At 52.7% G+C, this 115,343-nt stretch carries 107 protein-coding genes, 2 tRNA genes and 1 pseudogene (2 of these 110 only partly in view); 54 read left to right on the forward strand and 56 right to left on the reverse strand.

The window, feature by feature from the left end:
- Positions 1-1,040, forward strand: the 3' portion of a protein-coding gene (exaC, locus tag F3J40_RS09650; protein ID WP_167014113.1) for an acetaldehyde dehydrogenase ExaC. Its footprint begins 481 nt before the window's first position; the window shows 1,040 of its 1,521 coding nt (coding positions 482-1,521); its start codon lies off the left edge, out of view; it ends in the stop codon at positions 1,038-1,040.
- Between the two features lie 3 nt (positions 1,041-1,043).
- On the opposite strand, the gene pdeD is transcribed toward exaC, so the two are convergent.
- The 4 genes from pdeD to pabB all read right to left on the reverse strand — a co-directional run bounded on the left by pdeD (position 1,044) and on the right by pabB (position 6,354).
- The gene (gene pdeD, locus F3J40_RS09655) at positions 1,044-2,648 is read right to left on the reverse strand and encodes a cyclic di-3',5'-guanosine monophosphate phosphodiesterase PdeD (protein WP_167014115.1); all 1,605 of its coding nucleotides are present in this window, start codon (positions 2,646-2,648) and stop codon (positions 1,044-1,046) included.
- A gap of 226 nt (positions 2,649-2,874) precedes the next feature.
- Positions 2,875-4,239: an L-serine ammonia-lyase gene (locus F3J40_RS09660; protein ID WP_167014117.1), complete on the reverse strand. Its 1,365-nt coding sequence runs from the start codon at positions 4,237-4,239 to the stop codon at positions 2,875-2,877.
- Between the two features lie 190 nt (positions 4,240-4,429).
- The gene (locus tag F3J40_RS09665) at positions 4,430-4,996 is read right to left on the reverse strand and encodes a CoA pyrophosphatase (RefSeq protein ID WP_167014119.1); all 567 of its coding nucleotides are present in this window, start codon (positions 4,994-4,996) and stop codon (positions 4,430-4,432) included.
- Positions 4,993-6,354, reverse strand: coding sequence for an aminodeoxychorismate synthase component 1 (gene pabB / locus F3J40_RS09670; RefSeq protein WP_167014121.1), 1,362 nt, complete (start codon positions 6,352-6,354; stop codon positions 4,993-4,995). Before pabB ends, F3J40_RS09665 begins: the two co-directional genes overlap by 4 nt.
- A gap of 107 nt (positions 6,355-6,461) precedes the next feature.
- Between pabB and F3J40_RS09675 the strand changes: the two genes are divergently transcribed.
- Complete coding sequence (locus tag F3J40_RS09675; protein ID WP_017346341.1) at positions 6,462-6,650, forward strand: YoaH family protein; 189 nt, start codon at positions 6,462-6,464, stop codon at positions 6,648-6,650.
- 13 nt (positions 6,651-6,663) lie between these two features.
- Here the strand turns inward: F3J40_RS09675 and F3J40_RS09680 are convergent, their stop codons facing one another.
- Positions 6,664-7,008: a RidA family protein gene (locus tag F3J40_RS09680; RefSeq protein WP_167014123.1), complete on the reverse strand. Its 345-nt coding sequence runs from the start codon at positions 7,006-7,008 to the stop codon at positions 6,664-6,666.
- A gap of 161 nt (positions 7,009-7,169) precedes the next feature.
- Here F3J40_RS09680 and F3J40_RS09685 point away from each other — a divergent pair, with 161 nt between their 5' ends.
- The 6 genes from F3J40_RS09685 to rnd all read left to right on the forward strand — a co-directional run bounded on the left by F3J40_RS09685 (position 7,170) and on the right by rnd (position 13,897).
- Positions 7,170-7,397, forward strand: a complete 228-nt coding sequence (locus F3J40_RS09685) for a DUF1272 domain-containing protein (RefSeq protein WP_017346338.1) — start codon at positions 7,170-7,172, stop codon at positions 7,395-7,397.
- A 72-nt stretch (positions 7,398-7,469) separates the two neighbouring features.
- Positions 7,470-9,380, forward strand: coding sequence for a DNA repair helicase YoaA (yoaA, locus tag F3J40_RS09690; RefSeq protein WP_167014125.1), 1,911 nt, complete (start codon positions 7,470-7,472; stop codon positions 9,378-9,380).
- A gap of 54 nt (positions 9,381-9,434) precedes the next feature.
- The gene (gene tsaB / locus F3J40_RS09695) at positions 9,435-10,133 is read left to right on the forward strand and encodes a tRNA (adenosine(37)-N6)-threonylcarbamoyltransferase complex dimerization subunit type 1 TsaB (protein WP_167014127.1); all 699 of its coding nucleotides are present in this window, start codon (positions 9,435-9,437) and stop codon (positions 10,131-10,133) included.
- 59 nt (positions 10,134-10,192) lie between these two features.
- Positions 10,193-10,783, forward strand: a complete 591-nt coding sequence (locus tag F3J40_RS09700) for a Slp family lipoprotein (protein WP_167014129.1) — start codon at positions 10,193-10,195, stop codon at positions 10,781-10,783.
- Positions 10,784-11,000: 217 nt separating this feature from the next.
- Positions 11,001-12,677 carry a long-chain-fatty-acid--CoA ligase FadD gene (gene fadD / locus F3J40_RS09705; protein WP_167014131.1) on the forward strand — a complete coding sequence of 559 codons (1,677 nt, stop codon included), beginning with the start codon at positions 11,001-11,003 and terminating at the stop codon, positions 12,675-12,677.
- Positions 12,678-12,775: 98 nt separating this feature from the next.
- Positions 12,776-13,897, forward strand: coding sequence for a ribonuclease D (gene rnd / locus F3J40_RS09710; RefSeq protein ID WP_167014133.1), 1,122 nt, complete (start codon positions 12,776-12,778; stop codon positions 13,895-13,897).
- 36 nt (positions 13,898-13,933) lie between these two features.
- Here the strand turns inward: rnd and minE are convergent, their stop codons facing one another.
- The 3 genes from minE to minC are packed head-to-tail and all read right to left on the reverse strand — an operon-like array spanning position 13,934 to position 15,763.
- Positions 13,934-14,203 (reverse strand): cell division topological specificity factor MinE, encoded by a 270-nt coding sequence (minE, locus tag F3J40_RS09715; protein WP_017346332.1) that lies wholly within the window; start codon positions 14,201-14,203, stop codon positions 13,934-13,936.
- Positions 14,204-14,206: 3 nt separating this feature from the next.
- Complete coding sequence (minD, locus tag F3J40_RS09720; RefSeq protein ID WP_167014136.1) at positions 14,207-15,019, reverse strand: septum site-determining protein MinD; 813 nt, start codon at positions 15,017-15,019, stop codon at positions 14,207-14,209.
- A gap of 33 nt (positions 15,020-15,052) precedes the next feature.
- Complete coding sequence (minC, locus tag F3J40_RS09725) at positions 15,053-15,763, reverse strand: septum site-determining protein MinC (RefSeq protein ID WP_026042436.1); 711 nt, start codon at positions 15,761-15,763, stop codon at positions 15,053-15,055.
- A gap of 153 nt (positions 15,764-15,916) precedes the next feature.
- Between minC and F3J40_RS09730 the strand changes: the two genes are divergently transcribed.
- From F3J40_RS09730 to ycgN, 3 genes are all read left to right on the forward strand, one after another.
- Positions 15,917-16,192 (forward strand): YcgL domain-containing protein, encoded by a 276-nt coding sequence (locus F3J40_RS09730; protein ID WP_017346329.1) that lies wholly within the window; start codon positions 15,917-15,919, stop codon positions 16,190-16,192.
- A 242-nt stretch (positions 16,193-16,434) separates the two neighbouring features.
- The gene (locus tag F3J40_RS09735; RefSeq protein ID WP_167014138.1) at positions 16,435-17,094 is read left to right on the forward strand and encodes a fumarylacetoacetate hydrolase family protein; all 660 of its coding nucleotides are present in this window, start codon (positions 16,435-16,437) and stop codon (positions 17,092-17,094) included.
- A 62-nt stretch (positions 17,095-17,156) separates the two neighbouring features.
- A complete protein-coding gene (gene ycgN, locus F3J40_RS09740; RefSeq protein WP_017346327.1) occupies positions 17,157-17,606 on the forward strand; it encodes a cysteine cluster protein YcgN in 450 nt (149 codons plus the stop codon).
- A 1-nt stretch (position 17,607) separates the two neighbouring features.
- On the opposite strand, the gene dsbB is transcribed toward ycgN, so the two are convergent.
- Positions 17,608-18,138 (reverse strand): disulfide bond formation protein DsbB, encoded by a 531-nt coding sequence (dsbB, locus tag F3J40_RS09745; RefSeq protein WP_167014140.1) that lies wholly within the window; start codon positions 18,136-18,138, stop codon positions 17,608-17,610.
- A 261-nt stretch (positions 18,139-18,399) separates the two neighbouring features.
- On the opposite strand from dsbB, the gene fadR reads away from it, so the two are divergent.
- On the forward strand, positions 18,400-19,119 hold the full coding sequence (gene fadR / locus F3J40_RS09750; protein ID WP_167014142.1) for a fatty acid metabolism transcriptional regulator FadR: 720 nt from the start codon (positions 18,400-18,402) through the stop codon (positions 19,117-19,119).
- Positions 19,120-19,166: 47 nt separating this feature from the next.
- On the opposite strand, the gene F3J40_RS09755 is transcribed toward fadR, so the two are convergent.
- Positions 19,167-20,705 carry a SpoVR family protein gene (locus F3J40_RS09755; RefSeq protein ID WP_017346324.1) on the reverse strand — a complete coding sequence of 513 codons (1,539 nt, stop codon included), beginning with the start codon at positions 20,703-20,705 and terminating at the stop codon, positions 19,167-19,169.
- 493 nt (positions 20,706-21,198) lie between these two features.
- On the opposite strand from F3J40_RS09755, the gene F3J40_RS09760 reads away from it, so the two are divergent.
- On the forward strand, positions 21,199-22,500 hold the full coding sequence (locus tag F3J40_RS09760; RefSeq protein ID WP_026042435.1) for a D-amino acid dehydrogenase: 1,302 nt from the start codon (positions 21,199-21,201) through the stop codon (positions 22,498-22,500).
- Between the two features lie 18 nt (positions 22,501-22,518).
- Positions 22,519-23,589 (forward strand): catabolic alanine racemase DadX, encoded by a 1,071-nt coding sequence (gene dadX, locus F3J40_RS09765; protein WP_167014144.1) that lies wholly within the window; start codon positions 22,519-22,521, stop codon positions 23,587-23,589.
- Here the strand turns inward: dadX and F3J40_RS09770 are convergent.
- From F3J40_RS09770 to F3J40_RS09785, 4 genes are all read right to left on the reverse strand, one after another.
- Positions 23,582-24,775 carry a multidrug effflux MFS transporter gene (locus F3J40_RS09770; protein WP_167014146.1) on the reverse strand — a complete coding sequence of 398 codons (1,194 nt, stop codon included), beginning with the start codon at positions 24,773-24,775 and terminating at the stop codon, positions 23,582-23,584. The genes dadX and F3J40_RS09770 overlap by 8 nt on opposite strands.
- A gap of 119 nt (positions 24,776-24,894) precedes the next feature.
- On the reverse strand, positions 24,895-26,364 hold the full coding sequence (gene wbaP / locus F3J40_RS09775) for an undecaprenyl-phosphate galactose phosphotransferase WbaP (RefSeq protein ID WP_167014148.1): 1,470 nt from the start codon (positions 26,362-26,364) through the stop codon (positions 24,895-24,897).
- 356 nt (positions 26,365-26,720) lie between these two features.
- Positions 26,721-26,954 carry a DUF1480 family protein gene (locus tag F3J40_RS09780; RefSeq protein WP_017346319.1) on the reverse strand — a complete coding sequence of 78 codons (234 nt, stop codon included), beginning with the start codon at positions 26,952-26,954 and terminating at the stop codon, positions 26,721-26,723.
- Positions 26,955-27,028: 74 nt separating this feature from the next.
- Positions 27,029-28,756, reverse strand: a complete 1,728-nt coding sequence (locus tag F3J40_RS09785) for a potassium/proton antiporter (RefSeq protein WP_167014150.1) — start codon at positions 28,754-28,756, stop codon at positions 27,029-27,031.
- A gap of 342 nt (positions 28,757-29,098) precedes the next feature.
- Between F3J40_RS09785 and F3J40_RS09790 the strand changes: the two genes are divergently transcribed.
- Positions 29,099-29,632, forward strand: coding sequence for a C40 family peptidase (locus F3J40_RS09790; protein ID WP_167014152.1), 534 nt, complete (start codon positions 29,099-29,101; stop codon positions 29,630-29,632).
- A 116-nt stretch (positions 29,633-29,748) separates the two neighbouring features.
- Here F3J40_RS09790 and F3J40_RS09795 read toward each other — a convergent pair whose 3' ends face one another.
- Positions 29,749-31,029 (reverse strand): YeaH/YhbH family protein, encoded by a 1,281-nt coding sequence (locus F3J40_RS09795; RefSeq protein ID WP_167014154.1) that lies wholly within the window; start codon positions 31,027-31,029, stop codon positions 29,749-29,751.
- 77 nt (positions 31,030-31,106) lie between these two features.
- On the reverse strand, positions 31,107-33,041 hold the full coding sequence (gene yeaG, locus F3J40_RS09800) for a protein kinase YeaG (protein ID WP_017346315.1): 1,935 nt from the start codon (positions 33,039-33,041) through the stop codon (positions 31,107-31,109).
- A gap of 615 nt (positions 33,042-33,656) precedes the next feature.
- Here yeaG and F3J40_RS09805 point away from each other — a divergent pair.
- Positions 33,657-34,478 carry an aldo/keto reductase gene (locus tag F3J40_RS09805; protein WP_167014472.1) on the forward strand — a complete coding sequence of 274 codons (822 nt, stop codon included), beginning with the start codon at positions 33,657-33,659 and terminating at the stop codon, positions 34,476-34,478.
- Here the strand turns inward: F3J40_RS09805 and F3J40_RS09810 are convergent.
- A complete protein-coding gene (locus F3J40_RS09810) occupies positions 34,475-35,353 on the reverse strand; it encodes a D-hexose-6-phosphate mutarotase (protein ID WP_167014156.1) in 879 nt (292 codons plus the stop codon). The genes F3J40_RS09805 and F3J40_RS09810 overlap by 4 nt on opposite strands.
- Positions 35,354-35,424: 71 nt before the next feature.
- Positions 35,425-36,423: a glyceraldehyde-3-phosphate dehydrogenase gene (gapA, locus tag F3J40_RS09815; RefSeq protein ID WP_017346312.1), complete on the reverse strand. Its 999-nt coding sequence runs from the start codon at positions 36,421-36,423 to the stop codon at positions 35,425-35,427.
- 338 nt (positions 36,424-36,761) lie between these two features.
- Between gapA and msrB the strand changes: the two genes are divergently transcribed.
- Complete coding sequence (gene msrB, locus F3J40_RS09820; RefSeq protein ID WP_167014158.1) at positions 36,762-37,172, forward strand: peptide-methionine (R)-S-oxide reductase MsrB; 411 nt, start codon at positions 36,762-36,764, stop codon at positions 37,170-37,172.
- A 3-nt stretch (positions 37,173-37,175) separates the two neighbouring features.
- Positions 37,176-37,457 (forward strand): YeaC family protein, encoded by a 282-nt coding sequence (locus F3J40_RS09825; protein ID WP_167014160.1) that lies wholly within the window; start codon positions 37,176-37,178, stop codon positions 37,455-37,457.
- A 38-nt stretch (positions 37,458-37,495) separates the two neighbouring features.
- Here the strand turns inward: F3J40_RS09825 and pncA are convergent, their stop codons facing one another.
- The 3 genes from pncA to sppA all read right to left on the reverse strand — a co-directional run bounded on the left by pncA (position 37,496) and on the right by sppA (position 41,083).
- On the reverse strand, positions 37,496-38,104 hold the full coding sequence (pncA, locus tag F3J40_RS09830; RefSeq protein WP_017346310.1) for a bifunctional nicotinamidase/pyrazinamidase: 609 nt from the start codon (positions 38,102-38,104) through the stop codon (positions 37,496-37,498).
- A gap of 15 nt (positions 38,105-38,119) precedes the next feature.
- The gene (ansA, locus tag F3J40_RS09835) at positions 38,120-39,133 is read right to left on the reverse strand and encodes an asparaginase (protein ID WP_167014162.1); all 1,014 of its coding nucleotides are present in this window, start codon (positions 39,131-39,133) and stop codon (positions 38,120-38,122) included.
- Between the two features lie 84 nt (positions 39,134-39,217).
- Positions 39,218-41,083, reverse strand: a complete 1,866-nt coding sequence (gene sppA, locus F3J40_RS09840; protein WP_167014165.1) for a signal peptide peptidase SppA — start codon at positions 41,081-41,083, stop codon at positions 39,218-39,220.
- Between the two features lie 165 nt (positions 41,084-41,248).
- Between sppA and F3J40_RS09845 the strand changes: the two genes are divergently transcribed.
- Positions 41,249-41,800 carry an NAD(P)H nitroreductase gene (locus F3J40_RS09845; RefSeq protein ID WP_167014167.1) on the forward strand — a complete coding sequence of 184 codons (552 nt, stop codon included), beginning with the start codon at positions 41,249-41,251 and terminating at the stop codon, positions 41,798-41,800.
- A gap of 160 nt (positions 41,801-41,960) precedes the next feature.
- Positions 41,961-43,877 (forward strand): DNA topoisomerase III, encoded by a 1,917-nt coding sequence (locus F3J40_RS09850; RefSeq protein WP_167014168.1) that lies wholly within the window; start codon positions 41,961-41,963, stop codon positions 43,875-43,877.
- A gap of 48 nt (positions 43,878-43,925) precedes the next feature.
- Here F3J40_RS09850 and xthA read toward each other — a convergent pair whose 3' ends face one another.
- The 5 genes from xthA to F3J40_RS09875 form a co-directional block, all read right to left on the reverse strand.
- On the reverse strand, positions 43,926-44,732 hold the full coding sequence (gene xthA / locus F3J40_RS09855) for an exodeoxyribonuclease III (protein ID WP_017346305.1): 807 nt from the start codon (positions 44,730-44,732) through the stop codon (positions 43,926-43,928).
- 176 nt (positions 44,733-44,908) lie between these two features.
- Positions 44,909-44,993: transfer RNA gene (locus tag F3J40_RS09860), tRNA-Tyr, on the reverse strand.
- Between the two features lie 46 nt (positions 44,994-45,039).
- Positions 45,040-45,124, reverse strand: a tRNA-Tyr gene (locus tag F3J40_RS09865).
- A gap of 150 nt (positions 45,125-45,274) precedes the next feature.
- Positions 45,275-46,123: a formyltetrahydrofolate deformylase gene (purU, locus tag F3J40_RS09870; RefSeq protein WP_017346304.1), complete on the reverse strand. Its 849-nt coding sequence runs from the start codon at positions 46,121-46,123 to the stop codon at positions 45,275-45,277.
- A 59-nt stretch (positions 46,124-46,182) separates the two neighbouring features.
- Positions 46,183-46,638: a YchJ family protein gene (locus tag F3J40_RS09875; RefSeq protein WP_167014170.1), complete on the reverse strand. Its 456-nt coding sequence runs from the start codon at positions 46,636-46,638 to the stop codon at positions 46,183-46,185.
- 98 nt (positions 46,639-46,736) lie between these two features.
- On the opposite strand from F3J40_RS09875, the gene rssA reads away from it, so the two are divergent.
- The 5 genes from rssA to F3J40_RS09900 all read left to right on the forward strand — a co-directional run bounded on the left by rssA (position 46,737) and on the right by F3J40_RS09900 (position 52,241).
- Positions 46,737-47,642: a patatin-like phospholipase RssA gene (rssA, locus tag F3J40_RS09880; RefSeq protein ID WP_167014172.1), complete on the forward strand. Its 906-nt coding sequence runs from the start codon at positions 46,737-46,739 to the stop codon at positions 47,640-47,642.
- A 98-nt stretch (positions 47,643-47,740) separates the two neighbouring features.
- Entirely contained in the window at positions 47,741-48,757 is a 1,017-nt protein-coding gene (rssB, locus tag F3J40_RS09885) for a two-component system response regulator RssB (RefSeq protein WP_167014174.1), read from the forward strand.
- A gap of 190 nt (positions 48,758-48,947) precedes the next feature.
- Positions 48,948-49,856 carry a UTP--glucose-1-phosphate uridylyltransferase GalU gene (gene galU, locus F3J40_RS09890; RefSeq protein ID WP_167014176.1) on the forward strand — a complete coding sequence of 303 codons (909 nt, stop codon included), beginning with the start codon at positions 48,948-48,950 and terminating at the stop codon, positions 49,854-49,856.
- 22 nt (positions 49,857-49,878) lie between these two features.
- Positions 49,879-51,219 carry a UDP-glucose dehydrogenase family protein gene (locus tag F3J40_RS09895; protein ID WP_167014178.1) on the forward strand — a complete coding sequence of 447 codons (1,341 nt, stop codon included), beginning with the start codon at positions 49,879-49,881 and terminating at the stop codon, positions 51,217-51,219.
- A 14-nt stretch (positions 51,220-51,233) separates the two neighbouring features.
- Entirely contained in the window at positions 51,234-52,241 is a 1,008-nt protein-coding gene (locus tag F3J40_RS09900; protein WP_167014180.1) for an NAD-dependent epimerase, read from the forward strand.
- A gap of 84 nt (positions 52,242-52,325) precedes the next feature.
- Here the strand turns inward: F3J40_RS09900 and hns are convergent, their stop codons facing one another.
- Positions 52,326-52,733 (reverse strand): histone-like nucleoid-structuring protein H-NS, encoded by a 408-nt coding sequence (gene hns, locus F3J40_RS09905; RefSeq protein ID WP_017346297.1) that lies wholly within the window; start codon positions 52,731-52,733, stop codon positions 52,326-52,328.
- Positions 52,734-53,057: 324 nt separating this feature from the next.
- On the opposite strand from hns, the gene tdk reads away from it, so the two are divergent.
- Positions 53,058-53,684, forward strand: a complete 627-nt coding sequence (gene tdk, locus F3J40_RS09910; protein WP_167014182.1) for a thymidine kinase — start codon at positions 53,058-53,060, stop codon at positions 53,682-53,684.
- A 53-nt stretch (positions 53,685-53,737) separates the two neighbouring features.
- On the opposite strand, the gene adhE is transcribed toward tdk, so the two are convergent.
- Positions 53,738-56,428: a bifunctional acetaldehyde-CoA/alcohol dehydrogenase gene (adhE, locus tag F3J40_RS09915; RefSeq protein ID WP_167014184.1), complete on the reverse strand. Its 2,691-nt coding sequence runs from the start codon at positions 56,426-56,428 to the stop codon at positions 53,738-53,740.
- A 312-nt stretch (positions 56,429-56,740) separates the two neighbouring features.
- Here adhE and F3J40_RS09920 point away from each other — a divergent pair, with 312 nt between their 5' ends.
- The 6 genes from F3J40_RS09920 to oppF all read left to right on the forward strand — a co-directional run bounded on the left by F3J40_RS09920 (position 56,741) and on the right by oppF (position 63,576).
- The gene (locus F3J40_RS09920; RefSeq protein WP_017346294.1) at positions 56,741-57,388 is read left to right on the forward strand and encodes a YchE family NAAT transporter; all 648 of its coding nucleotides are present in this window, start codon (positions 56,741-56,743) and stop codon (positions 57,386-57,388) included.
- Between the two features lie 612 nt (positions 57,389-58,000).
- Complete coding sequence (oppA, locus tag F3J40_RS09925) at positions 58,001-59,647, forward strand: oligopeptide ABC transporter substrate-binding protein OppA (RefSeq protein WP_167014186.1); 1,647 nt, start codon at positions 58,001-58,003, stop codon at positions 59,645-59,647.
- A 64-nt stretch (positions 59,648-59,711) separates the two neighbouring features.
- Positions 59,712-60,632 carry an oligopeptide ABC transporter permease OppB gene (gene oppB, locus F3J40_RS09930; RefSeq protein ID WP_167014188.1) on the forward strand — a complete coding sequence of 307 codons (921 nt, stop codon included), beginning with the start codon at positions 59,712-59,714 and terminating at the stop codon, positions 60,630-60,632.
- 14 nt (positions 60,633-60,646) lie between these two features.
- Positions 60,647-61,555, forward strand: a complete 909-nt coding sequence (gene oppC, locus F3J40_RS09935) for an oligopeptide ABC transporter permease OppC (RefSeq protein ID WP_167014190.1) — start codon at positions 60,647-60,649, stop codon at positions 61,553-61,555.
- A 9-nt stretch (positions 61,556-61,564) separates the two neighbouring features.
- Entirely contained in the window at positions 61,565-62,578 is a 1,014-nt protein-coding gene (locus F3J40_RS09940) for an ABC transporter ATP-binding protein (RefSeq protein WP_167014192.1), read from the forward strand.
- Positions 62,575-63,576, forward strand: a complete 1,002-nt coding sequence (gene oppF, locus F3J40_RS09945) for a murein tripeptide/oligopeptide ABC transporter ATP binding protein OppF (RefSeq protein WP_017346289.1) — start codon at positions 62,575-62,577, stop codon at positions 63,574-63,576. Before F3J40_RS09940 ends, oppF begins: the two co-directional genes overlap by 4 nt.
- A 42-nt stretch (positions 63,577-63,618) precedes the next feature.
- Here the strand turns inward: oppF and F3J40_RS09950 are convergent, their stop codons facing one another.
- Together F3J40_RS09950 and cls are read right to left on the reverse strand one after the other, a co-directional pair.
- Positions 63,619-63,942, reverse strand: coding sequence for an HI1450 family dsDNA-mimic protein (locus F3J40_RS09950; RefSeq protein ID WP_017346288.1), 324 nt, complete (start codon positions 63,940-63,942; stop codon positions 63,619-63,621).
- A gap of 43 nt (positions 63,943-63,985) precedes the next feature.
- On the reverse strand, positions 63,986-65,446 hold the full coding sequence (cls, locus tag F3J40_RS09955; RefSeq protein WP_167014194.1) for a cardiolipin synthase: 1,461 nt from the start codon (positions 65,444-65,446) through the stop codon (positions 63,986-63,988).
- A 161-nt stretch (positions 65,447-65,607) separates the two neighbouring features.
- Between cls and F3J40_RS09960 the strand changes: the two genes are divergently transcribed.
- Entirely contained in the window at positions 65,608-65,781 is a 174-nt protein-coding gene (locus F3J40_RS09960) for a YciY family protein (protein ID WP_157060509.1), read from the forward strand.
- A gap of 4 nt (positions 65,782-65,785) precedes the next feature.
- Here the strand turns inward: F3J40_RS09960 and F3J40_RS09965 are convergent, their stop codons facing one another.
- Together F3J40_RS09965 and F3J40_RS09970 are read right to left on the reverse strand one after the other, a co-directional pair.
- The gene (locus F3J40_RS09965; RefSeq protein WP_167014196.1) at positions 65,786-65,959 is read right to left on the reverse strand and encodes a hypothetical protein; all 174 of its coding nucleotides are present in this window, start codon (positions 65,957-65,959) and stop codon (positions 65,786-65,788) included.
- Positions 65,960-66,010: 51 nt separating this feature from the next.
- Positions 66,011-66,307, reverse strand: coding sequence for a YciI family protein (locus tag F3J40_RS09970; protein WP_017346284.1), 297 nt, complete (start codon positions 66,305-66,307; stop codon positions 66,011-66,013).
- Between the two features lie 200 nt (positions 66,308-66,507).
- Between F3J40_RS09970 and tonB the strand changes: the two genes are divergently transcribed.
- Positions 66,508-67,239: a TonB system transport protein TonB gene (tonB, locus tag F3J40_RS09975; RefSeq protein ID WP_017346283.1), complete on the forward strand. Its 732-nt coding sequence runs from the start codon at positions 66,508-66,510 to the stop codon at positions 67,237-67,239.
- 34 nt (positions 67,240-67,273) lie between these two features.
- On the opposite strand, the gene yciA is transcribed toward tonB, so the two are convergent.
- From yciA to F3J40_RS09995, 4 genes are all read right to left on the reverse strand, one after another.
- On the reverse strand, positions 67,274-67,699 hold the full coding sequence (gene yciA, locus F3J40_RS09980; protein WP_026042429.1) for an acyl-CoA thioester hydrolase YciA: 426 nt from the start codon (positions 67,697-67,699) through the stop codon (positions 67,274-67,276).
- Positions 67,700-67,755: 56 nt separating this feature from the next.
- Positions 67,756-68,295, reverse strand: coding sequence for a septation protein A (locus F3J40_RS09985; protein WP_167014198.1), 540 nt, complete (start codon positions 68,293-68,295; stop codon positions 67,756-67,758).
- A gap of 24 nt (positions 68,296-68,319) precedes the next feature.
- Positions 68,320-69,054 carry a YciC family protein gene (locus F3J40_RS09990; RefSeq protein ID WP_167014200.1) on the reverse strand — a complete coding sequence of 245 codons (735 nt, stop codon included), beginning with the start codon at positions 69,052-69,054 and terminating at the stop codon, positions 68,320-68,322.
- Positions 69,055-69,220: 166 nt separating this feature from the next.
- The gene (locus tag F3J40_RS09995) at positions 69,221-69,559 is read right to left on the reverse strand and encodes a hypothetical protein (protein WP_167014202.1); all 339 of its coding nucleotides are present in this window, start codon (positions 69,557-69,559) and stop codon (positions 69,221-69,223) included.
- Between the two features lie 309 nt (positions 69,560-69,868).
- Between F3J40_RS09995 and ompW the strand changes: the two genes are divergently transcribed.
- Entirely contained in the window at positions 69,869-70,501 is a 633-nt protein-coding gene (gene ompW, locus F3J40_RS10000) for an outer membrane protein OmpW (RefSeq protein WP_017346278.1), read from the forward strand.
- 37 nt (positions 70,502-70,538) lie between these two features.
- On the opposite strand, the gene F3J40_RS10005 is transcribed toward ompW, so the two are convergent.
- Positions 70,539-70,961 (reverse strand): lysozyme inhibitor LprI family protein, encoded by a 423-nt coding sequence (locus F3J40_RS10005; RefSeq protein WP_167014204.1) that lies wholly within the window; start codon positions 70,959-70,961, stop codon positions 70,539-70,541.
- A 517-nt stretch (positions 70,962-71,478) separates the two neighbouring features.
- Between F3J40_RS10005 and F3J40_RS10010 the strand changes: the two genes are divergently transcribed.
- Positions 71,479-71,796: a hypothetical protein gene (locus tag F3J40_RS10010; protein WP_017346276.1), complete on the forward strand. Its 318-nt coding sequence runs from the start codon at positions 71,479-71,481 to the stop codon at positions 71,794-71,796.
- A gap of 279 nt (positions 71,797-72,075) precedes the next feature.
- Positions 72,076-72,657 (forward strand): hypothetical protein, encoded by a 582-nt coding sequence (locus F3J40_RS10015; RefSeq protein WP_167014206.1) that lies wholly within the window; start codon positions 72,076-72,078, stop codon positions 72,655-72,657.
- A 72-nt stretch (positions 72,658-72,729) separates the two neighbouring features.
- Here the strand turns inward: F3J40_RS10015 and trpA are convergent, their stop codons facing one another.
- From trpA to F3J40_RS10045, 5 genes and pseudogenes are all read right to left on the reverse strand, one after another.
- The gene (gene trpA / locus F3J40_RS10020; RefSeq protein WP_167014208.1) at positions 72,730-73,533 is read right to left on the reverse strand and encodes a tryptophan synthase subunit alpha; all 804 of its coding nucleotides are present in this window, start codon (positions 73,531-73,533) and stop codon (positions 72,730-72,732) included.
- Positions 73,533-74,723, reverse strand: a complete 1,191-nt coding sequence (gene trpB, locus F3J40_RS10025) for a tryptophan synthase subunit beta (RefSeq protein WP_017346273.1) — start codon at positions 74,721-74,723, stop codon at positions 73,533-73,535. Before trpB ends, trpA begins: the two co-directional genes overlap by 1 nt.
- A 46-nt stretch (positions 74,724-74,769) precedes the next feature.
- Complete coding sequence (gene trpCF, locus F3J40_RS10030) at positions 74,770-76,131, reverse strand: bifunctional indole-3-glycerol-phosphate synthase TrpC/phosphoribosylanthranilate isomerase TrpF (protein ID WP_205297297.1); 1,362 nt, start codon at positions 76,129-76,131, stop codon at positions 74,770-74,772.
- 2 nt (positions 76,132-76,133) lie between these two features.
- A pseudogene (gene trpD, locus F3J40_RS24855) lies at positions 76,134-77,727 on the reverse strand (bifunctional anthranilate synthase glutamate amidotransferase component TrpG/anthranilate phosphoribosyltransferase TrpD).
- Positions 77,727-79,289 carry an anthranilate synthase component 1 gene (locus tag F3J40_RS10045; protein ID WP_167014210.1) on the reverse strand — a complete coding sequence of 521 codons (1,563 nt, stop codon included), beginning with the start codon at positions 79,287-79,289 and terminating at the stop codon, positions 77,727-77,729. Before F3J40_RS10045 ends, trpD begins: the two are co-directional and overlap by 1 nt.
- Before the next feature lie 286 nt (positions 79,290-79,575).
- Between F3J40_RS10045 and rnm the strand changes: the two genes are divergently transcribed.
- Positions 79,576-80,442 (forward strand): RNase RNM, encoded by an 867-nt coding sequence (gene rnm / locus F3J40_RS10050; RefSeq protein WP_304623114.1) that lies wholly within the window; start codon positions 79,576-79,578, stop codon positions 80,440-80,442.
- Between the two features lie 30 nt (positions 80,443-80,472).
- Entirely contained in the window at positions 80,473-81,093 is a 621-nt protein-coding gene (locus F3J40_RS10055; RefSeq protein ID WP_017346267.1) for an L-threonylcarbamoyladenylate synthase, read from the forward strand.
- Between the two features lie 8 nt (positions 81,094-81,101).
- Here F3J40_RS10055 and F3J40_RS10060 read toward each other — a convergent pair whose 3' ends face one another.
- The gene (locus F3J40_RS10060; RefSeq protein WP_167014214.1) at positions 81,102-81,749 is read right to left on the reverse strand and encodes a trypsin-like peptidase domain-containing protein; all 648 of its coding nucleotides are present in this window, start codon (positions 81,747-81,749) and stop codon (positions 81,102-81,104) included.
- A gap of 482 nt (positions 81,750-82,231) precedes the next feature.
- The gene (locus F3J40_RS10065; RefSeq protein WP_167014216.1) at positions 82,232-83,278 is read right to left on the reverse strand and encodes a hypothetical protein; all 1,047 of its coding nucleotides are present in this window, start codon (positions 83,276-83,278) and stop codon (positions 82,232-82,234) included.
- 380 nt (positions 83,279-83,658) lie between these two features.
- Here F3J40_RS10065 and rluB point away from each other — a divergent pair, with 380 nt between their 5' ends.
- Positions 83,659-84,534 carry a 23S rRNA pseudouridine(2605) synthase RluB gene (gene rluB, locus F3J40_RS10070; protein WP_017346264.1) on the forward strand — a complete coding sequence of 292 codons (876 nt, stop codon included), beginning with the start codon at positions 83,659-83,661 and terminating at the stop codon, positions 84,532-84,534.
- A 63-nt stretch (positions 84,535-84,597) separates the two neighbouring features.
- Here the strand turns inward: rluB and cobO are convergent, their stop codons facing one another.
- Both cobO and F3J40_RS10080 read right to left on the reverse strand, forming a co-directional pair.
- Positions 84,598-85,188 carry a cob(I)yrinic acid a,c-diamide adenosyltransferase gene (gene cobO, locus F3J40_RS10075; RefSeq protein ID WP_167014218.1) on the reverse strand — a complete coding sequence of 197 codons (591 nt, stop codon included), beginning with the start codon at positions 85,186-85,188 and terminating at the stop codon, positions 84,598-84,600.
- Entirely contained in the window at positions 85,188-85,949 is a 762-nt protein-coding gene (locus tag F3J40_RS10080; protein WP_167014220.1) for a YciK family oxidoreductase, read from the reverse strand. Before F3J40_RS10080 ends, cobO begins: the two co-directional genes overlap by 1 nt.
- Positions 85,950-86,125: 176 nt before the next feature.
- Between F3J40_RS10080 and sohB the strand changes: the two genes are divergently transcribed.
- The 6 genes from sohB to acnA all read left to right on the forward strand — a co-directional run bounded on the left by sohB (position 86,126) and on the right by acnA (position 95,304).
- Positions 86,126-87,172, forward strand: coding sequence for a protease SohB (gene sohB / locus F3J40_RS10085; protein ID WP_167014222.1), 1,047 nt, complete (start codon positions 86,126-86,128; stop codon positions 87,170-87,172).
- Between the two features lie 449 nt (positions 87,173-87,621).
- Positions 87,622-90,219: a type I DNA topoisomerase gene (gene topA, locus F3J40_RS10090; protein ID WP_167014224.1), complete on the forward strand. Its 2,598-nt coding sequence runs from the start codon at positions 87,622-87,624 to the stop codon at positions 90,217-90,219.
- Positions 90,220-90,408: 189 nt separating this feature from the next.
- Entirely contained in the window at positions 90,409-91,383 is a 975-nt protein-coding gene (gene cysB / locus F3J40_RS10095) for an HTH-type transcriptional regulator CysB (protein ID WP_017346258.1), read from the forward strand.
- Positions 91,384-91,870: 487 nt separating this feature from the next.
- Complete coding sequence (locus tag F3J40_RS10100; protein WP_071524375.1) at positions 91,871-92,029, forward strand: YmiA family putative membrane protein; 159 nt, start codon at positions 91,871-91,873, stop codon at positions 92,027-92,029.
- 4 nt (positions 92,030-92,033) lie between these two features.
- Complete coding sequence (locus tag F3J40_RS25390) at positions 92,034-92,213, forward strand: YciX family protein (RefSeq protein WP_505543773.1); 180 nt, start codon at positions 92,034-92,036, stop codon at positions 92,211-92,213.
- 406 nt (positions 92,214-92,619) lie between these two features.
- Positions 92,620-95,304, forward strand: coding sequence for an aconitate hydratase AcnA (gene acnA, locus F3J40_RS10105; protein WP_167014226.1), 2,685 nt, complete (start codon positions 92,620-92,622; stop codon positions 95,302-95,304).
- Positions 95,305-95,344: 40 nt separating this feature from the next.
- Here acnA and ribA read toward each other — a convergent pair whose 3' ends face one another.
- Entirely contained in the window at positions 95,345-95,938 is a 594-nt protein-coding gene (gene ribA / locus F3J40_RS10110; RefSeq protein ID WP_017346255.1) for a GTP cyclohydrolase II, read from the reverse strand.
- A gap of 227 nt (positions 95,939-96,165) precedes the next feature.
- Between ribA and pgpB the strand changes: the two genes are divergently transcribed.
- The 5 genes from pgpB (at position 96,166) to yciH (ending at position 99,727) form a co-directional block, all read left to right on the forward strand.
- A complete protein-coding gene (pgpB, locus tag F3J40_RS10115) occupies positions 96,166-96,930 on the forward strand; it encodes a phosphatidylglycerophosphatase B (RefSeq protein ID WP_167014228.1) in 765 nt (254 codons plus the stop codon).
- 128 nt (positions 96,931-97,058) lie between these two features.
- A complete protein-coding gene (locus tag F3J40_RS10120) occupies positions 97,059-97,340 on the forward strand; it encodes a LapA family protein (RefSeq protein ID WP_017346253.1) in 282 nt (93 codons plus the stop codon).
- A 6-nt stretch (positions 97,341-97,346) separates the two neighbouring features.
- A complete protein-coding gene (lapB, locus tag F3J40_RS10125) occupies positions 97,347-98,516 on the forward strand; it encodes a lipopolysaccharide assembly protein LapB (protein WP_167014231.1) in 1,170 nt (389 codons plus the stop codon).
- A 168-nt stretch (positions 98,517-98,684) separates the two neighbouring features.
- Positions 98,685-99,404 (forward strand): orotidine-5'-phosphate decarboxylase, encoded by a 720-nt coding sequence (gene pyrF, locus F3J40_RS10130; RefSeq protein ID WP_017346251.1) that lies wholly within the window; start codon positions 98,685-98,687, stop codon positions 99,402-99,404.
- Complete coding sequence (gene yciH / locus F3J40_RS10135) at positions 99,404-99,727, forward strand: stress response translation initiation inhibitor YciH (protein ID WP_167014233.1); 324 nt, start codon at positions 99,404-99,406, stop codon at positions 99,725-99,727. The genes pyrF and yciH overlap by 1 nt, the downstream gene beginning before the upstream one ends.
- 67 nt (positions 99,728-99,794) lie before the next feature.
- Here the strand turns inward: yciH and osmB are convergent, their stop codons facing one another.
- Complete coding sequence (gene osmB / locus F3J40_RS10140; RefSeq protein WP_167014235.1) at positions 99,795-100,010, reverse strand: osmotically-inducible lipoprotein OsmB; 216 nt, start codon at positions 100,008-100,010, stop codon at positions 99,795-99,797.
- A 349-nt stretch (positions 100,011-100,359) separates the two neighbouring features.
- Here osmB and araD point away from each other — a divergent pair, with 349 nt between their 5' ends.
- Both araD and F3J40_RS10150 read left to right on the forward strand, forming a co-directional pair.
- Positions 100,360-101,049, forward strand: coding sequence for an L-ribulose-5-phosphate 4-epimerase AraD (araD, locus tag F3J40_RS10145; RefSeq protein WP_167014237.1), 690 nt, complete (start codon positions 100,360-100,362; stop codon positions 101,047-101,049).
- 178 nt (positions 101,050-101,227) lie between these two features.
- On the forward strand, positions 101,228-102,097 hold the full coding sequence (locus F3J40_RS10150; RefSeq protein ID WP_167014239.1) for a crotonase/enoyl-CoA hydratase family protein: 870 nt from the start codon (positions 101,228-101,230) through the stop codon (positions 102,095-102,097).
- Positions 102,098-102,112: 15 nt separating this feature from the next.
- Here the strand turns inward: F3J40_RS10150 and pdeR are convergent, their stop codons facing one another.
- The 5 genes from pdeR to F3J40_RS10175 form a co-directional block, all read right to left on the reverse strand.
- Positions 102,113-104,095, reverse strand: a complete 1,983-nt coding sequence (gene pdeR / locus F3J40_RS10155) for a cyclic di-GMP phosphodiesterase (protein ID WP_167014241.1) — start codon at positions 104,093-104,095, stop codon at positions 102,113-102,115.
- A 157-nt stretch (positions 104,096-104,252) separates the two neighbouring features.
- A complete protein-coding gene (locus F3J40_RS10160; RefSeq protein WP_167014243.1) occupies positions 104,253-104,537 on the reverse strand; it encodes a YbdD/YjiX family protein in 285 nt (94 codons plus the stop codon).
- The gene (locus F3J40_RS10165) at positions 104,527-106,596 is read right to left on the reverse strand and encodes a carbon starvation CstA family protein (protein WP_167014245.1); all 2,070 of its coding nucleotides are present in this window, start codon (positions 106,594-106,596) and stop codon (positions 104,527-104,529) included. The genes F3J40_RS10160 and F3J40_RS10165 overlap by 11 nt, the downstream gene beginning before the upstream one ends.
- Before the next feature lie 183 nt (positions 106,597-106,779).
- A complete protein-coding gene (locus tag F3J40_RS10170; RefSeq protein ID WP_167014247.1) occupies positions 106,780-108,714 on the reverse strand; it encodes an exoribonuclease II in 1,935 nt (644 codons plus the stop codon).
- A gap of 107 nt (positions 108,715-108,821) precedes the next feature.
- Positions 108,822-111,128 carry an FdhF/YdeP family oxidoreductase gene (locus F3J40_RS10175; protein WP_167014249.1) on the reverse strand — a complete coding sequence of 769 codons (2,307 nt, stop codon included), beginning with the start codon at positions 111,126-111,128 and terminating at the stop codon, positions 108,822-108,824.
- A 235-nt stretch (positions 111,129-111,363) separates the two neighbouring features.
- On the opposite strand from F3J40_RS10175, the gene F3J40_RS10180 reads away from it, so the two are divergent.
- Positions 111,364-112,953: a PTS transporter subunit EIIC gene (locus F3J40_RS10180; RefSeq protein ID WP_167014251.1), complete on the forward strand. Its 1,590-nt coding sequence runs from the start codon at positions 111,364-111,366 to the stop codon at positions 112,951-112,953.
- A gap of 3 nt (positions 112,954-112,956) precedes the next feature.
- On the opposite strand, the gene F3J40_RS10185 is transcribed toward F3J40_RS10180, so the two are convergent.
- The 3 genes from F3J40_RS10185 to fabI all read right to left on the reverse strand — a co-directional run.
- Entirely contained in the window at positions 112,957-113,268 is a 312-nt protein-coding gene (locus tag F3J40_RS10185; RefSeq protein WP_167014253.1) for a YmdA family protein, read from the reverse strand.
- Between the two features lie 305 nt (positions 113,269-113,573).
- Positions 113,574-114,698, reverse strand: a complete 1,125-nt coding sequence (locus tag F3J40_RS10190) for a CMD domain-containing protein (RefSeq protein WP_167014255.1) — start codon at positions 114,696-114,698, stop codon at positions 113,574-113,576.
- Between the two features lie 180 nt (positions 114,699-114,878).
- On the reverse strand, positions 114,879-115,343 hold the 3' portion of the coding sequence (gene fabI, locus F3J40_RS10195) for an enoyl-ACP reductase FabI (RefSeq protein ID WP_017346238.1). It continues 324 nt past the right edge of the window; the window shows 465 of its 789 coding nt (coding positions 325-789); the start codon falls outside the window, past its right edge — the gene reads right to left on this strand; the stop codon is at positions 114,879-114,881.

Genomic DNA, 115,343 nt, shown 5'->3' on the forward strand with positions numbered 1-115,343 from the left:
TCATCCCGTGGAATTTCCCACTGCTGATGGCCGCGTGGAAGCTGGCTCCGGCGTTAGGGGCAGGTAACTGCGTGGTATTGAAACCCGCCGAGCAGACCCCGCTGTCGATTACGCTGTTTGTCGACCTGATTCAGGATTTGCTGCCCAAAGGGGTGGTAAATATCGTACATGGGTACGGCAAAGAGGCGGGTGAGGCGCTGGCTTCGCATCCAGGCATCGCAAAGGTAGCCTTTACTGGCTCAACCGCCACCGGCGGACATATTCTTGAGCTGGCCGCCAAAAGTTTGATCCCCTCTACCGTGGAGTTGGGTGGTAAATCTCCGAATATCTTCTTTGAAGATATTATGCAGGCGGAAGAGAGTTTTATTGAGAAAGCGGCAGAAGGCGTGGTGTTAGGTTTCCTGAACCAGGGTGAGGTATGTACTTGCCCATCACGCGCACTGGTACAAGAGTCCATTTATGAGCCATTTATGGCGGCAGTATTGAAACGGGTGAAAACCATTAAGCGGGGTGACCCGTTAGATACTGAAACGATGATTGGTGCTCAGGCTTCACAGCAGCAATTCGACAAAATTCTCTCCTATCTGGAGATTGCGCAGCAGGAAGGGGCAGAAGTGCTGCACGGGGGAGCAGTAGAAACCCTGGAAGGCTCGCTCGCCAGCGGTTACTACATTCAGCCGACGCTACTGAAAGGGACTAACAGTATGCGGGTGTTCCAGGAGGAGATCTTTGGGCCCGTTGTGGGTATCACCACCTTTAAGGATGAAGCTGAAGCGATCGCGATTGCCAATGATTCTATCTATGGTCTTGGCGCTGGGGTGTGGACGCGGGATATTAACCGTGCATATCGGGTAGGCAGGGCGATTAAAGCCGGACGGGTCTGGACCAACTGCTATCACCTCTATCCGGCCCATGCGGCTTTCGGCGGGTATAAGAAATCGGGCATCGGGCGTGAAACCCACAAAATGATGCTCGACCATTACCAGCAAACCAAAAATCTGCTGGTGAGCTATAGCGTCCAGCCGCTTGGGTTCTTCTGAGTGTTAAGCCAGCGTGCCCTGTGTGGCGCTGGCACTGTTCATGTTCACCTGGCTGCGCTGCATCTCGAACTGCCGCAGCCAGAACGAAAAATCTTCTATTGGCATTGGCCGGGCAAAAAAGTAGCCCTGTAGAACATCTACAGCGCGCAGGCGGAGATACTCTGCCTGCTCTGCGGTTTCTACCCCCTCCGCCACCAGGCTGATATTGAGCCGCTGGGCCAGCGAAATCACCATATCCGTGACGGTAGCGTTAATCGCATCAGTGCCGATCGCTGCGGTAAAAATTTTATCGATTTTCAGGATATCGGGCTGTAAATCTTTCAGGTAGGACAGCGAACTGTGCCCGGTGCCAAAGTCGTCAATTGCCAGTTGCACGCCCACTTTATGCAGCATCGCTACAACCTGCTGATCCACCACCGGCAGCGCATCACGCTCGGTTAACTCCAGCACCAGTCTGGGGACTGGCTCGGCTGGCCACCACAATGTTTCCAGGTCATGCACAATTTCGCAGTCGCGAAAATGGCTGGCGGCAACGTTAAGCGCGATATGGAAATCGCTACGTTGTGGCAGCTGCGGCAGCTGTTCCACCACCTTGCTAATCACAAAACGGGTTAAAGGGGCAATCAGGTTGTGGCGCTCTGCCAGCGGGATAAACACATCCGGGGCGACCCAGCCGTGACGAGGGTTATGCCAGCGCAGGAGTAATTCAATCCCGGCGCACTCACCGTTGCCGCCATCAATTAACGGTTGGCAATACACCCTGAATTCATCGGCACCGATGCCATAATTGATCTGCCAGCTCAGGCTCATACGGTTGGCGGTTGCCATCCAGACGATGTAACCAAACAGTAGGCTCAGCAGCAGTGCGAGCGGCAGTTGCTCGGGGAGCGTTGCCAGTGCTAATCGCCAGGGTGCGGGGCCATACAGCGTAATGGTGTAGGGATAACGCAGTGAGGCTTGCTCAAATTTCACTTCATCTTCTGCGGGCACCGTGCCTTCAATCAGCGGATTACCGTATTCCAGGCTCTCATTGCCCACATTGAGAATAGCGCGCTCGACCCAGGGCAGCTCTGGCACCAGCAGGTAATTGCTGATGAGCTCAATATTAACGATCTGCACGATACCGGAGCGATTATCCAGCGACTTGGGATTCCAGAGCAGTAAAACCGGCGATCCTTTCAGCAGCCAGGCGTCGGTGGTCAACAGCATGCGTTGACCGTTCAGCGCCAGTTCAGGAAAGGCCAGGCTGAAGGAAAGATTACGTTCACCGTAAATGCTGGAGCAGTAGATGGTGTCCTGATCCACTAATAGCACGGCGCGTACCGTTTGCAGCGCCGCAATTTTTTCAATCAGGGGAAAACGGACGTTCTGGCAGGGCACGCCGACCAGACCCAGAGTATTGCTGGCGGAAACGTCGAGTGGCGACAGCATGCGGTCAAAGCGATCGATAGCGCTGTTGGCAAAGTCCTGTGAGCGCTGTTCGATATTTGAACGCGCCTGAACAAAGCGGAAGGTCAGCGTCAGCAGCAGCACCATAGCGGCAACGACCAGCGCGATCAGCAAACGCTGACGGCGAAATTTGCCAACAGATTGCTGGGCCATGTGCATCAGTAACCACCTTCCAAAGACAATAAAAAAAAACCAACCTGACGGAAAAGTTATCGGCATGGCACGTCGCAAATTTAGCCATGCTGCGAAATAAAGTGGTTTCGATGACCACGTGACCTGAAAAGATCACGTGGAACAACAATCTACAGCGTTTGCGGGCAATGTGACAGCGCTGGCTGTTTGAATATTGCCTCAGGTAAGTGAATTACTTTTCGTGACACTGTCACTAGTCGCACTGGACCTTAATCGCCAGGCCACCGCGTGAAGTCTCGCGGTATTTGGCATTCATGTCCTTACCGGTCTCATACATGGTCTCGATCACCTTATCCAGTGAAACGCGAGGTTCACTGGTCCGGCGCAGTGCCATACGTGCCGCATTGATCGCTTTTACAGCAGCGATAGCATTGCGTTCAATGCAGGGAACCTGCACCTGGCCTGCGACGGGATCACAGGTAAGGCCAAGGTTATGCTCCATGCCGATCTCGGCGGCGACACACACTTGTTCCGGGCTGGCACCGAGTAACTCCGCCAGACCAGCGGCAGCCATTGAACAGGCCACGCCCACTTCACCCTGGCAACCCACCTCTGCGCCGGAGATGGACGCATTCATTTTATACAGCACGCCGATGGCCCCTGAAGCGAGGAAGTAGCGGATAAAGATTTCCGGCGTCACTTTTTCAATAAAGTGGTCGTAATAGGCCAATACCGCCGGAACGATGCCACAAGCGCCGTTGGTGGGGGCAGTGACTACACGTCCGCCCGCGGCATTTTCTTCGTTCACGGCCAGGGCAAACATATTGATCCAGTCGATGACGTTCATCGGGTCACTGGAGTGTTTGGTGGAGGAGACCAACAGGCGGCGCAATGAGGCGGCACGACGCGGCACGCGTAATGGGCCAGGCAGTACGCCCTCGGTGTTAAGACCGCGATCGATGCAGGCTTGCATGGTCTGCCAGATTTGCGTGAAGTAGGATTCAATTTCTGCTTTGCTGTGGAGCGCCAGTTCGTTTTTCATCACTACCCCAGACAGAGAAAGCCCGGTCTCCTGGCAGTGGCTGAGCAGCATTTTCGCCGAATTGAACGGCCACGGCACGTTGACTTCATCCAGTACGGATTTGCCAAAATGCTCTTCATCGACGATAAATCCACCGCCGATGGAGTAGTAAGTTTTGCTCAGGATCAGATGCTCACCGGAAAATGCCAGCACGCGCATCCCGTTTTCATGCAGCGGCAGGTTGTCACTGCGGAACACCATGCCACCTTCACGCGGGAAATCCACCTCGTGCTGGCCATTTGCAATGAGCAGACGCTGGCGCTGCTCAACGTCCTGAATAAATGCCGGAATAGCGTCAATGTCTACCGTATCGGGCGCGGCACCTGAAAGCCCCATGATAATGGCGATATCCGTGTGGTGGCCTTTACCGGTCAAAGAGAGGGAGCCATACACATCTACGGCAATCCGCGTCACGTCGAGTAATTTTCCCTGCTCAACCAGCAACTCTACGAACTGTTTGCCCGCTTTCATCGGGCCTACGGTGTGGGAACTGGATGGGCCGATACCCACTTTGAACATGTCGAATACGCTAATCACGGGAGACACCTCTCACAAATAATAATTATTTCTGCCACAGCAGTTTATGGGGCTAATAGTAACGATCCGTGCAGAAAAAGATGTGGCTTTTCGCATGAAATTAACTTATGCAGTGCTGAGAAAAAACTTATTTAAGCTTTAGTCGTGGGGGAAGGCGTGAAAAGGCAGAATATTGTGCTGAATCGCCTGGTTACCAGGCGATCTGTTGTCCCAAAGCGCGAATGATGCCGGCGGTCATGCCCCAGACAAAGTAATCCTGATACCACGAAAGCCACACTGAGTGGCGTTTTCCGGCACGCTCAATATCCAGTGCGCTGTAACGGCTGATACGCAATGCCTCAGCCAGGGGCATTTCGAAGGCGCTTTCCACCTCGGTGGGATTGAGGGTGAGGGTAAAATCGGGGGCAATCACTCCCACCACCGGCGTCACCTGAAAACCGGTGCTGCTGATCACCGGCGGGAGTTGTCCAATGACCCGCACGCGATCTGGTGTGATGCCGACCTCTTCCCAGGTCTCGCGCAGCGCAGTTGCATTAGCATCACGATCTTCCGCGTCCTGCATCCCGCCGGGAAATGCCACCTGTCCGGCATGTTTCCGCAGCGCCAGTGAGCGGCGAGTCAGTAGCAGGCCAGGCTGTGGACGCGCAATAACCGGTACCAGCACGGCGGCATGGCGCTGTGCGGGGGCCTGATGTCCGGCAACCGGCTGGTGGAGCTGGAAGCGGGTAATAAACTGATCCAGCGTGAGTTGACTCATTTCCCGGTTTCCTCGAGCGCGGGCAGAATACGGCTCAGTTTGTGGAACGTTTCTTCGTATTCGGCATCCACCTCGCTGTCTGCCACCAGGCCACCGCCTGCTGCACAGTACAGTTGCTGGCCTTCAGCAATCATCGTACGGATGGTAATGCTGGTATCCATCGTGCCACAGCCGCTGATGTAGCCAATGCTGCCGCACCAGGCGTTGCGTCGATGAGGTTCCAACTCATCGATGATTTCCATGGCCCGGATTTTCGGCGCACCGGTGATTGAGCCACCGGGGAAGCAGGCGCGCAGCAGATCGCTGGCCTGTAAGTTGGGGGGTAAACGTGCGCGAATGGTGCTCACCAGATGGTGTACCGCCGGGAAGGGCTCCACCACAAACAGATCCGGCACCGTTACGCTACCCGGCTGGGCAACCCGGCCAATATCATTGCGCAGCAGGTCGACAATCATTAAGTTCTCGGCGCGATCTTTCTCCGCCGTTGCCAGCGCTAAAGCCTGTTCACGGTCGGCAGCGTCATCAGGCATACGCGGGCGCGTGCCCTTGATTGGTCGCGTTTCAATTTCACCTTCCCGCAGCCAGAGAAAACGTTCCGGCGAGAAACTCAAAATGGTGCTGGTGGGCAGGCGTAAAAAAGCACTGAAAGGTGCACGATTGGCCTGATTCAACTGGCAAAACGCCTGCCACTCATCACCTTCGTAGCTCGCCTGGAAGCGCTGGGCAAGGTTGATCTGGTAGCAGTCTCCGGCGCGGATGTAATCCTGCACGGCCTGGAAGCGTTCGCCATACTCTGCCCGCGTCATATTGGATTGCCAGCCTGAAGTCAGGCGGAAAGGGACGTTTGTGGCGCATTGCTGCTGCTGGAGCCACGCCAGTCGTGCCGCAGGATCGCGCTGGCACACCAGCGTCAGGCGTTGTTGCTGATGATCGGCTATCAGCGCCCAGTCGTAGATCCCGACGGCCATATCTGGCGTATTAAGGTCGTGACGAGCCTGCTGTGGCAGGCTTTCAAAGCGGCGGCCCAGGTCATAGCCAAACAGCCCTAAAGCGCCGCCGAGAAACGGCAGGTCGGGCTGTTCAGGTTGCTTCGGGCAGTGCTGTTCCAGCATCTCCTGCAACAGTTGCAGCGGGTCGGCAGTGTGCTCTTCGCACCCGGTTGTCTGTTCAATTCGGGTCACTGACCCCTGGGTGATTAAGGTCGCCAGCGGGGCCGCCGTCATGATATCAAAGCGGCTGTCGCGGTGTACGGCATGCGCCGAGCTGAGGAGCATCGCCCACGGCTGTGCAGCCACAGGCGCGAACCAATCGGATAACGCCTGTGGCGTATACTCTAAAGATAACGTTTTAGCAGTCATGAGTTTTTTTGTCTTACAGCGAGGCGCTTAGCCTGACATAAATTTTCCCGGCTGGCACCAGATTGTTACCCGTGAAATAATACCCGGCTGAAAATCAGGAGAGCACTATGTTTACAGGTTTACCGGCACTGTCCCATGAGCAGCAACAGCAGGCAGTGGAACGTATCCATCAGTTAATGTCTGAAGGGATGTCCAGCGGTCAGGCCATCGCCCTGGTGGCGCAGGAGATCCGCGAAACGTATCAGGGCGAGGCGATTGCGATGCGCTTCGAAGATGAAGAACACGACGAAGACTAACGACTGACCGCGTTTAAAGTGCCGCAATCACTTTAATTTCTACTTTGAACTGTGGGTCCATTAAACCGGCTTGTACCGTGCAACGCACGGGCGCATTGTCCGGCGAGACCCACGCATCCCAGGCACGGTTCATCGCGTCAAAATCGGCTTTTTCCGTCAGGAAAATGGTGGCATCGAGAATTTTGCTCTTATCACTGCCTACACGCGCCAGAATACGATCAATCACCGCCAGTGCGTCTGCGGTTTGCGCTTCTGCATCGCCCGTCAGGTCTTCGGGTACGCTGGTGTAGTAAACGGTGTCATTGTGGATCACCGCTTCGCTCATGCGTGGAGCCACATCAATACGTGTAATCGTCATTTTTAAAATCCTTAAACGCGTTGCCCGACCGTGGGCATTCATCAGGCGGTTATTCTGTCATAGCTGGCGGCGGCAAAAAAGCGGCCTGCGGAAATCAGCAAATCCTGTGCAGCACGGCGGGGGAGTGGCATTATCAGGCCTTCGCTTATAAGGAGATAACCATGCTGGAACTGCGCCCTAACTGCGAGTGCTGTGATATCGATCTGCCACCGCACTCCATTGATGCCCGAATTTGCTCATTTGAATGCACTTTCTGTGTCACCTGCGCCGAAAATAAACTTGATGGTAAGTGCCCAAACTGTGGCGGTGAACTGCTGCGCCGTCCTATTCGACCGGCGAAAAAGCTGAAGAAATTCCCGGCATCCCGCAAGCGTGTCCTGGCGGGTTAAGGTGCCGACGTCATGCAACATGCAGCAATTTGCGTATAATAGGCCTGTTTTTTCTGCGGGCTGAGAGGGTGTGTGGCAGACGATTTTTCTAGCGATGGCGTGTTAGCGCAGGCCATTACCGGTTTTAAGCCGCGTGAAGCGCAGCGTGAAATGGCAACGGCAGTGGCGCAAGCAGTACAAACGGGCGGGGAACTGGTGGTGGAAGCCGGGACCGGAACCGGTAAAACCTATGCCTATCTTGCGCCAGCCCTGCGCGCAGGCAAAAAAGTGATCATCTCTACCGGGTCAAAAGCCTTGCAGGATCAGCTGTACGGGCGTGATTTACCCACCATTGGCAAAGCGCTGAAATTCGCGGGTAAAACGGCGTTACTGAAGGGGCGATCCAACTACCTTTGTCTCGAACGGATGGAACAGCAAAGCATGAGCGGTGGGGAGCTGCGCGATCAGGCGCTGAGCGACTTAATGACGCTGCGGAGCTGGTCCAGTGTGACGGTAGATGGTGATGTCAGCAGTTGCAGCGGCGTCGCGGAAGACAGCCCGCTGTGGCCGCTGGTGACCAGCACCAATGACAACTGCCTTGGCAGTGACTGCCCGCGCTACAAAGAGTGCTTCGTGGTGAAGGCGCGTAAAAAGGCGATGGATGCGGATGTGGTGGTGGTTAACCATCATCTGTTTCTGGCGGATTTAGTGGTGAAAGAGAGTGGCTTCGGGGAGTTAATACCCGATGCCGAAGTAATGATCTTCGATGAAGCCCATCAAATTCCGGATATCGCCAGCCAGTATTTTGGTCAGCAACTGGCCAGCCGCCAACTGCTCGACCTCGCGAAAGACATCACTATCGCCTACCGTACGGAACTGCGAGATACGCAGCAGCTGCAAAAAGTGGCTGACCGTCTCAGCCAGTGTACGCAAGATTTTCGGCTGACGCTGGGCGATCCCGGCTATCGCGGCAATTTGCGCGATCTGCTGAGCGATCAGCAAATTATGCGCATGCTGACGCTGCTGGATGACGCGCTGGAGCTTTGCTACGACGTCATTAAGCTTTCGCTTGGGCGATCCGCGCTGCTGGATGCCGCCTATGAGCGTGCCGCACAGTATCGTACGCGGCTCAAGCGGCTGCGCAATATTGATGAACCCGGTTTCAGCTACTGGTACGAATGCAGTTCGCGCCATTTTGTTCTCGCACTGACGCCGCTGTCTGTCGCTGAACGTTTCCGTGAGGTGATGGATAACCGTAAAGCGGCCTGGGTCTTCACCTCCGCGACGCTGGCGGTGGATGATCAGATGGGGCACTTTGCCGATCGCCTCGGCGTATCCAACGCCAAAACCCTGATTCTCGACAGCCCGTTTGATTACGCCCATCAAGCCTTGTTGTGCGTCCCGCGTAATCTGCCCGAACCCAATCAGCGTGGGGGTGCCCGTCAGTTGGCGACGATGATGAAACCGCTGATCGACGCGAACAAAGGGCGCTGTTTCTTTCTCTGTACCTCGCATCTGATGATGCGTGAACTGGCCGCAGAATTTCGTGCCTCAATGACGTTGCCGGTCCTGGTGCAGGGTGAAACCAGTAAAGGGCAACTGCTGAAGCAGTTCCTGGATGCCGGTAATGCCCTGTTGGTGGCGACCAGCAGCTTCTGGGAAGGGGTGGATGTGCGGGGAGATGCGCTGTCGTTGGTGATTATCGATAAGCTGCCGTTTACCTCCCCGGAAGATCCCTTACTCAAGGCGCGCATGGAAGATTGCCGCTTGCGCGGGGGCGATCCTTTCAAAGAGGTTCAACTGCCTGATGCGGTGATCACGCTGAAACAGGGCGTGGGGCGACTGATTCGTGATGTTGATGACCGGGGCGTGCTGGTTATCTGCGATCAACGTTTGGTTTCACGGCCCTATGGCGCACTGTTCCTGAACAGTTTGCCGCCAACGCCACGCACGCGCAGTATCGACCGGGCCATTGCGTTCGTTCGCCAGCAACCCAGCCAGTAATTTTCCCCGGCGTGTGTTAAGATGCGCGCCGTTTTTGAATCATCTGAGGATGTTATGTCTGCCCGAATTTTAGCCCTCGACACCGCAACGGAAGCCTGCTCCTGTGCCGTGCTCAATCATGAGCAACAGGATGCGCGCTTTGAGATTGCGCCGCGCGATCACACTCAACGTATTCTGCCACTGGTGCAGGAGCTGCTGACCGCCCAGGCATTGAAATTACAAGAGATTGATCTGTTAGCCTTTGGTCGTGGGCCGGGCAGTTTTACCGGCGTGCGTATCGGGATTGGTATCGCCCAGGGCCTGGCGTTGGGCGCGAATCTGCCGATGGCGGGTATCTCAACGCTGATGACGCTGGCTGAAGGTGCATGGCGCACCTCTGGTGCCTGTCGGGTATTAACCGCGATCGATGCACGAATGGGTGAAGTGTACTGGGCAGAATACCAGCGCGATGCCGATGGCGTCTGGCACGGTGAAACCACAGAAAGCGTGCTTTCACCGGCGGCGGCCCTGGCGCGGATGCAGGCGCTAGAGGGTGAGTGGGCAACGGCGGGAACCGGCTGGCAAGCCTGGCCTGAGTTGCAACAGAACCATAGCCTGACCCTGAGCGACAGTGGCGTCACACTGCCTGCCGCGGAAGATATGCTGCCGCTGGCCCTTCAGGCCTGGCAGGCGGGTAAAACCGTGGCGGTAGAGGCGGCTGAACCGGTGTATTTGCGTAATGAAGTGGCGTGGAAAAAACTGCCAGGACGCTAACAGAGACGCAACTTATTCTCATTTAGCAAGTCTAAGCAGAAAAGACCAGGAGGTACGCTATGCCTATCAATCGTAAAGGAATCTCCGGCGTTCTGTTGAGCTGTGCCCTGCTATTAAGTGGCTGTGCCAGCGTGCCGGATAGCATTAAAGGATCGTCAGCATTACCACAGCAAGATATTACTCGCGTGCTCAATGCGCCTAAGCTGTATGTGGGCCAGGAAGCACGCTTCGGCGGTAAAGTGGTGCAGGTGACCAATCGCAATGGCGTCACGCGGTTGGAAATTGCTACCCAGCCGCTGGATGATGGCGCGCGACCGATTCTGGGTAGCGCATCAAAAGGACGAATCTATGCCGATGTACACAGCTTCGTCGATCCTGTTGATGTGGCTAATCAGTACGTCACCGTGCTGGGTACTATTCGAGGTACGGAAAAAGGGGTAGTCGGTCAGGCAAGCTACGACTTTGTGGTGGTCGATGTGCGTGGTTATCAACGTTGGCGTATGCAGCGTCAGGTCGTTTCTTCTGCTGCGCCCATGGATAACTGGGTTTGGTATGGCCCAACCCGTCATCGTGGCGGCTACTGGGGACCCCCGCCGTTCTGGGCTTTCCCACCGGCACCGGCTCAGGTTGATACCATCCTGACAGAGTAATCCTGACAGCTGTTTTGACTTATTTTTCAGCCCGGTCGCGACACACCCGACCGGGCTTTTATTTTTCAGGGCCATAGTCGACGCGATTTTAGTGATGCGTCTCGCAAGGCTGCGATTCCACGCAGAGCAAACTGGTACAATCAGTTAAAATATTGTTAATTCATGCGTAACCAGCGAGGCGGCTATGGCGATTCAGTATAATTATCGGGGTGGATCCTTGAATAAGGTTTGGCTAAAGCGCTATCCGGCAGATGTGCCGGCAGAAATTAATGCAGATCGCTATCAATCGCTGATTGAGCTGTTTGAACAGGCCGTCGAGCGCTATGGTGACAAAACCGCGTTTGAAAACATGGGCAAGTGCCTGTCATTCAACCAACTTGAGCAGCAGAGTCGGGCTTTTGCCGCCTGGTTGCAGCACGGATTGCAGTTAGAGCGGGGCGATCGCGTTGCGTTAATGATGCCCAATTTGCTGCAATATCCGGTAGCGTTGATGGGCGTACTGCGCGCGGGCCTGGTCGTGGTGAATGTGAATCCGCTTTATACCCCCAGAGAGCTGAAACACCAACTCCAGGACAGCGGTGCGAAAGCGATTGTGATTGTGGCCAACTTCGCCCATACGCTGGAAAAAGTGATCGGCGAAACGGCGGTGAAACACGTTGTCTTAACTCAGTTGGGTGATGCGCTGGGTGCGCTGAAGGGCACGTTGGTGAATGCGGTCGTGAAGCACGTTAAACGTCTGGTGCCGTCGTTCCACCTCCCTGGGGCGATCTCCTTCCATCAGGCTTTACGTCAGGGTGAAGCGCTGAAATATCAGCGTCCTGAAGTGACCAACGACGATCTGGCTTTCCTGCAATACACCGGTGGCACTACGGGCGTTGCCAAAGGCGCGATGCTGACCCATGGCAACATCCAGGCAAACCTGGAGCAATTTAAAGCAACATACGGTTCACTGCTGCGCCCGGGAGAAGAGCGGGTTGTGACGCCGCTGCCGCTTTATCATATCTTTGCGCTCACCGTGAACTGCCTGCTGTTTATTGACCTGGGTGGCCACAATTTACTGATCACCAATCCGCGTGATATTCCAGGCTTTGTCAAAGCGCTGCGTAATTTCCGTTTCACCACCATCACCGGGGTAAACACGCTGTTTAATGCCCTGATGAATGACCCTAATTTCACCCGTATCGACTTCTCTGCCGCGCGACTGGTGGCTGGCGGTGGGATGGCCGTGCATCATGCGGTAGCTGAGCGTTGGGAAAAACTCACCGGTCACTACCTGCTGGAAGGGTATGGTCTGACCGAGTGCTCACCGCTGGTGTCGGTGAATCCCTATGACATTACACATCACACCGGTAGCATCGGTTTACCCGTGCCGTCTACGGATATCTGTGTGGTGAACGATCAGGGTGAAGAGGTGCCATTGGGTGAGCCGGGAGAGCTGTGCATCCGTGGTCCACAGGTGATGAAAGGCTACTGGCAGCGGCCAGAGGCCACTGACGAAGCGCTGAAAAATGGCTGGCTCCTGAGCGGTGATATTGTTACCGTTGACGCAGAAGGCTTCATCCGCGTGGTGGACCGTAAAAAAGATATGATTCTGGTTTCGGGCTTCAATGTCTATCCCAATGAGATTGAAGATGTGCTGATGCAGCACCCGAAAGTGCGTGAAGCGGCAGCCATTGGCATTCCGAGCGATTTAACCGGTGAAGCGGTTAAAGTCTGCATCGTGAAGAAAGATCCCAGTCTGACAAAAGAAGAGCTGTTGAGCCACTGCCGCAGCCAGCTCACGGGCTACAAAGTGCCAAAAGTGATTGAGTTCCGGGATGAACTGCCCAAAACCAATGTTGGTAAGATTTTACGTCGCGCGCTGCGGGACGAAGTGAAAACTGGCGCAGCGTAGTTTGCGCCACCCTTATGGTTGAACGCCGGCCTTGTCCGGCGTTTTTGTTGTACTAATTAGAGGCGTCGTCCCTTTGGAGGGATGGCGAAATATGTAACGTGAACTATTCACTGATAACCGAGGATCAGGCGCTGGCGGCAGTTTGTCAGCAAGCGCGCCAACACGCTGCTGTCGCACTGGATACCGAATTCGTGCGTACGCGGACTTACTATCCACAACTGGGTTTGATCCAGTTGTATGATGGCGAACAGTTGGTATTAATCGATCCGCTAGAAATTCGCGACTGGCAACCCTTTATCGATTTGCTGACTGACAGCGCGGTCACGAAATTCCTCCACGCCGGTGGCGAAGATTTGGAAGTGTTCCTGCACCGCTTCGCCGTGCTGCCGCAACCCATGATTGATACCCAAATTCTGGCCGCGTTTGCCGGGCAGAATCTCTCCTGGGGCTTTGCCGCGATGGTAGCGCATTATCATCAGGTTGAACTGGATAAGAGCGAAGCCCGTACCGACTGGCTGGCGCGTCCGTTAACCGAACGCCAGTGTGAATATGCGGCGGGTGACGTCTACTGGTTGCTGCCGATTGCGCACCAGTTAGTTAAACAGGCGGAAGAAGCGGGTACGCTTAACGCTGCGCTGAGTGAATGCAATACGCTGTGCCAACGTCGCCTCGATGTACTGGACCCACAGGATGCCTGGCGGGATATTACCAATGCCTGGCAGTTACGTCCGCGTCAGCTTGCGGCATTGCAGTTGATGGCCGACTGGCGTCTGCGCCTGGCGCGTGAAAAAGATATGGCGGTGAACTTCATTGTGCGTGAAGAGAACCTGTGGAAAGTCGCGCGTTATCAGCCGGGTTCGCTGGGTGAGTTGTCGCACCTGGGACTGGGCGGACATGAGATTCGCTTCCATGGCAAAACCTTGCTGGATTTGGTTGAGCAGGCACAGCAGCTCGACGAAGCGAGTTTGCCAGCACCGTTGCCTAATCTTATCGACCATGCAGGCTACAAGCAGATCTTTAAGGCCATCAAAGGGGTGGTGCAGGCAACCAGCGAAAGCAGTGGTTTCAGCCCTGAGTTATTGGCTTCACGCCGTCAGATCAACCAGGTGTTGAATGTGCACTGGGGCATTCGTCCACAGACGCGCACCCCAGAGCTGCTCACCGGCTGGCGTGGTGAACTGATGAAAGCGGATATCGACGCCATACTGGCCTCCGCTTAAAAAAATCCCCCCTGATAGCAGGGGGGATTTCTCGCGTTATTTTTCCGCTTCTTCCGCTTCTGGCAGCGTTACGTTGAGCTCCAGAATCGAAATGTCTTCACCGCGTTGTTCCAGTTGAACGGTGACCATTTCTGGATCAATCTTCACGTATTTGCAGATCACTTCCAGAATATCGCGCTTCAACTGCGGCAGATAGTGTGGCTCGCTGTCGCCTCTTCTGCGCTCAGCAACGATAATCTGTAACCGCTCTTTCGCGATGTTAGCGGTGTTCTTCTTTCGGGATAAAAAGAAATCGAGTAATGCCATGGTTTATCCCCCGAACAGGCGTTTCAGGAAACCCTTCTTCTCTTCTTCAATAAAGCGGAAGGGGCGTTCTTCACCGAGTAAACGTTCCACGGTGTCGGCATAGGCTTTACCTGCATCTGACTGATCGTCAAGAATCACAGGCTCACCCTGGTTAGAGGCGCGAAGCACCGACTGGTCTTCTGGAATGACACCAACCAGTGGAATACGCAGAATTTCCAGCACATCTTCCATGCTGAGCATATCGCCACGGCTAACGCGACCCGGGTTGTAACGGGTGAGCAGCAAGTGCTCTTTCACCGGATCTTCACCGTTTTCAGCACGACGAGACTTGGAAGAGATAATGCCAAGGATACGGTCTGAGTCACGGACTGAGGAGACTTCCGGGTTGGTGGTAATGATGGCTTCATCGGCAAAGTAGAGCGCCATTAATGCCCCGGTTTCGATACCGGCTGGGGAGTCACAGACGATAAAATCGAACTCCATGGCATTCAGGTCATTCAGCACTTTTTCAACCCCTTCACGGGTCAGTGCGTCTTTGTCACGCGTTTGTGAAGCGGGGAGAACGTAGAGCTGCTCGGTGCGCTTGTCACGAATCAATGCCTGATTCAGCGTGGCATCACCCTGAATCACGTTAACAAAGTCGTACACCACGCGGCGCTCACACCCCATGATCAGGTCAAGGTTACGCAGGCCAATGTCAAAATCGATGACGACGGTTTTTTTGCCTTTTTGCGCTAATCCCGTCGCAATGGCCGCGCTTGACGTGGTCTTGCCAACGCCCCCTTTACCTGATGTAACTACAATAATGCGTGCCATAATGTTGATTTCCTTAACGAAAGAAAAGGGGCCTTAACTAAGAGTCTGTATTGCCAGCTCGCCATCTTTGAGACTGAGGCGTGCGGCTTTGGTATAAAATTCTGCCGGTATCTGATCGCTAATCCAGTACTCTCCGGCAATGGAGACCAGCTCGGCTGAAAGATTGGTGCAGAAAATCTGGCAGGCGCGATCGCCACTGGCACCCGCCAGCGCACGACCGCGCATCATGCCGTAGACATGAATATTACCGTCTGCGACCAGTTCTGCCCCAGCGCTCACGTGACTGGTGACAATCAGGTCAGCATTGCGGGCATAAATTTGCTGACCAGAACGCACTGGGGTATTGATCACGCGGGTTTTATTAATGGCGGGTTCGGCTAACACAACGGGTTTTTCCGGTTCGACAGGGGCTTTGGGCTCTTCACGTTTCTTGCCCTCTTTCCCTTCCGTTAACACCGGAATGCCTGCGCGTGTCAGCGTTCGCTTCAGTGTTTCGTCCTTACAACCGCTGACGCCGATAATGCGTAAGCCGGTGGCAAGCACGGCCTGCTGTAACTGCTTCCAGTTTACCGGTCCCTCTAATCCTGCAACATTGAGGACTACCGGGGCATTTTTCAGGAACTGAGGCGCTTGCGCGATTTTCTCCTGCAGTGCCTGGCGAATAACCTCCGGCTGCGCCTGGTGCAGGTGGACAACAGACAGGGTGAAACTACTCCCTTTTAATTCAATTGGCGTTTGTGACATCTGTCCCGATTCGTCCTGTTCCATGGACCGCCTGACCCGTGCCGGATAAATCGCATTTAAGTCAGAGCAGTCAATATTCGAAGTACTGCAAGCATGTTATAGTTACTGCTATATTCAGGCAAGCCACCATCTTTGTTAATTCGAGTAAAAAATATGTTTTGTGTGATCTACAGAAGCCCGCAACGTGACCAGACATATCTCTATGTTGAAAAAAAGGACGATTTTTCCCGCGTTCCTGAAGAGCTGCTGCGCGGCTTCGGCAAGCCGCAGCTGGCGATGGTGATTAACCTCGCCGGGCGCGAAACGCTGGCCAATGCTGACATTAATAAGGTGCGTCAGGCGCTGGAAGAGCAGGGCTTTTATTTACAAATCCCACCGCCAGTAGAAAACCTGCTTGCCAGCCATCTTGAGCGCGGTAAAAAAGCGTAATTCAGATTCATCTGTAAAAATAATATAAGACGCCCGATCTGGCGAATATATTTTACCGGGCTGCTCGCCCGGTCGGCTACGGCACTGACCGTAGCCGCTTCATTTATGCATTATGACAATTTCTGCATCAACTTCGTGGTCAATCCAGCTTATTATGTCTTTGCTGTCGCGTTCCGACGGTCAAAGGAATAGCACATCGCCAGCTAAGCTGGCGGCAAACATAAATGAAGCAGGGGATTAGCATGTATCAGCATCGTAATTGGCAAGGCGCGTTACTCGATTACCCAACCAGCAAAGTGGTCTGCGTAGGCAGCAACTATGCTAAACATATCAAAGAGATGGGTAGCGCTACCCCCACCGAGCCAGTGGTGTTCATCAAACCGGAAACCGCCATTTGCGACTTACGTGAACCACTACAAATTCCTGGTGAGTTTGGTGAAGTCCACCACGAAGTTGAGTTAGCGGTGCTGATTGGCGCAACGCTGAAGCACGCCAGTGAAGAACATGTGGCGAAAGCGATTGCCGGTTATGGCATTGCGCTGGATCTCACTTTGCGTGATGTACAAGCCGGTCTGAAGAAAGCAGGCCAGCCGTGGGAAAAATCGAAAGGCTTTGATAATTCCTGCCCACTGTCCGGGTTTATTCCCGCGAGTGAATTCCAGGGCGATCCGCAGGACACAGAGCTTAAACTGGTGGTGAACGGTGAAGTCCGCCAGCATGGCACCACGGCAGACATGATTCATAAAATCTTACCGCTGATTGCCTACATGAGTCGTTTCTTTACCCTGCGCGCAGGTGATGTCATTCTGACCGGTACGCCGGAAGGTGTGGGTCCGATGCGTAGCGGCGATACGCTGGAAGTCTCGCTTGCCGGGCAAAGCATCAGCACGCGCGTGCTGTAAAACTTGCAACGCCGCACCTGAATCGCTATAAGGTGCGGTTTACTTTTTATGTGGGTATTAACATGAGCGACATTCCTTTCTGGCAGACCCGAACGCTGGAGCAGATGAGCGATGAGGAATGGGAATCCTTATGTGACGGTTGTGGCCAATGCTGCCTGAACAAGCTGCAGGACGCCGATACCGATGAGATTTATTTCACCAATGTGGCCTGTAATCAGCTAAACATCCGCACCTGTTCCTGCCGTAACTATGAGCGCCGTTTCGAATATGAGCCGGACTGCATCAAACTAACACGTGAGAACCTGACCAGTTTTAACTGGCTTCCGCGCACCTGTGCCTATCGTTTACTGGGTGAAGGCAAGACGCTACCGGCGTGGCATCCGTTGCTGAGTGGCAGCAAGCAGGCGATGCATGCACAGCGTATTTCTGTGCGCTACATCGCCGTACGGGAGAGTGAAGTGAGGAACTGGGAAGACCATATTATCGATCGTCCCGACCAGCACGGGGTCTGACTCAGCGCCCAAACAGGTCGCGTTTTGCCGGACGCAAAATCTGCGCGATTAGCACCAGCACGGCCACCAGTAAATACAGGGCAAAAATCCCGACCAGCCATTGCGGCATACTCAGGTTGAACAGCGTCCAGCTGCGCTCGGCACAGTCGCCAGTGGCAACAAAGACGGATGGCAGCCATTTGTCCAGTGGCAGCCAGGTTGGGAAGCGGGCGGCAAAATCACAGGTCACGAATGGGTTGGGGTGCAACTGGATCATGGTGTGTTCCCAGGCCAGACTCAGCCCTTTAATCGCACTGCCAATCCAGATCAGTAATGCGACATAGCGCAGCGGTGTCTTCGGGGCGATAGCACCCACGATGCCGGCACCCATCACACCAAACAGGGCGCAACGTTCATAAATACACATTACGCAGGGTTTGAGTAGCATCACATGCTGAAACCACAGTGCGGTTAACTCCAGTCCGAATGCTGTGAGGGCCAACAGCAACCATGCTCCACGCCCATGCGAGGATTGATTCAGATATCGCAACATAAGGTTTTCCCTGTAAATAGTAACGTCACGCAGTGTAAACCATCGGGCGGTGGATGCCATCTGTCGAGGGGGGAAAAAGAGTGCATAAATATGATCTTAATCAGAAATGCCGCAAACGGTTAACCGATTACATTTATCTGTAGTCTAAAGTGCAATTTTTTTTGGCTACTCACGTTTTTCCCGTGGCTTCAACTATATCCCGCTTTTTGCCTCTGGTATGATGAGCCCCATTATGAGAGAGAAAGCGACGAGAAAACGGCTATGGTGATAAAGGCGCAAAGCCCTGCGGGATTTGCTGAAGAGTACATTATTGAAAGCATCTGGAATAGCCGCTTTCCCCCCGGTTCTATCCTCCCGGCTGAGCGTGAGCTGTCGGAATTGATTGGTGTTACCCGCACCACCCTGCGCGAGGTGTTACAGCGCCTGGCTCGTGATGGCTGGCTCACCATTCAGCACGGTAAACCCACCAAGGTGAATGATTTTTGGGAAACCTCGGGCCTCAATATTCTCGAAACTCTCGCCCGCCTCGATCACGATAGCGTCCCCGTGTTAATCGACAACGTGTTGTCCGTGCGCACCAACGTCGCCTCCATTTTTATTAGCCGGGCGATCCGCCACCATGCCGATAAAGCGCGCAGCGTGCTGGAAGCGGTTAACCAGGCTAGCGATCAAGCAGAGAGCTTTACTGAACTGGATTACCGTATTTTCCGCGGGCTGGCTTTTGCTTCAGGCAATCCGATTTATGGTTTGATTCTGAATGGGCTGAAAGGCTTGTATACTCGCGTCGGACGCCACTTCTTCTCTAACCAGGAAGCTCGCAAGCTGGCCGCCGATTTTTACCGTCAGCTGTTGGCACTGTGTGATACAGAGCCAACGCAGGAGATGATTGTGGAAGCCGTGCGTGAATACGGTCGTCGCAGCGGTGAAATCTGGCACAGCATGCAAGGCAATTTACCGGAAGACCTCAGTCCAAAGCGTTAATTGTGCAGAGATAAAAAAAGCGGCCACCAGAGCCGCTTTTTTCATGCTTACAGGGAAGGTGAGCCGCGCGGTGGGCAGCGGTCCAGCAGTTCAACGCCACCATCCTCGTTTTGCTGCTCCAGAATCACATCGAAGCCCCACAAACGATGCACGTGTTTCAACACATCACGACGGCTGCGATCCAGCGGTGTTCTGCTCTGCGGAACGTAACGCAGGGTGAGGGAACGATCCCCGCGCAGATCAACGTTATACACCTGAATATTCGGTTCGAGATTGCTCAGGTTATACTGTGCGGAGAGTTGCTGACGAATCGCCCGGTAACCGGATTCATCGTGGATCGCCGCGATCTCCAGGAAGTTGTTACGATCGTCATCCAGTACCGTAAACAGGCGGAAGTCGCGCATCACTTTCGGTGACAGGAACTGGCTGATAAAGCTCTCGTCCTTAAATTCACGCATGGCAAAGTGCAGCGTTTCCAGCCAGTCAGACCCGGCGATGTCCGGGAACCAGTAGCGATCTTCTTCGGTGGGCTGTTGGCAAATGCGTTTAATGTCCTGGAACATCGCAAAGCCCAGAGCATACGGGTTGATCCCGCTGTACCACTGGCTGTTGTAGGAGGGCTGATAGATCACATTGGTGTGACTATGCAGGAACTCCATCATAAACCGCTCTGTCACTTTCCCTTCATCGTACAGATGGTTAAGAATGGTGTAGTGCCAGAAAGTGGCCCAGCCTTCGTTCATCACCTGCGTCTGTTTTTGCGGATAAAAATACTGGCTGACTTTACGCACAATCCGCAAAATCTCACGCTGCCAGGGTTCCAGCAACGGGGCATTTTTCTCCATAAAGTAGAGCAAGTTTTCTTGTGGCTCAGAAGGGTAGCGGGAAGCCTGTACGTGTACTTCTTCTTTGTCACGTCTTGGCAGCGTGCGCCACAGGGTGTTCACCTGGCTTTGCAGATACTCTTCCCGGCTTTTCTGGCGCGCAGTCTCTTCCTGTAGAGAGATCTTCTGCGGGCGTTTATAGCGGTCTACGCCATAGTTCATCAAGGCATGGCAGGAGTCGAGCAGTCGCTCCACCTCTTCAACACCGTAACGCTCTTCGCAATCCGCGATGTATTTTTTCGCAAACAACAGGTAGTCAACAATCGAACTGGCATCGGTCCAACTGCGGAACAGATAGTTATTTTTAAAGAAAGAGTTATGCCCGTAGCAGGCATGAGCCATGACCAGCGCTTGCATGGTCATGGTGTTCTCTTCCATTAAATAAGCAATACAGGGATTGGAGTTGATGACGATTTCATAGGCCAGACCTTGCTGCCCGTGTTTATAGCGTTGTTCTGTTTCAATGAATTTTTTACCAAACGACCAGTGAGCGTAGTTGATGGGCATACCCACGCTTGAATAGGCATCCATCATCTGTTCGGAGGTAATCACTTCAATCTGGTGCGGGTAGGTATCGAGACGGTAGAGTTTTGCTACCCGGTCGATTTCCGCCAGATACACATCGAGGAGCTCAAAGGTCCAGTCAGGCCCGTCACTGAGACGTTGATTATGCTTGATAGGATCGTCAAAGAATGTCGTCATAGCGCACCTCTGTTTTGCCAACCAATTAAGGCGGTCGTGGTGATATAGGGGCCTCATCCTGCGCCCTGGAGAACCTGAAACTACTGCGCACACACTTCAATGATAGTTCACTGTCTCCTATCCGAAACCAGAACTCAATTTAAATATTTGGTAGAAAATCACTTCTTTAAATCAAAAAAAACTTACCATAGAATTTAATTCTAATTATCCTGAAAAGTCAGGATTTAATAGCTGTTTATAAGGCAAAGTTATTACCCCGATTGAATGTGCTGAAAAAAGTGCTTTTAACTGTTTTTGTCATGTGAATGATTAATATTTGAACAATAAAGCGCATAAATCACTGTATTTTTAATTTGAAAAAGATTTTAGTTACCCAAATTCGTAAACCAGGGTGAAATGAATTCAGAGATTTTGTGAGTAGTGGCCATGGCAGATGCTCTGGCTAACGTTTAAATTGTAGATGATTGTGCTCATCGGGTTCGTCGGGGGACGTATGCGGGTAGTGATTCTGGGAAGTGGTGTGGTGGGCGTGGCAAGTGCCTGGTATTTGGCACAAGCCGGTCATGAAGTGACGGTGATTGATCGCCAGGAAAATGCCGCGCTGGAGACCAGCGCAGGTAATGCAGGCCAGATCTCTCCCGGATATGCGGCACCCTGGGCGGCGCCAGGTGTTCCGCTAAAAGCAGTTAAATGGATGTTCCAGCGTCATGCTCCTCTGGCGATCCGTCTCGACGGCAGTCGATTCCAGCTCGAGTGGATGTGGAATATGCTGCGTAACTGCGACATGAACCACTATCAGCAGAATAAAGCCCGCATGGTGCGTATCGCCGAATACAGCCGCGATTGCCTGAAAACGCTGCGGGAGGCCACCGGCATCGCCTATGAAGGACGCCAGGGTGGCACGCTGCAACTGTTCCGTACCGAGCAACAGTATGAAAGCGCCAGTAAAGATATTGCCGTATTACAAGAAGCGGGCGTGCCCTATGAGCTCCTGAAAGCGAGTGAGTTGTCGCGCATCGAACCGGCACTGGCCGCAACCCAGCATAAACTCACCGGTGGCTTGCGTCTGCCGAATGATGAAACCGGCGACTGCCAACTGTTTACGCAGCGTCTGGCAAAAATGGCCGCTGAGGCGGGTGTGAAGTTCCGCTTTAACACCTCGGTCGATCAGCTATTGCGCGAAGGTAATCGCATTTACGGTGTGAAGTGTGGTGAGGAAGTGATCAAAGCGGATGCCTACGTGGTGGCGTTTGGCTCTTACTCTACCGCGCTGTTGCATAATATTGTGGATATCCCGGTTTATCCGCTGAAGGGCTACTCATTGACCATTCCGGTAAAAGACAGCGCTGCTGCACCGGTCTCTACCATTCTGGATGAAACCTACAAAGTGGCGGTGACCCGCTTCGATCAGCGTATTCGGGTCGGCGGCATGGCGGAAATTGTTGGTTTTAACACCAAACTGCTGCCTGCGCGTCGGGAAACACTGGAGATGGTTGTGCGCGATCTCTATCCTGAAGGCGGTCACATTGAACAGGCCAGTTTCTGGACCGGTCTGCGTCCAATGACGCCAGACGGCACGCCAATCGTGGGTGCAACGCCGCTCAGCAATCTGTGGCTCAACACCGGTCACGGGACGCTGGGATGGACAATGGCCTGCGGTTCAGGCCAACTGTTGGCCGATTTAATTTCCGGCAAGCGTCCAGCCATTGCAGCAGACGATCTGTCCGTGTTTCGTTATTTGTCGGGGAATTCCGGGCAGGCCGCGCCACTGCGTGATGCCAGCGCGACCCGTTAAGCATCAGGGAGAAGTAGAATGTCACGTCCCGTTTTTGCCACCATTGATCAGCAAGCGCTGCGTCATAACCTGTCTGTTGCGCGTCAGGCAGCACCGGGTTCGCGTATCTGGTCAGTGGTGAAGGCTAACGCCTATGGTCATGGTATTGCCCGTGTCTGGCAGAGCCTGTCAGCCACCGATGGTTTTGCGCTGTTGAATATGGAAGAAGCAATCCTGCTGCGTGATGCAGGATGGCAAAAGCCTATTTTGCTGCTGGAAGGCTTTTTCCACGCGGAAGATCTGGACCTGATTGATCGCTATCGCTTAACCACCAGCGTACACAGCAGTTGGCAGATCCAGGCGATTGCCAACGCATCGCTTTCTGCGCCAATTGATATCTACGTCAAAGTGAATAGCGGGATGAACCGTCTCGGGTTCCGCCCGGAACAGCTACACAATGTGTGGCAGAAGTTGCGTGCCTTACCGAATGTTGGCGATATGACCTTAATGGCGCATTTTGCCGACGCAGAGAATCCGCAGGGGTTGGTGGAGCCGCTTCAGCGTATTGAGCATGCCGCCGAAGGGCTGGCCGTGCCGCGTTCGCTCTCTAATTCTGCCTGCACATTGTGGCATCCTGAAGCGCACTACGACTGGGTACGTCCGGGGATCATTCTGTATGGCGCATCCCCAAGCGGTGAGTGGCAAGATATTGCAGAAACCGGCCTGAAACCGGTGATGACCTTACAAAGTGAGATCATTGGTGTGCAACAGCTCCAGCCTGGAGACGGTGTCGGCTATGGCTATCGTTATCGTGCCTCGCAGCCGCAGCGTATTGGTGTTGTCGCCTGTGGTTATGCCGATGGTTATCCACGTCACGCGCCGAGTGGCACGCCAGTGGCTGTGGATGGCATTCTGACGCAGGTCGTTGGGGCAGTTTCAATGGATATGATAACGGTCGATCTGACCCCATGCCCGGATGCGGGTATTGGCTCAACCGTGGAACTCTGGGGCAATCAGGTCAAAATCGATCAGGTGGCAAAAGCGGCCGGTACGGTAGGCTATGAGCTGATGTGTGCTCTGGCACCACGCGTACCGGTGAAGGTTATTTAATTTCGCGCAGGGTTCCCTGTACGCGCTTACTGCAGCGCCAGGCGATCAACGCCAGCGCTGCACCTACCAGCATCATCAGCGCCAATGCCGACTTTGCTGCAATCGGCAACGCCACTGCCAGTAAACTGGCGCTGGCGGCGCCCGCCATTTGAATAAATCCTTGCAGGGCAGAGGCCACGCCCGCCTGTTGCTGATACGGCTCCAGCGCATAGCTGGTGGCAGGACCAACGGTAAAGGCAAGACCCGCGACTGAGATACCTACCGGGATCATGTAGAGTGCCCAGTGTGTCTGGAGCTGCGCGGCGAACAGATGCTGACCGCCGATGAGCAGGGCCGCACCCACCAACATGGCGAAGGTCCCCACCATCAGGCAGAACGGCCTGCCAACTTTACGGATAGTACGGTTAGCTATGGTGCTGACGAACATGATCCAAAAGCCATTCAACCCAAATGCGATAGAGAATTGCAGGGCAGTGAGTCCGCCGTTGGTCATCAACACATCCGGTGCCAGCGACACATACGTCAGTACCATGCCCAATGCGCCAGCATTAGCACAAGCAAAAGCGATAAAGCGGCCGGAACGAAGAATGGCAGCGTACTGGCGCAACGGCAGCCCGCGCACCCGCAATGTATCTGCCGGGCGAGTTTCGGGTAAGAAACGCAACACCAGCAGCAAGATCACCGCTGCATAAACGCACAGGAACCAGAAAGGCGCACGCCAGCCAAATGCCTGAGCCAACAGGCCGCCCAGCAGTGGGGCAAGGGCAGGGACAATATTCAGCGCACCATTGAGGAAGCCATAGGCGCGGGCCGCGTCATCGCCTTGCAGACGATCTCGCACGCCGCTGAATGCAACCACAGCACTACAACAGACCGCACAGCCTTGCACCAGGCGCGCCGTTAAAAATAGCGGCCAACTGGTCGCAGTGGCGGTGATTGCGCTGCCAGCGAAATATAACAGCAGCCCAGCGATGGCGATGGGTTTACGGCCATAGTTATCCACCAGCGGGCCACTGACCAACTGGCCGAGCCCCATTACCAGCAGGAAAATCGGGATGGTGGTTTGGATATTTTCAATGGGTGTATTCAGTCCCAGCGCAATTTGCGGCAGCGTGGGCAGATAAAGGTCAATACCGAGCGGGGCCAGCAGGACCAGACTGAGCAGTAACAGAGTAAATTTTTGCATGGCAGGCCGGTGTTTCCAGAGGAAAAAGATTTGAGAGGGTAATGATTCAGGCGGGAAAAGGGAAGAGTGGTCAGGGAGAAATTGTCATACCTGGTATCAGGTATGACAATCAACCTTACTTAGTAGGCACCGTCGCGGCGGAAAACCACACCCGCGGTTTTAAACAGGATCGCAATGTCAGTCCACAGCGCCCAGTTTTTCACATACCAGGAGTCAAAGTAGACGCGGGTATCATAGTCGATATCATTACGTCCGCTGACCTGCCACAACCCGGTCATCCCCGGTTTCGCCATCAGGTAATAATCCACGTCGCCAGCATAACGTTCCAGCTCTGCTTCAATCACCGGACGCGGCCCGACCAGACTCATCTCACCACGCAAGACATTCCAGAGTTGGGGCAGCTCATCCAGGCTCGTTTTCCGCAGAAATCCGCCAATTTTGGTGATGCGCGGATCGTTTTTCAGTTTGAAATCCCGATCCCACTCTGCCCGGGCTTCCTCACTGGTGGCCAGTAACGTCTCCAGTACCTCTTTAGAGTTGGTCACCATTGAGCGAAACTTCAGGCACTTAAACTTCTGCCCCTCGTGACCCACACGTTCATGACCGTATATGGCATTACCCCCGTCTCGTTTGACCATAAAACACAACAAGCCAAACACAGGCGCGAGGAACAGCAGCAGTAAGGAGGCAACAACGATATCGAAAGTGCGTTTCAGCAGGCGTGAAGAGTGTTTTGCCAGATTATTGCTGACGCGCAGGATCATCACTTCGTGGCTGAAAATAAATGACATGTCCGTGCCGTACAGCGGCACACCGCGCAGTGTAGGCACCACTGACACCGAACGGCATTTCATTTTAGAGAGGAATTTCAGCCATTTGTCGCGTACCGGCTGCTGCTCAAACTCCATAGCCACGATGAACTGGGTATTCTCGCGGTCTATGGTCTGCCAGTTAATATCTTTCCAGGTGATAACCGGCACGCCATTGACGCTCTCTGGCCGCTGCTCATCACACTCCACCGCAATGAAGGCCTGTACGTTGTAGCCTAAGATCTCTTCACTCTGCAACGCGGCGTAGGCTTCACGGGCATTCTTACCGGAACCAATAATAATGGTCTCTTTCTGCCACTGACCTGCACGGTTAATGGCCTGTTTTACGACGGCACGAAACAGCGGTAGGAGCAGCAGGGCAAAGCTCCAGCTAAACAACCATACCAGACGCGAGAAGTCCCACTTGGAGAAGGCAATCAGTGCCAGATCCAGCAGGGAGAAGACCACCAGGGTTTTGACAATCTCTTTCAGCTCGAACCAAAAAGGTTTGCGATAGGTGTAGTGGCGTAAGCGCATCCAGAACCATCCTGTGCATACGACAGACATCACAAACTGCGCCACAAAACGGTACTCAATCTGTTGTGGTGGAATGAAGCTGTTCAAATCGCCCCATATTCCCTGAATAGTCACCGCCGATAAAAACAGGGCCAGGTTGAGGGCAAGGAGATCGGAAATGCTTAGCGCTAATTTAACGATAATATTTTTACGGAACCCGCTCCATGAGCGAGTATTTGCATTTAAAACTATTGTACTTGCCATATAACCTGCTCTCTTTACTGGAGTAAAAGATGGTCTGATTAGAATCAAGTACGCGTTCAGGATGAGAATGTCATTGCCACAGGACTGCAAGCCAGGAAGCTAAAAAAACAGAAAAATCAAAGCAATGCATTCACCTTCGGCGAGTACATGTTTTACTTTTTGAATAAAATGATGACTCAGGGAGTATGCATTAGAAGTAGAACACTGGGAACAGGGTAAAAATCTTAAATTACTTTTTAACCAAGTGGACACTTTGCCGAAGAGAGCAAATGAATGACACGGCGAGGAAAATAAATTTTTTAGGATTAACGCCATATATCAGAATAAACGCCAGCCACCAGGGCTGGCGAAAACAATTAAGCGGGGCGGTTTAACACCCAGCTGTCCTGTTCTTTATCGTAATGGTCGATTTTCAGATCCATGCGACGACCATCGATCCACGCCGGGACGCTGGTTTCGTGATCCCAACCATCCAGCTGATAACTCAGGCCTGGATTAGTATTGCAGGGGATGCTGACGTCCCGCACATTGTTGGGATTGAACTCAGCATCAACGATTTCATAGCGCCCAATCTTGACTACATGACCCATAGCAACCCCCAGTAAATTGACCATAAGATAACCATAGTCATTTATGGCACGGATCAACGCCAGTGGCTTTCAGATTATTCTCTCTCTTCTGTGACCTTAACCCCAATTTTGGCGATACGGTTGTCCTCTTTCTCTGCCACGGTCCAGATAAGATTATTCCATTCGACCTGATCGCCCACCACCGGGGTACTGCCCAGCATCGCCATAATCAGCTGACCCAGTGACTGCTGCTGGTTGGTTTCTTCATCGATGTCGAGGCCATAAATTTGTGCCACATCCCCCAACCGTGCTTCAGCATCAAGAATAAAGTCACCAAAGAAGCGTTGGTCCATGGCAACGGGCGGTGACTGGCTAAACATTTTGCCCAGCGCAGAGAGATCGCGTTCACGTCCAATCACGCACAGCACATCCCCCTCTTTTAGCCGCGTGTTGTTGCCGGTGGGCAACAACACATTGTCACGAAACAAGGCGGCAATCCGGGTATCTCGCGGCATTTGTAAATCACGCAGTGCAGCGCCAACACACCAGTTATCTGCACTCAGTTGGTAAACAAACTGTTCCCACGGATTTTCCGGGTGAATATCCAGCCCAACGCGGCTGATGGGTGACGCGGTGGGAGGGACAATGACCTTGGCTTTTTTCGCCGCAAACCCCAGTGATGTGCCCTGAAGCATTAACGACACTAATACCACAAAGAAGGCGATATTGAAGTAAAGACGGGCGTTTTCCAACCCGGCCATCATCGGGAACACCGCCAGAATGATAGGGACCGCTCCACGTAACCCCACCCAACTGATGAAGATGCGTTCACGTCCGGTAAAACCACGGAACGGCAGTAGCCCCACCAGAATCGACAGCGGTCTCGCCACCAGAATCAGCCACAGGGAAAGGATCATCGCGGGCACCGCGATATGCCATAAGTCAGACGGGGTGACCAGCAGGCCAAGCACGATGAACATGCCGATTTGGCTCAGCCATGCCATACCATCAAAGGTTTGTAGAATGCCGTAGCGGTTGCGGATCGGGCTATTGCCTAACAGGAATCCACACAGATACACCGCCAGAATACCGCTGCCTTCCAGTAGGGTGGTGAGGGCGAAAACCAGAATGCCGCCGCTCACCGCCAGCAGGGGATACAGACCCTGAGGCAGGCTGATGCGATTGATAATTTGCTGTAGTGACCAACCGCCACCGAGGCCCAGCACGATACCCAGGCCGAACTGCTGCACCAGATGGACAAGGAACATCCAGCTTAATCCATGCTGACCTTGTTGAATCATCTCTATCAGGGTGATGGTTAAAAACACGGCCATCGGATCGTTGCTACCTGACTCAATCTCCAGGGTGGCGCTGACGCGCTCATTCAACCCTTTGTCGCCCAACAGGGAAAAGACCGCCGCGGCATCGGTTGAGCCGATGATGGCACCAACCAAAAAGCCCTGCATGATATCGAGATTAAATAGCCAGGCGGCCATCATGCCCGTCAGCCCAGCGGTAATCAGCACGCCAATGGTTGAAAGCGATAGCGCAGGCCCGAGGGCCACGCGCAAGGAGCTGGCTTTAGTACGCATGCCGCCGTCGAGCAGAATCACGGCCAGCGCGAGGTTAGACACCAGATAGGCAACGGGGTAGTTATCAAAGGCGATGCCGCCAATGCCGTCCACGCCGGTCAACATCCCAAGAGCCAGGAAGATAACCAGAATGGGGATCCCTAAGCGGGATGAAAATGAACTGAGCAGGATGCTGGCGGCCACCAGCACGGAACCGATAATGAAAAGACTGTAAATAACGCTGGTGTTCAAAAAGGGGATCTCCTGCAGAGCAAAATGTGCGGTAAATCAGGGTAGGGACCCCATCCAAGATAGTGGTTAAACAAACGGTTGCAAGTATAAGATGCAGATAAATGGCGCTCTGAGTGCTTTTACCGCTGCAGAAGCCAGTTTTGTCATGAACATCTCAGTGCCCCCTCAGCCATAGTTACCGGTCAGATACAGTGTTGCACGGCAATTATGAAATAAAATTTTGCATTTTTGTGCGCTGACACCACGATTCTATACTTTCTTTTATGTGTCAATTTGCTAATTTGACACAATAATTGCCCCTTAACCGCCTGAAATGGCCATTAATGACGGTTTATTTGCCTCATGGACAACCCTGTGCACAAACTCGCGATTCTTGCTCTGATATTTTGTGTGACTGCCTGCTCCAGCCATAAGGGGCAACAGCCGGTTAACCAAACCGCCGATCAAGGCGCTGCAACTGCAAATCCAGATATGATTGCGGTTGTAGCGGCATTACACGATCAAATGCATCATTGGGAAGGATCGCCTTACCAGTGGGGCGGTACGCAGCTAAAAGGGGTAGATTGCTCCGGGTTTGTCTGGCGTACGCTGCACGATCGTTTCAATATGAATATGGATCGTATCACCACCGCCGAACTTATCCGTATGGGTAAACCGGTGAAGAAGAGTAGCCTGCAACCGGGCGATCTGGTGTTCTTCCGCATTAAAGGGGAATTGCACGTTGGGTTCTATGACCTGAACGATAATTTCCTGCATGCGTCCTCCAGCCAGGGTGTCACGCGTTCTTCGCTGAACAACCCATACTGGCGTTCAGTCTATCTTGAGGCGCGACGTTTGCCGCAGGAGAGGAATGCCACTATTACGCTGAATGGCTAAGCGGCGATTAAACAACTGGGGTGTTGTAAACGCAACATCCTGATAGTTGTTTAAGTTTTTGAGTATTAATTGGGATGGAAGAAAAAAGCAGCCAGAGATGACTGCTTTCGCCTGTGTTAACGCGGTTCTTCAACCTGCTTGCGGAACAGCTCACGGAATACCGGATAGATATCTTCCGGTTCACGAATATGCTGGATGGCAAAATTATCAAACACAGATTGCAGGTGCTCGTACTCACGCCATAGCGTCTGATGCGCCCGGCGAGTGATTTCGATATAGCTGTAGTAGCGCACCACTGGCAAAATGTGTTTTGCCAAAATTTCATGGCATAGCGGTGAATCATCCGCCCAGTTATCCCCGTCCGAGGCTTGCGCGGCGTAAATGTTCCACTGCGCCGGGTCGTAGCGTTCTTTAACCACTTCATCCATCAGCTTCAGTGCGCTGGAGACAATGGTCCCGCCGGTTTCCTGGGAGTAGAAGAACTCCTGCTCATCCACCTCTTTGGCCTGCGTATGGTGACGAATGTACACCACATCAACGTTTTTATACGTCCGGCTCAGGAACAGATAGAGCAGAATATAAAAGCGTTTTGCCATATCTTTAGTGGCTTGATCCATCGAACCGGAAACGTCCATCAGGCAGAACATCACCGCCTGGCTGGAAGGTTCGGGGCGCTTCTCAAAGTTTTTGTAGCGTAAATCGAAGGTATCGATAAACGGCACGCGATCGATACGCGCACGCAGTTCGGCGATCTCCTTGCGTAAACGCTCCTCTTCCAGCAGTTGCACCGGTTCAGTGTTTTCGATTTCACTCAGGGTCTCTTCGAGTTCACGTAGCATGCGGCGCTTGCCTGCCGTCATGGCGGTGCGACGTGCCAGCGAGTTCTGCAAAGAACGGACCACACTGATATTGGCGGGAACGCCATTGGCCGTGAATCCCGCCCGATGGGTTTTATACTCATTCAACTGGCGGTGCTGATTTTTGCGCAAATTAGGCAGCGCCAGATCTTCAAACAGCAAATCCAGATACTCATCTTTTGAGATCTGGAAGACAAATTCATCCTGTCCTTCACCATCCTGGCTGGCATTACCCTGGCCACCACCGCCGCCTCCGCCACCACCTTGCTGGCGTTCGATGCGGTCATTCTGCACAAAGTGGTCGTTCCCTGGATGGACGCGATGACGGCTGCCACCGCGACCCTGATGGAAACTTGGCTCGTTGATATCGTCAATTGGAATGGAAACAGACTCACCGCTCTCAACATCGGTCACCGAGCGTTTATTGATGGCCTCGGAGATCGACTGCTTGATTTGCGATTTATAACGACGTAAAAAGCGCTGCCGGTTGACCGCACTTTTATTTTTGCCGTTTAATCGCCGATCGATGAAATAGGCCATAAAATTCCCCCAAACTGCATTGTAAGCCGGGTCGGCCAAAGCCGACCCTGATAGAAACGCTTGCTTACAGACGATGGTTATGAAGACTTACGCACGCGCAGATACCATTCGCACAGCAGGCGGACTTGCTTGCGCGTATAGCCTTTCTCCATCATGCGGTCGACAAAATCATCATGTTTTTTCTGCTCATCGGTCGATGTTTTGGTATTGAACGAAATCACCGGCAGCAGCTCTTCCGTGTTGGAGAACATTTTTTTCTCGATCACGGTGCGTAACTTCTCGTAACTGGTCCAGTTCGGATTGCGGCCACTATTATGGGCACGGGCGCGCAGCACAAAGTTGACAATCTCGTTACGGAAATCTTTCGGGTTACTGATACCCGCCGGTTTCTCGATTTTCTCCAGTTCAGCATTCAGTGACTCACGGTCAAATAACTGTCCGGTATCAGGATCGCGATACTCTTGATCCTGAATCCAGAAGTCCGCATAGGTCACGTAGCGGTCAAAAATGTTCTGACCATATTCAGAGTAAGATTCCAGATACGCAGTCTGAATCTCTTTGCCAATGAACTCTGCATATTTAGGGATCAGATAGCCTTTCAGGTGCTCAAGGTATTTCTCTGCCAGCTCCTGCGGGAATTGCTCACGTTCAATCTGCTGTTCCAGCACGTAGAACAGATGAACCGGGTTAGCCGCCACTTCCGCGTGGTCAAAGTTAAACACGCGTGACAGGATTTTAAACGCGAAACGGGTGGAGAGACCGTTCATGCCTTCATCAACCCCAGCGTAGTCGTGGTACTCCTGCCAGGACTTAGATTTCGGGTCGGTATCTTTCAGGCTTTCCCCGTCATAGACGCGCATTTTTGAGTAGATGCTGGAGTTTTCCGGCTCTTTCAAACGGGAAAGAATCGAGAAGCGGGCCAGCGTTTCCAGGGTGCCCGGTGCGCAAGGCGCAGAGAGCAACTCACTGCTGTTTAACAGTTTCTCGTAAATCTTAATCTCTTCCGATACACGCAGGCAGTAAGGCACTTTGACAATGTAAACACGGTCGAGGAAGGCCTCATTGTTTTTGTTGTTACGGAACGTCACCCACTCAGATTCGTTAGAGTGCGCGAGGATAATCCCGTTAAACGGCAGGGCAGAGATACCCTCAGTCCCGTTATAGTTACCTTCCTGCGTGGCGGTCAGCAGGGGGTGCAGCACTTTGATCGGTGCCTTGAACATCTCGACGAATTCCATGATGCCCTGATTCGCACGGCACAGCGCACCAGAATAACCGTAGGCGTCGGGATCGTTCTGGGCATGGTTTTCCAACTTACGGATATCCACTTTACCCACCAGGGCTGAAATATCCTGGTTGTTCTCATCACCCGGTTCGGTTTTGGCAATCGCCAACTGTTCCAGAATGGATGGCCAGACTTTAACGACTTTGAAGCGAGTGATATCACCGCCAAACTCATGCAGGCGTTTAGCCGCCCACGGCGACATAATGGTGCCAAGGTAACGCCGGGAAACACCATACTCTTTCTCCAGAATATTGGCGTCTTCCTGCGGATTGAACAGGCACAGCGGGTGATCGTTAACCGGGCTACGTTCGCCATCGGCGCTCAGCACGTAGATAGGCACGCGCTGCATCAATGATTTTAGCCGCTCCGCCAGGGAGGATTTACCACCCCCAACCGGGCCGAGCAGGTAGAGAATCTGTTTCTTCTCTTCCAGTCCCTGGGCGGCATGTTTGAGATAGGAGACGATCTGCTCAATGGCTTCTTCCATGCCGTAAAATTCTTCGAACGCCGGATAGCGGGCGATCACACGGTTAGAGAAGAGGCGAGAAAGGCGAGGCTCCTGGGCAGTATCAACCATCACCGGCTCACCAATAGCCGTTAACAGTCGCTCTGCGGCGTTTGCGTATGCACTGCGGTCCTGCTTACAGATAGTCAGAAATTCCTGCAAGCTGAACTCTTCGTCTTTAGCTGCTTCATAGCGCTGACGATAGTGATCGAATATATTCATAGCGATGCCCGTCCTTTCGTTTTTAGCACAGGTAAAGGAGCGTAATTACAATGCTCGTGCAGCTCCCGGAAGATATTCTCTTAATGAGTACAGCAACCCTCATGCCAACCTGATGTTTTTATCCAGATACACAATTCTTATGGTTACTCTGCTCGTACTGCTTACTCGTCCTACTTCTAACTGTAGATGGCATTGAAGAAATTTTCTCTGCGATTGTCGATCATTTAGCGATTAATCAATAACAAAGTCTGATAACGGCATTAGCGAAGCGCAAAAGTTCACGATGAAATCTGCCTCAAATGGGGCACCTCCAGCGGCACCTTGGCCTGGGAGAGAAAGTCTGACAAAGGTGTTGCTTCAGACCTTATGAACATTGTTATATTTATGGCGTGAATAAATTGTGAAGCAATTCAAACTTAACGCGTATGCCATATTGTTGTCATCCCCCTGAGTGCCATTTTGTTTAACCTGTCGCAAAGGTTAACACTCAAGGGAAAGCCTATTTTGTGATTGAGCATGCACCATTGTGGGGGGTAATTCTTTGCCACCCCAAAACAGGGCACCAAAATTGTGCAGGAGAGCATTGTGACAAAGTCAGTCATTTTTCCCGGTGAAATGCCGTTACCCGCCATTGGTCAGGGCACCTGGTTTATGGGCGATGATCCCGGCTTACGGCAACAAGAAGTTGGTGCCTTACAGGCTGGACTGGAACAGGGACTGCGTGTTATCGACACTGCTGAAATGTATGCTGACGGCGCTGCAGAAGAGGTGGTTGGAGAGGCGCTACGCGGGCGTCGCGATCGGGCATTTTTAGTCTCTAAAGTGTATCCCTGGAATGCCAGTGAAGTTGATGCCGTTGAGGCCTGTGAACGCAGTTTACGGCGCCTGCAGACGGACCGGCTGGATCTCTACCTGCTTCACTGGCGCGGTAATATTCCGCTGGAGGAGACGATCCGTGCCATGGAACTGCTCCAGCAGCAGGGGAAAATCCGCCATTGGGGGGTGTCGAACTTTGACGTCGACGATCTGGAAGAGCTGTGGCAGGAACCCGGCGGCACGGGCTGCGCGACCAACCAGGTGCTCTATCATCTGGCCTCGCGTGGCATCGAATACGATCTGTTGCCAGATTGCCAGCAGCGTCAGATCCCCATTATGGCCTACAGCCCACTGGCGCAGGCAGGCCGACTCCGCCAATCGTTGTTTAGTCATCCACGGGTTGTGGAATCTGCGCAGCAGCTAAATATCAGCGTGGCGCAGTTGCTACTGGCCTGGGCGATCCGTCGAGACGGCGTGATGGCCATTCCAAAAGCCAGTTCGGTGGCACATGTACGCGACAATGCTGCGGCATTGGAAGTCACCTTGCATGACGACGTGCTGATGGCCCTGAATCAGGCTTTCCCGCCGCCACAGCATAAGCACACACTGGATGTCGTTTAAGCTTTGTCAGTGCGCAGTCTGAACGTGGTTGCCAGCCGGGCAGGGCGTTCAGCTGCACTGATCAGCGGTTCATGGATACGCGCCGTCTCTACGCACACCATGGTTTTATAGCCATCGTTGCTCATATCCGCCATGCTGCAAGAGAGCTCTGGCCCTGGATTCCAGGTAACAACATCACTGTGATAGTGATGATAAATTTCAATAGCACGTGCGCCTGCACCATCCTGGATCACTGAGCAATCGGATGGTTGGGTAAATATACGGTCGATTCGCCCAGGGTAGCGCTGTTTGCCCTCGCTTTGCCCCTCAGCATCCGCGTTGACCTTGTCAATGAAATGCGGCCCCAGTCCACTGACCTCAACCTGTTTAATATCTGCGACATTGAAATAGCTGTGCAGCGCGGCGGTGGCAGAAAACTCGCCGTGGGCTTCCAGCTCAATCTCACAGTGCTGACCCAGGCGGAACCGTGCGATCAGGGTAAATTCATGTGGCCATAACTTCTGAGTTTGCGCATTCGACTCCAGCACGAAGGTCAGCATCACGCCTTTTTCATCCGCGTTATGTGCCGACAGGGTCCAGGTTTGCGTGCGAGCGAAGCCATGAGCCGGGGTTCCTGCCGGGCCAAACCATGGCCAACAGATAGGGACGCCGCCGCGCAAGGCTTTTCCGCTCTGGAACGGCGTCTTATCGCTCAGCCACAGCACCGGTTTTTCACCCGCGGGCTGCCAGGCGAGGAGATGAGCGCCTTGAGTCGCAATCGCAGCGCGTACCAGGGGATGGTTAATGACTAATAGCGGCAGCTCATCTTTTTGCCGAAGTGAAAGATAGGGGGAGATTTGCTTCACTACCGGTAAGGAAAATAGCGTGTCGTGCATAAAACCTCCGTGGTTAAGGCAATAAAAAAGGCGACCGAAGTCGCCCTTATCGTTGCTATGTTGTGGCGAAATTACTTCGCAGCAACCAGTGCAATCAGGTCGAGAACTTTGTTGGAGTAACCGGTTTCGTTGTCATACCATGAAACCAGTTTCACAAAGTTATCGTTCAGTGCGATAGACGCTTTAACGTCGAACACAGAAGTCAGTACTTCGCCGTTGAAGTCGGTAGAAACCACTTCGTCTTCGGTCCAGCCCAGCACGTCTTTCATGTCGCCCGCAGCGGCTTTCTTAACGGCTGCAACGATCTGCTCGAAAGTCGCGGCTTTTTCCAGACGCACAGTCAGGTCAACCACAGAGACGTTCGGGGTAGGAACGCGGAACGCCATACCGGTCAGCTTGCCTTTCAGCTCTGGCAGCACCACACCCACGGCCTTAGCAGCACCAGTAGAAGATGGGATGATGTTCTGAGCTGCGCCACGGCCACCGCGCCAGTCTTTGTGAGACGGACCATCAACGGTTTTCTGGGTAGCGGTAGTTGCGTGAACAGTGGTCATCAGACCTTCAACGATACCGAAGTTATCGTTGATCACTTTAGCCAGTGGTGCCAGGCAGTTAGTGGTGCAAGAGGCGTTAGAAACGATATCCTGGCCTTCGTATTTGTCGAAGTTTGCACCACGAACAAACATTGGGGTCGCATCTTTAGATGGACCAGTCAGAACAACTTTCTTAGCACCGGCCTGAATGTGTTTACGGGCAGTTTCGTCGGTCAGGAAGATACCGGTTGCTTCAGCAACCACATCAACACCGGCCTCGTCCCATTTCAGGTTGGCAGGATCACGTTCAGAGGTAACACGGATTTTTTTGCCGTTAACCACCAGTGCGCCATCCTGAACTTCTACGGTGCCGTCGAAACGACCATGAGTAGAGTCATATTTCAGCATGTACGCCATGTATTCAGCGTCCAGCAGATCGTTGATTGCAACGATTTCGATGTCTTGACGCTGCTGCGCAGCACGGAAAACGATGCGACCGATACGGCCAAAACCGTTGATACCTACTTTGATAGTCATATATTCCACCAGCTGTTTGTCAGTGAATAAAAGGTTGGCAGTAAAATTACAAAAACCTTGCCAGGCGTCAAGCGGAATCGTGTCAATTGTTGTTCAGCATCAATTCCTGTCGTAGGAATTATTCCCTACGCAAACGCTTGCGTCAGGCTGGCAACCGGCCTTTGTTTTTGCTGACCGCCGAAGTTTAAAGAGATGGCAGAGATAAAAGGTGATCGTAATCACAATTCTTAACGACAGAGAGCGCAGAGCGACTGAGCGCACGAAAAAAGACCCACGAATACTGCATGTTTGTTAAAATAATAGCTGAATTTTCAGAATAACACCCCCCGGACTCGTTTATGGCCAAAGACACTACCTTCGAGGCAAAGCTTGCAGAGTTAAGTGAGATGCAACGCTATGTCACGCAACATCGCGGTACAGAACCCCCTTTTACCGGTGCGTTGTTACACAATAAAGACGCTGGTATCTATCATTGTCTGGTTTGTGCGGCACCGTTGTTCCTTTCTGAAACCAAATACGAATCAGGCTGCGGCTGGCCAAGCTTTTATCAGCCGGTAAACGATGATGCGATCCGCTATCTGGAAGATGACACGCACGGTATGCACCGCATTGAGATCCGTTGCGGTAGCTGTGATGCGCACCTCGGCCATGTCTTCCCGGATGGCCCAGGACCTACGGGTGAACGCTACTGTGTCAATTCAGCCTCGCTCAGCTTTACCGACCAGCAGGGCAGCGAAATTAAGGGCTAATGCATGAAGCAGGAACTGACAGCGATGATTGAAGCCATGACGCCAGAAGTGTATCAGCGTCTGGCGACGGCAGTGGAAACGGGCAAATGGCCGGATGGTGTGGCGTTGACGCCGGAACAGCGTGAACACTGCCTACAGCTGGTACTGTTATGGCAGGCACGTAACAACGAAGATCCTCAGCATATGACGGTGGGCACTGACGGTCAGATGGTGATGAAAAGCAAGAAGCAATTAAAAGAAGAGTTCGGCATCGAGCCGGAAGTGACGCGCATCAATCTGCATTAAGCGGGAAGACAGGCGGTAGCACCTACCGCCTGTTGTGTTTAGATCATCACTGCGCCCTGTGCCGCCATTTGCGACAGGGCGATGGTGCTGTCATCCGGGTTCAGGTTAACGCCACGACAGCCCTCTACCACGACTTCAACGTTGTATCCCAGCTCCAGTGCGTCCAGCACCGTGTACTTCACGCAGTAATCGGTAGCAATGCCTAACACCACTAAATCGGTTACATCGCGTTCCCGCAGCCAGCTATCCAGCTCGGTTTTACGACGATGGCCGTTATCGAAGAAGGCACTGTAACTGTCGACATCAATGTCCTGACCTTTGTAGAACAGCGCATCAATCAGACTACGATCCAGGTCGGGGTGCAAATCTGCCCCCACCGACCCTTGAACACCATGGTCTGGCCACCAAATCTGTGCCAGTCCATTTAACTCGCCCAGCGTATAAACAGGCTCGCCAGAGACTGAAGCGAAACTGCCATGATTGGCAGGATGCCAGTCCTGTAACGCCAGAACATATTCACCTTTTCGACGGAACTCTCGTGCATAGCGGTTAGCTACGTTAACAGTCAGATCGCCTTCCTTGACGGCCATCGGCCCGCCTGGGCAGAAATCGTTTTGTATATCAATGATAATGAGTGCCCGCTTCATAGGTTCCGCTCCACTTCACTCGTTCGTCAGTTCGCCACGCAGGTTCTGCTGCATCAGATCACGAATCTGCTCGCTGGAAAGGTCTTGGCTCAACAGGAAGTGCAGCTTGGTTAACGCTGCTTCAACCGTTAAATCAAAGCCACTGATTACGCCTGCATGTTCCAGCGCATTACCGGTGGCATAGCCACCCATGTTGACCTTACCGGAAATACATTGGGTCAGGTTTACCACCACGATCCCACGCTCATGCGCCTCGTGCAGCTCCGCGAGGAACTCGGCGTTTTGTGGGGCATTGCCCACGCCGTAAGAGCGTAAAATCAGTGCCTTGACCGGCTGGCGCAAGAAGTTACGTACCACATCCGCAGAAATCCCTGGGTAAATGGTCACGACACCAATCGGCTGTGGCGTGATGGTATTCACGACCAATGACCCAGACCCCTGTGGGGCTGGCGGGGTATTCAGGCGGCGAATATGGATACCCGCTTCCAGCAACGGGCTCAGGTTCGGTGAAGCAAACGCGTTAAAGCCATCTGCATGGGCTTTGGTGGTGCGGTTACCCCGGAACAGTGTGTTGTTAAAGAACAGCGACACTTCATTAATCGGGTAATTCGCCGCGACATACAGCGAGTTCAGCAAGTTTTGCTGACCGTCTGAACGCAGTTCAGCAAGCGGGATTTGTGAACCCGTTACGATCACCGGTTTCGCCAGATTCTCAAGCATGAAAGAGAGGGCAGAGGCAGTAAATGCCATGGTATCGGTGCCGTGCAGGATGACGAAACCATCATAGGCATCGTAATTTTGCTGAATATCGTCAGCAATCGATTGCCAGTCCTTCGGAGTCATATCAGAGGAGTCCATTAATGGCTGATATTCATGAATCGTGAACTCAGGCATCTCAGGACGATGGAACTCAGGCATCGCTGCGACTTGTTGCTGTAAGTGACCGGAAACAGGGATATAGCCCTGCGCAGAACGCTGCATGCCGATCGTACCGCCAGTGTAGGCTACGTAGATTTTCTTCTTTTGCATTATAAACTCGGGCTTGCCGTAAAAAGCGCAGTATAAGGGGTATGGCAGGGAAAAGCAGCCCGAACAACGTTCGGGCTGCGAGCTTTATCGCACTTCGCCGCAGTTCAGGCAGAAGGCATAGCGGTTTTGTGGATCATTCAGGTTATCTAACAGACCCGGTTGTGATTTCAGTGCGCTCATTACATCCAGCATTGGCGCAGGCAGCATCGCTTTCAGCGTATCAGGCACGACCGCGCGCACAGAGGCATCCATCTGTCCGAGCAGCAGGTCCACCAGACCCGGCTCATCCTGATACCATTTCAGCTGTGGTTGCGCGACTTTAGCGAGCTCTGCCGCTTTTTTCACGGCGTCATCGAAGTCACCCAAGGCATCGACCAACCCATTGGCTTTCGCGTCAGCACCGGTCCAGACGTGGCCCTGTGCGATAGCATCAATTTGCTCTGGGGTTTTATGGCGTGAAGCGGCCACCAGTCCGACAAAGTTGTGATAGCCGTTCTCAATGGTGAGCTGCATTAACTGCTGAACTTCCGGTGGCAGGGCCTTGGTCGTAGCAACATCCGCCAGCGGCGAGGTTGCGACGCCATCGGTATGCACGCCAATACTGCTCAACGTATTCTCCACCGTATTAATCACACCGAAGATACCAATCGAGCCGGTTAAGGTGGTTGGGCTGGCGATGAGATAATCACCTGGCGTTGAGATCCAGTAGCCACCCGAAGCGGCCATACCGCCCATGGAGATAACCACCGGTTTACCGGCTGCATGTGCGGCCTGCAACTCTTCACGAATGGCTTCGGAAGCGCTAACGCTGCCCCCTGGGCTATTCACGCGCAGGATAATCGCCTTGATTTTCGGATCGAGACGCGCGGCACGAATTTGTGCTGCAGTAGTATCGCCGCCGACGTTGCCTGGCGTTTCTTCACCGTCCATGATGGCACCGCTCGCGAGGATTACCGCGATGTTGCCACTGGCAGTGGAAGGCGGCTGCTTGAGGGTGTAGTCATAGATGCTGACGCTGCGATAGTCATTGGTTTGTTTATCCCAACCAAAGGTTTTCACCATCTGTTGATCGGCCGCTGCGCGGCTGGCGAGCTCATCAACCAGCTTGCTCTGCAAGGCATACTTCGCCGTGTCACCCTGCAGGGTTTGCAGCAGGGTTAACATCCCCTGTGCGCCAGGGAACAGTTGCTCTGGGGTAATCTGACGGTTAGCTGAGACAGTGTTGAGATAGTTCTGCCACAACTGGCCGATCCAACGGCTGTCGGCATCACGCGCGGCAGGAGACATATCATCACGCAGGAACGGTTCCACGGCAGATTTATAGGTGCCGACGCGGAAAACGTGTGAGGTCACTTGCAGTTTATCCAGCAAGGCTTTGAAGTACAGGCCATTGGTGGCAAAACCGTGCAGATCTACCGTGCCCTGTGGGGAGAGGTAAATTTTGTTAGCGAAGCTCGCGAGGTAGTATTGCGCCTGGCTATAGCTGTCACCCAGCGCGTACACCGGTTTGCCGCTGTCACGAAACTCGCGCAGGGCTTTACCTACGTATTGCAGCGAAGGCTGGTCACCACCGGCAAAATTGCGCAGATCCAGTACGATACCGGTGATGTTTTTATCCCCTTTAGCCTGACGAATGGCATCAACGAGGTCAAACAGTGAGTTTTCCTGTAAACGATCGCTGTTGGTGCCCAGCAGTGAGCGGCCCAAACGACTCAAACGGTTACTGACCGATGGCTTATCAACAATGACGCCAGTGAGATCGAGTTTCAGCGCGCCCTGTTGTACCTGTGCCGCCGCTTCTTTGTTGCCGTTACTCACCTGTAGCCAAATCCCGACCCCGACCAAAATCAGCACGATCAGGAACAGATTGAGGATAAATTCCCGGATAAAATTCAATACTCGCCAGATCCCGCGAAACAGGCCTGCGATTATTCGCCACAATGTGCGCATAGACTCTCCATATTCACTCAACCGGAGCGCGTTAAACGCTCTCCATAACGGCACTAATCCTAAAGAGCAGCAGGGGAAATGTCAGCAGGAAATCACACCGGACTGTTACAAAAAAAATCCGCCTGTGCCAGGATAAAACCTGAATAGTGACAATGGAGAAGGCAAATGGATGCCCTTGAATTACTGAAAAACCGTCGATCGGCTTCGCGTCTGGCAGAACCGGCGCCAGCCGGACAGGGGCTGGAAAATATCCTGCAGGCGGGTTTACGCGCGCCAGATCATGGCGGTTTACAGCCCTGGCGCTTTATTCTGGTGGAGAATGAAGGCCGTGAGCGTTTCAGCCAGCTACTGGAACAGGCGGCTCGCGAGCAGCAACTGGATGAGAAAGCGATTGAGAAAGCCAGCCAGTCACCGTTTCGCGCACCTTTGATTATTACCGTCGTCGCACATTGTACTGAGCATTCTAAGGTACCGCAGTGGGAGCAGGTGGTTTCTGCCGGTTGTGCAGTGATGGCAATGCAGATGGCTGCGCAGGCTCAGGGCTTTAATGGCATCTGGCGTAGCGGCCCGTGGACGGATCATCCAAAAGTAAAAGCCGCCTTTGGTTGCCGTGAGCAGGATGCGATTGTTGGTTTCCTCTACCTGGGTACTCCGCAGTTGAAAAGCAGTACCACTGTGCTGCCTGTGGACAGTACACCTTTCATCAGTTATTTCTGATTTTTTAGCCATTTTCAACCGGTTACCTTACCGGTTGAACAGTTCCTGTGCGAAAGATCGCGAAGCGCGCTGCGTGCTCTTATCAGCTTTGCCAAGGCAGGCTACCATAGCGCATCTGCTGTGTTGTCAGCTCTCATTATGTTGGAGAATCCAGGGGCCGATGCGTTTGTTTATTGCTGAAAAACCCAGCCTTGGGCGTGCAATCGCCGATGTTTTACCGAAACCTCATCGCCGTGGCGATGGTTTTATCGCCTGTGGCAACGATCAGGTGGTGACCTGGTGCGTGGGCCATTTGCTGGAGCAAGCTCAGCCGGAGGCGTATGACGGGCGTTTTGCTCGCTGGTCGCTGGCCGACCTGCCGATTGTGCCTGAGAAGTGGCGTTTACAGCCGAAGCCCTCCGTAGCAAAACAGCTGAAAGTCATTGAAGGACTGCTGGCGCAGGCTCATGAAGTGGTGCATGCAGGTGACCCGGATCGCGAGGGGCAGTTGTTAGTGGACGAAGTCCTGGACTTCCTGCAACTGCCCGCCGAGAAGCGGCAAAATGTGCAGCGTTGCCTGATCAACGATCTCAATCCCCAGGCGGTTGAGCGGGCGATTGGGCGGTTGCGTTCTAACCGCGACTTCATCCCCCTGTGCGTTTCTGCGCTGGCGCGTGCGCGGGCAGACTGGCTCTACGGGATCAACATGACCCGTGCCTGGACATTACTCGGCCGAAATGCCGGGTATAATGGCGTGCTCTCGGTGGGCCGCGTCCAGACGCCGGTACTGGGCCTGGTGGTGCGACGCGATGAAGAAATTGAAAACTTTATCCCCAAAGACTATTTCGAGGTGAAAGCCCACATCGTCACCCCGGAACAGCAGCGCTTTATCGCCAGCTGGGTGCCGAGTGAAGCCTGTGAGCCTTGGCAGGATGAGGAAGGGCGTTTGCTCCATCGCCCGTTAGCCGATCACGTAGCAGAACGAATTGGCGGCAAACCTGCGTTGGTCACCGCTTATAACGATAAGCGCGAAACCGAACCTGCACCGCTGCCATTTTCACTCTCTAGCCTGCAAATCGAAGCGGCGAAACGTTTTGGCTTTAGTGCGCAAGAGGTGCTCGATCTCTGTCAGCGCCTGTATGAAACCCACAAACTGATTACCTATCCACGTTCCGACAGCCGTTACCTGCCGGAAGAACATTTTGCTGGCCGTCATAGCGTATTGAACGCAATTCAGGTGCATCAAAACGCGTTAACCCCACCGGCGGACTTCGATCCTGAGCGGCGGAACCGCTGTTGGGATGATAAAAAAGTGGACGCGCACCACGCGATTATCCCCACTGCCCGTAGCAGTGCGGTCAAACTGAACAGTAATGAACAACAGATCTACGAGCTGATTGCACGGCAATATTTGATGCAGTTCTGCCCGGATGCGGTGTTCCGCAAATGTGGCATCGATCTGGAGATCAATGGTGGCAAATTTGTTGCTAAAGCCCGTTTCCTCGCCGAGGCAGGCTGGCGTGCTCTGTTAGGCAACAAAGAACGCGATGAAGAGAACGATGGCATGCCACTGCCGGTGGTGGCCAAAGGCGATAACTTGCTGTGTGAGCGCGGGGAAGTCCTGGCAAAACAGACTCAGCCACCGCGCCCCTTTACGGATGCCACACTGCTGTCAGCCATGACGGGCATTGCGCGTTTTGTGCAAGATAAAGAACTCAAAAAGGTGCTGCGTGCTACGGATGGATTGGGCACAGAAGCCACGCGCGCCGGGATCATAGAACTGCTGTTCCGGCGTACTTTTTTAGTGAAGAAGGGGCGCTATATCCACGCTTCGGAGGCCGGACGGGCGCTGATTCATGCGCTGCCAGAAATGGCCGCACGGCCCGATATGACCGCTCACTGGGAGTCGACGTTGACGCGCATCAGTGAAAAAAATTGTCGCTATGATGAGTTTATGCAGCCGCTGGTCTCGGTGCTGACCGACCTGATCGTCCATGCACGGCAGCAGCCGACGATGCAGGGGCTGCGAGGTCTTTCTGCGCCGGATAAATCGCGTTCAGCATCCCAAACCAGACGCAAAAAAAAACCGGCAGCCTGAGGCTAACCGGTGTTTGACCGCGTGGCAGAGAGCCACGCGGAAGTTCAGTTAAAACTGAAAAGTTGACCAGATTGGCGCATGGTCGGAAGGTTTTTCCATTGCGCGCAGTTCATAATCAATGCCACTGTCAATGCAGTGTGCTGCTAACGGTTGGCTAGCCAACAGCAGATCGATACGCAGACCACGATTATCATCAAAGCCTTTTGAACGGTAATCGAACCACGAGAACTGATCGTTTGCTTCCGGGTTACGCGCACGCCAGGTATCCACCAGACCCCAGTTCATCAGACGGTCCATCCACTCACGCTCTTCTGGCAGGAATGAACATTTACCGGTGCGTAGCCAACGCTTGCGGTTATCTTCACCGATGCCGATATCCAAATCGGTGCTGCTGATGTTCATATCACCCATGATCATCACCGGCTGGTCGGCGGTGAGGTGGGTTTCCAGATGCGCTTGCAAGTCTTGATAGAACTTCGCTTTGGCCGGGAATTTGGTCGGATGGTCACGGCTTTCGCCCTGTGGGAAGTAACCGTTGATGACGATGATATTACCGATAGGGCTGGGGATTTCTGCCATGATGATGCGGCGTTGCGCCTCTTCATCATCATTAACAAAACCACGACGCACTTCAACCGGCTGTGCTTTGGTCAACAGCGCAACACCATAATGGCCTTTCTGACCGTGGTAGAAGACGTTATAGCCCAGTTTCGCCACCTCTTCGAGTGGGAACATATCATCATGGACTTTGGTTTCCTGCAGACCGATAACGTCAGGTTGATGCTTTTCAACCAGGGCAGCTAGCTGATGCGGGCGAGCACGTAAGCCATTAATATTGAAGGAGACAAATTTCATGGAAAGACCCATTGTGTGAGTGGGGTAGCGCTGGATGGTAACGACTTTTGTACCGGAAGTTAAGCATTAACACCGGCAATAAGACGTTGCCATAGTGATATCGCATGACAGATAAAATCAGCGTGAAAATTGTGCAGGCTAGAGGGGGTAATACAGAAATAAAAACAGGAAGATAATGGTGGTGGGAGAAGGATTCGAACCTTCGAAGTCGATGACGGCAGATTTACAGTCTGCTCCCTTTGGCCGCTCGGGAATCCCACCAGGGTAATGCGCTAATTGTGTTGCCAGGTTAACAAACCGATTCAGATGGTGGCGGGAGAAGGATTCGAACCTTCGAAGTCGATGACGGCAGATTTACAGTCTGCTCCCTTTGGCCGCTCGGGAATCCCGCCCACTTACTGAATGTTTGTGCCTTAAGGCGGGGCGCATCATACCAAATGCCGGAAGCGTGTAAAGCATTGAAAATGAAAAAATGAATCGTTTGCCGTTTTTTTGCCCGTGACGCTGCATTCTCACACAAATGCAGCGTCAGAAGCAGGCAATTACAGGATAATGGTGCGATTGCCGTACACAAAGACGCGCTGACCCAGCACTTTATCCAGTGCGCGGCTTAACACGTTTTTCTCAACATCACGACCCGCGCGCATCATCTCTTCTGCGGTATAGCTGTGATCGACGTTGATCACGTCCTGCATAATGATTGGGCCTTCATCAAGGTTATCATTCACGTAGTGCGCGGTAGCACCGATGATCTTCACACCACGCTCATAGGCCTGATGGTAAGGGCGTGCACCAATGAACGCAGGTAAGAACGAGTGGTGAATGTTGATGATCTGATTAGGGAAACGCTGAACGAAACCAGGCGTCAGTACGCGCATGTATTTCGCCAACACCACGTAATCAGGCTGATAACGGTCAATTTCATCCGCCATGCGGTTATCATGTTCTTCACGCGTCAACCCTTCATGGCTTACCAGCTCGAAAGGAATATCGAAGCGTTCTACCAGTGAGCGCAGGGTTTCATGGTTGCCAATGACGGCGGCAATTTCCATATCCAGACCGCCAAACGCGCTTTTCATCAGCAGGTCGCCCAGGCAGTGCGCCTCTTTGGTGACCAGAATAACGACACGGCGACGACCAGAACTCTGCAATTCACGCACTGAACCCGTAGGCAGTGCGCTGTCGAGATCCGCCAGCAGTGTGTTGTCGTTAAAAATCCCTTCCAGCTCTGTGCGCATGAAAAAGCGCCCGGTGCGGTGATCGACGAACTCATTGTTCTGCACGATATTCAGCTCGTGCTTGTAACAAATATTGGTGATTTTGGCGATCAGGCCTTTTGCGTCCGGGCAGATAGTACGTAAAACTTTTCGTTGAATGGTTTGCGCTTGCATCTCAATCAGAGTCCTGTCAAAGCATTAAAAGGGTGGTAACTGTTGAAGTAACAATAGGCTCAGTTACAGCACTTTTTGTATTTTTTCCCCGAGCCACAGGGACAGGGATCATTCCGGCCGAGCTCAGGCGCGGTACCGTCGATATAGTACCAGCGTTGATCCTCACGGACAAAGCGCGAACACTCATGCAGATGGTGAAGTTGTGCTTTTTCGCGGTATCTCGCAAAAAATGTCACAAATGCTTCATTCTCATGGAGTCCGGCAAAACAACGGGTTACATTCAAGCCCAGCCATTCGCTACCGGCGAAACTCTCTGTTAAGGCTGGCAAAAGTTCAGGCCGCTGTTGAGAAGGGTGCCAGGTGGCAACCAGATAAGCAGCATTTTGCTGGACATAGGCCGTGTAGCGTGAACGCATAAGGCATTCTGCCGTGGCGGGAATTTGCGTACCGTCAATATAGGGTGCGCAACATAAGCTATACTGCTCACCACTGCAGCAAGGACATTCCTGGGACACTTCATCTCCTGAGAGTGATAACGACGAATCATAAACGTTGCTATGGTAGCTGACACTGCTCGGCGATGCTACGCATTGACGCCAATACCAGAGGTGAAATGAGACAGGTAAAAATTGGACTGGCTCTCGGTTCAGGGGCCGCCAAAGGATGGGCGCACATTGGCGTAATCAACGCGCTGGAAAAAGCAGGCATTCAGATCGATGTGGTGGCAGGTTGCTCAGTGGGTGCGCTGGTAGGGGCAGCTTACGTCAATCAACGTTTACCGGTGATGGAGAAATGGGTTACGGCTTTCCGTTACTGGGATGTCATCCGGCTCATGGATTTTTCCTGGCAGCGCGGCGGACTCTTGCGGGGCGAACGTGTTTTTAGCCATGTGCGACAGCTGATTGGTGAAAAGACGCTGGAACAGAGTCTTAAGCCGTTTGGCGTCGTGGCAACCAATCTGAGTACTGGCCGTGAGCTCTGGTTGACGGAAGGTGAACTGCACCAGGCGGTACGCGCTTCCTGTAGCATGCCGGGCTTACTCCCTCCTGTCAGTTACAACGGTTACTGGCTGGTGGACGGTGCGGTGGTCAATCCGGTGCCCGTTTCGCTCACCCGAGCGCTGGGTGCTGACATCGTTATCGCAGTGGACTTACAACATGATGCGCACTTGATGCAGCAAGATTTATTGTCGGTCACCCCACAAAGCAGTGAAGAAGCCGCAGCCGCAGAGGCGCTGAGCTGGGGCAAAAAAATTCGTCAGCGCATTACGGGCCTGCGCCAGCGGCGCATAAGCCAGACGCCCGGCGCGATGGAAATTATGAGTACCTCGATTCAGGTGCTGGAAAACCGATTAAAACGCAACCGGATGGCAGGTGATCCTCCGGATGTCCTTATTCAACCGTTTTGCCCACAAATCTCGACGCTGGATTTTCATCGCGCAGATGAAGCCATTGCGGCAGGTTGGGCAGCGGTAGAGAAACAAATGGATGAACTGGTACCACTGATCAGAGACAGATAGTGGCATTTTTCTAAACTGGGCCTACTTCAGTCAATTCTTAAAGGCGCAATGCAGTTTTATGAACCACTATTGAACTATCTGGTACGCAGGGGGAGAGAATGGAAAAACCACTACTCGGCAAAACAATCCTGATTGTTGAAGACGAGGCCGTTTTCCGTTCAATGCTGGAAGGTATTTTAACGGCGTTGGGGGCGAAAACGATGCCGGCTGAAAATGGGCTGGAAGCCATCACATTACTGGAACAGCAGAACGCGGATTTAATCATATGCGACCTTGAAATGCCGCAAATGAATGGTGGGAAACTGGTTGAGCACATCCGTATGAGCGGCAACAGCGTGCCCATTCTCATCATTTCTGCCACCGAGAACATGGCAGACATCGCCCATGTTTTGCGTTTGGGTGTTCAGGATGTGTTACTTAAACCGCTTAAAAATCTTGAGCGCTTTCGCGAAGCCGTTTTCGAATGTCTCTATCCGTCGATGTTCACGTCAAAAGTCGAGGAGGACGAACAGCTTTTCCAGGACTGGGACGCACTGGTGAGCAATCCCCCTGCGGCAGCCAAGCTACTCAAACAATTACAACCGCCGGTACAGCTTAATGTCGCCCATTGCCGTTTTAACTATCGCCAGTTGACGATGGCTGAACAACCCGGTCTGGTACTGGACATTGCTGCTCTCTCCGATAATGACCTGGCATTCTACTGCCTGGACGTCACTCGCGCCGGGGATAACGGCGTACTGGCGGCATTGTTACTGCGAGCCTTATTTAACGGCCTGTTGCAGGAGCAGCTTTCTGGGCAAAAACAGCGTTTGCCTGAACTTAACGGTTTATTACGCCAGGTCAATCTCTTGTTAAAACAGGCGAACCTCACCGGGCAGTTCCCGCTTTTAGTCGGCTACTACCACAGTGGTTTAAAAAACCTGATTCTGGTGTCTGCCGGTTTAAACGCGACGTTAGATATACAATCCCATCAAATACAACTCAGTAACGGCGTTCCGTTAGGCACAACAGGGAATACCTATCTAAATCAGATAAGCCAACGGGCTGAGCGCTGGCAATGCCACGTTTGGGGAGCCGGTGGGCGTCTCCGATTGATGCTTTCGAGCGAAGAATAAGCAGATAATTTTTAATTCGCTGAACCTTAAAGACAGGGCCAACTCTAAGCTTTACACTTAGGCAATTGTCTTAAATTCAGCGGATTGAACCCTTCCAGGATAAATCCACTCACGAGTGTATGTATACTCATTTCGTTTTTAACCGACTTATCAAGTATTAACTTGAGCGGCCTATTAGAGAGGTATCTTGATGTCTGGCTTCAAATCCAAGGTAAAGAAAGCGGTAATCCCTGTTGCTGGTTTGGGCACCCGTATGTTGCCTGCAACAAAAGCGATTCCAAAAGAGATGTTGCCGCTGGTTGATAAGCCACTGATCCAGTATGTCGTTAACGAATGCATTGCAGCGGGAATTAACGAAATTATTCTGGTTACGCACTCGTCTAAAAACTCTATTGAAAACCACTTCGACACCAGTTTTGAACTGGAAGCGATGCTGGAAAAACGCGTTAAGCGTCAGCTGTTAGATGAAATCCAGTCTATTTGCCCACCGCATGTCACCATCATGCAGGTACGTCAGGGTATCGCCAAAGGTCTGGGCCATGCCGTGATGTGCGCCCACCCATTAGTGGGTGATGAGCCGTTTGCGGTGATCCTGCCAGACGTGATCATCGATGAATACGAATCTGATCTCTCCAAAGACAACCTGGCGCAGATGCTGAGCCGTTACGAAGAGTCTGGCCGCAGCCAGATCATGGTTGAGCCAGTAGCGGACGTGACCGCGTACGGCGTGGTGGACTGCAAAGGTGCCAGCCTGAACGCAGGCGAAAGCGCACCGATGGTCGGCGTGGTGGAAAAACCTAAAGCAGCTGAAGCACCTTCAAATCTTGCTGTGGTGGGTCGTTATGTACTCTCTGCAGATATCTGGCCTCTGCTGGCGAAAACCCCTCCAGGTGCAGGCGGTGAAGTGCAGTTAACGGATTCTATCGCCATGCTGATGGAAAAAGAGACCGTTGAAGCTTATCACCTGACTGGCGTAAGCCATGACTGTGGTAACAAACTGGGCTACATGCAGGCATTCGTCGAGTATGGCGTACGCCATCCGGTGCTGGGTAAAGACTTCTCTCAATGGCTTGAGAGCGCGGTCGGTAACAAAAAATAACTGATCAACACAGGATAGCTCAATGAAAGTTACTGTATTTGGTATCGGCTATGTCGGTCTGGTTCAGGCGGCGGTGTTGGCCGAAGTCGGGCATGATGTCTTATGTATTGATGTCGACGCAACCAAAGTAGAGAACCTGAAAAAGGGTATTATCCCAATTTTCGAACCGGGTTTGACGCCACTTGTCATGTCAAACTACGAAGCGGGTCGTCTGAAGTTTTCCACCAATGCGGAAGACGGGGTAAATCACGGGGTAATGCAGTTTATCGCCGTGGGAACGCCGCCAGATGAAGACGGCTCAGCCGATCTGAAATATGTTACTGCGGTGGCGCGTACCATCGCGCAACATATGCAGGATCACAAAGTGATTCTGGATAAATCCACGGTTCCGGTAGGCACTGCAGATAAAGTGCGTGCCGTAATGAATGAAACGCTCAAAGCCCGTGGCGTTGATCTCTCATTCGACGTGGTTTCTAACCCAGAGTTTCTGAAAGAGGGTGCAGCAGTCACTGACTGTATGCGTCCGGAACGTATCGTTGTCGGTACCGACAACGACGAAGTGGTTGATCTGCTGCGTGAACTGTATGAACCGTTTAACCGCAATCACGATCGTATGATCTTGATGGATATCCGCAGTGCGGAGCTGACGAAGTATGCGGCTAACTGCATGTTAGCGACCAAGATCAGCTTCATGAACGAAATCTCAAATCTGGCCGAAAAATTGGGTGCAGACGTTGAGAAAGTACGTCAGGGCATTGGATCGGATTCACGTATTGGTTACAGCTTTATCTATCCTGGCTGTGGCTACGGCGGTTCATGTTTCCCGAAAGATGTGCAGGCGTTAATTCGCACCGCGGAATCAATCGGCTATAAACCTCGTCTGCTGCAAGCGGTAGAAGATGTAAACGACAGTCAGAAGCATAAGCTGTTTGGTTTTATCCGTCGTCATTTCGGTGATGACCTGCGTGGTAAAACCTTCGCGCTATGGGGACTGGCGTTTAAACCGAATACCGATGATATGCGTGAAGCATCCAGTCGTGTGCTGATCGAAGCGCTGTGGGAAGCGGGTGCTTCCATCCAGGCCTACGATCCAGAAGCGATGGATGAAGCTCAGCGTATCTATGGCAACCGCGATGATTTCCGCTTGATGGGAACCAAAGAGGCTGCATTGCAGGGCGCAGATGGACTGGTTATCTGTACGGAATGGCAGAATTTCCGGGCACCGGACTTTGATACCATTAAAAATGGTTTGAAAGAACCCGTGATCTTTGATGGTCGTAACCTGTATGATCCGGAGCGTCTCAGCAAACGCGGTTTCGTTTATTATGCAATCGGCCGCGGAGCGTCTTTACAAATTGTATAATTAACGAGGGAAGTATGAAATTTCTGGTTACCGGCGCCGCAGGCTTTATTGGTTTTCATGTTTGCCAACGCCTGTTGGCCGCAGGTCATCAGGTTGTTGGTCTGGACAACCTGAATGACTATTACGACGTTAACCTGAAGTTATCACGTCTTTCCCTGTTAAAATCAGACGGCCAGTTCCACTTTGCCAAGTGCGAATTGGCCGATCGCGAGGGTATTGCTGCGCTGTTTAAACAGCATAGTTTTCAGCGCGTAATACACCTCGCGGCTCAGGCTGGCGTACGCTATTCCATTGAGAATCCTCATGCCTATGCGGATGCTAATCTGATTGGCCATCTCAATATTCTTGAGGGGTGCCGCCACCATAAAATTGAACATCTGCTGTATGCGTCTTCCAGTTCAGTTTATGGCCTCAACCGTAAAATGCCTTTTTCAACCGCGGACAGTGTCGATCATCCTGTTTCACTGTATGCCGCGACGAAAAAAGCCAATGAGTTAATGTCCCACACCTATTCCCATCTCTATCAGTTGCCTACCACTGGCTTACGCTTCTTCACCGTGTATGGCCCATGGGGCAGACCGGATATGGCACTGTTTAAGTTTACCCGTGCGATGTTGGCTGGGGATGCCATCGATGTTTACAATCACGGGCAGATGAAACGTGATTTCACCTATATTGACGATATTGTAGAAGCGATTATGCGGGTGCAAGACGTCATCCCGCAGGCCGATCCCGCATGGACGGTGGAGCAGGGGACACCAGCGACAAGTTCTGCGCCGTATCGGGTGTATAATATTGGCAACAGCAGTCCCGTGACCTTGATGAGTTATATCGAAGCGCTGGAACAGGCATTAGGGTTTAAAGCAGAGAAAAATCTGCTACCTATGCAGCCTGGTGATGTGCTTGAAACCAGTGCTGATACCAGCGCATTGTTTGATATCACAGGATTCAAACCCCAAACGTCAGTGAGTACCGGTGTACAGCAATTCGTGAACTGGTATCGCGATTATTACGGCGTGTAAAAGCAATAAAAAAGGAAGCTGCAAAGCTTCCTTTTACCTGGTGAAAAATAGAAATGATATCCGAGTTGCTACAAGCCGGGTTTATTACAGCAGGAAATCCTCAAGCTGTTTACCCTGTTCGTCGATAGCTTTTTTAATCACTGCGGGGGTACGACCCTGGCCAGTCCAGGTACGTGTTTCGCCGTTTTCATCAACATATTGATATTTAGCCGGGCGAGCTGCGCGTTTCGCTTTAGGTGCATTTTTAACTTCACCCAAGGCGCTCAGCAGTTCATTTGGATCAATGCCATCAGCCAGCAGCATTTCACGATACTGGGCCAGTTTGCGCAGACGCTCTTCACTTTCAGCCTGCACGTGTGACTCTTCATCACGGCGTTCAGTCACTACGACTTCCAGTTTCTCCAGCATCTCTTCCAGAGTTTCCAGTGAAAACTCTCTTGCCTGGGCACGCAGTGTACGAATATTGTTAAGGCTTTTAAGTGCTTCGCTCATTTGTTTGATCTCGGAATAAATATAAATAGGTGAGGTGCGGGTTAATAATAGTTGGCGAAAAAAATTACTGCAATAGAAAATTAAGCACAAAATTAAAATATCTGTACGACTTCATGAATCCTATTTTCATCAAGCCAAGTGAGCCATGCATTTTAGTGGGGAATTGACCAGCCGGTAAAAAACTTTAAAGATACATCTTACTTATTCAAGTAATGTGATTTGAACGCGTTAAGTACAAAACAGATGCTGCTTTACGCAGCGAAAGCAGGAGATTGTGATAAACTGCGGCACTTCGCGATTGATTGTTCTTCAAAGGCAGTGCTCATGGCCCAACTCTACTTTTATTACTCTGCGATGAATGCAGGTAAATCGACTGCCTTGTTGCAGTCCTCATGGAACTATCAGGAACGCGGAATGCGCACCCTGATTTACACTGCCGAAATTGATGACCGCTTTGGGGCAGGCAGTGTGACTTCGCGTATCGGCCTTAGCGCCCCTGCCTCGCTATATAATGACAACACGTGCCTGGATCAAGAGATCGCCGCTCAGCACCATGCGCAGCCTATCCACTGCGTGCTGGTGGATGAATGCCAGTTTTTAACCAAAGAGCAGGTCAGACAGCTCTCTGATGTGGTGGATAAACTCGATATTCCGGTATTGTGCTACGGCTTGCGTACTGATTTTCGCGGTGAGTTATTTGGTGGAAGCCAATATTTGCTGGCATGGGCGGATAAACTGGTCGAATTGAAGACGATTTGCCACTGCGGACGTAAAGCCAGTATGGTTTTACGGCTGGATAGCACAGGTAAGCCATTTAGCGAAGGCGAGCAGGTGGTGATTGGCGGCAACGAGCGGTATATCTCAGTGTGTCGTAAACACTATAAGCAGGCGATTGAAGAGGGATCGCTTCAGGCTATCCACGGCTTCCACCATCAGGAAGCGTCGGAGTAACAGATAAAAACCCGCGCGATGGCGGGTTTTTTTATCATCAGACTCAGACGTCATTATGATGTCTGTTTTTGCCCGGTTTTACCTTTCCTGATAACGGCTTCCTCTTCAACCGCAGTTTCCACAGCCGTCACCCCATGCTCAACGTATGGGCGGCCATAATAACTGTCGATCATCACCTGACGTAACTCGCTAATCAGCGGGTAGCGTGGGTTAGCACCAGTACACTGGTCGTCAAACGCATCTTCGGCGAGTTTATCAACTGCCGCGAGGAAGTCTGCTTCATTAACGCCTGCCTCACGAATCGAAGCGGGAATGCCTAATTGTGTTTTCAGCTCTTCCAGCCAGGCAATTAAACGTTCAATCTTCTGGGCGGTTTTATCGCCTGGCTGAGACAACTCAAGGTGATCGGCAATTTCAGCGTAACGGCGGCGTGCCTGAGGGCGGTCATACTGACTGAAGGCCGTTTGTTTGGTCGGATTATCATTCGCGTTGTAGCGAATAACGTTGGTCAGCAGCAGCGCATTCGAGAGGCCATGCGCTAAGTGGAAACCGGACCCCAGTTTATGCGCCATAGAGTGACACACCCCGAGGAAGGCATTCGCAAAAGCGATCCCAGCGATGGTTGAAGCATTGTGGACCTTCTCGCGAGCAACCGGGTCCTGTGCTCCTGACGCATAGCTGGCAGGTAAGTACCCCTTCAACATTTTCAGCGCCTGCAAGGCCTGACCATCGGAGAACTCACTGGCCAGAACAGAAACGTAGGCTTCCAGTGCGTGCGTTACCGCATCTATCCCACCGTACGCGCACAGTGAACGAGGCATCTCCATCACCAGGTTGGCATCGACAATCGCCATGTCTGGCGTTAATGCGTAGTCTGCCAGCGGATATTTCAGGCCTGTCTTGTCATCAGTGACCACGGCAAAAGGTGTCACTTCAGAACCGGTACCGGAAGTGGTGCTGATGGCCACAAAACGGGCTTTCTCACCCATCGTCGGGAAGCGGTAGATACGTTTACGGATATCCATAAAGCGCAGTGCAAGGTCGGCGAAATCCGTAGTGGGGTGTTCATACATCACCCACATGATTTTGGCCGCATCCATCGGCGATCCGCCGCCCAGTGCGATGATCACATCCGGTTTGAAGCTGCGCATCTGTTCCGCACCTTTCTGTACGGTAGACAAGGTCGGATCTGCTTCAACCTCAAAGAATATGTCGGTTTCAACACCGTGTTGCTTTAATACCTGCGTCACCTGCTCGGCATAGCCGTTGTTGAACAGGAAACGGTCAGTCACGATAAATGCACGTTTTGCGCCATCCACGGCCAGTTCTTCCAATGCTAACGGCAGGCAACCACGACGGAAGTAGATGGATTTTGGCAATTTATGCCACAGCATATTTTCGGCTCGCATCGCGACAGTTTTCCGGTTAATCAGATGTTTTGGACCGACATTTTCAGAAATTGAGTTTCCGCCCCATGAGCCACAGCCCAGGGTCAGAGAAGGTGCGAGTTTAAAGTTATACAGGTCGCCGATCCCACCCTGAGAGGCAGGGGTATTGATCAGGATGCGCGCCGTTTTCATGCGTTCGCCAAAATAGCTGACGCGCGGTTTTTGATTATCCTGATCGGTGTAAAGGCAAGATGTATGACCAATGCCGCCCAGTGCCACCAACTGTTCTGCTTTTGCCACCGCATCGTGGAAATCTTTGGCGCGGTACATGGCAAGGGTTGGCGAGAGTTTTTCGTGGGCAAAGGGTTCAGACTCATCAATCTGGCTCACTTCGCCGATCAGTATGCGGGTATCCTCAGGGACGTTGATACCGGCAAGCGCGGCGATGGCGTGCGCAGACTGGCCAACAATCGCGGCATTCAGTGCGCCGTTTTTCAGGATTAATCCCTGTACTGCCGCCAGTTCTTTCCCCTGTAGCAGGTAAGCACCGTGGCTGGCGAAGCGCTCGCGCACCGCTGCATACACGGTATCGGTGACAATCACTGATTGCTCAGAGGCACAGATCACGCCGTTATCAAAGGTTTTCGACATCAGGATTGACGCTACCGCACGTTTAATATCTGCGGTTTCATCAATGACGACCGGCGTATTACCCGCACCGACGCCAATGGCTGGCTTACCGGAACTGTAGGCGGCTTTCACCATGCCGGGGCCGCCGGTTGCCAGAATCAGATTGATATCGGGGTGATGCATCAAGGCATTGGAGAGCTCAACGGAGGGGGTATCAATCCAGCCGATAATATCGGCCGGCGCGCCTGCCGCCACAGCGGCTTTCAGCACGATGTTAGCCGCTTCATTGGTGGCGTTTTTTGCCCGTGGATGAGGAGAGAAGATAATGCCGTTGCGCGTTTTCAGGCTGATAAGCGCTTTGAAAATGGCGGTCGAAGTGGGGTTTGTTGTCGGGACGATCCCGCAAATCAGACCCACCGGCTCAGCAATGGTCATGGTGCCGAATGCGTTATCGGTGGCTAATACGCCGCAGGTCTGCTCATCTTTGTAGGCGTTGTAGATGTACTCAGAGGCGAAGTGGTTTTTAATGACTTTATCTTCCACTACGCCCATGCCGGATTCCGCTACCGCCAGTTTGGCGAGAGGAATGCGTGCATCTGCCGCTGCGAGGGCTGCCGCGCGGAAAATGCGGTCAACCTGTTCCTGGCTAAAAGTGGCATAGGCTTGTTGAGCGGATTTCACTCTGGCAACCAGAGCGTTGAGTTCAGTGACATTACTGACAGTCATAATAATCTCCTGACGAGAAGTTAAATTTTTTTCGTAAACCGGTGTAAAACGGCCTGTTTACGAAAACCATTTAGTCTGGCTGGGGGAAAGGACTCTCTGACAGGGGATAGCGTAGATCGGAATGCGGGTTGAAAATATGATCTGGGTCAATTTTTGCGCAAGCTGACACCATTCAGCTAGCGCCTTTGGGTAAAATGGGTGGCGGGTTTCCAGATTTTTTTCCATCGATTCTGCGCTGAATAACAGGGCAAGCTATGCTAACAATGGCTGACTGATTTCGGTTCGGTTCACTCATTACTCAGGGAGTTGTCTTTGAATACTGTCGTGCTTGATCTCTCCGGCTACATCAAGTTTTTTATTGGGCTGTTCGCCTTAGTCAACCCGATCGGCATCATCCCGGTTTTTATCAGTATGACGCGCTTTCAGGGGCTGGCAGAACGGAATAAAACCAACCTCACCGCCAATCTTGCGGTCGCGATAATCCTCTGGACGGCACTGTTCCTCGGCGATGGCATCTTGCATCTGTTTGGTATCTCAATCGATTCGTTCCGCATTGCAGGCGGCATTCTGGTAATGACCATTGCGATGTCGATGATCAGCGGTAAGTTGGGTGAAGATAAACAGAATAAACAGGAGAAGTCAGAAACGGCCATTCGTGAAAGTATTGGCGTGGTGCCCCTGGCGTTGCCTCTGATGGCCGGTCCTGGTGCCATCAGTTCGACCATTGTCTGGAGCACCCGTTATCACAACTGGCAAAATTTACTCGGTTTCAGCCTGGCCATTGCGCTGTTTGCAGGCTGCTGTTGGCTGCTGTTTCGTGCCGCCCCCCTGATGGTGAAAGTATTAGGGCAGACAGGGATCAACGTCGTTACCCGTATTATGGGCCTGTTACTGATGGCACTGGGGATTGAGTTTATTGTCGCCGGAATTAAATCTCTGTTTCCTGGACTGCTTGGTTAAATATTCTGTTATTTCAGGGCGCGAATCTTTTACTCTGCTTTTTAATGCACCATAAAAGGGCGCAATGTTCTTTTGTGGTGCAATCGTGCCATTGGCTAATAATAATCCCTTCATTATCACATTTATTACTTCTCCCGCCTGCTCAATGCAAAATTTGCAGAACGTTTGTGATTTTTATCACAACACAAAAAGCTGAGATTACGCTACTTTGTGGTGAATGGCGTTGCACATATCCAGGTATCTTAGTTGATTAAGTGGCTTTGACCGCAACTGAGTGATGGTGGCGATCTTTTACGGCGTGACTTATCGAATATCAGGCTTTAGGTATTACTTTTCATAGGGTTATCGTGTTATTTTTTTATGGAAATTAAGATTTATCCCGCTAAATCAATAACCACATTGTGATTTAGGTAACATTTCTCCAATGCGTTAAGGCCCGCTGGCTTTTTTTTTAGTTGTTTTAGTCAAATGAGTACGGAAATTGCTTAAGCCTGTAGTGAGTTTGTGTCACCACGATGAAATCGGGCAGAACAGCACAAGTGATCGTTAGCACAACATAAAGCATCGCCGGGCAACCTGACGCGGCGGAAATAATAAAACTGGAGTTAAGTAATGGTTCACATCACAAAAAAAAGTCTGGTTACATTAGGTGTTATCGCGGCGTTGAACAGCATGGGGCAATTTTCTGCCTGGGCCGCTCAAGTCCCCGCTGGCGTAGAACTGGCGGCAAAGCAAGAGTTGATTAAGGGGAATGGCAGTGAAGTGCAGTCACTCGATCCCCATAAAATTGAAGGCGTGCCAGAATCGAATGTCAGCCGCGATATTCTGGAAGGTCTGGTGATCAGCGATGAGCAGGGGCACCCGATCCCCGGCGTTGCAGAGAGCTGGGATAATAAAGACTTCAAGGTCTGGACTTTCCACCTGCGCAAAGAGGCGAAATGGTCCAACGGCGCACCGGTGACCGCCCAGGACTTTGTCTACAGTTGGGAACGCCTGGCCGATCCAAAAACCGCGTCACCTTATGCCAGCTACCTGCAATATGGTCACCTGCTGAATGTGGATGAGATCATTGCGGGCAAGAAGCCGATCACCGACCTTGGGGTGAAAGCGCTGGATGACCACACTCTACAGGTCACGCTCAGTGAACCGGTTCCGTACTTCTATAAACTGCTGATCCACAGTTCAATGTCACCGGTCTATAAGCCAGTGGTGGAGAAGTTTGGCGAACAGTGGACGCTGCCGCAGAACTGGGTAGGTAATGGTGCCTTTAAAGTCCAGTCCCATGTGATCAACGAACAGCTGACTGTGGTACGCAATCCAGAGTATTGGGACAATGCGCATACCACGCTGGATAAAGTGACCTTCTTGCCGATCAGCTCAGAAGTCAGTGACGTCAATCGCTACTTCTCCAGCAACGGTAGCGATATGACCTATAACAACTTGCCGATTGAGCTGTTTAAAAAGCTGCAGCAGGATAATGGCAAAGAGCTGGTTGTGACGCCTTATCTGTGCACTTACTATTACGAAATCAACAATCAGAAAGCCCCGTTCACCGATCCTCGGGTACGCACAGCGTTAAAACTGGGCCTGGATCGCGACATCATCGTGGACAAAGTGCTGGCGCAGGGACAAACGCCGGCTTACAGCTTCACCCCGCCTGCCACCGATGGTTTTGATAACCAACTGCTGCCACCAGACTGGTTCAAATGGGATCAGGCTAAGCGAAATGAAGAGGCGAAAAAACTGTTGGCAGAAGCGGGATATACCGCCGCGAAGCCGCTAACGTTTAACCTGCTGTATAACACCTCCGATCTGCATAAAAAACTGGCGATCGCTGCGTCATCCATCTGGAAGAAGAATATTGGCGTGGACGTTAAGCTGGAAAATCAGGAGTGGAAAACCTACCTTGATACGCGCCATCAGGGCAATTATGACGTGGCGCGCGCTGCCTGGTGCGCAGATTATAACGAACCGACTTCCTTCCTGAATACGTTGCAGTCAGACAGCAGCAATAACACCTCGCATTATAAGAGCGCAGAGTTTGATAGCGTCATGAAAGATGCGCTGGCGGCTACCGATGAAAAAGCGCGTACCGCAGATTACGTGAAAGCAGAACAGATCCTGGATAAAGATTCTGCCATCGTGCCGGTTTACTACTACGCCAACACCCGCCTGGTGAAACCTTATGTGGGTGGCTATACCGGTAAAGATCCGCTGGATAACGTCTATGACAAAAACTTATACATTATCAAACACTAAGTGACTTTCTCTGGGGGGCTTTGCCCCTCAGGTTTTGTGAAGCAAATGTCTGGCAGGTAAGGTTATGTTGAAATTTATTTTGCGTCGCCTATTAGAGGCGATCCCCACGCTATTTGTGCTGATTACCATCTCATTTTTTATGATGCGTTTGGCACCGGGCAGCCCATTCAGCGGTGAACGAACCCTCGCGCCAGAAGTCATGGCGAACATTGAAGCCAAATATCATCTCAACGATCCCATTGGCAAACAGTACCTCGACTATCTGGTGCAGTTAGGTCACGGGGATTTTGGCCCCTCGTTTAAATACAAAGATTACTCCGTTAACTATCTGGTTTCTCATGCGTTTCCGGTGTCTGCCAAGCTGGGACTGGCGGCATTTTTACTGGCCGTGGTACTGGGAGTGACGGCGGGTGTTATCGCCGCGCTGCGCCAAAACAGCCGCTGGGATTATGTGGTCATGGGGGTGGCAATGACCGGCGTGGTCATCCCGAGCTTTGTCGTCGCCCCGCTATTAGTGCTGATTTTTGCCATTACGCTGCGCTGGCTGCCGGGAGGTGGCTGGAATGGAGGGCAGTTGAGCTACATGATACTGCCGATGGTGGCGCTGTCTCTGGCGTATATCGCCAGCATTGCACGTATTATGCGCGGCTCGATGATTGAAGTGATGCACTCTAACTTTATTCGTACCGCCCGCGCCAAAGGCCTGCCAATGCGGCGCATCGTGTTACGCCATGCGTTAAGACCGGCACTGTTACCCGTCCTTTCCTATATGGGCCCGGCGTTTGTGGGGATCATTACCGGTTCTATGGTGATTGAGTCCATTTATGGCTTACCGGGAATTGGTCAACTGTTCGTCAATGGGGCATTGAACCGTGACTACTCACTGGTGATGAGCCTGACCATTTTAGTCGGGGTATTAACCATCCTGTTTAATGCCATTGTTGACGTGTTGTATGCCGTAATCGATCCCAAAATCCGCTACTAAATCCGGAGTTCGCTATGATGTCAGGTAAGAAAAACAGCGTGGCTCTGGAAGCTTTCAGTGAAAAGCTGGAAGTCGAAGGCCGTAGTCTGTGGCAGGACGCACGCCGTCGCTTTGTCCATAACCGCGCTGCGTTATTCAGTTTACTGGTACTGCTGGTCATTACGCTGTTTGTCATTTTTGCACCACTGCTCTCCCACTTTGCGTTTGATGATACGGACTGGGGCATGATGTCCAGCGCGCCAGACACCACATCGGGCCACTGGTTTGGTACCGACTCTTCCGGGCGCGATCTGCTGGTGCGCGTAGCCATTGGTGGACGTATTTCGCTGATGGTGGGGGTGGCTTCCGCGCTGATCGCCGTGATTGTCGGCACGTTATACGGCGCTTTGGCCGGTTATCTGGGCGGCAAAACCGATTCGTTAATGATGCGCATGCTGGAAATTCTCAACGCCTTTCCGTTCATGTTCTTTGTGATTTTGCTGGTGACCTTTTTTGGCCGCAACATCCTGCTGATCTTTGTGGCGATCGGGATGGTGTCATGGCTGGACATGGCGCGTATCGTGCGCGGTCAAACCCTGAGCCTGAAACGTAAGGAGTTTATTGAGGCGGCGCAGGTTGGTGGTGTTTCAACCTTCAGTATTGTACTGCGCCACATTGTACCCAACGTCCTGGGTGTGGTGGTGGTGTACGCCTCACTGCTGGTGCCGAATATGATTCTGTTTGAATCTTTCCTGAGCTTCCTCGGCCTGGGCACGCAGGAACCCCTGAGTAGCTGGGGGGCGCTGCTCAGCGATGGGGCGAACTCAATGGAAGTCTCCCCGTGGTTACTGATGTTTCCTGCCGGGTTTCTGGTGGTAACGCTGTTCTGTTTTAATTTTATCGGCGACGGGCTGCGTGATGCGCTCGACCCGAAAGATCGTTGAGGAACTGCCATGACTCTGCATGATATTCAATCGGCGCAGCACGCCAGGGCCGGAAATCCATTGCTGTTGGAGGTGCAGGATCTGCGCGTCACCTTTAAGACCCACGATGGCGATGTGACCGCAGTAAACGATCTTAATTTTTCCCTCCGTGCCGGTGAAACTCTCGGCATTGTCGGAGAGTCTGGCTCTGGTAAATCACAGACCGCGTTTGCTTTAATGGGATTACTGGCAAAGAATGGCCGGATCAGCGGTTCCGCGCGTTTCAATGGCGATGAGATCCTCAATCTGCCAGAGAAAAAGCTGAATCAGTTACGTGCTGAGCAGATAGCGATGATCTTCCAGGACCCCATGACCTCGCTAAACCCCTACATGCGGGTGGGAGAGCAACTGACGGAAGTGTTGCAGTTGCATAAAGGTATGGGGCGGGCGGAAGCCTTTTCCGCTGCGGTGCAGATGCTGGATGCGGTGAAGATGCCGGAAGCGCGTAAACGCATGAAGATGTACCCCCATGAATTTTCCGGTGGGATGCGCCAGCGTGTGATGATCGCGATGGCGCTGTTGTGTCGACCTAAACTGCTGATTGCCGATGAGCCAACCACCGCGTTGGATGTGACGGTGCAGGCGCAGATCATGACATTACTGAATGAACTCAAGCACGAGTTCAATACGGCCATCATTATGATCACCCACGATCTTGGCGTGGTGGCGGGGATCTGCGACAAAGTATTGGTGATGTATGCCGGGCGGACCATGGAATATGGCAGCGCCCGCGATATTTTTTATCATCCCACTCACCCTTATTCACAAGGTTTGCTCAGCGCAGTTCCCCGGCTGGATACCGAAGGGGAGAGCCTGGTGACGATTCCAGGTAATCCACCTAACTTATTGCACTTGCCTACGGGCTGCCCGTTCCAGCCACGTTGTCCCCATGCCATGCCCGTGTGTAGTCAGTCTCCGGCGCTGGCGCCGTTTGCGCCGCAGCGTTTGCGTGCCTGCTTCAAACCGGTGGAGGAGCTGGTATGACGATCAATGCAGAAAGTACCCCGTTGTTAGAAGTCGAAAACCTGCGTGTGCATTTTGATGTAAAACAGGGCAAACGCTGGTTTGGTGGCGAGCACAAAACCCTGAAGGCGGTTGAGGGCGTAAGCTTACGACTCTACCCCGGTGAAACGCTGGGAGTGGTGGGGGAGTCAGGCTGTGGCAAATCGACGCTGGCTCGTGCAATCATTGGGCTGGTGAAAGCCTCCAGTGGTCGGGTGAGCTGGCTGGGCAGCGATCTGCTCGGGCAGAGCGAAGCGGTGTGGCGCGCTGCGCGCAGCGACATTCAGATGATTTTCCAGGACCCGCTGGCCTCGCTAAACCCGCGTATGACGGTAGGGGATATTATCGCCGAACCGTTACGCACCTATCATCCTGAACTCTCACGCGAGGCAATTCGCGATCGGGTGAAAGGCATGATGCTGAAAGTCGGGCTGCTGCCAAACCTGATTAACCGTTACCCGCATGAATTTTCCGGCGGCCAGTGTCAACGTATCGGCATTGCACGCGCCTTGATTCTCGAGCCGAAGCTGATTATCTGCGACGAACCGGTGTCAGCGCTGGATGTGTCCATTCAGGCGCAGGTAGTGAACTTGCTGCAACAGTTGCAGCGTGAAATGGGCCTGTCGCTGATTTTTATCGCGCATGATTTGGCCGTGGTTAAGCACATCTCTGACCGGGTCCTGGTGATGTATCTCGGACATGCAGTGGAGTTGGGGAGGTGGGAAGAAGTGTATCGCCACCCGCAACATCCTTACACGCGCGCACTGATGTCAGCGGTGCCGATCCCCGATCCCGACATTGAGCGGAATAAGAAAATTCAGCTGTTGCAGGGAGAACTGCCTTCACCGATTGATCCGCCATCAGGCTGTGTGTTCCGCACGCGCTGCCCGATTGCCGGGCCTGAGTGCGCGCGCACCGAACCTTTGCTGGAAGGCAGCTTCCGCCATGCGGTGTCTTGTCTGAAAGTGGATCCGCTGTAAGCCATAAGAAAAAGGGCACCGTAGGGTGCCCTTTATTCTCTCTTACTCACGCCACAGAATGTGGCAGAGCTTATGGTCTTTCTCGCGGCACAGCAGCACGCGTGCAAACACATCAGTGATCGGTTCACCGTCTGCTTCACCCAGGCCAATCACCACTTCAGCGAAGAAGTCCGGATTCAGATCGAAATCAACGTGTTCATGCCAGTCATCGGAGGGATCAAACAGTTCGGCACCGCCGCGCTCTTCGAACTGCAGATTGAACAGGATGATATCGGCGGGATCGAGGTTATCTCCAGCCAGCTCAAGAAAAATATCGTAAGCCTGTTCCAGCGTTTCATCTTCGCTAAGGCGATTATTTAAGTCCATGATGGTTCCCGTTAACCCTTACTGCATCACATTGTGGCTCGTTTTACAGTAAAGGGCTGAAGAAGTAAAACAGTCGTTCAACGATGCGCTGCCACCAGGCACGTTTTGCCCAGCGCTGACGGTCTAACAGGCGTGAACGCGCGATGTAATCATCTTGTACGCAGGCCAGATCGCTGCCAAAACCGGCATCATCCACCACCAGGGTAATTTCAAAATTTAGCCACAGGCTACGCATGTCCAGGTTTACTGTGCCAACCAGGCTTAGCTGCCCATCCACCAGCACGCTTTTGGTGTGCAGCAGGCCATCTTCGAACTGATAAATTTTTACCCCCGCTTCCAGCATTTCGGCAAAGAAGGCCCGGCTAGCCCAGCCGACCAGCATTGAGTCATTGTGTCGCGGGAGAATAATGCTGACTTCAACCCCTCTCAGGGCCGCGGTACAAATGGCATGGAGCAGGTCATCGCTGGGCACAAAGTACGGGGTGGTCATGACCAGATGTTCACGCGCGGAATAGATGGCGGTGAGTAATGCCTGATGGATCATCTCTTCCGGGAAGCCAGGGCCTGAGGCGATAACCTGAATGGTATGCCCGCTCTCTTGCTCAAACGGCATGATCGTGTTGGTAGGTGGTGGGGGCAGAATGCGTTTGCCGGTTTCTATTTCCCAGTCACAGCTAAACACGATCCCCATGGTGGTGGCGACCGGGCCTTCCATACGCGCCATTAAATCGACCCACTGTCCGACACCTGCATCTTGTTTAAAGTAGCGGGGATCAACCAGATTCATGCTGCCAGTGTAGGCAATATAGTTATCAATCAGCACCACTTTCCGATGCTGGCGCAAATCCATCCGCCGGAGAAATACGCGCAGTACGCTGACTTGCAGTGCCTCAACCACTTCAATACCGGCGCTGCGCATCAGCATCGGCCACGGGCTGCGGAAAAAGGCCACGCTGCCTGCGGAATCCAGCATCAGACGGCAGTGTACGCCACGCCGTGCTGCGCCCATTAATGTCTGTGCTACCTCATCCGCCAGACCGCCGGGTTGCCAGATATAAAACACCATTTCGATGTTATGGCGCGCCAGTTGTATGTCACGAATCAGTGCCTGCATCACATCGTCAGCGCGGGTTAACAGCTGTAACTGATTGCCTTTGACCCCGGCAATGCCCTGGCGATTTTCACACAGCTGGAACAGGGACTGCGCCACGCTGCTGTGTTCAGTGGCAAAAATCGTGCGACACGTTTTGAGATCCTGCATCCATTTGGCAGTCGCAGGCCACATGACGCGGGCACGTTCCGCACGGCGCTTGCCGAGATTGAGTTCGCCAAACAACAGGTAAGCGATGATACCCACCAGCGGCAGAATATAAATCACCAGCAGCCACGCCATCGCGGAGGTGGCGGTACGGCGTTTCATCAAAATACGCAGCGTTACCCCGGCAATCAGCAGCCAGTAGCCAAAAACCAGTAAACCGCTGACCAGGGTATAAAAGAGGGTCATTAATTGAACATCCGTTTCATGCACTGAGGGTCAAAGTTTACGTTGAGATGCCAGATTACGAAACCCCTGACAGATTTGTATGACGATAAGCAAACCGAATTGGCATTTAGCAACAAATCTTTATAATGCTCCGCGTCCAGATGACTGAGGGTGAGGGGAAAATGAGAAAAAGCAGAAGTGAAGTTACGCGCTGGAGAATGATGCGTCAGGTGCAACGTCGTCGTTCCCGCTGGCTGGAAGGGCAGTCACGTCGTTACAAGCGCATTACCGGCATTCGCTATCAGCTGGCGCAACAGCAGCGCCGCGCCATCTTATTTATCACTCAAAACGCCTGAAGCGCTACAGTCCTGTGGTGAACAATTTGATATTGACCAACTGCAGGGCTGCGGCCAGCACAATCAAAAATACGATTTGATGTTTACGGTTGCGCCAGCCACGGCGACGCCAGAGCCAAAGTGCGCTTCCCAGCAAAACCGCGATTAACAGAAGAAGGGCGAGAATTAACGCCTGCATGACAACTCCGAAATCACGCAGCGAGCCTAAGCGCTCACTGCGCTAAACAAATCAGAAAGTGCGCTTGAAAGGCTTCACGTTGACGTTCTGGTAAACGCCTGCGGCAATGTAAGGATCATCATTGGCCCATGACTGCGCTGACTCCAGCGAAGCAAATTCAGCAATAATGACCGAGCCGCTAAAACCTGCCGCGCCGGGTTCATTGCTATCTACCGCTGGCATTGGGCCGGCAATAATTAAGCGACCTTCATCCCGCAGCAGTTGCAGTCGGGCAACGTGCGCTGGGCGTACCGAGTTGCGTTTTTCCAGTGAATCAGCGTGGTCTTCAGCATAAATGACGTAAAGCACTTTACAGCTCCTGTTGAGCGTCAAATTTGGCAACACGTTAAGTGATCGTTAATCAGAGTGCAAACGAAAGATAATCACCGCCGTTTTAGACAGCCTTTTGGGGTAATACTGGCTTTTCTTTCAGCAGATCGCAGCTGATTATTGAAACTGATTGCTATTTGCATTTACAATCGGCGCTTCACTCAATGAATTTGACTGTTATGACCACGCTGACTACGCCTTTGCCGAAACGAACGCCTCTTTCTGTCTTGTTCTCCGTTGTGCTGCACGGTGGAGTGATTGGTGGCATCCTGTATGCTTCTTTGCATCAGGTTATTGAGGTGCCCAAAGCATCACAGCCCATCAGCGTGTCCTTAGTGGCTCCGGTGGTTCAGCCTCAGCCTGCACCGGCTGAAGTCCAGCCGCCAGCACCCGAACCTGAGCCAGAACCTGAACCGGTTCCCGATCCTGAACCGCCTAAGCCGGTTCCCGTTCCGATTCCTAAACCGATTCCAAAGCCGAAGCCGAAACCGGTACACAAGCGTGTGGAGCCTAAGCGTGAAGAAAAACCACGCCAGGAACCGGCAAAAGTGGCCAGCCCGGTGAAGCAGGATGCGCCAACGGATGCAGTGAAACCGACCTCAGCGCCGAAATCAACGCCAGCGCCAACCCAATCCGTCAGTGACGGGCCGAAGGCGGTCAGCGTTGGTAAGCCGGAATATCCTTCACGCGCCTATGCGCTCCGTATTGAAGGGAAAGTGCGGGTGCAGTTTGATGTGGATAGCGATGGCCGCGTTGGCAACATCCAGATCCTGTATGCCGACCCACGTAACATGTTTGAACGTGAAGTGAAGCAGGCGATGCGCAAATGGCGTTATCAGCCAGGGCGGCCGGGAACCAATCTCACGATGAATATCGTATTCCGCCTCACCGGGGGCGCGAGTATCGAATAGTAAAAAAGGCGGTCAAATGACCGCCTTTTTATTATCAGGCGATTTGCTGCCCTTGATGCGCTTTACCCGGTGGCAGTGGGCGAGGGTTACCTTCACCATCGACCGCAACATAGATAAAGATCGCCTCTGTTGCACAGTAGGTCTGGCCAATCGGCTCCGAAGAGACCTTCTTGATCCAGACTTCAACGTTAATGGTCATGGAACTGGTGCCGCTACGGATGCAGCGGGCATGGCAACTGACAACATCGCCAACGGCCACCGGTTTGAGAAAGGTCATGCCGTCAACGCGTACCGTGACCACACGCCCTTCCGCAATCTCCTTCGCCAGAATCGCTCCTCCCATATCCATTTGCGACATTAGCCAACCGCCGAAAATGTCACCATTTGCATTCGTATCCGCTGGCATCGCCAGGGTACGTAACACCATCTCGCCTTGCGGCGTAGTACGATTCTCTTCCATTGCTTCCGGGTCTTCTACAGGTGAAAAAAAAGCCCGGCTGAGCCGGGCGGTTTTCATTATTTTTTTTCTTCTTGCGGCATCTTCCGCCAGATATAGATGCCACTGAACAGCGTAAACAGTAGGGTTAGCGCGGTCAGACCGAACACTTTAAAATTAACCCAAAAAGCTTCCGATAACCAAAACGCGACGTAAATATTTACGATACCGCAGGCAAAGAAGAACAGCGCCCACGCGATATTCAGACGACGCCAGACGTAATCCGGTAACTGGAGCTCTTTTCCCAGCATGCTCTGAATCAAAGGCTTAGCCATGAACCATTGGCTAAACAGCAGCGCCAGACCAAACAGGCTGTAGATCACGGTGACCTTCCACTTGATAAATTCATCGTTGTGGAACGCCAGCGTTAAACCGCCAAACACGGTCACCAGCACGAAGGTGAAGATCGTCATCTTTTCTAACTTGCGGTACAGCACCCAACTCACCACCAAGGCCAGACCGGTGGCGACAATCAGGGCACCTGAAGCGACAAAAATGTCGTACAGCTTATAGAAGATAAAAAACACTACTAAAGGAAGAAAGTCGAGTAACTGCTTCATAGTTTTTCCTGATGCTTTCAAGCGTTAACGCAGCAGCATATACAGCCGGCTGAGATAGATAATCAGCAAGGCTGATACCAGATTGCCTAACGCGTTGATCAACACTGCGGCCAGATCGGTCGGCAAGGAGGGAATTGAGGTGATGAAAAACATCAGCACAATTTTTGCCAGCAGCCACATGATCACTGCGGGGGCTACCAGCCTCACGTTCTTCCATGCCAGCGCCATACTGGCTCGCATTGCGCCAATCACACCCATCTTGCTATTGGCCAGCATCACCGGTGAGAGTGACAGCAGCACGGCCAGCACAATGCCCGGTATCATTACGACCATAAAGCCAATTTGCACAATCAGGGTAATGAGGAAGGTTTGCAGCAGCAGTTTGGGTAGCACAGGTGCAGAAGCCCCAATCGCTCGCAGTGCGCTAACGCGTTGACCTGAAGAGACCAGTGGGATCAGGAACAGCATGCCGCCTAACAGCAGCGTGTTGCCAATCAGTGCGGCGAAGGTGCCCGCAGCGGAAGCCCGCAGCAAAATACGCTGCTGTTCAGGGGACATATTTTGGATAAGTTCAAACAGAGATGACGCGTTGTCATCATTCTGGTTGAGCAGTGAAAGCTGATCGCCGCCCGGCGTGAGGGCATGACCGATCACATAAGTGATAAAGGCGGTCAGCAGACACATGAGTACCGTGGTGAACAACTGATGACGGAAAAAATTTCCAGTTTCACGGTATAACGAACTCGCCGTGATAGACATGCACACTCCTTGGACAAACCGGTTTAGTTAACCGGGGGATTGTACATGGTATGACGTGTAGCTGGCAGCGGCAATGGCATAACTTTATGTCATAACAGGTAAAGATGCGTGAAAAAAAAACCTCACACTGGGGGAGATGGGTAAATAGTGCTCAGTGCGTCTGTTTTTATGGCGGCGGCGGGCTGAGAAATTGCTCGAGTGTCGCATCGCAAAGTGAAAAACGATTGACGGGGCACATCAGCATCCAGTCAGCAAACGAGTACTCTTTTCTGGCCGAAAACAGACATTCGCAGCGATACAGTAAGTGCTGGTCATAATCGTAAAGCCCATAGCGATAAAAAGTCAGGCAGGCATTGTCGCTATTTTCCAGGATGCGGGTGAAACCCATAATGTGGCCATTTTTAATGAAAACGCTGATGTCGCTGTGATTTCCAGTAACGAACTTAAACTCCTCCGGTTTATAGAGTGATGCTCGAATAACATTTAGCAGCGACTGATAATGCATAGCCTCTTCTCCAGCGTGAAACGATCATATTGATGATGCTGACTAATGAGTTTTCAGTGAGTTGATTAAGTTCTGTAATGGCTTTTCTAAAGGGGTAAAGCCTGCGGCCTTATCGTGCTTGAGTTTATCGGCGTTGCAATTTTTCTGAAATGCCTCTCTGCGGGTTAAAACATTAGGCTTAATTGATCGAGATCAATCTAATGCCTTATAGCGGATGATGAATAAAGGTAGAGGGTGCAATTTGTGCCTAAAAGGTCTAGAAACGGGGCTGAATTTTTTTCTGCTTATTTCATTTAGCAAGGAGTGTCGATGAAACTGACAAAATGCGCATGGCTATTAGCCGCCCTGTTACCACAAGTTGCACTGGCTCATCAGGCTGGAGATTTCTTTATCAGAGCGGGAAGTGCCACCGTACGTCCGAATGAAGGTTCGGATAATGTGCTGGGCATGGGGGGCTTTAAAGTCGATAACAATACCCAACTTGGCCTGACATTTACCTATATGGCAACCGATCATATTGGTGTTGAACTGCTGGCTGCAACGCCGTTTCGTCACAAAGTGGGCTTGCACGCCACGGGCACGCTCGCTACCGTACGACAATTACCGCCGACGCTGATGGCACAGTACTATTTCCTCGATCCGAAAAACCCGTTCCAGCCTTATATTGGTGCAGGGATTAACTACACCAACTTCTTTGATGCACATTTTAATCAAACCGGACAGGACGCGGGCCTGAGCGATCTCAGCGTTAAAAATTCATGGGGTGCGGCGGGTCAGGTGGGGCTGGACTATCAATTGAACGACCACTGGATGTTAAATGCATCGCTCTGGTACATGGATATTGACACCAAAGTGCGCTTTAAAGCAGCCGGAGAACGGCAAAGCATTAATACCCGCATTGATCCATGGGTATTCTTCTTCGGCGTTGGCTATCGTTTCTAATCTCACGCGGTGGCCCTGTCAACAGGGCCATTACGCGTTATCCTGCTAAATCGGTACTTTGGCGTAAACGCCACAGGTCGAGCGCTTTATCTCTGATCACATTTAGCTTTTGTTCCGCTGCCACCAGCGTCCAGATTGTCCCCTGTTGCTGCTGATAAAACGCGTTCATGGCTTCGTAATAGCTGTCTTTGTATTTGATCCAGGCACGCTGTGAGGTGCGTAGCTGGGTTTTAAACGCATCGCTTTGACCCTGCATCAGCGCCTGGTACTGGGCATTCAATTCGTGATCCCAGGCCGTGGCGGCCATGCTATAGCAATCCTGTGAATCCAGCGTACTGACGGCCTTGTTTTTACAGCTGAGCAGTTGTTGATCAATATTACGGCCCGGCTGTTGTGCCTGCACAGTCGGTACCATCAAACCGCCCCATATACTGCACGCGAGTAACAGTCCTTTTTTCATTGTGAATCCCTGGCTGATGATGAATTTTCATGCGGAATTATGCCGGGAGAAACCCCAGGGGTAAAGGTGAGTTCAGCACGGGCAATTACGACATCCTGCATATGGCCAATACAAAATATTAAGCAGGCTAATTATTTACTATGATATTAAGAGATTTTAATAGAAGGAAGATTTCGCATACAGGCGAATGAAAAGAAAAGTTTCATTGTGGCAGTGAGATAATTAGGGCCGCACCGTTCTTGTGCTTATTCTGGCAATAAAATTAAATGCATACCTCCTGACCTGTGCCAGCGGTTAATCGTGCAATCGTGCGATAAACGGCCTGGAGTGGGCTCTGTTCGTTCCGTCATGATGCTGGAGCGGGTGATAACATCTCCATCATGCCATTGCGTGATGCGGCAAAATCAAAAAGTCACCATTACTTTACACCGTGTAAACCGCTGTCTCATTAGCATTGATTCTTATTTCCTCACAGCGGTCTATACTTAGTGACAGGATGAAGCAACGGAGCAGGGCAATGGTATTCACTCTGGCTGACATGCTGGCGCTGTTCAAAGCGGCGTATTATATCCCGCATCAGAATGAGCAGGAGCAGCTGTTTTTGCTGGAAGAGTGGTTTTACGCGCGGGGTATTGAGAAGCACTATGTGGATACCCAGAGCGACCAGCCGCAGGAGATTGTTGATACGCTGGCGCAAGCATTGATGGCGTTTAAAACCCAGTTCGATGCGGTGCTCAAATCGCGGTATGCGGTGGGCGATCGCAATGATGTCTCCTTTGATGTGGGCAGTCGTGAACTGCAAATGACAGTAAATGGTTTGAAAGTTATACGGTAAATACCCCGGCTATGACGCATTGTTAATATGCGTGAGCGCTAATGATGTATTCCAGTCGGCTTTTGCATAATTGATATTAAACCCGCAGTGTCGCGGGTAAAATTCTGCTAAAGTTTGTGTTTTCGGCTGCCGATACTCTGGAGTTTTAAAGGGTATTTAATCCTAAAATTAAAAAATAGCTACTTATCAGGCGCTTATATATCGAACAGATGCTGCCAGCACCAGGTAAGAAGTGTAGAATCAACCGGTCGCCACGCTATCCATGTAAGAGAGTCAATAATGGATAAACTTTGTACAGTTCTTCATTGTGAAGATGGAAGGATCACAGGGATTTACTATCCGGATCAGTTTACCTGCGCAGTAAAATTCAGCGAGTTTTTACGCAAAATTGAAAATAAAGCCTGGTACTTTAGTCGTTATAAGCGTTTGTTAGCCGTACGTATTAGCTTTGGTATCGCCTGTCGTATTAATCAGATCACGCGGCTCAGTCAGCAGATAAAAGCGTTACCGTTTTTACGTCTGGTGATTGACGAGGATTTCCCGCACATTATTAACGGACGTGATAATCAGGTTCTCGATCAACTCTGTCGTTATAATCGGGTATGGTTGGGCAACCTGGGTTCTGCTTCGCAAACCGGTAACCGGGCGATGAGTGAGCGCTGTTTTGAAGGCATTATCATGGACCCGCAGTTCACTGCCGATAACAGTGGACAGCCGATATTTAACAGTCTGATGAAAGAGCTGGAGAAGTTTGCCAGCCATCTGATTGTGCCTGGCGTGTGTACGGGGCGTTATCAGCAAATTCGTTTGCAGCAGTTCGATATGGGGGCAGGGAAAGAGGCCTGGGCTGAACTGCACTGATACGCTGAACAACCTGTAAAAAAATGCCAGCCGGTTTTTCCCGGCTGGCATTGTTGTTTCTGCGGCAAAGCGTTAGCGGCTAGCGGCTTTCAGATTGGTGACGAAAGTTTTCAGCGCTTCCAGCATCACTTCTGGCTCATTGTGATGACGTTCAATGATCTTCACCACCGCCGATCCTGAAATGGCCCCGGCTGCCCCAGAGGCAATGGCATCCTTGACCTGCTCTGGCTCAGAGATACCAAAGCCCTGAATAGGTGGCGCCGCGTTAAACTCACGGAGTTTGTTGACCAGGTGCGTCAGCGGCGTGCTGGCGCGGTTCTCTGCACCCGTGACACCCGCGCGTGACAGCAGGTAAGTATACCCGCGACCGTGTGAGGCAATCTGACGCAGCAGGTCGTCACTGGCGTTTGGTGGGCAGATAAAGATCGGAGCGATGTTGTAGCGCAACGCCGCCTGGCGGAAAGGCGCTGACTCTTCCACCGGTACATCGGCCACCAGTACAGAATCTACGCCAGCTTCGGCACAACGGGCATAAAAATTATCAATGCCGTTGCTGAACACCAGGTTGGCATACATCAGCAGGCCAATGGGTAATTCCGGGTACTTCTGGCGTACCTGGGTAAGCAGGTCAAAACACTGGGCTACTGTTGTCCCGGCGGCAAAAGCGCGCAGGGTGGCGTTCTGGATAGTCGGGCCATCTGCCAGTGGATCGGAAAAGGGAATGCCTAACTCTAGCGCATCCGCACCGCCTTCGACCAGCGCATCAATGATGCGCAGCGACAGGGCCGGGGAAGGATCACCCAGCGTCACAAATGGAACGAAAGCGCCCTCGTTGTTGGCTTTAAGACGCTTAAATAACTGGTCATAACGTTCCATTAAATTTCTCCCTTCGCTTTCAGGATATCGTGTACGGTAAAGATGTCTTTATCACCGCGACCTGACAGGTTCACCACTAACAGTTGCTCTTTTTCTGGGTTCTCGCGGATCATCTTCAGGGCATGTGCCAGCGCGTGGGAAGATTCCAGGGCTGGAATGATCCCTTCACCGCGTGACAGCGCCTTGAATGCGTCCAGGGCTTCATCATCGGTGATGGAAACATAGTCAGCGCGACCAATGCTGTTCAGGTGCGCGTGCTGCGGTCCTACTGAAGGGAAATCCAGACCCGCGGAGATAGAGTAAGACTCTTCGATCTGTCCCTCTGCTGTTTGCATCATCGGCGCTTTCATGCCGAAATAGATCCCCAGACGACCGTGCTTGAGGGGCGCGCCATGTTCTCCAGTTTCGATACCGTGACCCGCAGGCTCCACGCCAATCAGCTTCACGCTGCTCTCTTCAATGAAATCGGCGAACATACCAATCGCATTCGAGCCACCGCCCACGCAGGCCACCACGGCATCCGGCAGACGCCCCTCTTTTTCGAGGATTTGCGCTTTGGTCTCTTCGCCAATCATGCGCTGGAATTCACGCACAATGGTCGGGAAGGGGTGTGGGCCAGCCGCAGTACCCAGCATGTAGTGTGACGTTTCATAGCTGCCAGACCAGTCACGCAGCGCTTCGTTACAGGCATCTTTGAGGGTGGCTGAGCCGCTGTGTACCGGGATCACTTCTGCGCCCATCAAACGCATTCTGAATACGTTAGGTGACTGACGTTCAACGTCTTTCGCGCCCATGTAAATACGGCATTTCATACCCAGCAAAGCACAGGCCAGCGCCGACGCAACACCGTGCTGTCCCGCACCCGTCTCAGCGATGATCTCTTTCTTACCCATACGCTTAGCCAGCAGTGCCTGGCCCAGTACCTGGTTAGTCTTGTGCGCACCGCCGTGCAGCAGATCTTCGCGCTTCAGGTACAGGCGAGTTTTGGTGCCTTTGGTCAGATTGCTACACAGTGTCAGTGCGGTGGGACGGCCTGCGTAATTTTTCAGCAGGTCAGTAAACTCTGCCTGAAATTCGGGATCTTTTTGTGCCTCAACGAAAGCCGCTTCAAGCTGTTCTAAAGCAGGCATCAGCAACTGGGGTACGTACATACCGCCAAATTCACCAAAGTAGGGGTTCAGTAACGTCATCTTCTTTTTCCTTTTCTCCAGCCTGCATTATGCAGGCCTGGTAAATTCAGTACGCGCGCAGCTTCTGGAAAACAGCCGCGATTTTGGCGGCATCTTTGATGCCGGGGGCCTGCTCAACGCCGGAGTTGAAATCCAGACCGGCACAGCCCAGTTGTGCGGCTTCGACGCAGTTATCGGCATTCAGTCCGCCAGCCAACAGCACGTTGCTTAAATCTTGCCCCTCTAGCAGTTGCCAGTTGAATTGCTGGCCCGTGCCGCCGTTGCCGTTATCCAACACGTAGCGATCGATATGTGCCCAATCGCGCGCAGGAAGATCTGCCTCAACTTTCAATGCTTTCCAGATCTGGATTTCAGCCGGAAGTTGCTGGCGCAGCGCCGCCACATAGGCCAGGTCTTCATCACCATGCAGCTGAACCGCTTTCAGCTTTAGGCTCGTAGCGAGGTCATGCACCTCACTGATTGGGGCATTACGGAACACGCCAACATAGCTCAGCGGGGCACCTGACTGCACTGACGCCGCCTGTTCAGCATCAATTTGACGCGGCGAACCCTGGGCAAAAATCAGGCCGCCGAAGAGGGCGCCCGCTTCATAGGCTGCACGCGCATCTTCAGCTCGCGTCAGGCCACAGACTTTGTTATCACCCAGAATCACCCTGCGTACCGCGGCGGGGAGATCCTGCTCTTCCATCAATGCGGAACCGATCAGGAAGCCGTTAGCAAAATGGCTCAGCTCACGAATCTGGCGATAGTTGTGAATGCCTGACTCGCTAATCACGGTGACACCGGCACCCAGACGCGGTGCTAGCTGGCGAGTCCGGTTCAGGTCAATCGACATATCACGCAGATCGCGATTGTTGATACCCACCACTTTGGCTTCCAGCGCAATGGCGCGTTCCAGCTCTTCTTCATTACTGACTTCGGTCAGAATGCCCATTTTCAGGCTATGGGCGACGGCAGCCAGATGACGGTATTGTTCGTCGTCGAGCACCGAGAGCATCAGCAGAATGGCATCTGCCTGATAGTGGCGTGCCAGATAAATCTGGTATTCATCAATCATGAAGTCTTTACACAGCACGGGCTGGGTCAGGACCTGACTGACGATAGGCAGGAAATCGAAGCTGCCCTGGAAATATTTTTCGTCGGTGAGGACGGAAACCGCAGCAGCGAACGGACGATAAATAGCGGCAATCGTCGCGGGATCGAAATCTTCCCGAATCAGTCCTTTAGACGGAGAAGCCTTTTTGCACTCCAGAATGAACGCGCTGTGCTTACCGTGCAGGGCATCGTAGAAACTACGCGCTGTCGGCTCAACCAGATGCTGGAAGGTGGCTAAAGGCTGTTGCTGCTTACGTGCTGCTACCCATTCGGCTTTGTCTGCCACAATTTTCGCTAAAATCGTACCTTGCATGATTATCCTCTTGCTGCCAGAGCAACAACACGTTCATAGGCCTGACCGCTGTGGATCGCAGTCAGCGCACGCTGCGCATTGTCACGCAAATCTTCATTCCCAAACACTTTCAACAGCAGGGCCACATTCATCGCAACCGCTTCTTCATGGGCTCGCTCGCCCTTACCCTGGAGTAATCGCGTGAGAATGTCACGGTTTTCTTCCGGGGTTCCGCCCGCCAGAGATTCCTGCGGACGGAAGCCAAAACCAAAGTCTTCTGGCGTCAGTTGATAACGGGTAATTTCGCCATCACGCAGTTCAGCAACATGGGTCACGCTGTGAATGGCCACTTCATCCATTCCACCGCCGTGTACCACTGCGGCACGCTGATAACCCAACGCTTTCAGGGTTTCAGCAATCGGCCCAACCAGCTCGGCGCTGTAGACGCCAATCACCGCCAGAGGAGGGCGCGCGGGGTTGATTAACGGCCCCAGTACATTAAACAGCGTGCGGGTTTTCAACTGTTGGCGCACAGGCATCGCGTGGCGGAAACCGGTGTGATACTGCGGGGCAAACAGGAAGCACACGTTGAGATCGTCCAGGGCTTTCCGCGCTTGCGGTGCTGGCATATCCAGGCTGATGCCAAAGGCGGCCAACAGGTCTGAAGAGCCGGATTTGCTCGAGACGCTGCGGTTACCGTGTTTAGCCACTTTGACACCACACGTTGCGGCAACAAATGCGCTGGCGGTGGAAATATTAATGCTGTTGCTACCGTCACCGCCCGTTCCGACGATATCCGCGAAGGCATAATCCGGACGCGGGAAGGGGCGCGCGTCTTCCAGCAGCGCGGTGGCTGCACCGGCGATCTCCGCCGGGGTTTCACCGCGCACTTTCATCGCGATAAGCGCCGCTGCCAGCTGTGTGGGCTCCAGTTGCCCGGTAATAATTGCGCTGAACAGGCTATGGCTCTCCGCCTGGCTCAACGTCTCGGCCTGATACAGTTTCTCCAGAATTGCTTGCATAGTCATCTTCCTGTTACTTCGCCAGCGCCCAGGCCAACGTCTGCTCCAGCAGACGCGCACCCTGAGTGGTGAGAATAGATTCGGGATGGAACTGGAAACCGCACACGCGATCGGCATCATGACGCACTGCCATCACCATCCCGTTGTAGCTGGCGTTAATGGTCAGGTCCGCCGGGGTGTTGCTGCCAACCAGTGAGTGATAGCGGGCAACGGGCAGTGGGTTGCTCAATCCACGGAACATTTCGCTCTCATCATGGCTGATGGCAGAGGCTTTACCGTGCAGGATCTCACCTGCCTGACCCACATGTCCGCCGTAGGCTTCTACAATCGCCTGGTGGCCCAGGCAGATACCGATAATCGGCAGCCGACCACGCAGGGTCTGGAGCAGCTCAGGCATGCAGCCTGCATCTTTAGGTGCGCCAGGGCCAGGTGACAGCATCAGAATGGGATTTTCCATCTGCTGTAGGCGTTCGATTAAGAGCGCCGCTGGCACGGTGTTACGGTAAATCACCACGTTGTGGCCAAAGGCGCGCAGCTGATCCACCAGGTTGTAGGTAAAGGAGTCGATGTTGTCGAGAAGTAAGATATCGGCCATCAGAAAATCTCCTTACAGTGATGGGCGCTGGCAATGGCGCGCAGTACCGCACGCGCTTTGTTACGGCTTTCGTCCGCTTCCGCCTGCGGGTTGGAGTCGAGTACCACACCGGCACCCGCTTGCACGGTCGCAACACCGTCCTCAACATAGGCCGAGCGAATGACGATGCAGGTGTCGAGATCGCCATGGGCGGTGAAGTAACCGACGGCCCCGCCATAGCTGCCACGACGCGTACCTTCAGCCGCGGCAATCAGCTGCATTGCGCGGACTTTTGGTGCGCCGCTCAGCGTGCCCATATTCATGCAAGCACGGTAGGCGTGCAGGACATCAAGGTCTTCACGCAGCTTACCCACCACGCGGGAAACGAGGTGCATCACAAAGGAGTAACGGTCGACTTTGGTCAGGTCTGCCACGTAGCGACTGCCCGGTACGCAGATACGCGCCAAATCGTTACGGGCCAGATCCACCAGCATCAGGTGCTCGGCCAGCTCTTTATGGTCGGTGCGCATCTCCAGCTCAATCCGGCTGTCGAGATCGCGATCCAGTGAACCGTCCGCATGGCGGCCACGCGGACGTGTACCGGCAATCGGATAGATTTCAATTTGGCGAGAAGGCGCATCGTATTTAAGCGAACTCTCTGGTGAGGCACCAAACAGGCTGAAATCCTGATCCTGCATAAAGAACATATACGGGCTAGGGTTGCTGTTCTTCAGCGTGTCATAGGCGGCCAGCGGAGAAGGGCAAGGCAGGGAGAAGCGGCGGGAAGGCACCACCTGGAAAATCTCACCCACGCGGATTGCCTGCTGCATCTCACGCACCACGTTGCAGTAGTCTTCATCACTCTGGCTGGTGGTCAGCGTCATCTCTGGCACTTGCTGAACCGGCAATGGCAGTGCGGGTTGTAACATCTGTCCGTGCAACTGCTCCAGGCGGCTTTGCAGACGCTGGAATTCGCTGGTAGAAGGCGCGAACAAGCTGGCTTGCAAACGCGCACTCTGCTGCTGGTGATCTAATACCAACAAGGTTTCCGCCAGATAGAAGCAGTAATCCGGGCAACGCTGTTCACTGCTGAGCGTCGGCAGTTCTTCAAATCCTGCTACCAGGTCATAGGCAAATAACCCGCCGAGCAACATCGCATCGCGCTCATCTGCCGGAGTGTTAATCAGTGTTGGAATCAGGCGCAGTGCGTCAAATACCGACAGTGACTGTAAGCGCGAGTCTTCATCCTGCGCCTGCTGTGCCGGATGAAACACCAGTTCCCGGCCATCAGGGCGTGCGTTGATTTCGACTTCAGCCGGCAAGGCCGCATCCAGCAGCGGTAACAGTGCGCGGCCATTTTCGGACAGTGCCTGAATGTTCACGCGGTTATGCAACGCGGTAATGCGCAGAGCGCTATCGACAATCAGCAGGCTTTTTAGATTGCGTTTGCTGTCAATGTCAGCGGATTCCAGTAACAACGTCGCTGGACGAGCGCCACACAGCTGGTGAAACACCGCAGCAGGATCTTCACGATACGGTGCGCTGCTGGTGATTAACTTCAATGTTGGTTTCGCATTTGGCATGATCAATTCTCTGAATTACGCCTAAAAAAAAGCCCGCTGCTAGGCGGGCTCAGGGGTTCTGCACGGCGATTAAACAAAGTGTGCAGGACAACGTCGCCCGAAACTGGGAACGTTGCGCCACCACCCTTTGAACAGCATCTGATTAACAGCCATGATTTTCACCCTGAGATGTATTGTGAACTTGCGTACTAGTTAACGGGTTCGCATAAGAAAAGTCAATAGCCTTTTTCATCATCAAACAAAATCGTTATCATGCCCGGCAAATTCAACAATGCAGGACGGCATCTTGAGCGAGATCCCACGTTTTCCTCTGTACGATCTCCATAGCCATACCCGGGCATCGGACGGATTACTTACCCCTTCAGAACTGGTACAACGTGCAGTCACCCACCGTGTTGGCGTGCTGGCGATCACCGATCACGACTCTGTCGATGGCATTGCTGAGGCGCAGCAAACGGTGATCGATCAGCAACTGCCCTTGAAAGTAGTGCCGGGCGTGGAAATTTCGACGCTGTGGGAAAACCATGAGATCCACATCGTCGGATTACAGATCGATCCGCAGCATCCCGCGCTACAGCGCTTGCTGGCTGCACAGCGTGAGTTTCGTCAACAGCGTGCTGAGCGCATCGCAGAACGGCTGGAAAAAGCCCGTATTCCGGATGCACTGGCGGGTGCGCGCAGGCTGGCAGGCGAGGGGGTTATTACTCGTGGTCACTTTGCACGTTACCTTATTGAACTGGGTAAAGCGGATACCATGGTTCAGGTATTCAAACAGTATCTGGCGCGTGGCAAAACCGGTTATGTGCCCCCACTCTGGTGTACAATTGAGGAAGCCGTCACCGCCATCCACGAGGCCGGTGGCTGCGCCGTGCTGGCCCACCCAGGGCGTTACGGGCTTTCGACTAAGTGGCTGAAACGCCTGATTGCGTGGTTTAAAGCCGCCGGCGGTGACGCGATGGAGGTGGCACAGTGCCAACAGGCCCCTCATGAGCGTACACAGCACAGCCTGTGGGCGCAGGAACATGACCTGGCGGGTTCGCAGGGCTCTGATTTTCATCAGCCCTGCCCATGGATTGAACTGGGGCGCAAGCTGTGGCTACCTGGCGGCGTACAGCCAGTTTGGGAGCGTTTCCCGGCGCTTGCACCGAGATAATAAACACCGCAAGGTGATAAGAGGTTTGTTATGAGTCAACGTTTTCATATTCATCCGGATAACCCACAGCCGCGCCTGATTAACCAGGCGGTAGATTATCTGAATAAAGGTAGCGTGATTGTCTATCCCACCGATTCCGGTTACGCGCTGGGATGCCGCCTGGAAGATAAAAATGCCATGGAGCGCATTTGCCGCATTCGTCAGTTGGACGGCAATCACAATTTCACGCTGATGTGCCGTGACCTTTCTGAACTGTCGGTCTATTCGCAGGTGGATAACAGTGCTTTTCGTCTGCTGAAAAATAATACACCGGGCCAGTACACCTTTATTCTGAAAGCCACGAAAGAAGTGCCGCGTCGCCTCATGAATGAAAAGCGTAAAACCATCGGTTTACGTGTGCCTGAACATCCGGTGGCCCTGGCGTTGCTGGAACGTTTAAATGAGCCGTTGATGTCAACGTCGCTGATTCTGCCAGGTAATGACTTCACGGAATCTGATCCGGAAGATATCCAGCACAGCATTGGCAAGCTGGTCGATCTGATTCTGGATGGCGGTACGCTGGGCCAACAGCCCACCACGGTGGTTGACCTGACTGACGATGCGCCTGCCGTAGTGCGGGTCGGGGCCGGCGATCCCAACCCCTTCCGCTGATGATTTCCTCAGGCACTGTTACCCGGTGCCTGATTAATATTACTTTGCAGCCAGGTTTTGAATTCCCCATAGGGAATGTAGAGTGACACATCTTTCAGAAAGACTTTGCCACTGCGGTTATTTTTAATTCCACTGGTATAACCAACGATGACACCCGCCAGCGTATCATCACGATTATAAACGCCGCCGCCGGACATGCCCTGAACCACACCGGCATTTGACGCCACCGCCATGCAGGGTTTTTTATTCCAGAGATTTCGGATGGTGGTTCGGGCTAAATTAACCCCCTCCGACTCAACCGGCAATGCGCTAACAAAACTGTAGCCGTACATTTTAATTGGCTCTCCCATTTCACTGCTGCGGAATTTTGTCAGCGTGTCGGGTGAGTTTTTATGATAAATAATCGCAACGTCACAATACGGGTGATAGGCCTTAACCCGCTGTAGGGCGAATTTTGCCACGTGGGCCGCAGTCAGACTGTATTCAGGCGTAAGGGGAATGGTGGTGCCCAGCGTACCTAGCCCCAGTAGGGTAGGCACGCCGGTAAAGCTCATATCAACATGTGACAGTGCAGTACGGCTGTATTCGGTATGGCCCACCGAACAGCCGCACAAGCCCAGCGCAGCAAGCGCAGGCACGAGCAGTAGCTTTCTCATGGTGTGATCTTCATTCAGACATGCCGGTAAATCCCTGGTGAAGATTCATGGCATGTAATTAAATTTCTTTTATGCATCAACCAAAGCGTTTGCCTGCAATCTCTGATTTAGCGTGTTTTTTTATTTAATGTATATAACAACAAATGTCTATTTTTATATTATTAATACTACTGTGCCTAAGATAATTCAAGTGAAGATTATTTGATTGAGGGTTTTAAGTCTTATACGGACATTTAACTCAACTTGTTAGGGTGATGTGGTTTTTTTTATGTAGCTGTAGTTAAAGTAACTGTTTTAAGTGAAATTACTAACATGGACCACCCTTCATTTTAGTAGACCAATAATACATAACTTACTCTAATGTATGCAGGTGGTAGAACGAAACTTTCATTGAGATAAAATAGCAGGTGGAAAATATAAAATACACTGCTGCCTGCATGAACATAAAATAATAAAGATGGTTATGTATATACAATGAGGTTTTATTTTTTTCTTACATTGACTTTTCCAATCAAAAAGCCATTGTCACTGGAGTATTGTCCTGGTTCATGTGGGGTCTGAGGGTCGTATCCTTGCCATTGTTTAAAATCATAGTCATTAACAGCAATCATACGTACCGAGGTGATTTTTGGCAATTTGATAACGTCTTTTTTGGTAAGCTTACCACCGCTAATTGAGTAGTTTTTGAGTTCACTTCTGTCTTTTTCATCAGCATCTGATACTAGAAACGTTTTTATAATACCATTTTCAGCATATGCAGCAACGACAGCACTGATATGAAATACAGATTTTGGGTCTAAGGTGTTGAGCGCCATGAGGCCATTACCCACCATTAGATTCTTGCTTAAAGTGTTAAAACTATATTTCTTGTTGGCATTGACAAATTTCTTCCTGAAATTAACATCCTGACTAATATTTAGTGCAGGGAATTCTTTCAGTTTACTGTTTCTTTTAGGTTTATTTTCAAATTCAATGATTAAGTCATGAGAATAGCGTTCCTCGAAGGGTTCATCTCTAGCCTCTTTGAGGAAGGGGAACTTACCATCATTATTTACCTGTCCAAGAGCTGTATTTAGTATGTACTCAGTGGACTGGATGCAACTATCGGGAACGGTCAGGTTGAATTTATATTTTCCATCACTGATTTTGGAGAAAACATTATTCAGCAGCAAAAGAGACTTTCCAGCAGGAATGATGGTTTCAGGTGTTGCATCTTCGACAACTGTGATATTTTTGTCAGTGACAGATATAACGTCAGAGCCAGTTGCATTTAAAATATACTTGTAAGTTTTACCATGTTTTTTTGATTTCTTTAGTTGATATTTGTCATTCTTATCTTTACTGAACTCAGGGTCTGAGGATGTAAGATTTATATCCTTGGCTATAGGAATAACGACTCCCTCTTCAAAAACATTATCACTGGAAAAAGAAGTATTTAGCAAGTCACTAGTCTGTTGTGAGCTATTACTTGTATTTGATCTACTCTTAGATCGACGTGAATTATGGGAAGCTAAAAGAAAGTCTGACATAGGACCTCTTTAAGATATGTGTTAATTTAATTAATTGTTTTTTAGATAAATTGAGTAACATCAGGCTGCAGGACGCATACCCCTTCTAAGAACTATAGAAGGGGCGCGTGAAAAGGTCAACTTTGATCCTTATAACGACTAACCAGATGTATTTTTGTGAATAGCTGAGCATAAAGTGATTGTTACTCCATTTTGCATAATTTAATTTTCAACTCACTGATCTTACGATTCGTTCTTTGGTTAGTATCGCGACAACATTAAGCGTTACTTCGTGTTGTACATCCTGTATAATAGCACCCGAAGGTCAATATAACCTATTGATTTATAAGTATTAAGCTATTCAAATCCGACGCCTGGGAAGGCGACAGTGAGGCAGCTCCATGAGCGAGAAGTTACAAAAAGTTTTAGCGCGTGCCGGCCACGGTTCGCGTCGTGAAATCGAAGCAAAAATCGCCGCAGGCCGCGTAAGCGTTGATGGCAAATTGGCCACCCTGGGCGATCGCGTCGAAAATGACAAAGGCCTGAAAATTCGTATTGATGGTCATTTGGTCTCCATCGCAGAATCCACCACGGAAGTGTGTCGCGTACTGGCTTATTACAAACCAGAAGGCGAGCTCTGCACCCGTAATGATCCAGAAGGTCGTCCAACGGTGTTTGATCGCCTGCCACGTCTGCGCGGTTCACGCTGGATTGCGGTAGGACGTCTGGATGTCAACACCTGCGGTCTGCTGTTATTCACCACTGATGGTGAATTGGCAAACCGTCTGATGCACCCAAGCCGTGAAGTTGAGCGCGAGTATGCCGTGCGCGTCTTTGGTCAGGTTGATGACGATAAAATTCGTCAGCTCAGCAAAGGCGTTCAGCTGGAAGATGGCCCTGCCGCATTCAAAACGCTGAAGTTTAGCGGTGGTGAAGGGATCAACCAGTGGTACAACGTCACCTTGACTGAAGGGCGTAACCGTGAAGTTCGTCGTCTGTGGGAAGCGGTTGGCGTGCAGGTTAGCCGTCTGATCCGTGTGCGTTACGGTGATATCGCACTGCCGAAAGGTCTGCCGCGTGGCGGCTGGACTGAAATGGATCTGCCTGCGGTGAACTACCTGCGTACGCTGGTCGACATGGATGAAGAAACCGTGACTAAGCTGGCTGTGGAGAAAGATCGCCGTCGTACTAAGGCCAATCAGATCCGCCGTGCGGTAAAACGTCATACGCAAACCGGTACTAATACTCGCCGCAGCGCACCTAAGCGCGGCAGCTAATAAAAGAAGACGTGTTTGCAAAACCCGGCTTAGCCGGGTTTTTTTTGATCTATAAATGTCAGATCACCAGTCGATGCCTTGTTGTGCCTGAATGCCGGCATCAAACGCGTGCTTGACCGGGCGCATTTCTGTGACGGTATCCGCCATTTCGGTCAGCGTTCGATGACAGCCGCGCCCGGTAATAATGACGCTCTGATGGGCAGGGCGATGCTGTAGCGCACTAACCAGTGCTTCCAGCGGCAGATAATCCATGCTCACCATGTAGGTGATTTCATCTAAAATCACCAGATCCAGACGCTTGTCAGCCAGCATGCGCAGGGCATGTTGCCAGACGCCAAGGCAGGCTTCGGTGTCAGTCTGGCGGTTTTGTGTGTCCCAGGTAAAACCCGTCGCCATCACCTGAAACTCGACGCCGTGCGGCTCCAGCAGATTGCGTTCACCGTTGGGCCACTCGCCTTTAATAAACTGAATCACGCCGACGCGCTTGCCGTGGCCGCAGGCGCGCAAGGCGGTGCCAAACGCCGCGGTGGTTTTCCCTTTACCGTTACCAGTAAACACCATCAAAATTCCGCGCACTTCAGTCGCGGCGGCGATGCGCGCATCAACCTGCTCTTTCAGGCGCTGCTGACGCTGCTGATGACGTTGTTCGCTCATTATTCTGCGGGTCCGGCTTTGCGTCCTGGCTGAGCATCGAAGCTTTTGCCGTTCTCTGCTGCGCTGTCTTTACCCATCAGCCACAGATAGAGCGGCATCAGATCGGCGGGGGTTTTCAGCTTCTGTGCATTTTCATCCGGGAAGGCACTGGCGCGCATTTTGGTGCGGGTTCCACCCGGATTGATACAGTTAATGCGCAGAGACTGTCCTTGATACTCGTCGGCCAGCACCTGCATCATGCCTTCAGTGGCAAACTTCGAGACCGCATACGATCCCCAACCTGCGCGCCCCACGCGCCCCACGCTGGAGGTGGTGAAAATCAGCGAGGCCTGAGGTGATTTCAAGAGCAGCGGCAATAGCGCCTGGGTCAGCCAGAAAGTGGCATCCACATTCACCTGCATCACTTGCCGCCAGACCAGCGGATCAATCTCGCTCATCGGCACAATTTCACCCAGAATCCCGGCATTGTGTAAGACACCATCGAGACGAGGCACCTGTTGCGCGATCTGTGCGACGAGTATCTGGCTGCTCTCCGGCGTAGCATGGCTAAAGTCAAAGGTATGCCAGTTCGCCGCATGGCCGCTCACCTGCTGTATTTCATCAGCAACCGACTGTAAACGCACTGTATCCCGGCCCAGTAAAATCAGTTTTGCGCCGAAACGGGCATACGTCAGCGCGGCCTCGCGACCAATACCATCGGAAGCGCCAGTGACCAGAATATGCTTGTCTTGCAGTAAATTGTTTTCAGGTTGATAGAGCACGCTTGCCGTCCTGTGTTAAGTCTCGCTAAAGCACGCTTTATGCCTGATTTTAGCCTCCGGTGCAAACCTGTGCCATGCAATCTGTAAACGAGGATGTCATGCCTGGCGACGAGAAACGGTAAAGCAGGTAAACTGACTGACGTATCTAAAACTCTGTTTAATAAGAAGGCAGCCGAATGGATCTCCTTTTCAGCTATGGGTTATTTTTAGCAAAAGTCGTGACGCTGGTGGTCGCCGTTGCCGCGATTGTTTTGATTGTGGTCAACGCCGCGCAACGTAAACGCAACCAGGCTGGGCATCTCCAGCTCACTGACCTCAGCGATGATTATCAGCAAATGCAGGATGATTTGCGTTTGGCCAAGATGAAGCCAGAGGCGCAGAAGCTGTGGCAGAAGCAGCATAAGAAAGAGGAAAAGCTCAAGGCGAAAGCGGCAAAACGCGATGCGAAGCAGGGCACGGTGGCAGCAGCGAAACCGACTCTCTACGTGATTGATTTTAAAGGTAGCGTTGACGCACATGAAGTCAGCGGCCTGCGTGAAGAAGTCACGGCGATTCTGGCGGTTGCCACGCCAGGGGATGAAGTCCTGATCCGTCTGGAAAGCCCTGGTGGGGTGGTGCATGGCTATGGTCTGGCGGCTTCCCAATTGCAGCGTCTGCGCGAGGGTGGACTGCGCATCACGGCGACCGTGGATAAAGTGGCGGCCAGTGGCGGCTACATGATGGCTTGTGTGGCCGATCATATTATTGCCGCCCCGTTCGCCATTCTGGGTTCAATCGGTGTAGTGGCACAGATCCCCAACTTTAATCGCCTGCTCAAACGCAATGATATTGATGTGGAACTCCACACTGCGGGGCAATATAAACGCACGCTGACGCTGTTTGGCGAAAACACCGATGAAGGCCGCGAAAAGTTTCGTGAAGACCTCGATGAAACGCATCAGCTGTTCAAAAGCTTTGTCCACCAGATGCGACCGAAGCTCGATCTGGAAAAAGTGGCGACCGGTGAACACTGGTATGGCCGTCAGGCGTTGGATCTCGACCTCGTGGATGCTATCGCCACCAGTGACGATGTGATCATCAAACAAATGCATCATTTCAGCGTACTGCGCGTACATTATGCGCGTCGTCGTAAAATGATGGACCGTTTCAGCGCCAGTGCCAGCCACGCAGCAGAGCGTTTACTGGTAAAACTCTGGCACCGTGGGGAACGCCCATTGCTCTAACGTAGCAGACAAGGCAAAGCATCGGCTTTGCCTTTTTCTTTGCTCGCCAGGAATCTTCTCTTTTTTTCTCTATACTCTGCCGGATGCTACGGTCCCTCAGCTGCATTTTTTTCATTATTCTTCGGCGTGAAGCGTCGCTCAGTATTTATCTTAACTGTGTGAAAAAACTGGCGAAAAAATCAACGCAGTGCTAATTAAGTTGCGTAACAGATTTTATCAGGTAGAGTGTGGGCCACTCAGTTTATAGGGGGATCGCACCAGGAAGTGCGGTGGCGTCAGGCGGAAAACGCGTCAGTAATCAAGATGTTGTAGTAGCCATACAGACCTGCCTGAGATTGGCCCAGCCACCTTGAAAGCGGATTCAATGTCCACAATATTGAAGCCATTCAGGTTTGCGGGCAGTACATTCTCTCCCGTTTCAGGACGTTTTAATTAGGTAAAAGGTAGATATGGGTAAAGCACTCGTAATTGTTGAGTCCCCGGCAAAAGCCAAAACTATCAATAAATATCTCGGTAATGACTACGTGGTTAAATCCAGCGTCGGTCATATTCGTGATTTGCCGACCAGCGGTTCAGCCAGCAAAAAGAGTGCCGACGCAGCGGCGACCAAACCCGCTAAGAAGGTCAAAAAGGACGAGAAGTCTGCGCTGGTTAGCCGTATGGGCGTTGATCCCTGGCACGGTTGGCAGGCTGACTATCAGATTCTGCCCGGCAAGGAAAAAGTGGTCGCCGAGTTAAAAGCGCTGGCTGAAAATGCTGACCACATCTACCTCGCAACCGACCTTGACCGCGAAGGGGAGGCCATCGCATGGCACCTGCGGGAAGTGATCGGTGGTGATGACAAACGTTTTAGTCGTGTGGTGTTTAACGAAATCACCAAAAACGCGATCCGTCAGGCATTTGAAACCCCTGGCGAGCTGAATATCGATCGTGTTAATGCCCAGCAGGCGCGCCGCTTTATGGACCGCGTGGTGGGGTATATGGTCTCGCCACTGCTGTGGAAGAAAATTGCGCGCGGCCTCTCTGCAGGACGCGTACAGTCAGTTGCCGTTCGCCTGCTGGTGGAACGTGAACGCGAGATCAAAGCCTTTGTCCCGGAAGAGTACTGGGAGCTGAAAGCCGATCTCACCACGCCGAAAGGCGATGCGTTGCCGGTGGAAGTCAGCCATCAGGGTGAAAAACCTTTCCGTCCGGTCAATCGTGAGCAGACGCTTGCGGCGGTTGCGGTACTGGAGAAAGCCCGCTACGAAGTGCTGGAACGTGAAGATAAACCGACCAGCAGCAAGCCGGGTGCCCCCTATATTACGTCTACCCTGCAACAAGCCGCGAGCACGCGCCTCAGCTTTGGCGTGAAGAAAACCATGATGCTGGCGCAGCGCCTGTATGAAGCGGGTCACATCACCTATATGCGTACCGACTCAACCAACCTGAGTCAGGACGCGGTGGCGATGGCGCGTGGATATATTGAAGATAACTTCGGCGGCAAATACCTGCCGGAGAGCGCCAACTCCTATGCCAGCAAAGAAAATTCGCAAGAGGCGCACGAAGCGATTCGCCCATCGGACGTCAATGTCCAGTCTGAGCAACTTAAAGACATGGAGGCGGATGCGCAAAGACTGTATCAGCTGATCTGGCGTCAGTTTGTGGCCTGTCAGATGGTGCCTGCACAGTACGACTCGACCACACTGACGGTCAAAGCGGCTGACTTCCGCCTGAAAGCCAAAGGTCGCACCCTGCGTTTCGATGGCTGGACTAAAGTGATGCCTGCGCTGCGCAAAAATGATGAAGATCACACGCTGCCGCCGATCGGTGTTGGCGAAGCGTTGGATCTGGTGCAGTTACTGCCGAGCCAGCACTTTACCAAACCACCGGCGCGCTTCAGTGAAGCCTCGCTGGTACGTGAGCTGGAGAAGCGTGGAATTGGCCGTCCTTCGACCTATGCCTCAATCATCTCGACCATTCAGGATCGCGGTTATGTACGGGCAGAGAACCGTCGCTTCTATGCGGAAAAGATGGGGGAAATCGTCACCGATCGCCTGGAAAATAATTTCCGCGAACTGATGAACTACGACTTCACCGCGCTGATGGAAAACAGCCTCGACCAGGTGGCCAATAACCAGGCCGAGTGGAAAGGCGTGCTCGACTCCTTCTTTGCCGATTTCAGCCAACAGCTGGACCAGGCAGAGAAAGATCCGGAAGAGGGCGGCATGCAACCCAATCAGATGGTGCTGACCTCGATTGACTGCCCGACCTGTAGCCGTCAAATGGGCATTCGTACCGCCAGTACCGGTGTGTTCCTCGGTTGTTCTGGCTATGCGCTGCCGCCAAAAGAGCGCTGCAAGCAAACCATTAACCTCATTCCTGAAAATGAAGTACTGAACGTTCTGGAAGGGGATGATGCGGAAACCAATGCCTTACGCGCACGCCGCCGTTGTGGCAAGTGTGGTACCGCAATGGATAGCTACCTGATCGATAACCAGCGTAAGCTGCATGTCTGCGGTAACAACCCAGAGTGTGACGGTTACGAAATCGAACAGGGCGAATTCCGTATCAAAGGCTACGATGGCCCGATTGTTGAGTGCGAAAAATGTGGTTCTGAAATGCACCTGAAAATGGGGCGTTTCGGTAAGTACATGGCCTGTACCAATGATGAGTGTAAAAATACCCGTAAGATCCTGCGCAACGGTGATGTCGCGCCGCCGAAAGAAGATCCAGTGCCGTTACCCGAACTGGCCTGTGAAAAATCAGATGCCTATTTCGTGTTGCGTGATGGCGCAGCAGGGGTGTTCCTTGCAGCAAACACTTTCCCTAAATCACGTGAAACCCGTGCACCGTTAGTGGAAGAGCTGCAACGCTTCGCCGATCGCTTGCCAGAAAAGTTGAAGTATCTGGCCGAGGCTCCGGCTACGGACCCTGAAGGTAACAAAACCCAGGTACGTTTCAGCCGTAAAACCAAACAGCAGTATGTCTCTTCTGAAAAAGAGGGCAAGGCAACGGGCTGGTCAGCATTCTTTGTTGATGGTCAGTGGCAGGAAACTAAAAAGTAACTTTGCCTCATAAAAGGCCCGCTCTGAGCGGGTCTTTTTTTCTCCGCCTTATACCTAAACGTTCTACTCTTGTCTCCGGAATGATATAGTGGTTATAGCACTTCCGAATTTTCCTGACACTCTGCCACTGGCACCGTATTAAGGGGCTACCAGGGACCCGGTGCTGTCGCTTACGGAGACAGATCTGATATGAAATTGCAGCAGTTACGCTACATCGTCGAAGTGGTTAACCATAACCTCAACGTCTCATCGACGGCGGAAGGCCTCTATACCTCGCAGCCTGGCATCAGTAAACAGGTGCGTATGCTGGAAGATGAGTTGGGCGTTCAAATTTTTGCCCGCAGTGGTAAACATCTTACGCAGGTCACGCCTGCCGGTGAGGAAATTATCCGCATCGCGCGTGAAGTGCTGTCCAAAGTGGATGCGATTAAGTCAGTTGCAGGAGAGCATACCTGGCCCGACAAAGGCTCATTGTATGTCGCGACCACCCATACTCAGGCGCGTTATGCATTACCAGGCGTAATCAAAGGATTTATTGAGCGCTATCCCCGAGTCTCGCTGCACATGCATCAGGGGTCACCGACGCAGATTGCCGAAGCGGTTTCCAAGGGCAATGCGGATTTTGCCATCGCGACGGAAGCGTTACACCTCTATGACGATCTGATCATGCTGCCTTGTTACCACTGGAATCGCTCTATTGTGGTAACGCCAGACCATCCACTGGCGAACAAAGCCCAGGTCACGATTGAGGAACTGTCGGAATATCCTCTGGTCACCTACACCTTTGGCTTTACCGGTCGCTCGGAGCTGGATACCGCTTTCAACCGTGCCGGACTGACGCCACGTATTGTGTTCACCGCAACCGATGCTGATGTTATTAAAACGTATGTCCGGCTGGGGTTAGGGGTGGGCGTTATTGCCAGTATGGCAGTAGACCCGGTTTCCGATCCGGATCTGGTGCGGATTGAAGCTGCTGAAATATTCACCAATAGTACTACGAAGATCGGTTTCCGCCGCAGCACCTTCTTACGCAGCTATATGTATGATTTTATTCAACGTTTCGCACCTCACCTGACCCGTGATGTCGTCGATACGGCGGTGGCTTTACGTTCCAATGAAGACATTGAAGCGATGTTTAAAGATATAAAGCTCCCCTTTAAATAATTCACCTGGTTATTATCCAGCCTAAGGCTGTTCACCGCAGCCTTAATAACCTTCTACGGTGATGTTTTTCTTGCCATACTTTTGCAAATGTTTTGTAAATGAAACATAGCTCACAGGTTTTTTCATTGTTCTCTCTCAAATGAGAATCAGAACACAATTCTTACGCTTTTCTTTTGCCTGTTGCCAGGAATATTCCCATACTCAACTTAACAAGATGAAGTCGGGCTTATAGATTAAGGCTTTTAAATGTTTACTCTATTTATAAGTGGATCTAAATACATTTTAACTCAAATTTTTCGAAGAAATTTTCGATTAATTTGAATGAGATAAACAACATTAACATTGCTTAATGATGTGATTTGATAAATAGGCTTAATCGTAGTGCTCAATAAAAATAACTGGATTTTTGGTGATTAGCCGTTTAGGATTCGTCCTAAAGATTAATCGTTGTTATCAATCGTTTTATTGAGAGTGATTATCAAAAGCTATGACTACAAGACTGACTGTACAACCGGAATTCCGGGCTAAGAGCAACAAGGCTGAGCGCTCTGGTGACATCCGTCGTAAGGCCTGGTTAGCGGTATTCGCGATGTCTGCCCTGTTCTGGGTAGTGGTTGGAATGATGATTTGGCGTTTCTGGAGTTAATAATATGCTGGCGAGAAGCTGTAACTGGAAAATTCGCGTTGCAAACCAGAAACGCAAAACGCCTTCTTGTGAGAGCAAAGTCAAAGATACTGCCCGGGAAGAGAAGGCGATACCCAAATCCTGGCAAGTTAATGACCAGCAGCGCTGCTTTATAGAGTCATTGATGGAACCTAAGAACAAATAACAGCAGTAAGCAATGTCAGACAGCTAAATAATAATTCTTCTTATTTACCGGCCATCCGGTGGGCATATTAAAAGCCCAATTTCTCACTCAGCAAATCGGTATCATCCACTCAGGATGATGATTGTGGGATTTTTTCGCCTGAATCTGGCGGAGGTATAAGATGAACATGACATCAGTATCATGGTTCGGCGTCTATGCATTCTCATTAAGTTTCTGGGCACTTGCCCTGTGGCTAACCTTGTAACGCGCTGATTATTCGATTAAACCCCGTGATGAACACGGGGTTTTTTGCTTTCTGGCATGTGGCAATTTGTGTTGTAATCAAATTGTTAGCAGTAATTTACGCTATCTTTATTAGTAACCTTGCCAATCTTGAGGTTAAGCAGGGAAATAATAAGGAGGCGCTATGTCAGTTACATTACGTGAACAAAGTCAGGACACCCTTCAGGTCAATCAACACCAATACCACTATTTCAGTCTGGCGAAAGTCGAGCCTCAGCTAGGTAGCGTTGAGCGACTGCCCAAATCCCTTAAAGTATTACTGGAAAATTTACTGCGCTGGCAGGACGGCGTCTCGGTGACCGCAGAGGATATTCAGGCGCTGGTGGCGTGGCAGCAGCAGGCCCATGCTGACCGGGAAATTGCCTATCGTCCGGCGCGCGTATTAATGCAGGATTTCACAGGTGTGCCTGCGGTGGTCGATCTCGCGGCGATGCGTGAAGCGGTTCAGCGGCTAGGCGGGGACGTAGCAAAAGTGAATCCCCTGTCGCCGGTAGACCAGGTTATTGACCACTCTGTTACCGTCGACCGTTTCGGCAATGAAGATGCCTTCGAACAGAATGTGCAGCTGGAAATGTCGCGCAATCATGAACGGTACGTGTTCCTGCGCTGGGGGCAACGGGCCTTTGATCAGTTTCGTGTCGTACCGCCCGGCACCGGGATTTGCCATCAGGTCAATCTTGAATACCTTGGCAAAGCGATTTGGCAGCAACAGGTGGGCGATAAGACGTGGGCCTGGCCGGACACGCTAGTCGGCACCGATTCACATACCACGATGATTAATGGATTGGGCGTTTTAGGCTGGGGTGTCGGTGGCATTGAGGCGGAAGCCGCCATGCTCGGCCAACCCGTCTCCATGCTGATCCCGGATGTCGTCGGCTTCAAACTCACGGGTAAACTGCGTGCCGGGATTACCGCGACGGATCTCGTGTTGACCGTCACCCAGATGCTGCGCAAACACGGCGTTGTGGGTAAATTTGTCGAATTTTATGGCGATGGCCTGGCGGATTTGCCCCTGGCAGACCGTGCGACCATTGCCAATATGGCGCCGGAATATGGCGCAACCTGCGGCTTCTTCCCGATTGATGAAGTGACGCTGAGCTACATGACCCTGACCGGGCGAGACAGCGACCAAATTGCCATGGTGGAAGCCTACGCTCAAGCACAAGGGATGTGGCGTCATCCTGGCGATGAACCGGTCTTCACCAGCACGCTGGCGTTAGATATGAACAGCGTAGAGTCTAGCCTGGCGGGGCCTAAACGACCACAGGATCGGGTGGCGCTGGCCGATGTGCCACAGGCTTTTGTCGCCAGCACCGAACTGGAAGTGAATTTACCTGAACATGCCGATAAATCGGTGAATTATCAGGATGAACAGAGCGGGGAGACGGTGACGTTAGAGGACGGTGCCGTGGTGATCAGTGCCATTACTTCCTGTACTAACACCTCCAATCCCAGCGTTTTGATGGCTGCCGGTCTGCTGGCGCAGAAAGCGGTCGAGCTTGGGCTACAGCGCAAACCCTGGGTGAAAGCCTCACTGGCACCGGGATCGAAAGTGGTGTCTGACTATCTGGCGCATGCCGGACTGACCCCGTACCTCGATGAACTCGGCTTTAATCTGGTGGGTTACGGTTGTACCACCTGTATCGGTAACTCTGGTCCATTACCGGATGCGATTGAGGCGGCGATCCGTAGCGGCGACCTGACTGTAGGGGCGGTCCTTTCTGGCAACCGTAATTTCGAGGGGCGCATTCATCCGCTGGTGAAAACCAACTGGCTGGCCTCTCCACCGTTGGTGGTGGCCTATGCGCTGGCGGGTAATATGAAAATCAATCTGGAGAGTGAGCCTCTGGGGACCGATCGCCACGGGAAGCCGGTGTTCCTGAAACAGATCTGGCCTTCACCTGAAGAGATTGCGGCTGCGGTGGCACAGGTTGACGTGAGCATGTTCCACAAAGAGTACGCCGAAGTGTTTGACGGTACGCCAGAGTGGCAACAAATTAAAGTCAGTGAAGCCGCAACTTACGACTGGGATGAAGATTCAACCTACATTCGTCTTTCTCCCTTCTTTGACGGCATGGAAGCGGAGCCAGCACCGGTTCAGGATATCAAAGGCGCACGACTTCTGGCCTTGCTCGGAGACTCCGTCACCACCGACCACATTTCCCCGGCAGGCAGTATTAAAGCCGACAGTCCAGCAGGGCGCTATTTGCAACAGCATGGCGTAGCGCGTGAAGACTTCAACTCGTATGGTTCACGACGGGGTAATCATGAAGTCATGATGCGCGGCACGTTTGCGAATATCCGTATTCGTAATGAAATGGTGCCGGGCGTGGAAGGGGGATATACCCGCCATTACCCCAGCGGCGAACAGTTAGCGATTTATGACGCAGCCATGTTGTATCAGGCTGAAGGCACACCGCTGGCGGTGGTTGCTGGTAAAGAGTATGGCTCCGGCTCCAGCCGTGACTGGGCCGCCAAAGGGCCACGCTTGCAGGGCGTGCGGGTGGTCATTGCCGAGTCATTTGAACGTATTCACCGCTCGAACCTGATTGGTATGGGGATTTTGCCGCTGGAGTTTCCTGAGGGCGTCAACCGTAAAAGCCTGGGACTGACCGGCGAAGAGCAGATTGATGTGCTGAACCTGAGCCAGCTATCTCCCGGTGCAGCGGTGGCGGTGGAAATCACCTATCCACACGGGGAGCGGCGGACGGTGACAACCCGTTGCCGGATCGATACCGGCAACGAACTGGACTACTATCGTAATGACGGCATTCTGCACTATGTCATACGCAATATGCTGAAATCATAAAGGAACAGTGCCAGACCTCAGGGTCTGGCAACCAGTGCAATTACTCTTTCGACAGCAAATGGCCCATTTTCTCGGCTTTCGTATCGAGATAGTGGGCATTTTTCGGGTTGCGCCCGACGATCAGTGGCACACGTTCAACAATGTTAATACCAGCCTCAGTGAGGATCTCGACTTTGCGCGGGTTATTGGTTAACAGGCGCACTTCATCCACACCCAGCAGTTTGAACATATCCGCACACAGCGTGAAATCACGTTCGTCAGCGGCGAAACCCAACTGATGGTTGGCTTCTACGGTATCATAGCCCTTATCCTGCAAGGCATAAGCGCGGATTTTGTTCAACAGGCCAATGTTACGGCCTTCCTGACGGTGATACAGCAACGCACCGCGTCCCTCTTCAGCGATGGCATTCAGCGCGGCTTCCAGCTGGAAACCACAGTCACAGCGCAGACTGAAAAGTGCATCGCCCGTCAGGCACTCAGAATGGACGCGCGCCAACACGGGCGAGCCATCGTTAATATCGCCATAAACCAGTGCAACATGATCGTGTCCTGTTGCCAGTTCTTCAAATCCCACCATCAGGAAATCACCCCAAGGTGTAGGCAGTTTGGCTTCTGCCACTCGTTTAAGCTGCATGTAACTCTCCAGAACCTTCAGAGGATGCGCTATCATCGGGATAACGCACAGGCCAGAGTGGCCTGAAAAACTGACACTATTCTGCCATAAGCCACCGCAGGGCGGTTACTCAGTCAGAGCGATTATAGTGATAAAGCACGATTATCTACGCTGCAACAACTTATGTTATTCTTTTTTAAGCTAAAGTTATGCATAGTCGAATTGATTAATCTGAATCAGGGTATGGCATGTTGAACATTTTGCGGCGGATTTCGCTGGCAACGGCGCTCTTACTGGTCATGCCGATCACCGTCTGGCTGACGGGCTGGCACTGGCAGCCCGGAGCCAGTGACCTGAAATTAAAACTCTTTTTTGCTGTCACCGAAACGGTCACCCGTCCGTGGGGCACCCTGACCAGCCTGCTGATCAGCGCCTGGGTATTGTGGTGCCTGCGCTTTCGCCTTAAGCCCGCGCTGGTCCTGCTGGCGATCATGAATGTGACGATCATTGCCGGGCAATACACCGGTTCACTGATTAAAAATCAGGTGCAGGAAGCGCGTCCTTATGTGGTGTGGCTGGAACAGCATCACGGTATTGATGAACGGGTCTTTTATCAGCAAACGCGCACTGAGCGCAGCGCCATGGTCAATCGATTACTGGTGGATGAGCCGACCGTACCGGGCTGGTTAAAACGCCACTGGGCATTTGAAACCGGCTTTGCTTTTCCTTCAGGGCACACCCTGTTTGCCGCCAGTTGGGCGCTGTTGGCTGTGGGACTGCTCTGGCCGCGCAAACGCTACCTGACGCTGGCGATCATTTTCGGTTGGGCCAGCGCAGTGATGGCTAGCCGGTTACTATTAGGCATGCACTGGCCACGGGATCTGGTCATGGCAACGGTGGTTGCCGCGGTTTGGGTGAGCGTGGCCACCTGGCTCGCGCAGCGGTTCTGCGGACCGTTGACCTTGCCACCGGTTGAGCAAAAAGAGGTACAAGAGCGCAATAATGGATTGTAATTATGTTCATTAACCCCATATAAAGAGTGATGCTAAACAAACAGTCCTTCAGCATGTGCGCTGGAGAGCAGCATTTTTGTCGCAATTTTGGCATACTCGTACCGGATAACCTCACAACAGGATGCACTGTGAAATATTTGCTGATTTTTTTAGTGGTATTGGTCATTTTTATCATTTCCGTCACGCTCGGTACGCATAACGACCAGGTTGTTACCTTTAACTATCTGTTAGCACAGGGACAATTCCGCATTTCAACGCTGCTGGCAACCCTGTTTGGCGCAGGCTTTTTGTTGGGCTGGGCCATTTGTGGATTGTTCTGGCTGCGTCTTCGTGTCTCACTGGCTCATGCCCAGCGCAAGTTGAAGCGTTTACAAGCGCAGAATGCCAGCACACCAGTTGCCCGGGACTGATCGATCATGCTCGAACTGCTGTTTCTGTTACTTCCTGTTGCGGCGGCCTACGGTTGGTACATGGGCCGACGCAGTGCGCACCAGGATAAACAACAGGACGCCAATCGCCTGTCGCGCGAATATGTCGCAGGCGTCAACTTCTTGCTCTCCAATCAGCAGGACAAAGCGGTTGATCTGTTCCTCGATATGCTTAAAGAGGACAGCGGCACGGTTGAAGCTCACCTGACGCTGGGTAATCTCTTCCGCTCCCGTGGCGAAGTTGACCGGGCGATCCGCATTCACCAGTCATTAATGGAAAGTGCGTCGTTGAGTTACGAACAGCGTCTGCTGGCCGTACAGCAACTGGGGCGCGATTACATGGCCGCAGGTTTGTACGACCGCGCTGAAGACATGTTCACGCAGTTGATTGATGAAACCGATTTCCGCATTGGTGCGCTGCAACAGCTGTTAGTGATTCAGCAATCCACCAGCGAGTGGCAGCAGGCGATCGAAGTTGCTGAGAAGCTGGTGCGCCTGGGTAAAGACAAGCAAAAAATTGATATTGCTCACTTCTATTGCGAACTGGCCCTGCAAGCCATGAGCAGCGACGATCTCGATCGCGCGATGACCTTGCTGAAAAAAGGCGAAGGCTATGACCGCAACTCAGCACGTATTTCCATTATGACCGGGCGTATTTTAATGGAGCGTGAAGAGTACGCCAAAGCAGCAGAGCGCCTGCAAAAAGTGCTGGAACAAGATGTTGAGCTGGTCAGTGAAATGCTGCCAATGCTGGACACCTGCTATCAACGCCTTAATCAGCCTGAGGCCTGGGCTGCGTTTGTGCAACGTTGTGTGGATGAGAACAGTGGCGCATCGGCGGAACTGTATCTGGCGGATATTATTGAGCACCAGCAGGGCAGTGAAGCCGCACAGGTGTATATCAACCGTCAGTTGCAACGTCATCCTACCATGCGCGTTTTCCAGCGCCTGATGGACTACCATCTGCATGAGGCAGAAGAGGGGCGTGCCAAAGAGGGGCTGATGGTACTGCGTGACATGGTTGGCGAGCAAATTCGCACCAAACCGCGTTATCGTTGCCAGAAGTGTGGGTTTACCGGTAGTGCGCTTTACTGGCATTGTCCTTCTTGCCGAACCTGGTCCACCGTCAAGCCGATTCGCGGGCTGGATGGACAGTAAAGGTCCTTTTCCCCCTAAATCTCACCACCTAGTTACAACATACTTATAGCCGCTGCGCACTGATGGGTGCGTGCGGTGATTGTTTAACGTGTTTTATGCAGCAACGTTTGTCGATGATGGTCGGAGCGGGTAGAATGCACGCCGTTTGCCCATTGCCGAGGAAAAGTCATGTCTCACGTTCAGACCGCGATTGCTTCACCGATTCTGGTGGCGCTCGACTATCACAATATCAATGACGCGCTGCGTTTCGTTGATGGCATCGACCCCACCAGTTGCCGCCTGAAAGTGGGCAAAGAGATGTTTACCCTCTATGGCCCTTCGTTGGTGCGCGATCTGCAACAGCGTGGCTTTGAGGTGTTCCTCGATTTAAAATTCCATGACATTCCGAATACCACCGCTCATGCAGTGGCGGCGGCGGCGGACCTTGGCGTCTGGATGGTCAATGTACACGCCAGTGGCGGTGCGCGGATGATGAACGCGGCGCGTGAAGCACTGCTGCCGTTTGGCAAAGATGCACCGCTGTTGATTGCTGTCACCGTGCTGACCAGCATGGACGAAGAAGACCTGAAAGGGTTAGGGATCACGCTGAGCCCGGCTGAACAGGCTGAGCGACTGGCTCGCCTTACCCGTGAATGTGGTTTGGATGGTGTAGTGTGTTCAGCTCAGGAAGCGGCACGCTTCAAACAGGTCATCGGCCAGGACTTCGCACTGGTCACGCCAGGCATTCGTCCGGTTGGCAGTGACGCAGGCGACCAACGTCGCATTATGACCCCGCAGCAGGCACAGCAGGCTGGCGTAGATTATATGGTGATCGGACGCCCGGTTACCCAGTCAGCCGACCCAGCCGCCACGTTGCAGGCTATCCTCAAGAGTCTGGAGGTGGCGTAATGGCTGAAGAAAATCGCCTGGTTTATTCCACAGACAGCGGTCGTATCCGTCAGGAAGAGGTAAAAGTCGCGCGCCCGAAAGGGGACGGCATTGTACGCATCCAGCGTCAGACCAGTGGCCGTAAAGGCAAAGGTGTCTGTCTAATCAGCGGTGTGGATCTGGACGATGCTGCATTGGCAAAACTGGCGGCTGAATTAAAGAAAAAGTGCGGTTGTGGCGGAGCAGTAAAAGAGGGCGTGATTGAAATTCAGGGTGACAACCGGGATTTACTCAAAACGTTACTTGAAGCCAAAGGCATGAAAGTTAAGCTGGCGGGCGGATAAGAGAAACGGGCGGCTTGTACGTCGCCCGCGAGTATTACGTAGCTGTGAGAGCAATAACGGGCCGCGATTAATTGACCTGATGGCCAACAATACCCCCCACAGCGGCCCCACCAATCGTCCCTAGCGCACTGCCGTGCGTTAGCAAAGAACCACCAACCGCACCGGCACCGGCACCAATAACCGTATTACGGTCGCGACGGGACATGTTCGAACAACCACTCAGCGCGATCACCAACGTCGCGACCAGCACAGTAGTTGCAATGCGTTTTGTTGTCGTTGTCATAACGTCTCCTTGGGTTTCACACAGAGGCAACCCACTAAGTATAGGTGGTACTTCATTTCTCATCTCTCCTGCGCCAGGTCCGAACGCCCCTTCCGTGATGGCAACAACATAATTTAATGAGTAGAGAGGACTGGCGGGAAAACGATGCCAGGCAGAGGGTGAGTTCCAGCCTGCATCTGAGTGAATTTTATGCAACGATCGCACAACCCGTAGGAAGAAAACTCCGAATTGCCCGCACATTTTTTTTCAGACAGTCAGTTTCCGCTACCTCAACAGCCACGCCCTCCATAACACCCCCCGAATGAAAGTGTTCACACTATGAATATTATTTCGCTGGAGGAGAGCAACGATGCTGGAGCAGCTAAAACAGCAGGTGCTGGAGGCAAACCTGGCTTTGCCACATTATCAACTGGTGACATTCACCTGGGGTAATGTGAGCGCGGTAGACCGTGAACGCGGGGTTTTAGTGATCAAACCTTCTGGGGTCGATTATCGCGATATGCGGGCGGAAGATATGGTGGTGGTGGATCTTGCCAGCGGTGAAACCCTGGAAGGGCGTTTACGCCCCTCCTCAGATACCGCAACCCACCGGGCGTTGTATCTTGCCTGGCCGGAAGTGGGGGGCATTGTGCACACCCATTCTCGCTATGCCACCATTTGGGCACAGGCGGGCCGCACCATTCCTCCTTTGGGCACGACACATGCGGACGAATTTTATGGCGCAATCCCCTGTACCCGCCTGATGCGCACAGAAGAGATTGAACACGATTATGAGTGGAACACCGGGCAGGTGATCATCGAGTCGGTGCAGGAACCGCTGGCAGTCCCGGCGATTCTGGTTAATGCGCACGGTCCATTCTGCTGGGGGAAAGATGCCGCCGCAGCGGTACACAGTGCTGTGGTACTGGAGGAGGTCGCCTGTATGGCGCTACACAGTCAGCAATTGCAACCGCAGCTCAGTCAGATGCAGCAAAGCTTGCTCGATCTCCACTACCTGCGTAAGCACGGCGAAAATGCCTGGTATGGTCAGGCTCGCTAACGCCCATTCGATCAAAATCCTGATAATTCTTTCACATAAGTTAATTTATTCCCTGCGCTTAAGTGCGGGGAATAAATTAAGATTTTACCAGTAAAATCAATATCCGATTTGGTAACTACCGACTCTGCATTAGGCTGGTTGTGCGTATAAACGCATCAAATAACCAGAGGAAAGAATTATGACAGTAATCAATCAGCCTACCTGCCGCCTGTTCACTGAAGCCGGGCAAATGACTCAACTCGCTGCTTACTATGAGGAAGGTAGACACACCATGTGGATGCTACTGCGTGCGCAGCCCCGTCCAAGTTTTAACCATGCCTTGATGGAGGAGATCATGAACCTGAGTTATACCGCTCAGCGTGCCGGTATCCCCATTGATTTTTGGGTGACGGGTTCACTGGTGCCGCAGATGTTTAACGCCGGTGGCGATCTCGGCTTTTTTGTTGAGTGCATTCGTAACAACCGTCGAGAAGCATTGCGAGCTTATGCGCGCGCGTGCGTCGATTGCATCCATGCTGCCGCGCGGGGGTTTGATACTGGCGCGGTAACGCTGGCGATGATTGAAGGCAGTGCCCTGGGTGGCGGATTTGAAGCGGCGCTGGCGCACCACTTCATTCTGGCACAGGATAATGCGCGCATGGGCTTCCCGGAAATCGCCTTTAACCTGTTCCCCGGCATGGGCGGTTATTCACTGGTGGCGCGTCGTGCGGGGATGAAACTGGCAGAGGAGTTAATTATGGAAGGGGAGTCGCACAGCGCTGACTGGTATCAAACCCGTGGCTTAATCGACAAAGTTTTCCAGCCAGGTGAGGCCTATCGCACCACCCGGACCTTGATTGATACGTTACGCCCTAAGTTGAATGGTGTCAGGGCGATGCTCAAAGCACGTCAGCGAGTCTTACAACTGACGCGCACCGAGTTAATGGATATCACCGAAGACTGGGTCGATTACGCGTTTACCCTGGAAGCGAAAGATATCGCCTACATGGAACGTCTGGTGCAGCGGCAAAACCGCCACATCGCCTCCGCGTTACGTAAAGCGGGCTAACCTACGCCCCTGTCCTTAGACCTGGGCAGGATGCTTCAGCCAATGCCCCAGTTGCTCTGCGGGCATTGGCTTTGCATACAGGTAACCTTGACGTCCATCCACGCCATTATCGAGCACGAATTTTTCTTCTTCTGCTGTCTCAATCCCTTCCGCGATCACGGCCAGTCCCAACGCATCAGCAACCGCGACAATCGCCCTGACCAGTGACTGGGAAACCGGTTGTTGGTTGATGTTACGAATGAAACTTTGATCCAGCTTGATGGCGTTAATCGGCACGCGGGCCAGTTGGGAAAGAGAAGAGTAGCCGGTGCCAAAGTCATCGAGGTGAACTTCCGCACCCAGCTCCTGGAATTGCTTCATCAGGGTCAACGCCAACGCCTCGTTCTCAATCAGACAGCTCTCCGTCAGTTCAATATCAATCGGGCAGGTGGTAAGGCCGCAGTCACTTAATGCCTGGCGCAGATCGCTGTAAATGCTCTGGTCCAGTAACTGGCGTGCAGAAACGTTGACGGCCACACGCAGGAAGATCCCCTCTTTCTGCCACTCAACCACCTGATGCAGCACGGCGAGCATGACCCAACGGCCTAACGGCACAATCAGGCCTGACTCCTCGGCGTAGGGGATAAAACTGGCGGGTGAAATCATCCCACGTTCTGGTGAATTCCAGCGCACCAGCGCTTCGGCGCTTCGCACTACGCCATCGCGATCCAGCTTCGGCTGATAGAAAATCGTTAGCTGGTTTTGTTCCAGTGCTTTACGCAGGTTGGTATCCAGCCAGAGGAATTCAAACACCCGCTGATTCATCTCACTGGCAAACAGACAGAAACGTCCCCGGCCATTCTCTTTGGCGTGATAGATCGCGGTATCGGCATTGCGAATCAGATTCTCGCGCGTATCGCCATGGAGCGGCGCGAGTGCAATACCCAATGAGCAACCGCTATACACTTCGATCAGGCCGATGCGGAACGGCTGGCGCAGACGCTCCAGAATTCGGCAGGCCATCGCTTCCAGTGCCGCCAGGCTGGTATCTTCGGCGAGGATCAGGAACTCATCGCCCCCTAAGCGTGCCAGCGTTTGCTGCTTGCCGAGGCAACTCAGGATCGCCAGGGAAACGGCCTGTAGCAGCTGATCGCCAAAAATATGGCCGTAGGCATCGTTGGCTTTCTTGAAGTTATCCAGATCGAGATAGACCACGCCAGTCTGTTTATCACCGGCGATCTCCAGCGCATCACTGATTTTCTGATGGATGGCATTCCGGTTGGGTAACCCGGTGATGGTATCGGTATTGGCCAGGACGCGCAGCCGCTCCTGGGCGCGTCGCTCCTCCGTAATATCCGTACCAGAACAGATAAGAAAAATTTCGTTTTTTCCACTGCCGCTGTGGACAAATTTATTGCGAAACAGAAACAGACGTTGACCTTTTTTCGTTTTAATCCAACGTTCTACTTCATAAGAGTGACCATCACGGAAGAAACCAGCGATGTTGCGTCTCGAGGCCGCTGCTTCATCTTTTGTCATAAATAGCTGGAACACATTGCGGCCAATCACTTCCTGTTCCTTCAACCCGGTGTACTCTTCACTCAGGCGGTTGAAGCGTTGGATGTAGCCACGCTGGTCGAGGATGACAATGACAGAATTGGCTTCAGACACCACCTGTTCGGCAAACGACAGCCCTTGCGTCAGATCGCGTGCTACTGCGCTAGTATCGCCCCAGGCTGAAGCTGTACCCGCCCAGGAGCTCTGATTGACCTTGCGACCGACAAAGTGCATTGGCACTGCTTCACCGTGTAGCAGCAGGGTAAGATTAATACTGGATGTGATGACCGTCATACTGCGGAGCAAGGCGGCCTGTGCAGGTAACAAGGCTAAAGCGTGCTGGGTCGTCGATTTTTCATCCGCCGCCAGATTCAGGGCGTCACTGTCTGCCGCCAGCCGCCAGTGTGGGCTGGTGGTGCCGAACAAGGTATACAACAAGGTTTGCCCTTGTTCATCGGTCATGGTATCTCCTCCGGGACAAACATTTGCAAACTTTATCTCGTTATTTTAGCAACACTATTGAAGCCGTGACTTCAGCACAAGATGTAAGCGAAATAAATTTTTTGTCGCAAAAATAAAACCAAAATTAAGCCCCGCCATGCGGGGCTTAACTAATTCATTAACAAGGACATTTCCCCACTTTTCCTGGCTCGCTCGGGAAGCGGGCATTCAGGCAGTAGCGGTGAAACTCCTTTTCAGTCATGGGTGTGGTTTGGGGATGGTTTTGACGCATATGCGACAGATAATATTGATAATCACGCACGCCAACCATTAAGCGAAAACTCTCTTTTATCCCTTTCCACATACGCTGCCAACGTGTTCCTGCTGGCAGGGCGAGGGCCATACAGCGTGAAATCTGTAATGGGCCATGCAAGCGCAGCGGCGGGCAGAGTTTAGCGGACATGACGCACCTCCTCACGCAGTTTCACCGCTGATTCATGCACAGTCGGATTTTCGCTATGTAGTGCACGACGAATCACAAAGAAGGCCGCCACCAGCATGGTCACGGCCACCAGCATAAAGAAGCCGCACAGCAAGGCATTGATCTGATTACTCAGCACAATGGTCTGCATGTCTGCCACGCTTTTCGCCGGGGCAATCACCACCCCATCGGCAATCCCTTTACTGAACTTGTTCGCCTGTGCCAAAAAGCCGATAGAGGGTTTTTCATGGAAGATTTTTTGCCATCCTGCGGTCATGGAAGTGATAAACAGCCAGGCAGTTGGCAGAACAGTGACCCAGGCATAGCGCTGTTTTTTCATTTTAAATAACACGACTGTACCGAGAATCAGTGCCATTGACGCCAACATCTGGTTGCCGATACCAAACAGCGGCCACAGGGTATTGATCCCGCCGAGGGGGTCAACCACGCCCTGATAAACAAAGAATCCCCAACCGGCTACCGCTACCGCTGTCCCGGCAATATTGCCGATCCACGAACGGTTATTGGCGAGGGAAGGCACCACCGTACCCACCAGATCCTGCACCATGAAACGACAGGCGCGCGTACCGGCATCCACCGCAGTCAGGATAAACAGGGCTTCAAACAGGATGGCAAAGTGATACCAGAACGCCATCATCGCGCGGCTGTTGAACACATCGGTAATGATATGCGCCATGCCAACGGCAAACGTTGGTGCGCCACCGGCGCGCGACAGAATCGAGCTTTCACCCACATCACGCGCAATGCCGCTGAGCATCTCAGGTGTCACCACAAAGCCCCAGCCGTTAATCGCCTGCGAGGCGCTCTCAACGGTGGTGCCAATCAGTGCCGCTGGCGCATTGAGGGCGAAATAGACGCCCGGATCGATAACCGTGGCACAGATAAGCGCCATGATGGCGACAAAGGATTCCATCAGCATGGCACCATAACCAATAAAGCGAATATGGCTTTCTCGCTCGACCAGTTTCGGCGTGGTGCCACTGGACACCAGCGCATGGAAGCCAGAAATGGCCCCACAGGCAATGGTGATGAACAGGAACGGGAACAGTGCGCCGGAGAAGACCGGTCCGGTGCCGTCAACAAAACGCGTGACCGCAGGCATTTTCAGTTCTGGCATCGCAACGACAATCCCCACCGCCAGCCCAATAATGACGCCAATTTTCAGGAAAGTGGAGAGATAGTCACGAGGAGCCAGCAGCAGCCACACCGGTAACACCGAGGCGATAAAGCCATAAATCACCAGCACCCAGGTCAGCGTAGTGCCTTTCAGCGTGAAGAACGGGCCCCAGAATGGGTCGGCGGCCACCTGGCCGCCATAAATAATCGCGGCCATCATCAGCACAAAGCCAATCAGGGAGACTTCCGCAATTTTTCCCGGCCGCAGGAAGCGCATGTAAATGCCCATAAACAGCGCAATAGGAATAGTGGCTGCCAGGGTAAACAGGCCCCATGGGCTGTTCGCCAGCGCTTTAACCACCACCAACGCCAGTGCGGAGAGAATGATGATCATCACGCCAAACGCCCCGAGCATGGTCACCACGCCGGCAAAATGCCCCAGCTCCTGACGTGCCATTTCACCCAGCGATCGGCCATCGCGGCGCGTAGAGATAAACAGTATCAGGAAGTCCTGTACGGCACCGGCCAGCATCACGCCGACTAAAATCCATAACGTGCCGGGCAGGAAGCCCATTTGCGCCGCCAGTACCGGCCCGACCAACGGACCTGCTCCAGCAATCGCAGCAAAGTGGTGACCAAACAACACCCATTTATTGGTGGGCACATAATCCAGACCATCATTCAGACGTTCTGCTGGCGTAAGGCGTCTGTCATCCAGTTCAAAAATGTTACGTGCAATAAACAGGCTATAAAAACGATAAGCAATGCTGTAGCAGGCCACAGCGGCGACCACTAACCACAGGGCATTGACATGCTCACCGCGATTAAGTGCCAGCATGGCAAAGGCTACTGCACCTATTAACGCCACAGCGAACCAGAGGATACCGGTTTTGACGTTCTTCATGACAAAGCTCCTTGTTGGGATCGGAAAAAGGGCGATCGGAAACAACAAGTTCAAAGTAATGTAAGGAAATATTAGGGAAAGAGAATCAGGAGAGAAGTGTGAAGCATGGAGCAAAATTATAAGCGGGCGTAATGAAAAGAGAAAAGTGCGGGATAAAACGATTTATCCCGCACGGCTTTATGCTCAGGCGGCTGGGCGAGCCACAACGCTACGTGTTTCCATGCGCACTTCGGCGATGGTGACATCAATAATGTCGGTCACGCGGTAAGCCACTTCACCTTTGATCTGCACGGTACCGTTCTCCTGGCTGCAAACCAGTTCATCACGCACGGCGTGAATGAACGGAGCCGGGATAAAGGCTACCGCGCCGTTCTCCAGCAGGCGAACGCGCATGCCACCGCGAGAGACATCAATGATCTCTGCGCTGAATTTGCGATCAGTCCCTGCAGAAGGGGAAAGGAAGCGGGCGTACAGCCAGTCACCCACATCACGCTCCGCCATACGGTTCAGACGACGACGTTCACCCATGATTACGGTCAGGCTGTCATCCGGACGCGCGGCTTCGTCACCACGGATAATCGCCTTCAGCAAGCGGTGGTTGATCATGTCGCCAAACTTACGGATCGGTGAGGTCCAGGTGGCGTAGGCTTCCAGCCCCAGACCGAAGTGCGGGCCTGGCTGGGTGCTGATTTCTGCAAAGGTCTGGAAACGACGGATACGGCTGTCGAGGTACTGGGTCGGTTCAGCATCAAGCTGACGACGCAGCACACGGAAACCTTCCAGCGTGGCAATACTTGCCGGATCAACGGTGATGCCATGGTTTGCCAGCACTGCGGCGGCCAGTTCCGCATTCGCAGTATCAAACCCGGTGTGCAGGTTGTAGATCCCGAAGCCCAGACGGTCGGCCAGCACATGCGCAGCACAGATATTTGCCAGAATCATGCACTCTTCAACGATGCGGTTTGCGATGCGACGCTGTTCCGCAACGATATCCAGCACTTCACCTTTCTCACCCAGGACAAAACGGTAGTCTGGACGATCTTTAAACACCAGCGCGTGGTTTTGACGCCATGCACTGCGGGCCTGGCAAACGCGATGCAGCAGACGAATCTGTTCTGCAATCGCTTCGGTGGTCGGCTGCCATTCGCCCTGGCCTTCCAGCCAGTCGGAGACTTCGTCATAAACCAGTTTGGCTTTTGACTCGATCCAGGCTGCGAAGAACTGCACATCAGCGGCTGGCGTACCATCGGCGGCCAGCGTGACGCGGCAGGCCAGTACCGGACGGCGCACATTCGGACGCAGCGAACAGATGTCGTCAGACAGCGCGCGAGGCAGCATTGGAATGTTAAAACCAGGCAGATAGTTGGTGAAGGCGCGCTTAGCGGCAACCTTGTCCAGCTCGCTACCTTCGGCCACATAGGCGGTTGGGTCAGCAATCGCGATAGTTAAACGCAGCTGACCATCGTCCAGGGCTTCGACGTGCAGCGCATCATCCATATCTTCGGTGCTGGCGCTGTCGATGGTGACGAAATCCAGCGCGGTGAGATCTTCACGCGTGAGATTCTCTTCCAGCGTATCGCTGAAGACAACTTCTGGCGCTTCGCGTTCGAGATTGTGGCGTGACAGCGTTACCCACCACGGTGCCAGGTGGTCATCCGCAGTGACAACAAACTCCGTCAGCTCAGCGTAAAACCCACGATCGCCTTTCAGCGGGTGGCGGCGCATTTCAGCAACGGCCCAGTCACCTGCCTGGAAATCATGTTGCAGTTCGCGTACCGGGCGGCAAGGAATTGCGTCTTTTAACAAAGGATGATCCGGCACGATGGACAGGCGGTCATCTTTTTTCTGAATACGGCCGACGAAGCGGCTGAGGAACGGCTCAACCAGCGACTCTGGTTCAGCACTTTCGCGATCTTTATCCGTTTTGATCAGCGCAACGATACGATCGCCATGCATCACTTTCTTCATCTGTGGAGGTGGGATGAAGTAGCTTTTCTGCGCGTCGACTTCAAGAAAGCCGAAACCTTTATCTGTGGCTTTCACCACACCTTCCGCGCGAGGAGTCTGCGCGTGGAGCTTCTCTTTGAGCTGCGCTAGCAGCGGGTTATCCTGGAACATAGCGTCTTTCGTTTCGTGGCCTATTAGCGGCTGACAGTTTTACGCGATTCATGCCGTCACAGCAAGGCAAAAAGGGGGGAAAAGCCGGTTTCCCGGCTTTTGATATATCAGGCAATACGCAGAGAAACAGCGTCTTCACTCGGGGAGAGACTGACCGGTACCGATTTAGAGGTTGGGGTGCCACTCCCGTCACCATAGCTGCTCAGAGGCACCAGTGGGTTGGTTTCTGGGTAATAGGCAGCAAGATTGCCGCGTGGAATATTGTAGGGCACCAATTTGAAGCCGCTGACACGGCGCGTAATGCCATCATTCCACAGCGTTTCAATATCCACCAACTGGCCCTCTGTCATCCCTAAGGCTTGCAGATCTTCCGGGTTGATAAACACCACTTCGCGCTGGCCATATACGCCACGGTAGCGGTCATCGAGGCCATAAATCGTGGTGTTGTACTGGTCGTGAGATCGCAGCGTCTGAAGCGTGAACGGCACCTGTTGCCCCTCAAGCTGCGGGAACAGGGAATCGGGCAGGGCCGCAGCACTGAATTCCGCCTTACCTGATGGGGTATTGAAGCGCAGATCCGCCGCCGCATTGCCCAGATAGAAACCGCCAGGAATATCGCAGCGCAGATTAAAATCCTGGAAGCCAGGAATGGTGGCGGCGATGTGATCGCGGATCAGGCTGTAATCGCCTGCCATCGCCAGCCAGTCCACTTTTTCACTGCCCAATACCGCATGGGCAATACCGGCAACGATGGCGGTTTCAGAACGCTGAAGCGGTGACAGGGGAATCCCCACACCTTCAGAGGCATGCACCATGCTGAAAGAGTCTTCAACGGTAATAAACTGATTGCCGTTAGCCTGCTCATCACGTTCCGTCCGTCCCAGCGTCGGTAAAATCAGGCTGTCTCTACCCGGCACCAGATGGCTACGGTTGAGCTTGGTACTGATGTGTACCGTCAGGCCACAGCGGCTCATCGCCTCTTCGGTACGCGGAGAGTCTGGCGCGGCAGCGGCCAGATTACCGCCGAGGGCGATCAGTACTTTGATTTCATCACGCAGCATCGCTTCCAGCGCTTCTACGGTGTTGTGCCCAGCGGCGCGGGGTGGCTCAAAGTTAAAGTGTTTGCCCAGCGCATCGAGGAAGGCGGCAGACGGCTTCTCATCGATCCCCATGGTGCGGTTACCCTGCACATTACTGTGACCACGCACCGGGCACAGCCCTGCGCCTTTTTTGCCCAGCTGTCCAAACAGCAACTGGAGGTTCACGATTTCACGCACGCTATCTACCGAGTGCTTGTGCTGGGTAATCCCCATGGCCCAGGTGCAGATCACCCGTTTTGCGCTGCGATAGATCTCAGCGGCTTCGCGAATCTGTTGTTCACTCAAACCGGACTGCTGCACGATCTGCGCCCAGCCCGTGTTATCCACGGCGGTGAAATAGTCATTCACGCCCTGCGTGTTCGCTGCCAGGAACGCTTCATCAAACAGACCCGGCTGCTGTTGGCTGACCAACGCACGATGCGCTTCAAGCAGGGCTTTTACCATGCCGCGAATCGCCGCCATATCGCCGCCGAGGTTGGGCTGGTAGTAGGCGGAGCTGATGGTTCCCGCCATCGACGTCACCACTTCCAGCGGCTTTTGCGGATCGGCAAAACGTTCCAGACCACGCTCACGCAGCGTGTTAAAGGTGACAATCCGCGCGCCGTGGTCGGCCGCATGGCGCAGGCTATGCAACATGCGAGGGTGGTTGGTGCCTGGGTTCTGCCCGAAGACAAAGATGGCCTCGGCGTGGTCAAAATCATCCAGTCTGATGGTCCCTTTACCCACGCCAATGCTGCGCTTCAAACCAGAACCGCTGGCTTCGTGGCACATATTGGAGCAGTCCGGGAAATTATTCGAACCGTGCATGCGACCAAACAGCTGATACAGCCAGGACGCTTCATTACTGGCGCGGCCAGAGGTGTAGAGTTCCATCTGGTCGGGGTTATCCATCGCCTGAATATGTTCGGCGATCAGCGCAAAGGCGTCATCCCATGTCACTGGCTCATAGTGATCGGTTTCGCTGTTATAGCGCATCGGCTGCGTCAGGCGTCCCTGATACTCAAGGAAGTAGTCACTTTGCTGATACAGCTTACTGACGCTGTGCTGGGCGAAAAAGGCGTTGTCTACGATGCGGCGTGTGGCTTCCCACGTCACCGCTTTGGCGCCATTTTCACAGAAGCTAAAGGTGCTTTTGTTGTCATCACCCCAGGCACAACCTGGGCAGTCAAAGCCGCGCGCTTTATTCATGCGCAGCAGGTTACGCATATTTTTCAATGCCGCTTTACTGTCGAGTACGAAGCGGGTCGTAGCTTCCAGTGAACCCCAACCGCCCGCTGCGGCGCGATAAGGTTGAATTTTGCGTTTGAATTTCATGCTGATTTCCGACGGCTTGTTATGAGGTTGTTATGGAAATAGTAATGCAAAGTGTGAGGTTTGCGGGGGGGATCGTCTAATTGATTAAAATAATCAGGTGATAGTTATTGCCTATCCCGCGAGGGGATTTATGTGAAGAGGGTCAAGTTTTGCGCCGGGTAATGGCAGCAAAACAGGTGGTTTTAGTCAGGGTGACACATACTTTTTTACCAAAATTGGATAAAGGATGCACCTGATGCAGAACCTGACCAGTCAAATTCACGCCTTTGGTAAGGCGCTGATGATGCCGATTTCGGTGATTGCTGCCGCCGGTATCTTCCTCGGTTTAGCCGCTGCGTTACAAAATCCGGCAATCACGGGCGATGTGTTTGCCCATTGGCCGCTGCCGCAGCTGATTATCAGTTTTATCCGTAAAGTGGCCGGGGCGCTGTTTGCTAATTTGCCGCTGTTTTTTGCCGTGGCCAGTGCGATTGGTTTAGCGAAGGCAGAGAAGCCAACCGCGGCGTTTGCGGCAGTGATTGGGTTTATTGCTATGCATGTGGGCATCAGCGCGACGCTTGCCGCTCAGGGGCTGACGGCGGCGACCACAACGCCAGAGGCGTTGCAGCAAAGTGGGATGGATCAAACCCGCGCGCTGGTAACCTCCGCCGAATACATTGAAATGCTTGGGATCTTTACCTACAACATGAGCGTGCTGGGTGGGGTGATTGCCGGGTTAACCACGGTCACACTGCATAACCGTTTTTATACTCAGCAACTGCCCATGGCGATCAGCTTCTTTTCCGGCCGTCGTTTCGTGCCGATTGTAACCGTGGTAATACTGCCACTGATCGGCGTAGTGCTCGCGCTGATCTGGCCGACGCTCGGTGAAGGTATTGCCTGGCTCGGAACCATGATCGGCAAAAGCGGGCAGTATGGGGCGTTGATGCTGGGCACGCTGGAGCGCTTGCTCATCCCGACTGGGCTACACCATATCCTCAATGAAACCGTGCGCTTCACGCCCATTGGCGGGATGGCCACAGTAGACGGACAAACCATCATTGGTGCGCTGAATATCTTTAACGCCTCCCTGACCAATCCGGGATCGGTGCCTGAGGAGACCTTACGTCATGCCACTCAGTTTCTCGCGCAGGGTAAAATTCCGGTGATGATGTTTGGCTTACCGGCGGCGGCAGCGGCTATCTATCACACCGCCCGGCCTGAGCATAAAAATCGGGTGAAAGCGCTGATGCTGGCGGGCGCGTTAACCTCGTTTACCACGGGCATTACCGAGCCGCTGGAGTTCTGTTTTATTTTTGTCTCACCCGTTTTGTACCTGTTTCATGCTGTGATGACCGGCCTCTCATTTATGCTGATGTCATTACTGCATTTGATGATTGGGAATGTGCAGGGAGGGGCGATTGATCTGGTGGTGTTTGGCATTCTTGGCGGCAGCAAAACGCACTGGTGGTGGACGTTAGCCCTTGGGGCCCTCTATGCACCACTCTATTACGTGGTTTTCCGCTGGGTCATTACCCGAATGCGGGTTGAAACGCCGGGTCGTGAACGCGAGGAGCAGCAGCCGACTCCCCAGGTTGAGGCCAGCGAACGCACGCAGGTGATCATCAGTGGGCTTGGCGGTGACGCGAATATTGAAGATGTCGATTGCTGTTTCACCCGGTTACGCGTGCGGGTGAAACAAATGGCGGAAGTGGCCGATGAAACGTTGATGACCACGGGGGCCAACGGCGTTAAGCGCATCGGCGAGCATGATGTCCAGGTCATCTATGGACCCAAGGTGGAGGAGATTGCCCAGCAGGTGAAAAGCGCGCTGGGCAGCGGGTAGCCACTAGACGTAATTAAAGGTGATGATGCCAGTGTGATGCGCCTCATCCACCCATTTTAACTGGCTGCTACCATAGTGCGCGGGAAGCAGCTGCTGTTTTGTAATAAGTTGATTAACTTTGCTGTGCGGGCGGCTGACAGGAAAACACACCACCGCCAGCGCCTGAGATTGGGTTTCTACCTTGCAACCGCTGTCATAAATTGCCCCGTAAAAACTGACCTGACCGCCGGCCACATTTTCTCTGGCCTGAGCCACTTCCATCATCCCTGATAACACCATTCCAGTTGCAGCAACAGCGATAAGTAATTTACGCATTTGTCACCTCTCATGGGTTGTGGAGCGGCTTGCAAGCTACAAGCTTGAGTAAATTATACCGGTAACTAATGAATAAGATAGCGCAATAGTGATGGAGTTTGCTCAAAATCAACTTATTGATGATTAAAAAATAACAAGTTGAATAGTAAGGTAATATTTATTTCATTCTGTGAGATAAATGGGAAGGTTGAGGCGTGGATCTCCACGGCCAGGCTAAAAGCTGGCGATGATGCGATTATTTTTGCGCAAAATGTCTTGCGGGTCAGGAAACGGGCTGCGCAGGTGCAACCCGATACAAGATGAAATTAAGCTGCTTCACCTAAGGCATACCACAGGCGGCTATTCCAGTTGCTAAGGGCCGTCGCCTGGATAAGCCCGAACAACGCCTCAGGCTGCCAGCCGGCATTGAGTAACGGCTGTAGATGCGCGGCGCTGAAACGCTCGGGCGCACGGGTGAGCTGTGCCGCTAACGCAATCACGTCACTCTGTTCTGCTGGCGTCGAATCTATCCCGGCAATCAGGCTGTCACTGCGACTGCCCTGATATTCGGCAAAGACCCGGCGGCTGCCACAGACACGCGCCGCAACGGCGCTGGCAAGGGCTTGCGGGCTATCTGGCTGACTCTCCAGTTTACCGATCAAGATGGCCCAACCCTGTAAGGCCGCATCGTCATGGGCCAGCAGCCACACCGCATCGTCCATACCCAACTGCGTCTGGCATAAGGTCACCGCGGCCAGTTGGCTGGCATTGGCATAACGCAGTTCGAGCGCTTTCAGGCCCGGACGCCACGCCGGAGGGCGACCAAACCCTGTGGCTTCGGCATCCGCTGGTTGCGTGGTGCCAGGCAACCAGCGCACCGGCAACCCCAGCAGCGCGTGTACCCCCGCGACGACGCGGGCCTGGTAGCTGACATAACCAATCACCTGGTTCAGTGTGACAATGTCTGGCTCGGTTAGCCCTACGGCGTCAAGGGCTTGTAGCGAAGCCTGGGTAATCAGTTCGGGTTGCGTCGCCAACTGGCGGGCATACTGCGTGATCTGCGTCAGGCGGTTATTGCTCTCGCGTGACGAATCCGGGCCGGGTAACGGATTAAGGCGAGCGGAATAGTGGTTGCACAGTCGCTGTACCCCCGCGACCTGCGCCACGGTGAGGGCGATGCTCAGACGATCATACAGCGTTAGGGTATGTGTAAGTGACGTTGTCACTTTGTCGGGAAACAGAATATGACTTAAGTCGCGCGCGGCAAGCAACGCGGGCTGGAACTGCTGTAACAGCGGCTGAAGTGCTGGCGCATCCTGCTGTAGCCCCAGTAAGAAACGATCTTCAATCCAGGCGGCCTCTGGCACCAGTGGCGCAACAGACTGAGTTTGTGGACGGGATTGACTCTCGTAAAACCACTGATCGTGACCGGGTGAGCGGCGTTGTTCCATGAGGATTCCTTTTGCAAAAACGGTCAAAGTGGACCGATGCGACGCTAAAAAAAGGGGCGGTAAGCGCAGCAGGTATCGTCGCCGAAGCCGGGACGGAGGCAAAAGAATGATCGGTGATAATTAATAGCGAACAGCTATAACAGCGGGGGGAGACGGGCGAGCAGCGCTCGCCCGAAGTACTTATTTCAGTTCCAGCTCGTTCATTGCGGCAATGCTGAAGCCGCCATCAACGTGTACCACTTCACCAGTGATACCACCTGCCAGGTCTGAACACAGGAAGGCAGCAGAGTTACCTACGTCTTCGATGGTTACAGTACGGCGGATAGGGGTAACAGCTTCACAGTGTGACAGCATCTTACGGAAATCTTTGATGCCTGAAGCAGCCAGAGTACGGATTGGACCCGCAGATACGGCGTTAACACGCGTACCTTCTGGGCCCATCGCGTTAGCCATGTAACGCACGTTAGCTTCCAGAGATGCTTTCGCCAGACCCATAACGTTGTAGTTAGGGATAGCGCGCTCTGCACCCAGGTAAGACAGGGTCAGCAGGGCTGAATTCGGGTTCAGCATCGCACGGCACTCTTTCGCCATCGCAACAAAGCTGTATGCGCTGATGTCGTGAGCGATTTTGAAACCTTCACGGGT

Source organism: Candidatus Pantoea multigeneris (genome assembly GCF_011752615.1).
GTDB lineage: Bacteria > Pseudomonadota > Gammaproteobacteria > Enterobacterales > Enterobacteriaceae > Pantoea > Pantoea multigeneris.

Excerpts from the sequence above, each read along its gene's own strand:
- pdeD (WP_167014115.1), bottom strand. The coding sequence starts at position 2,648 with ATGCACATGGCCCAGCAATCTGTTGGCAAATTTCGCCGTCAGCGTTTG.
- F3J40_RS09665 (WP_167014119.1), bottom strand. The coding sequence starts at position 4,996 with ATGAGTCAACTCACGCTGGATCAGTTTATTACCCGCTTCCAGCTCCAC.
- pabB (WP_167014121.1), bottom strand. The coding sequence starts at position 6,354 with ATGACTGCTAAAACGTTATCTTTAGAGTATACGCCACAGGCGTTATCC.
- F3J40_RS09675 (WP_017346341.1), top strand. The coding sequence starts at position 6,462 with ATGTTTACAGGTTTACCGGCACTGTCCCATGAGCAGCAACAGCAGGCA.
- F3J40_RS09680 (WP_167014123.1), bottom strand. The coding sequence starts at position 7,008 with ATGACGATTACACGTATTGATGTGGCTCCACGCATGAGCGAAGCGGTG.
- F3J40_RS09685 (WP_017346338.1), top strand. The coding sequence starts at position 7,170 with ATGCTGGAACTGCGCCCTAACTGCGAGTGCTGTGATATCGATCTGCCA.
- tsaB (WP_167014127.1), top strand. The coding sequence starts at position 9,435 with ATGTCTGCCCGAATTTTAGCCCTCGACACCGCAACGGAAGCCTGCTCC.
- F3J40_RS09700 (WP_167014129.1), top strand. The coding sequence starts at position 10,193 with ATGCCTATCAATCGTAAAGGAATCTCCGGCGTTCTGTTGAGCTGTGCC.
- minE (WP_017346332.1), bottom strand. The coding sequence starts at position 14,203 with ATGGCATTACTCGATTTCTTTTTATCCCGAAAGAAGAACACCGCTAAC.
- minD (WP_167014136.1), bottom strand. The coding sequence starts at position 15,019 with ATGGCACGCATTATTGTAGTTACATCAGGTAAAGGGGGCGTTGGCAAG.
- minC (WP_026042436.1), bottom strand. The coding sequence starts at position 15,763 with ATGTCACAAACGCCAATTGAATTAAAAGGGAGTAGTTTCACCCTGTCT.
- F3J40_RS09730 (WP_017346329.1), top strand. The coding sequence starts at position 15,917 with ATGTTTTGTGTGATCTACAGAAGCCCGCAACGTGACCAGACATATCTC.
- F3J40_RS09735 (WP_167014138.1), top strand. The coding sequence starts at position 16,435 with ATGTATCAGCATCGTAATTGGCAAGGCGCGTTACTCGATTACCCAACC.
- ycgN (WP_017346327.1), top strand. The coding sequence starts at position 17,157 with ATGAGCGACATTCCTTTCTGGCAGACCCGAACGCTGGAGCAGATGAGC.
- dsbB (WP_167014140.1), bottom strand. The coding sequence starts at position 18,138 with ATGTTGCGATATCTGAATCAATCCTCGCATGGGCGTGGAGCATGGTTG.
- fadR (WP_167014142.1), top strand. The coding sequence starts at position 18,400 with ATGGTGATAAAGGCGCAAAGCCCTGCGGGATTTGCTGAAGAGTACATT.
- F3J40_RS09755 (WP_017346324.1), bottom strand. The coding sequence starts at position 20,705 with ATGACGACATTCTTTGACGATCCTATCAAGCATAATCAACGTCTCAGT.
- F3J40_RS09760 (WP_026042435.1), top strand. The coding sequence starts at position 21,199 with ATGCGGGTAGTGATTCTGGGAAGTGGTGTGGTGGGCGTGGCAAGTGCC.
- dadX (WP_167014144.1), top strand. The coding sequence starts at position 22,519 with ATGTCACGTCCCGTTTTTGCCACCATTGATCAGCAAGCGCTGCGTCAT.
- F3J40_RS09770 (WP_167014146.1), bottom strand. The coding sequence starts at position 24,775 with ATGCAAAAATTTACTCTGTTACTGCTCAGTCTGGTCCTGCTGGCCCCG.
- wbaP (WP_167014148.1), bottom strand. The coding sequence starts at position 26,364 with ATGGCAAGTACAATAGTTTTAAATGCAAATACTCGCTCATGGAGCGGG.
- F3J40_RS09780 (WP_017346319.1), bottom strand. The coding sequence starts at position 26,954 with ATGGGTCATGTAGTCAAGATTGGGCGCTATGAAATCGTTGATGCTGAG.
- F3J40_RS09790 (WP_167014152.1), top strand. The coding sequence starts at position 29,099 with ATGGACAACCCTGTGCACAAACTCGCGATTCTTGCTCTGATATTTTGT.
- F3J40_RS09795 (WP_167014154.1), bottom strand. The coding sequence starts at position 31,029 with ATGGCCTATTTCATCGATCGGCGATTAAACGGCAAAAATAAAAGTGCG.
- yeaG (WP_017346315.1), bottom strand. The coding sequence starts at position 33,041 with ATGAATATATTCGATCACTATCGTCAGCGCTATGAAGCAGCTAAAGAC.
- F3J40_RS09805 (WP_167014472.1), top strand. The coding sequence starts at position 33,657 with ATGCCGTTACCCGCCATTGGTCAGGGCACCTGGTTTATGGGCGATGAT.
- F3J40_RS09810 (WP_167014156.1), bottom strand. The coding sequence starts at position 35,353 with ATGCACGACACGCTATTTTCCTTACCGGTAGTGAAGCAAATCTCCCCC.
- gapA (WP_017346312.1), bottom strand. The coding sequence starts at position 36,423 with ATGACTATCAAAGTAGGTATCAACGGTTTTGGCCGTATCGGTCGCATC.
- msrB (WP_167014158.1), top strand. The coding sequence starts at position 36,762 with ATGGCCAAAGACACTACCTTCGAGGCAAAGCTTGCAGAGTTAAGTGAG.
- F3J40_RS09825 (WP_167014160.1), top strand. The coding sequence starts at position 37,176 with ATGAAGCAGGAACTGACAGCGATGATTGAAGCCATGACGCCAGAAGTG.
- pncA (WP_017346310.1), bottom strand. The coding sequence starts at position 38,104 with ATGAAGCGGGCACTCATTATCATTGATATACAAAACGATTTCTGCCCA.
- ansA (WP_167014162.1), bottom strand. The coding sequence starts at position 39,133 with ATGCAAAAGAAGAAAATCTACGTAGCCTACACTGGCGGTACGATCGGC.
- sppA (WP_167014165.1), bottom strand. The coding sequence starts at position 41,083 with ATGCGCACATTGTGGCGAATAATCGCAGGCCTGTTTCGCGGGATCTGG.
- F3J40_RS09845 (WP_167014167.1), top strand. The coding sequence starts at position 41,249 with ATGGATGCCCTTGAATTACTGAAAAACCGTCGATCGGCTTCGCGTCTG.
- F3J40_RS09850 (WP_167014168.1), top strand. The coding sequence starts at position 41,961 with ATGCGTTTGTTTATTGCTGAAAAACCCAGCCTTGGGCGTGCAATCGCC.
- xthA (WP_017346305.1), bottom strand. The coding sequence starts at position 44,732 with ATGAAATTTGTCTCCTTCAATATTAATGGCTTACGTGCTCGCCCGCAT.
- purU (WP_017346304.1), bottom strand. The coding sequence starts at position 46,123 with ATGCAAGCGCAAACCATTCAACGAAAAGTTTTACGTACTATCTGCCCG.
- rssA (WP_167014172.1), top strand. The coding sequence starts at position 46,737 with ATGAGACAGGTAAAAATTGGACTGGCTCTCGGTTCAGGGGCCGCCAAA.
- rssB (WP_167014174.1), top strand. The coding sequence starts at position 47,741 with ATGGAAAAACCACTACTCGGCAAAACAATCCTGATTGTTGAAGACGAG.
- galU (WP_167014176.1), top strand. The coding sequence starts at position 48,948 with ATGTCTGGCTTCAAATCCAAGGTAAAGAAAGCGGTAATCCCTGTTGCT.
- F3J40_RS09895 (WP_167014178.1), top strand. The coding sequence starts at position 49,879 with ATGAAAGTTACTGTATTTGGTATCGGCTATGTCGGTCTGGTTCAGGCG.
- F3J40_RS09900 (WP_167014180.1), top strand. The coding sequence starts at position 51,234 with ATGAAATTTCTGGTTACCGGCGCCGCAGGCTTTATTGGTTTTCATGTT.
- hns (WP_017346297.1), bottom strand. The coding sequence starts at position 52,733 with ATGAGCGAAGCACTTAAAAGCCTTAACAATATTCGTACACTGCGTGCC.
- tdk (WP_167014182.1), top strand. The coding sequence starts at position 53,058 with ATGGCCCAACTCTACTTTTATTACTCTGCGATGAATGCAGGTAAATCG.
- adhE (WP_167014184.1), bottom strand. The coding sequence starts at position 56,428 with ATGACTGTCAGTAATGTCACTGAACTCAACGCTCTGGTTGCCAGAGTG.
- oppA (WP_167014186.1), top strand. The coding sequence starts at position 58,001 with ATGGTTCACATCACAAAAAAAAGTCTGGTTACATTAGGTGTTATCGCG.
- oppB (WP_167014188.1), top strand. The coding sequence starts at position 59,712 with ATGTTGAAATTTATTTTGCGTCGCCTATTAGAGGCGATCCCCACGCTA.
- oppC (WP_167014190.1), top strand. The coding sequence starts at position 60,647 with ATGATGTCAGGTAAGAAAAACAGCGTGGCTCTGGAAGCTTTCAGTGAA.
- F3J40_RS09940 (WP_167014192.1), top strand. The coding sequence starts at position 61,565 with ATGACTCTGCATGATATTCAATCGGCGCAGCACGCCAGGGCCGGAAAT.
- oppF (WP_017346289.1), top strand. The coding sequence starts at position 62,575 with ATGACGATCAATGCAGAAAGTACCCCGTTGTTAGAAGTCGAAAACCTG.
- F3J40_RS09950 (WP_017346288.1), bottom strand. The coding sequence starts at position 63,942 with ATGGACTTAAATAATCGCCTTAGCGAAGATGAAACGCTGGAACAGGCT.
- cls (WP_167014194.1), bottom strand. The coding sequence starts at position 65,446 with ATGACCCTCTTTTATACCCTGGTCAGCGGTTTACTGGTTTTTGGCTAC.
- F3J40_RS09960 (WP_157060509.1), top strand. The coding sequence starts at position 65,608 with ATGAGAAAAAGCAGAAGTGAAGTTACGCGCTGGAGAATGATGCGTCAG.
- F3J40_RS09965 (WP_167014196.1), bottom strand. The coding sequence starts at position 65,959 with ATGCAGGCGTTAATTCTCGCCCTTCTTCTGTTAATCGCGGTTTTGCTG.
- tonB (WP_017346283.1), top strand. The coding sequence starts at position 66,508 with ATGACCACGCTGACTACGCCTTTGCCGAAACGAACGCCTCTTTCTGTC.
- yciA (WP_026042429.1), bottom strand. The coding sequence starts at position 67,699 with ATGGAAGAGAATCGTACTACGCCGCAAGGCGAGATGGTGTTACGTACC.
- F3J40_RS09985 (WP_167014198.1), bottom strand. The coding sequence starts at position 68,295 with ATGAAGCAGTTACTCGACTTTCTTCCTTTAGTAGTGTTTTTTATCTTC.
- F3J40_RS09990 (WP_167014200.1), bottom strand. The coding sequence starts at position 69,054 with ATGTCTATCACGGCGAGTTCGTTATACCGTGAAACTGGAAATTTTTTC.
- F3J40_RS09995 (WP_167014202.1), bottom strand. The coding sequence starts at position 69,559 with ATGCATTATCAGTCGCTGCTAAATGTTATTCGAGCATCACTCTATAAA.
- ompW (WP_017346278.1), top strand. The coding sequence starts at position 69,869 with ATGAAACTGACAAAATGCGCATGGCTATTAGCCGCCCTGTTACCACAA.
- F3J40_RS10005 (WP_167014204.1), bottom strand. The coding sequence starts at position 70,961 with ATGAAAAAAGGACTGTTACTCGCGTGCAGTATATGGGGCGGTTTGATG.
- F3J40_RS10010 (WP_017346276.1), top strand. The coding sequence starts at position 71,479 with ATGGTATTCACTCTGGCTGACATGCTGGCGCTGTTCAAAGCGGCGTAT.
- F3J40_RS10015 (WP_167014206.1), top strand. The coding sequence starts at position 72,076 with ATGGATAAACTTTGTACAGTTCTTCATTGTGAAGATGGAAGGATCACA.
- trpA (WP_167014208.1), bottom strand. The coding sequence starts at position 73,533 with ATGGAACGTTATGACCAGTTATTTAAGCGTCTTAAAGCCAACAACGAG.
- trpB (WP_017346273.1), bottom strand. The coding sequence starts at position 74,723 with ATGACGTTACTGAACCCCTACTTTGGTGAATTTGGCGGTATGTACGTA.
- trpCF (WP_205297297.1), bottom strand. The coding sequence starts at position 76,131 with ATGCAAGGTACGATTTTAGCGAAAATTGTGGCAGACAAAGCCGAATGG.
- F3J40_RS10045 (WP_167014210.1), bottom strand. The coding sequence starts at position 79,289 with ATGCCAAATGCGAAACCAACATTGAAGTTAATCACCAGCAGCGCACCG.
- F3J40_RS10055 (WP_017346267.1), top strand. The coding sequence starts at position 80,473 with ATGAGTCAACGTTTTCATATTCATCCGGATAACCCACAGCCGCGCCTG.
- F3J40_RS10060 (WP_167014214.1), bottom strand. The coding sequence starts at position 81,749 with ATGAGAAAGCTACTGCTCGTGCCTGCGCTTGCTGCGCTGGGCTTGTGC.
- F3J40_RS10065 (WP_167014216.1), bottom strand. The coding sequence starts at position 83,278 with ATGTCAGACTTTCTTTTAGCTTCCCATAATTCACGTCGATCTAAGAGT.
- rluB (WP_017346264.1), top strand. The coding sequence starts at position 83,659 with ATGAGCGAGAAGTTACAAAAAGTTTTAGCGCGTGCCGGCCACGGTTCG.
- cobO (WP_167014218.1), bottom strand. The coding sequence starts at position 85,188 with ATGAGCGAACAACGTCATCAGCAGCGTCAGCAGCGCCTGAAAGAGCAG.
- sohB (WP_167014222.1), top strand. The coding sequence starts at position 86,126 with ATGGATCTCCTTTTCAGCTATGGGTTATTTTTAGCAAAAGTCGTGACG.
- topA (WP_167014224.1), top strand. The coding sequence starts at position 87,622 with ATGGGTAAAGCACTCGTAATTGTTGAGTCCCCGGCAAAAGCCAAAACT.
- cysB (WP_017346258.1), top strand. The coding sequence starts at position 90,409 with ATGAAATTGCAGCAGTTACGCTACATCGTCGAAGTGGTTAACCATAAC.
- F3J40_RS10100 (WP_071524375.1), top strand. The coding sequence starts at position 91,871 with ATGACTACAAGACTGACTGTACAACCGGAATTCCGGGCTAAGAGCAAC.
- F3J40_RS25390 (WP_505543773.1), top strand. The coding sequence starts at position 92,034 with ATGCTGGCGAGAAGCTGTAACTGGAAAATTCGCGTTGCAAACCAGAAA.
- acnA (WP_167014226.1), top strand. The coding sequence starts at position 92,620 with ATGTCAGTTACATTACGTGAACAAAGTCAGGACACCCTTCAGGTCAAT.
- ribA (WP_017346255.1), bottom strand. The coding sequence starts at position 95,938 with ATGCAGCTTAAACGAGTGGCAGAAGCCAAACTGCCTACACCTTGGGGT.
- pgpB (WP_167014228.1), top strand. The coding sequence starts at position 96,166 with ATGTTGAACATTTTGCGGCGGATTTCGCTGGCAACGGCGCTCTTACTG.
- lapB (WP_167014231.1), top strand. The coding sequence starts at position 97,347 with ATGCTCGAACTGCTGTTTCTGTTACTTCCTGTTGCGGCGGCCTACGGT.
- pyrF (WP_017346251.1), top strand. The coding sequence starts at position 98,685 with ATGTCTCACGTTCAGACCGCGATTGCTTCACCGATTCTGGTGGCGCTC.
- yciH (WP_167014233.1), top strand. The coding sequence starts at position 99,404 with ATGGCTGAAGAAAATCGCCTGGTTTATTCCACAGACAGCGGTCGTATC.
- osmB (WP_167014235.1), bottom strand. The coding sequence starts at position 100,010 with ATGACAACGACAACAAAACGCATTGCAACTACTGTGCTGGTCGCGACG.
- araD (WP_167014237.1), top strand. The coding sequence starts at position 100,360 with ATGCTGGAGCAGCTAAAACAGCAGGTGCTGGAGGCAAACCTGGCTTTG.
- F3J40_RS10150 (WP_167014239.1), top strand. The coding sequence starts at position 101,228 with ATGACAGTAATCAATCAGCCTACCTGCCGCCTGTTCACTGAAGCCGGG.
- pdeR (WP_167014241.1), bottom strand. The coding sequence starts at position 104,095 with ATGACCGATGAACAAGGGCAAACCTTGTTGTATACCTTGTTCGGCACC.
- F3J40_RS10160 (WP_167014243.1), bottom strand. The coding sequence starts at position 104,537 with ATGTCCGCTAAACTCTGCCCGCCGCTGCGCTTGCATGGCCCATTACAG.
- F3J40_RS10165 (WP_167014245.1), bottom strand. The coding sequence starts at position 106,596 with ATGAAGAACGTCAAAACCGGTATCCTCTGGTTCGCTGTGGCGTTAATA.
- F3J40_RS10170 (WP_167014247.1), bottom strand. The coding sequence starts at position 108,714 with ATGTTCCAGGATAACCCGCTGCTAGCGCAGCTCAAAGAGAAGCTCCAC.
- F3J40_RS10175 (WP_167014249.1), bottom strand. The coding sequence starts at position 111,128 with ATGAAATTCAAACGCAAAATTCAACCTTATCGCGCCGCAGCGGGCGGT.
- F3J40_RS10180 (WP_167014251.1), top strand. The coding sequence starts at position 111,364 with ATGCAGAACCTGACCAGTCAAATTCACGCCTTTGGTAAGGCGCTGATG.
- F3J40_RS10185 (WP_167014253.1), bottom strand. The coding sequence starts at position 113,268 with ATGCGTAAATTACTTATCGCTGTTGCTGCAACTGGAATGGTGTTATCA.
- F3J40_RS10190 (WP_167014255.1), bottom strand. The coding sequence starts at position 114,698 with ATGGAACAACGCCGCTCACCCGGTCACGATCAGTGGTTTTACGAGAGT.